Raw genomic sequence first — 115,343 nt, 5'->3', positions numbered from 1 at the left:
CCAACAACGAAGGCATGCGTCTGATCGCCGTGGTGTTCGGTGCCAACAGCGAGGCTTCCCGCGCCGCCGAGAGCAAGAAGCTGCTCACCTACGGCTTCCGCTTCTTCCAGAGCGCCACCCCCTACAAGGCGGGCACCGAACTGGTGAGCCAGAAGATCTGGATGGGTGACAAGCCCGAGGTGAAACTCGGGGTGGATCAGGATGTCTCCGTGCTGGTGACCCGTGGCCAGGCCAGCAACCTCAAGGCGGACTTCCAGCTCGACAGCGAGCTGAAGGCACCGCTGGCCAAGGGGCAGCGTGTCGGCACCGTCTTCCTCAAGCAGGGGGACAAGGAGATCAAACAGGTTCCCCTGGTTGCCCTGGAAGAGGTGCAAGAGGGTGGCCTGATGAGCCGTCTGTGGGACTATGTGGTGCTGCTGGTCACCAGCTGGTTCAAGTGATCTCAGGGTAAAATCTTGTCAAGCAACGGCGCCATCGGGCGCCGTTGCCGTCTTGATGGAGCCTGGCAGCGAATAACCCTGCAATCTGCAGGTTCCGCCGACCCGGGATTTGTGGTAAAAAGCAGCACTTCCACGTCTTGTCGCACGATACCGGGTCTTGATCCCGGTGTGGGCCATGCCCATATAGACTTGTACTGGCGGCCCTTTGGGCCAATGGCAACGAGCCACATGAGAGAGTCATCCCCGATGACGAAAAGGTGAGTCAATGAATACCAAGTTTGATGAACTGCTGGAGTTCCCCTGCAAGTTCCCCTTCAAGGTACTGGGTGTGGCCGATCCCGCCCTGCCGGATCTGGTGGTCGAGGTGTTGCAGCAGCACGCCCCCGGCACCTACAGCCCCACGGTACAACCCAGCTCAAAGGGCAACTACCACTCGGTACGAGTGACGGTCACCGCCCAGAGCAAGGAACATATCGAAACCATGTATACCGCCCTCGGCAATATATCCCTGGTTCGCTACGTTCTGTGATCACACCCGCGTCGCCCCGTCCAAGGGGCGACGGCCTGTTTGTCCGCCCAGCCCATGAGGAAACCATGTCCACCCCAGCACAACGCCATCTGCTGACAAGAGACCTGGGTCGCCGCCCCTATCAGGCGGTGTGGGACGCCATGAAGGCGTTTACCGACGCCCGCGACGAGGAGACCCCGGACGAGTTCTGGCTGGTGGAGCACGATCCCGTCTACACCCAGGGCCAGGCGGGCAAGGCCGAGCACCTGCTCGCCCCCGGCGACATCCCTGTGGTGCAAAGCGATCGCGGCGGTCAGGTGACCTATCACGGCCCCGGCCAGCTGGTGCTCTATGTGCTGGTGGACGTGCGCCGCAGCAAGCTGTCGGTGCGCGAGCTGGTCACCTGCCTGGAAACCGCCATCATCCAGGTGCTCGCCAGGAGCGACATCCAGGCCTATGCCAAGGCGGACGCCCCCGGCGTCTACGTGCGAAACGCGCTCGGCATCGAAGCCAAGATCGCCTCCCTGGGCCTGCGCATTCGCCGTGGCTGCTCCTTCCATGGGCTGGCCCTCAACGTCAACATGGACATGAGCCCCTTCCTGCGCATCAATCCCTGCGGCTATGCGGGCATGGCCATGACCCAGACCAGTGCCCTGGGGGGCCCCTTGAGCGTCCCCGAGGCGGCCCGGCCCCTGATGGCCGAGCTGGCCAGCCTCATCGGTTACCAGACCATCACCCATATCGAGCAAGCCGCCATGCCATGGCGCGATGCGAATCTCAAGATGCCCTCTGCGGACATCAATCAGACAGTAACAAACACCGAGAGTGAATCATGAGCAAACCCGTTCGTATGGAGCCGGGCGTCAAGCTGCGCGATGGCGACAAGATGGCCCTGATCCCGGTGAAATTCATGCCGGATCCCACCGAAGAAGTGCTGCGTAAACCGGACTGGATGCGGATCAAACTGCCCCCCTCGAGCCAGAAGATCGAGCACATCAAGAGCACGCTGCGCAAGAACAAGCTGCACTCTGTGTGTGAGGAGGCCTCCTGCCCCAACCTGGCGGAGTGCTTCAACCACGGCACCGCCACCTTCATGATCATGGGCGCCATCTGCACCCGCCGCTGCCCCTTCTGCGACGTGGCCCACGGCCGCCCGCTGGCGCTGGATCCGGAAGAGTCGAAGAAGCTGGCCCTCACCATCAAGGAGATGGGGCTGAAATACGTGGTCATCACCTCGGTGGACCGCGACGATCTGCGGGACGGCGGTGCCCAGCACTTCGCCGACTGCATCAAGCAGATCCGCGAGCACAGCCCCCAGACCCGCATCGAGATCCTGACCCCGGACTTCCGCGGCCGCATGGAGCAGGCGCTGGAGGTGTTCCGCGAGACGCCGCCGGACGTGTTCAACCACAACCTGGAAACCGCCCCGCGCATGTACCGGGTCGCCCGCCCGGGTGCCGACTACAAGTGGTCCCTGGAACTGCTGCGCCGCATCAAGGAGATGCACCCCCATGTGCCGACCAAGTCCGGCGTCATGATGGGTCTGGGCGAGACCAACGAAGAGATAGTGCAGGTGCTCAAGGACTTGCGCGAGCACGGCGTCAACATGCTGACCCTGGGCCAGTACCTGCAGCCGAGCCGCCACCACCTGCCGGTGAAGCGCTATGTGCCGCCCGCAGAGTTCGACGAGCTGAAAGATGTCGCCATGGAGCTGGGCTTCTCCCATGCCGCCTGCGGCCCCTTCGTGCGCTCCTCCTATCACGCGGATCTGCAGGCCAAGGGCGAAGAGGTCAAATAACCCCTTCCCCCCTGCACTGAAAAAAAGAGCGCCAAAAGGCGCTCTTTTTTATGACCGTCCATCACGATCTCAATGGGGGCCCCGCCACTGCTGATGCAGCGCAAGCAAGGCCCGCACCTCCGCCAGGCGGCGCCGGGTCAGGGCAATGAATCGCCAGCGCCTGACGCGGCACAGGGCGCCTCATCAACGCCCGAAGACAACGGCAAGGCCCCGTTCGAGCATTCCTGTTCCTGCGGGCAGAGGCTATCATGCGCACTCCCCGCCCGATTCAGGAGTGTCACATGTCCCCAATCAAGGCCTTTATCATCCATGGCTACACCGCCTCGCCCCAGGCCAACTGGTTTCCCTGGCTCGCCGCCCGGCTCGAGGAGCAGGGTATCCAGACCCGGGTGCTCGCCATGCCGGATCCCCATACTCCAGATCCTGCCGCCTGGGATGCCCACCTGGCGGCCAGCATAGGCGAGGCGGATGGCCACACCCTGCTGGTTGGCCATAGCCTGGGCTGCATCTCGGCCCTGCGCTACCTGCATCAGCATCCCCCCCTGAACAATCTGGGTGGTCTGCTGCTGGTCTCCGGCTTCGACGAGCCCCTCGATACCCTGCCCGAGCTCACTCCCTTCGTCGCCCAGCCCCTGCCCCTCGCCCATATCAGGGCCAGGCTGCCGCGCTGCGCCCTGATCGCCTCCACCGATGACGCCATCGTCCCCCCGCCCAGCTCCCATGCCCTGGCCCAGCGGTTGCAGGCCCCCCTGCACCCGATCGCACAGGGGGGCCATTTTCTCGATCGGGAGGGATTCACCGAGCTGCCCCTCGCCTATGAACTGCTGATGCAGATGGCCGGCGCCATCAGGGCGGCGGCGACGATCCCGCAGGCAAGCTGACCCGCGAGGCCGCCGGCGAGGGGCCAGGTCAGATGTCCATGGGGATGACGCTATCGCCATGCCTGCAAACAAACACGGCCACCCTGGGGTGGCCGTCATCGGCAGCAAGAGAGACTCACGAGCGTCAGAGGCCGGCCGCCTCCAGATGCTCCACCAGCAGCTGCACGCTGCGGTTGCCGCGCCATTCGTTGACATCGAGCCGGTAGACCAGCCGCACCCGTTTGACCGAGGCATCGGGCCAGCGCTTGAGATCGACGCCGAAGGCGATGGCATCCACCGCGTGGCCGGAATCAGTGGTCAGCATCATCTTGAGGTTCTTCTCCCCCACCAGCCGCTGCTGTACCAACACGAATTCGCCGTCAAACAGCGGCTCGGGGAAGGCCTGGCCCCAGGGGCCGGAGGCGCGGATAAGCTCCGCCAGCTCCAGGCTGAGCTCGTCCGGCAGCAGTTCGCCATCGGTGAGCAGCACCCCGGTCAGCAGCTCCGGGGTCACCAGCTCGGCGATGACCGCTTCGAACGCCCGGCCGAAGGCCTCGATATTGGCCTTGGGCAGGGTCAGCCCCGCCGCCATGGCGTGGCCGCCAAACTTGCCCATCAGCCCCGGATGGCGGGTGTCGAGCAGCTCCAGCGCATCGCGCAGGTGCACCCCGGGGATGGAGCGGCCCGAGCCCTTGAGCTCGGTCTCGCTGCTCTCGGCAAACGCGATGACGGGGCGGTAGTACTTCTCCTTCACCTTGGAGGCCACCAGCCCCACCACCCCCTGATGCCACTCGTCTCTGTGCAGTACTATGCCGGAGGGCACCTCGCCATCGCGAAACCGGATCTGCTCCAGGGTGGCGAGGGCCTCCTGCTGCATCCCCTGCTCTATCTCCTTGCGCTCCTGGTTGAGGCTGTCCATCTCGGACGCGAGCTGGCGCGCCAGGTTGATGTCGTCGCACAGCAGACAGGCAACCCCGAGAGACATGTCATCGAGCCGGCCCACCGCGTTGAGGCGCGGCCCCAGGGCGAAGCCGAGATCGGCGGCGCACAGGCGGCGACCATCCCGGCCGGAGACATCCACCAGTGCCTGGATACCGGGGCGACAGCGTCCGGCCCGGATCCGCTGCAAACCCTGATGAACCAGGATGCGGTTGTTGCCATCCAGCGCCACCACGTCGGCCACGGTGCCGAGGGCCACCAGATCCAGGTAATCCGCCACGTTGGGGGCGCGCAGCCCCTGGCGCTCATACCAGCCGCTCTGGCGCAGATGGGTGTTGAGGGCCGCCATCAGATAGAAGGCCACCCCCACCCCGGCCAGGGACTTGGAGGGGAAATCGCAGCCATGCTGGTTGGGGTTCACGATGGCATCGGCGTCAGGCAGCTCCTGGCCTGGCAGGTGGTGATCGGTAACCAGTACCTGCATGCCGGCCGCCTTGGCCGCCGCCACCCCGGCGATGCTGGAGATGCCGTTGTCCACGGTGATGAGGAACTCGGCGCCGCGCGCCACCGCCAGCTCGACGATTTCGGGGGTGAGGCCGTAGCCAAACTCGAAGCGGTTGGGCACCAGAAAATCGATGTGATGGCCCCCCATGGCGCGCAGGGCCAGCACGCACAGGGCCGAGCTGGTGGCGCCGTCGCAGTCGAAGTCGCCGACGATGAGGATGCGCTGCTGCGCCGTCAGGGCATCCGCCAGCAGGGGCACCGCCTGCTCCATGCCAAACAGACGCTGGGGCGGCAGCAGCGAGCTGGCGCTGCGCTCGAGCAGAGCGGGATCCTCCACGCCACGACTGGCGAAGATCTGGCGAAGCAGGGGGTGCAGGGTATCGGGCAGATGGGAATCATCCACCCGGGGGCGACGACGGATTTGCAAAGACATGGCGATATCCAGTGGGTTCAAACGGGGGCAGAGGCCGAAACAGGCTGCAAGGATCGCACTCCTCTTCCCCTTAGGCAAATGCCGGCGCTGAGAAAACGTCCGCCCCTGCGCGAGCTGGCCAGGGCCTCTTATTGCCAATCCCGTTAATAACCGGGAGATAACAGAAATTTAGCCCACTCAGGTTGCCAATTGGACTCTGCCACCGCAAGCTATCAGGGGTGGCCAGGGGGCTGGGATTATCCCGCCCCAGGGCCTAGCGTCATGACCCCCTTATTTTGCTCAACTTTACCCATTTTGGAGGGAATTCAATGAGCCTTATCCAGGAATTCAAGGCCTTTGCTGCCCGTGGCAACGTGATCGACATGGCCGTCGGTATCATCATAGGTGCCGCCTTTGGCAAGATAGTCTCCTCGTTCGTCGGCGACATCATCATGCCCCCCATCGGCATCATCCTCGGCGGGGTAGACTTCAGCGATCTGGCCGTGGTGCTCCAGGCGGCGGAGGGGGACACCCCGGCCGTGGTCATCGCCTATGGTAAGTTCATCCAGACCATCATCGACTTCCTGATCATCGCCTTCGCCATCTTCATGGGGCTCAAAGCCATCAATACCCTGAAGAAGAAGCAGGAAGAGGAAGCGGCCGCCCCGGCCGGGCCGACCAAGGATCAGGAGCTGCTGAGCGAGATCCGCGACTTGCTGAAATCCCAGCAGGGCAAGTAACCCCCTCTGCGGGTGCATTCTTGAAAAAACCGCGTGAACGCGGTTTTTTTTTGCCCGAAGCAGGGTGACTCAGGCACGGGGGTGGTGCTCGCCATGGAGCGCCTTGAGCCGCTCGTTGGCCACATGGGTGTAGATCTGGGTGGTGGAGAGATCCGCATGACCCAGCAGCATCTGCACAACCCGCAGGTCGGCACCATGGTTAAGCAGGTGGGTGGCAAAGGCGTGGCGCAGGGTATGGGGGGAGAGCTCCCCCTGGATGCCGGCCCGCAGGGCATAGAGCTTGATGCGATGCCAGAAGGTCTGGCGCGTCATCATCTGGGCCCGCTTGGAGGGGAAGACCACGTCCGAGCTCACTCCCCCCAACAAGAGGGGACGCCCCTGCCGGTAGTAACGCTCCAGCCAGTAAACCGCCTCCTCCCCCATGGGGACCAGCCGCTCCTTGTTGCCCTTGCCCAGCACCCGCACCAACCCCTGGCGCAGGCTGACATGCTCGGCGGTGAGCCCCACCAGCTCGGAGACCCGCAGCCCGGTGGCGTAGAGCAATTCGAGCATGGCCTTGTCCCTCAGCTCCAGGGGATCCTCCACGTTCGGCTCGTCGAGCAGGGTGCCCACCTGCCCCTCGCTCAAGTCGGAGGGGAGCTTCTTGGGCAGCTTGGGCCCCTCCAGCAGCACTGTGGGATCGTCCCCCCGCAACTTCTCCCGGTTGAGGTACTGGTAGAAGCGGCGCAGGGCGGAGAGGAAGCGGGCCGTGCTGCTGGCGGCAAAGCCCTGATCCACCCGCCAGGCGAGGTAGTGCTGGATGTCATCCATTCCCGCCAGCAACAGGGCGCCGCCCTGGCCGTCGAGCCAGAGGGCGAACTTGCCCAGATCGACCCGGTAGGAGGCGATGGTGTTGTCTGACAGACCCCGCTCCAGCCAGAGGGCATCGAGGAACTGCTCGATCAAGGGATGAGGCGGCGTGGCGGACGAGACGGCTTTGCGGGTCATGGCGCGAGTCGGGTTGGCGAACGGGCCTCCATTCTAACGCCAAGGCGGGGCGAGGCGGCAAGTACCACGCCGGCCTGAAGCAGAATGAGCAGGCTGGGAAGGGGGCGCCACTCTCTGGTAAACTCGCCCCTTTACTTGAGCTGGCGGGAAGAGCGATGAAGATTGGTCTGTTTTACGGTTCCACCACCTGTTACACCGAGATGGCCGCCGAGAAGATCCGCACCCTGCTGGGCCCGGAGCTGGTCGACATTCACAACATCAAGGATGTCCCCCTGGCGCGTATGACGGAGTACGAGATCCTGATCCTCGGCATCTCCACCTGGGATTTTGGCGAGCTGCAGGAGGATTGGGAATCCCGCTGGGAAGACATCGCCGATATCGACCTGGAGGGGCGCATCATCGCCCTGTTCGGCATGGGGGATCAGCTGGGCTATGGCGAGTGGTATCAGGATGCCCTCGGCCTGTTGCACGATCAGCTGGTACCCAAGGGGGTCAAGCTGGTGGGCTACTGGCCCAATGAGGGCTACGAATTCGAAGCCTCCAAGGCACTGATCGACGATGGCCGCCACTTCGTCGGCCTGGCCCTCGATGACGCCAACCAGTACGAGCAGACCGACGAGCGGCTCGAACAATGGGTCGAACAGATCCTCGGCGAGATCCAGGCACTGCTCTGACAAGTCGACCAACGCAGTGGGCCCGGCAGCCCCTCGGCGAGATCACACCAGGCACGGCTCTGACAGAGCGGCCCGCGCAGTGGGCCCGGCAGCCCCTCGACGAGAGCCCGGCGCGGCGCCAAGCCTCCCCTCCCTGCGTATTTTCTATTGTCGTCATCGGGTTAGGCCTAGCGACTTTTGCACCCTGGTCTGTAACAATGTTAACCAGCGCCCAACATAACCCTAAAAATCAGGGCGCCGGAAGCAAACAGGAATAGACCAGAAAAGGACATTCTATGAACCAGATCTCCCTCCTGGCCCCCAGCATTGCCCGCGACGTGCTCGATCATGCGCTGCGACTCGGGGCCGACTTTGCCGAGCTGTTTGTGGAGCGCAAGCGCCGCAGCCAGCTCGGCCTGCTCTCCAGCCAGATAGAAAACATCAGCGGAGGCCTCGATTTCGGCATAGGCGTGCGCCTGTGCTACGGCCACAAGGTGCTCTACGGCTACACCAACCTGGCCGACCGCGACGAGCTCTTGCGCATCGTCACCCTGCTGGCGGCCAAGGACAGGCGTGATCCCGTGGTCACCGCCACCGCCTTCGATTTCACCCGCTTCACCGATCGCAACCCGGTCACCCTGCCCCTCTCGGCCGACAAGCTGCTGGAGCAGAAGATCGCCTACCTGCACGCCATGGACGCCGCGGCCCGCGCCGAGAGCGATCGGGTGAGCCAGTTCTCCGGCAATGTGCTGGGCTGGGAGCAGGAGGTGGAGATCTTCAACAGCGAAGGGCTCCAGGTGAGCGATCGCCGCCACTACAACCGCATCATGGCCCAGACCATCACCGCCCTTGGCAGCGAGCAGACCATGGGCTACGAGGCCCCAGGCGCCCTGATGGGCTGGGAACACGCCGAGCGCATAGACCCGCGGGAGCTGGCCCTCACCGCCACCCGCCAGGCCCTGGTCAAACTGGGGGCCGCCCCCTGCCCGAGCGGCACCCTGCCGGTCATCATGGAGAGCGGCTTTGGCGGCGTCATCTTCCACGAGGCGTGCGGCCACCTGCTGGAGACCACCTCGGTAGCCAAGAAGGCCTCGGTATTCCACGACAAGATGGGCCAGCTTATCGCCAATCCGGCGGTCAGCGCCGTGGATGAAGGCTTGCAGAGCAACGCCTGGGGCTCCATCAACGTCGATGACGAAGGAATGGCGACCCAGCACACCCAGCTCATCAAGGACGGCGTGCTCACCGGCTTCCTGGTGGACAGAATGGGGGCCCTCAAGACCGGCCATGCCCGCACCGGCTCCGGGCGGCGGGAATCCTACAAGTTCGCCCCCACCTCCCGCATGCGCAACACCTATATCGAAGCGGGCCACCACAGCCTGGACGAGATGCTGGCCACCGTCGAGCACGGCATCTACGCCAAGAAGATGGGGGGCGGCTCGGTGCAGCCGGGCACCGGCGAGTTCAACTTCAACGTGCAGGAGGCCTACCTCATCGAGCACGGCAAGATAACCCGGCCCCTCAAGTCGGCGACCCTGATAGGCACTGGCCCCCAGGTGCTCAAGGAGATCTCCATGGTGGGGAGCAATCTGGCCCTGGCCGCCGGCATGTGCGGTTCGGTTTCCGGCTCAGTGCCCACCTCGGTCGGTCAGCCTGCCTTGAAGGTGGACAAGATCCTGGTAGGAGGGAACGCCTGATGAGCACACTCGACATGAATCAACTGCTCACCCGCCTGCTGGAGAAGGTCGCCGATATCAATGCCGAGGCGGACATCATCGCCAACCAGGACAAGGCCTTCTCCCTCAAGGCCGACAAGGGCGAGCTCAGCGAGTACAAGGTCACCAGCAGCCAGCAGATCGGCATTCGCCTGATCAAGGCGGGCCGGGTCGGCATCGCCTATTCCGAGTCCCTCGACGAGGCCGCACTGGACGCCATGGTGCAGGACGCCCTCGATGCCAGCCGCTTCGCCAAGGTGGATGCGGATCAGCGCATCTCGGTGACGGGCAGCCATATCACCACGGCGTGCGCCGAGATACACCAGGCCGACACCACGGCGGTGGAGGAGAAGATCGCCCTGGCCCTGCGCCTCGAGTCGGACATGCTGGCCCTGCCGGGTGTCACCGGCGCCCCCTACAACGGCTTCTTCGAAGGGGAGAGCAGTCTCTGGCTCGCCAACAGCCGGGGCAGCCTCTGCCAGCATGAGGAGTTCAGCGTCGGTTGCCACAGCTCGGCGCTGATCGAGCGGGACGGTCGCCAGTCCATGCACTACCAGGGGCAGTATGGCCGCCGCTTCGACGAGTTGGAGAGCCAGGCCCTCATCCGCCAGATCCATGCCATCACGGATGGGCTGCTGGCAGGGGAAGCGGTACCGAGCGGCCGCTACAGCGTCCTCTTCAGCACAAATTGCCTGGCCAGCCTGTTTGGCTGCTTCCAGGGGGCGCTGTCGGGCAAGTGGGCCCAGCAGGGGATCAACCCCTGGCGCAGCAAGGTGGGGCAGAGCGTGGCGTCCCCCTGGCTCACCCTGGAGAGCCGGGTCCATATGCCGGGGGGGATGAAGATCAAGGCCTTCGACGGCGAAGGGGCCGCCACCTCGGATCTGCTGCTCATCGGCGAGGGGGAGCTGAAAACCCTGCTCCACAACAGCGCCACCGCCCGCCACTTCGGCGTGATGAGCAACGGCGCGGCGGCCCGCAGTGCCCGCAGCGCCCTGGACGTGAGTCCGCGCCATCTGGTGTTCGGGCTCGGCCCCCACAGCGAGAGCGAGGTGCAGGGCGGCGAGTACCTGGAGCTGGTCAAGCTCGACGGCCTGCATTCCGGGGCCGATGCGGTGAGCGGCGACTTCTCGTTTGGCGCCTCCGGCTTCCTGTGCCGGGATGGCGAGCGCGTGGCGCCGGTGCGCGGCATCACGGTGGCGGGCAACTTCTATCGCCTGCTCGGCGAACTGGAGGCGGTCGGCGATGTGCTGCACCACGACGATGGCAAGGGCTTCTACGCCCCCCTCATCCGCTTCGGTGGGCTGAGCATCGCCGGCAAGTAACTGTATACAGAGCGGAAATGGCTGCTCTTCCTCACCCCAAAAGCGGCGCCATCAGGCGCCGCTTTTTCATTGATGGCGCCCCTGTTCGGCCACTCCTAACCTCAAGGTGCCGCCGGTCGCATCGGCCGGATATTGCTGGAGAATACGAAGATGGACAATACCCTGGTCTGGGCCGACATTCCGACACGGGATCTGGATCGCGCCATGGCCTTCTATGCGGCCCTGCTCGACGTAGAGGTCACGCCGGTACAGGAGGAGATACGCTTCGCCATGCTACGTTACGATGGCAGCAACGCGGCGGCCTGCCTCGGCCCCATGGATGAATACCACCAGCCCGGCGGCGCCGGTCCCCTCATCTACCTTTCCCTGGGGGACAGGCTGGAAGAGGCGCAGCGGCTGGTGCCCGGCCTCGGCGGGCGCGTGCTGGCACCGCTGCACAGCATTGGCAGCGGCCATGGCTCCCGGGTCATCATAGAGGATACCGAAGGCAACCGGCTGGCCCTCTATGCCCCTCCCCACCCCTGAGCGACCACCAGAAACCACAACGGCGACCCTGGGGTCGCCGTTGTGGTTATGCGTATCGCGAGGAGACGATCACGCCTCGGGATTGAGACGGGTCGGCATGCCGGAACGCTCTTCCAGCACCTGCTTGACCAGGTTGGAGTCGCTCTCGGCGTTGGCGATGAAGCGGCTGATGGGAGCGGTCAGCTTGAGGGGCACGGGGGTATTGGAGTTGAACTCAGCCTCGCTGCGCGACAGCGGCTCATGGACCTCCAGGTAGCGGCTGCCGTCCGGCTCCACCGTGGCCTTGACCGGCTGGTTGACGAACTGGACGCGAGTACCGACCGGCACGTTGTCAAACAGGTACTTGATGTCGTCGGCGCGCAGGCGCACGCAGCCGCTGCTCACCCGCAGGCCGATGCCGAAGGTGGCATTGGTACCATGAATGGCGTAGAGGTTGCCGATATAGAGGGCGTGCAGCCCCATGGGGTTGTCCGGGCCGGCCGGCCAGACCGCAGGCAGTGTCTTGCCCTGGGCGGCGTAGCGGCGACGGATGTTCTCGGTCGGAGTCCAGGTCGGGTTGGCGCGCTTGCGTTCCACCTTGGTGACCCAGTTTTCCGGGGTATTCACCCCCAGCTGGCCGATGCCGATGGGCAGCACATGCACCACCTTCTTGCCCTTGGGGTAGTAGTAGAGGCGCATCTCGGCCACGTTGACCACTATGCCTTGACGCGGTGCGTCCGGCAGGATCAGCTGGCGAGGGATCACCAGGGTGCTGCCCGGCGTCGGCAGGAAGGGATCCACCCCAGGGTTCGCTTCCATGATGTTGGTCAGCCCCAGCTGGAAATCGGCGGCGATCTGCTCGAGGGCACGATTGTCGGCGGGCACCACGTACTCCTGGTTCTCGCCGATCAGGCGGCTGTTGGCCGCGGGCAGAGCATATTCAACGGCGGCGGCCTGCTGGCTGACCAGCATCAGACTGCACAGCAGGGCCGAGGTGGCGGTGCTAACCGCGGTACTAAAGGCGTTCATACAATTCCTATGAGTGTTCCTGGCAACCAGGTCAGGGTGGTGCCCGTTCATCCCTTGATGAACACGGCGGCACGGCTGGTGCGCATTCTTCCCTGCCGAGGCGCAAATTTCAACGTCCAGACGGGGGATTTCTCACCCATGACGCCGCTTTTACCACCCTTGGTGTGATTTACCTTATCGCGCTCCGCCTGATTATTCCATGAACAGCATGGCAAGCCCCCGCCTGCGCGCCGCCAGATGGTTCACAGTCGAAGTCACTTGAAACCAAATGGTAGGCTCGCGTCGCAAAAGGGCAAGACTCATCGTCACGACGGAAAACAGCATGAAACAGACCCCACCGCTGCCATTTCCCTCGGATTGATGGCAGGCTGTCACGACAACCACGACTCCGAGACCACAGATCCCATGGTTCGCTTCGCCACCTTCAACCTCGCCTTCGATCGCACCGCCCCCAGCATGCTCTCCGGCGAACTCGCCCTGACCCGCGCCGCCCAGGACGCCCTGCTGGCCCGTCTCGCCGATGGGCGCCTGAGCGGTGCAGAGCAGACCAAAGCCAGCAACGTGCGACAGATCCGCAACGTCGCCGAGATCATTCAGCGCACCCGGCCGGATGTGCTGCTGCTGAATGAATTCGACAACGACGGCAAGGGCGAGCACACAACCGATCTCCAGGCCTTCAACGACCACTACCTGGCCCACCCCCAGCACGACGAGGTGGAGCCCATCCGCTACCCGGTGCTGCAGAACTTCGCCACCAACACCGGCCTGATGAGCGGCCATGACCTCAATCTGGATGGCAGGGTGAGCGGGCCGGACGACGCCTGGGGCTTTGGCAGCTACCACGGACAATATGCCTTAGCCGTCATGTCAAAGTTCCCCATCGACACTCAGGGGATCCGCACCTTCCAGACATTCAAGTGGAAGGACATGCCGGGCGAATCGAACCCCGTCATCGACGACTGCCACCACCCCAGGGCGCCGATCCCGGCCGGCCGCCAGTGCGGCGAGCCCTGGTATGACGAGGCCGCCTGGCAAACCTTCCCGCTCTCGTCCAAGAACCACGCCGACGTGCCGGTGCGCATCAGGCAGGGCGACAGGGAGGAGGTGGTCCACTTTCTCGTCTCCCACCCCACTCCCCCCATCTTCGCCAACGCGGCGCGCCACAACGTCAAGCGCAATCGGGCGGAGATAGCCTTCTGGCAGGACTATGTGGCAGGGGCTGGCTACATGGTGGATGACGCAGGCAAGGCCGGTGGGCTGCCCGCAGGCGCCAGGTTCGTCATCGCCGGGGATCTCAACGCAGACCCCCTGGCAGGGGACGGGGACAGGGGCGCCATCCAGGCCCTGCTGCGGCATGACAAGGTCAACCAGGCCGTCACCCACGGCGCCCTGATCCCGGTCAGCCAGGGCGGCCCCGAGAGTCTGGCCAAGGGAAGCGACTGCAAGCGCCACCACACTCGCCCACATCCGGCGCGCATCACCAGCAGCAGCGGCCTGCAGCTCGATCACCTGATCCCCTCCGCCAACCTGAACGCGGTCGCCTCGGGCGTGTTCTGGCCGGCCAGCTTCGAGCCTGGCTACCACCTGGTGTATGACGCCAAGCTGGGCATCGCCAAGGGAGTCAGCTCGGATCACCGCCTGGTGTGGGTGGATCTCGAGCTGGGTCCGGGTCGCGCTATCTGACGACCTCGATGGAGCAGACGCCGTCATGCCGCACCATGGTCGGGGCATCGGCATCCGGCATGACCAGACCCGGAGCATGCAATGCTGGCCCCCGAGCCCGCTTCTTCCCATGCTTAAGAGCACCGAACCAGCAAACGTCAGGAGAGAACCATGAAGACCCGGATGGAAAGAGACAGCCTGGGAGAGATAGCCGTCCCGACAGACAGACTCTGGGGGGCCCAGACCCAGCGCTCCCTGCATCACTTCAACATCTCGGGGGAGCGCCAGCCCATGGAGATCATCCATGCCCTGGCCCGTATCAAGTCCGCCTGCGCTAGGGTGAACCACGCCCTGGGGCTGCTGCCCGCCCGCAAGGCCCAGGCCATCATGGCCGCCGCCGACGAGGTGCTGTGCGGCCTGCACGACGCCGAATTTCCCCTGATGGTGTGGCAGACCGGCTCAGGCACCCAGACCAACATGAACCTCAACGAGGTGCTGGCGAACCGGGCCAGCGAACTGCTCGGCGGCCCGCGGGGAGAGGCGCGGCAGGTGCACCCCAACGACGAGGTAAACAAGAGCCAGTCCAGCAACGATGTCTTCCCCAGCGCCATGAACCTGGCGGCGGTCACCGCCATCACACAGCGGTTGCTGCCGGCCCTCTCCACCCTGAAACAGACCCTGGCAGACAAGGCCGCCGCCTTCGACCACATCGTCAAGATAGGCCGCACCCACTTGCAGGATGCCACCCCCCTCACCCTGGGCCAGGAGATCTCCGGCTGGGTCGCCCAGCTCGAACAGGGGGAGCGCCATCTCCGGGCCGCCCTGCCCCATCTGTGCGAGCTGGCCCTCGGCGGCACCGCGGTGGGCACCGGTCTGAACTGCCCCCCCGGCTTTGCCGAGGCGGTGGCCAGGGCTCTGGCCGAGCAGACCTGCCTGCCCCTGGTGAGCGCCCCCAACAAGTTCGAGGCCCTGGCGGCGAGCGATGCCCAGGTGCACGGCCACGGCGCCCTCAAGACGCTGGCGGCTTCCCTCATGAAGATCGCCAACGACGTGCGCTGGCTGGCGAGCGGCCCCCGCAGCGGGCTGGGGGAGCTTTGCATCCCCGAGAACGAGCCCGGCTCCTCCATCATGCCCGGCAAGGTCAACCCGACCCAGAGCGAGGCGCTCACCATGCTGTGCGCCCAAGTGATGGGCAACGATGTGGCCATCAACATCGGCGGCGCCAGCGGCAACTTCGAGCTCAACGTGTTCAGGCCCATGATCGCCCATAACTTCCTGCAGAGCGTGCGCCTCTTGGCGGACGGCATGCAGAACTTCCACGACCACTGCGCCGTGGGCATCACCCCGAACCAGCCCAGGATCGACGAGCTGCTGGCCCGCTCCCTGATGCTGGTGACGGCCCTCAACCCCCATATCGGCTATGACAAGGCCGCCGAGATCGCCAAACGGGCCCACCACCAGGGGCTGACTTTGCGGGAGGCGGCCATCGCCTCCGGCCACCTCACGGCCCAGCAGTTCGATGCCTGGGTGGTGCCCGCCGACATGGTGGGACGGCAGCCATAGGCCAACTCAGCCACCGGGAGTCAGATGCCGGTGCCTGCCCAGATGGTGGGACCAGGTACATGGAGGCGGTTAAAAACAGAAAGGGCGCCATGGCGCCCTTTTCATTAGCAAAGCCGTCTCAGCTTTTGCTCTGACAGTTGAACATCCAGCGGGTGCCGAACTTGTCCACCAGGGATCCGAAATAGTCGCCCCAGAACATCTCCTGCAGCGGCATCTCCACCTGGCCTCCCTCGGCCAGGGCCGCAAACAGGCGGTCGGTCTCGGCCCGGCTGTCCGGCTCCAGGTTGAGGTAGCTGTTGTTGCCCTGCACCAGGGTGAACCCCATGCTGGCGGGGGCGTCCGTGCCCATCAGCACGTGGCCGCCCAGGATCGCCAACTCCACATGCATCACCAGATCGCCATCTTCCTGTGACAGGGGCGGCTGACCCGGGCAGCCGGGGGACTCCTTGAATCTGTGGATGGGGCCGTTGAACTCGCCGCCGAACACCTCGCGGTAGAAGAGGAAGGCCGCCTCCGTCTCCCGGGCAAAATTGAGATAGGTACTGACACGCGCCATGGGTTTCTCCTTGTCACCTATGCTGACCACTGTGGCCAGCTAACAGCTTAGAAGAGCACGGGGCGCTGTCGGGTGGCGATCCGGCCCCCCTCCCCGCATGGGGAGCCGGGCTCGCTGGCTCCGCCCGGGCCACACCTGCAAAAAGTGCAACCCTACCCACAGATGGGTTGCACCTCTTATAGGCATTCATAAGGTGCATTGCCAACCCATTAATAATGCTGTGAAAAGGGCACGAACGGCGCGTTTGAAGAGAGTCCGATGAAGACTGACCTCATGGAGAAATTCAACAATGTAACCAATACATTAAAATTTCTTTCTTGAAGGTTGCACCTGGTTGCACCATCATCGGCAAAATTTAACCGTCCGGTAATATTATTACCTTATAGACACAGGAAGTCCCATGGCCACTACCACCCTCGGCGTCAAACTCGATGAAGCGACCCGCGACCGCCTCAAACAGGCGGCGCAGACCCTGGATCGCACCCCCCACTGGCTGATCAAGCAGGCGATCTTCACCTATCTGGAGCAGCTGGATCGCGGCCTGACTCCGCCCGAGCACTCCGGGCTGGCCGTTGCCGCCGGGGAAGAGGCCATCGAGACCCTCACCGAGCAGGGCATCCAGGTCTTCCTCGAGTTTGCCGAGAGCATCTTGCCGCAGTCCGTGCTGCGTGCCGCCATCACCTCCGCCTATCGCCGCCCCGAGACCGAGGCCGTGCCCATGCTGCTGGAGCAGGCCCGCCTGCCCAAGGAGAAGGCCGAGGCCACCCAGAAGCTGGCCATGGGCATCGCCGAGAAGCTGCGCAACCAGAAGAGCGCCAGCGGCCGTCAGGGCCTGGTGCAGGGGCTGCTGCAGGAGTTCTCCCTCTCCTCCCAGGAAGGGGTGGCATTGATGTGCCTGGCGGAGGCGCTGCTGCGGATCCCCGACAAGGCGACCCGGGATGCCCTGATCCGCGACAAGATAAGCGGTGGCAACTGGAGCCAGCATCTGGGCCAGAGTGCCTCATTGTTCGTCAACGCCGCCTCCTGGGGCCTGCTCATCACCGGCAAGCTGGTGGCCACCCACAACGAAACTGGCCTCAACAGCTCCCTCAAGGGGCTGATCGGCAAGGGCGGTGAGCCGCTGATCCGCAAGGGTGTGGACATGGCGATGCGCCTGATGGGGGAGCAGTTCGTCACCGGCGAGACCATAGCCGAGGCGCTGGCGAACGCGGGCAACATGGAAAACAGGGGCTTCCGCTACTCCTACGACATGCTGGGGGAAGCGGCCCTCACCGAGGAGGATGCCAAGCGCTATCTCGCCTCCTACGAGCAGGCCATCCACGCCATCGGCAAGGCCTCCCACGGCCGCGGCATCTACGAGGGGCCGGGCATCTCCATCAAGCTCTCCGCCCTGCACCCACGCTACAGCCGCGCCCAGTACGATCGCGTCATGGAAGAGCTCTACCCCACCCTGCTGGGCCTGACCCAGCTCGCCAGGCAGTATGACATCGGCATCAACATAGACGCCGAGGAGGCCGATCGGCTGGAGATCTCCCTCGACCTGCTGGAGAAGCTCTGCTTCGACTCGTCCCTCGCGGACTGGAACGGCATCGGTTTCGTCATCCAGGCCTATCAGAAGCGCTGCCCCTATGTGATCGACTATGTGATCGATCTCGCCAAGCGCAGCCGTCACCGCCTGATGATCCGGCTGGTGAAGGGCGCCTACTGGGACAGCGAGATCAAGCGCGCCCAGCAGGACGGCCTGGAGGGTTACCCCGTCTATACCCGCAAGCCCTACACCGATGTCTCCTATCTCGCCTGCGCCCGCAAGCTGCTGGCGGTGCCGGAAGCCATCTATCCCCAGTTCGCCACCCACAACGCCCATTCGCTGTCGGCCATCTACCAGCTGGCGGGGCAGAACTACTACCCGGGCCAGTACGAGTTCCAGTGCCTGCACGGCATGGGTGAACCGCTTTACGAACAGGTGGTCGGCAAGGTCGCCGACGGCAAGCTGGGTCGCCCCTGCCGCATCTATGCGCCGGTCGGCAGCCACGAGACCCTGCTCGCCTACCTGGTGCGCCGCCTGCTGGAGAACGGGGCCAACACCTCCTTCGTCAACCGCATCGCGGACAACAGCATCTCCCTGCAGGATCTGGTGCAGGATCCGGTGCAGCAGATCGAGCAGATGGCCGCCCGTGAAGGCAGCCTGGGTCTGCCCCATCCGCGCATTCCCCTGCCCCGCGAGCTGTACGGCGAGGCTCGCCCGAACTCCGCGGGTCTGGATCTCGCGAACGAGCACCGCCTGGGGTCCCTGTCCGCCGCCCTGCTCGCCAGCACCAACACCGCCTATCAGGCCCTGCCCATGCTGGGTAATGAACAGCCGGGCTGCGACACCGAGACACCGGCCCAGTTCCAGCACGTCGTCAACCCGGCTGATCACCGCGACGTCGTCGGTCAGGTGAGCGAGGCCAGCCCCGAGCTGGTGGACGGTGCACTGGCCTGCGCCCTCTCCAGCGGCCAGATCTGGCAATCGACTCCGCCGGCCGAACGAGCCGCCGTGCTGGACAGGGCCGCCGATCTGATGGAGTCCGAGCTGCAACCCCTGATGGGCCTGCTGGTGCGCGAATCCGGCAAGACCTTCGCCAACGCCATCGCCGAGGTGCGCGAGGCGGTGGACTTCCTGCGCTACTACGCCGCCCAGGCGCGCAACCACTTCGCCAACGAGAGCCACAGGCCGCTCGGCCCCGTGGTCTGCATCAGCCCCTGGAACTTCCCGCTGGCCATCTTCAGCGGCCAGGTCTGCGCGGCCCTGGCCGCCGGCAATACGGTGCTGGCGAAACCGGCGGAGCAGACCCCCCTCATCGCCGCCCAGGCGGTGCGCATCCTGCGTGAGGCTGGCGTCCCCGCCGGAGCGGTGCAACTGCTGCCTGGCCGCGGTGAAACCGTGGGTGCGGCGCTTATCGCGGACGAGCGGGTCCGTGGCGTCATGTTCACCGGCTCCACCGAAGTGGCGGGCATCATCTCCCGCAACCTGGCCGGTCGCCTCGACGCCCAGGGCCGCACCATACCGCTCATCGCCGAGACCGGCGGCCAGAACGCCATGATCGTCGACTCCTCCGCCCTGACCGAACAGGTGGTGATGGACGTCATCTCCTCGGCGTTCGACAGCGCCGGTCAGCGCTGCTCCGCCCTGCGGGTGCTGTGCGTGCAGGACGATGTGGCCGAGCGGGTGATCCGCATGCTAAAGGGCGCCATGGCCGAGTACAAGGTCGGCAGCCCGGAGCACCTCTCCACCGACATAGGCCCTGTCATCGACGCCGAGGCCAAGGCCAACATAGAGCGCCACATCAAGGCCATGGGGGACAAGGGTCGCCGGGTGCACCAGATTGCCCGCACCCAAGAGGGCGCCTGCAACCGCGGCACCTTCGTGCTGCCGACCCTGATCGAACTCGACAGCCTGGATGAGCTGGGCCCGGAGGTGTTCGGCCCCGTGCTGCACCTGGTGCGCTACCCGCGCGCCAAGCTCGGCGAGCTGCTCGCGCAGATCAACGACAGCGGCTACGGCCTGACCCTGGGAGTCCATACCCGGATCGACGAGACCATAGCCCAGGTGGTCAACACCGCCAAAGTCGGCAACCTCTACGTCAACCGCAACATAGTGGGCGCCGTGGTCGGGGTGCAGCCGTTCGGCGGCGAGGGGCTCTCAGGCACAGGTCCCAAGGCGGGCGGCCCGCTCTACATGTACCGTCTGCTTGGGGCGCGTCCTCAGGAGGCGGTCGCCAACCAGCTGCACCAGGAGCAGGGGGCAACCCCGCAAGCCGAGGCCGCCAAACCGGCACTGCTGGCCTTGCGTGGCTGGGCAGCCAAGCAGGCACCGGCACTGGTGGCCCTGTGCGATCGCTACGGCGAGCTGGCGCTGAGCGGCCTGACCCAGCTGCTGGTCGGCCCCACCGGCGAGCGCAACAGCTACAGCCTGCTGCCCAGGGAGCGGGTGCTCTGTCTGGCCGCCGACGATCAAGAAGCCAGGGCGGATCTGCTGGCCCAACTGGCGGCCTGTCTGGCCGTCGGGACGCAAGTGCTGTGGCAGGACAATGCCCAGAACCGCACCCTGCTGGCCAGCCTGCCCAGCGAGGTACAAGGGCGTATCCAGCTGGTGGCGGACTGGGCCAACAGCGACATCGGCTTCGATGCCCTGCTGCACCACGGTGACTCGGATCAGCTGCGGGAAGTGGCCAAGCTGGCCGCCGCCCGTGCTGGCGCCATCGTCGGCGTATACGGCCTGCACCGTGGCGAAACCGACATCCCCCTGGAACGCCTGCTGATCGAGCACGCCCTCTCGGTCAACACCGCCGCCGCCGGTGGCAACGCCAGCCTGATGACCATAGGCTAAGCGTCGCGCTTAACGGCACAGAATCGAGCCCCGCCAACGCGGGGCTTTTTATGATCCTTCACCGATCAAAAAGGCCGCTCGCGATATCACGCGAGCGGCCTTTTCATTGATTAATCCCTCTCCCAGCAGAGAGAAAACTGTGGTCGTCACTCCCTTCTCCCCTTGCGGGAGAAGGGTCGGGGATGAGGGGGGTTAAACGTACTCCATAAATACCCGAGAAGTGAGCTTGGTGATCAGCTCATAGGGAATGGTGCCTATCTCCTCGGCGACCCTCTCCACCGGCAGGTCCTCGCCCCAGAGCACGGCCTCGTCGCCGGCCTTGTCGGTGGCGCCTGGGCCCAAGTCCACCGTGGTCATGTCCATGGAGACCCGACCCACCAGGGGCACTATGCGGCCATTTACCAGCACCGGCGTGCCGTTGGGTGCCATGCGGGGATAGCCGTCGCCATAGCCGATGGCGATGACGCCGACTCGGGTATCCCGGGTCGACACCCAGTTGGCGCCATAGCCCACAGGCTCCCCCGCCTTGTGATCCCGCACCGCGATGAGCTGGGTCTTGAGGGTCATCACCGGCTTGAGGTCATAATCCGCCGCCACAGTGTTCGGGAAGGGGGAGACGCCGTAGAGGATGACGCCGGGGCGGATCCAGTCGCAGTGGGAGTCCGGCCAGGCCAGGATGCCCGCCGAGTTCGCCATGGCGCGCTCGCCTTTGAGCGGTGCGGTCAGGCGGCTGAAGAGATCGATCTGCTCGCGGGTGGTGGGCTGCTCGATCTCATCGGAGCGGCTGAAGTGGGTCATGATGTTGAACGGCTGTACCACGTTCTTGCACTTGCCGAGGCGCTCGATAAAGGCGGGCATCTCCTCGGCCCGCACCCCGAGCCGGTGCATGCCGGTGTCGAGCTTGAGCCAGGCCACCACGGGAACCGGCAGCTCGGCCTGCTCCAGGGCCTCGAGCTGCTCCCAGGTGTGCACCGCGGTCTGCAGGTTGTTGGCCGCCAGCACCGGCAGATCCGCGCTCGAGAAGAAGCCCTCCAGCAGCACTATGGGTTTGACCACGGCGCAGGAGCGCAGCATCAGCGCCTCCTCGATGCGGGCCACCGCATAGGCGTCCGCATCCACCAGGGTGCGGGCGACTGGCAACAGGCCGTGGCCATAGGCGTTGGCCTTGACCACGGCGATGATCTTGCAGGAAGGGGCGTGGCGTTTGACCACGGCGAGGTTGTGGCGCAGGGCCGCTGTATTGATCTGGGCGATAGCCGCTTTCATCTGTTTTCCCTTACGAGGGCATGATAATCAGGCACCGGGTGGTGTCAGCCCTCAAATCTCATCGTCTAAGGCCGGACCGGCAGAATTGTCGAACCGGGAAAACAAGCCCTGACGGTCGGCCACTATCTGAGTTGGCTATCAGTCAGGGCAGTTGTAGTGATGGCTACGCAGCCCTCACCTTGGGTTTACATCAATAGTCATCGTCAAATGCCGGGCCGGCATAGTTGTCGAACCGGGAGAACTGACCCTGGAAGGTGAGCCGCACCCGGCCTATGGGGCCGTTACGCTGCTTGCCGATGATGATCTCGGCAATCCCCTTGTCGGGACTGTCGTCGTGATACACCTCGTCGCGGTAGATGAACATGATCAAGTCCGCGTCCTGCTCGATGGAGCCCGATTCCCGCAGATCCGAGTTGACCGGGCGTTTGTCGGCCCGCTGCTCCAGGCTTCGGTTGAGCTGGGAGAGCGCCACCACAGGGCATTGCAGCTCTTTCGCCAGCGCCTTGAGGGAGCGGGAGATTTCACCGATCTCCAGGGTACGGTTGTCAGACAGCGCCGGTACCCGCATCAGCTGCAGGTAGTCGATCATGATCATGGACAGACCGCCATGCTCGCGGGCGATACGCCGCGCGCGGGAGCGTACGTCGGTCGGGGTCAGGCCGGAGGCGTCATCTATGTACATCTTGCCCTTCTCCAGCAGCAGCCCCATGGTGGAGGAGAGGCGGGCCCAGTCCTCGTCGTCGAGCTGACCGGTCCGCACCTTGGTCTGGTCGATGCGTCCCACCGAGGCGAGCATACGCATGATGATCTGCTCCGAGGGCATCTCGAGAGAGAAGATGAGCACCGGCTTGTCGGCGGTGAGGGCCGCGTGCTCGCACAGGTTCATGGCGAAGGTGGTCTTGCCCATGGAGGGACGGGCGGCGACGATGACCAGATCCGAGCGCTGCAGGCCGGCGGTCATCTTGTCGAGATCGCCATAACCGCTTGAAACCCCGGTCACCCCGTTGTGGGGGGTCTTGAACAGCTCCTCAATCTTGTCGACCGTCTGCTCGAGGATGAGCTTCAAGGGCTGGGGGCCCTCGTTGGCGCTGGTGCGCTGCTCGGCGATCTTGAACACCTTGCTCTCGGCGAGATCCAGCAGATCGCCGGAGGTACGCCCCTGAGGCTCGTAGCCCGCCTCGACTATCTCGTTGGCGACCGAGATCATCTCCCGCACCACGGCGCGCTCGCGCACGATTTCGGCGTAGGCACTGATGTTGGCGGCACTTGGGGTGTTCTTGGCGATCTCCACCAGATAGGCGAAGCCACCGGCCTCCTCCAGCTGCTCGGAGCGCTCCAGCTCCTCCTGCAGGGTAATGAGGTCGATGGGGTTGCCGGCGTTGGAGAGCCTGTCCATGGCCTGGAAGATGAGCCTGTGGGGCCGGCTGTAGAAGTCCTTGTCGATCACCCGCTCGGCCACCCGATCCCAAGCCTCGTTGTCCAGCATCAGGCCGCCCAGTACGGACTGCTCTGCCTCGAAGGAGTGGGGGGGAACTTTCAGCTGTTGTGTCTTGGCGTCTTTTTTCGCCGTCACTTGCTCTGCCATACACCTAAAAACCGCAGCGGGAAGGGGACGGGAATTTTACAAAAGAAAGCCCGCCACCGCGAGCGCTAATCTGGCCAGAGGCCGGATCGCCCCGCGCGCCCGCGCCGCCCTTGCCAGGGGGGCGCCACTCGGGCAGGCTGTCGCCTCCTTACTTCGTTCATGAATAATTCATGCCTGGGGTGTTACTCCTAGCGCCAAGCTGCGCCACATAGCGGGACTGGCAGCCTGCCATGCGCCTTGCCACTAGCGGGACATGCCCCACCCATAGCTGAGAGTGAAACGCGTCAAAATGAAAAAAATGCTGACCCTGTTTGCCCTGATCCTGGCCATTGGCCTGGGGGCCCCCATCGCCGAAGCCAAGAAATTTGGCGGCGGCAAATCCTTTGGCAAGAGCTACAAGACGGCGCCGGCCCAACCGGCGGCCAAGCCTGTCGACACCAAGAACCCGACTGTGGGTGCCCAAGGGGCGCCCAAGAAGAGCGGCATGATGGGCGGTCTGCTGGGTGGCCTGCTGGCCGGTGGTCTGTTCGCCTACCTGCTGGGCAGCGGCGCCTTCGAAGGCCTGCAGGGCATGGACATGCTGCTGATCGCCGCCCTGGCCCTCGGTGTCTTCTTCCTGATCCGCACCCTGCGCCGCAGCAAGGCGGCCCAGATGTCACCCCAGCAGCGAACGGCCTATGCCGGCTACCAGCCTCAGGCACCCCAGCAGTTCGAGCAGAGCACCAGCGCGCCGCAGGCGACCGGTTTCGCCGACAGCGACGTGCCCTTCCGCCTGCCGCCGGGCTTTGACATGAATGGTTTCCTGTCCGGTGCCCGGGATCACTACCGCACCCTGCAAGAAGCCTGGAACCAGAACGACCTGGAGAAGGTGCGCGAGTACGTGAGCCCCGAGCTGTTCGAGCAGCTCAAGGCCGAGCGCGCCGAACTCTCCGGCGAGCAGCATACCGAAGTCATGTACGTGGACACCCAGCTGGTTCGCGCCGACCACGGCAGCGACTGGGCCCAGGTGAGCGTACGCTTCAGCGGCCGCTACATGGACCGTCAGGAGCAGGTCGAGGAAGATATCAAAGAGGTGTGGCACCTGGAGCGCAACCTGGCCAAGGCCGGCGCCCCCTGGCATATCGTGGGTATCGAGCAGCTCTGATCCCGCGCTCTGCAGGATGAAGAAAGGCGACCTTGCGGTCGCCTTTGTCATTGGCGGGCCCGGGGCTCAGCCCTCGCTTTCGACCCGGCATGCGCCCTGCCCACCTGCATCCCCCTGGGCCTTGCGAATCAAGCCTGTGTCCGCCGCCGTGCTCACCTTAGCTGGCGCGCCTCACCTCCTCCGCCCATGCCATGCAACCCGGTACTCCATCGGCGGCGCTCACGCTCGGCCGCCCCGATGCCAAGGCAGATGCCGGCAAGGCTGGCTCACTCCCTGACCCATTCCCTGACTCATTCCCTGAGCCACCCCAGCGGCTCTCCCATGGCGATACCACCGGCGCGGCTACCTGGGGCCACGCGCCAAGCCCCTGAACGGACACTGGGTTCTCCCCATGGTTCCTTGGAAATAACCAGATGTCGGCGCCTGGGCAAGGCGCCACTGTGCCGCGCCCCGGTTCCCAGGGCGGCATCGAGGCCAGCCGGCGTCGTCGGGCCTCCCCTCTCCCTCGGTCCCGGCCATAAAAAAAGAGCCCTCCCGGGCTCTTTCTCATGACGCGGATCCGGTGCCTTAGAGGATAAAGGTCGACACCTGCTTGCTCAGATCCGTGGCCCGGCCCTTGAGGCTGTGGGCCTGATCCAGATCGCGCATGGCGGAGGCGGTGATCTCGTCGGTCACGTCCTTGATCGCCGTGGTGTTCTGGGTGATCTCGCCGGTCACCTGGGTCTGCTCCTCGGCGGCGGTCGCTATCTGACCCGCCATGTCGGAGATAAGGGAGACCGCCTGGGTGATCTCTTCGAGGGCGGCGGCGGCGGCATCGGCATCCTGCACGCTGTTGTCCGCCAACCCCTGGCTGGTCTGCATCAGGCTGACCGCACGGGCCGTGGTCTGTTGCAGCGTCTCTATGGTGGACTGGATCTCCTGGGTGGAGTCCTGGGTGCGGCGGGACAGCACCCGCACCTCGTCGGCCACCACGGCGAAGCCGCGGCCCTGTTCGCCGGCCCGGGCCGCCTCGATGGCGGCGTTGAGCGCCAGCAGGTTGGTCTGCTCGGCGATCCCCTGGATGGTGGAGAGGATGCCGGAGATGGCCTGGGCGTGGCGGCTCAGCTCGCCGATCACCTCGGTCGCCTGCCCCACTTCGTTGGCCAGGCTGTTGATGGATTGCCGGGTCTGGTTCACCAGCTGCTTGCCCTGCTCGCTGCTCTGGGTCGACTGCTGGGCCGCCGCCGCCGTGTTCTCGGCGTTGCCGGCGATCTCCATGGTGGCGCTGGCCATCTCGGTGACGGCGGTGGCGACCATGGTCACTTCCTGCTGCTGGCGCTGCAGCTCTTCCACCGCGGCCTGGTTGGTCACCAGGCTGCGCTCCGCGTCCGCATCCAGCTCATTGGCCAGGTTGCGTATGTGACCGATCAGCTGATGCTGGCTGCCGACGAAGCGGTTGAAGCTGTCCGCCAGCTGACCCACCTCGTCGTTGGCATCTATCTTGATGCGCTGGGTCAGATCGCCGTTGCCGTCGGCGATGCGGGCCAGGGCCTGGGAGACCTTGACCAGGGGGCCGAGCAGCAGGCTGACCAGCCAGGAGATGGCGAGTATGCTGCCCACCAGCACCACCAGGGCCATGGCGAGCTGGGTCATCAGCAGGGAGGAAAGCGGCGCCTCCAGGGTCGCCTTGTCCAGTACCAGCACCAGCTCCCAGTCGGTGCCCGGCACATCGACCGCCAGCAGCAGCTTGTCGCGGCCCTCGCCGTCAAAATAGGCTGGCACCAGGCTCTGGCTCGCCTTGCTCTGCTCGATCAGGGCATTGGTGAGATCGCTGTCGATCTCGGTGGCCGGCTTCATCGCCTTGGCGGCATCCTTGTAGGCGATGACGGTGCCGTCCTTGTGCATCATGATGGCGAAGCCGTCGGCGGGCAGCTTCATCTTGGTGATGTCTTCCACCAGAGAGGCGATGGAGAGATCGCCGCCGACCACACCGCCCTGGGCCGGCTGGGCCAGGGTGACCACCATGACGTTGTAGGCCACGTCCAGATAGGGCTTGGTCACTATCATGCCCCCCTTGGCCATGGCCTCCTGATACCAGCCACGGGTGCGGGGATCATAGCCATCGCGGTTGATGGAGGGGTCCGAGTCATGCATCTTGCCACTGCCCTCACCGAAGTAGGTGAGCTGGAAGCGACCGGAGACCTGGGCCTGTTGCAGGGCATCGAGGGGCTGGGCACTGGCCTTGTTGCCCAGGGCCTGGATCACGTCCCGGCGGGCACTCAACCAGTCACTGACACTCTGTGCCTGTTGGCCGCCCAGACGCAGCACCTGTTCCTGACTGCCTTGCAGCAGCTGGTTTTTCTGGCTGGAGTAGCTCTGCCAGGAGAGCAGCAGGATCACCAGAGAGAGCGCGATCACCACAGACATCAGTATCTTCTGCTTGAGTGAGAGGTTTTTCATCATGTGTGCTTCTTATGTCAGGAAGAGGGTGTGCCCACCGATGCCATCGGCATCTTAGTCTTGCAGCAATGAATAGCGGCCGGTGGCAGAAAACCTGAACCCCAATCTGGCCGAACCGGCAAAATTTTCGACGCCATGGCCAAGAATGCGCCACTAATTGCCCCATTGAGGGCGACAAGGGCGGGGCAACCCTGTTTATTCCTTCCGCAATTGGCTAGAATATCCCGTTTTTAAATCACATCGACCCCGAGAGTTTTCACGATGTTTGAAGTCAATCCTGTATTAAACAAGCTTAAGGAGCTGTCTGAGAGGACCGAGCTGCTTAGGGGGTACCTTTGACTATGACGCCAAGAAAGAGCGTCTAGAAGAGGTCAACGCCGAGCTGGAACAGCCGGACGTCTGGAATGAACCCGAGCGCGCCCAGGCCCTGGGCAAGGAGCGCGTCGCGCTGGAAAACGTGGTCGGCACCATAGACGTCTTGACCCAGGGCGCCGACGACGTGGCCATGCTGGTCGAGCTGGCCGTGGAAGGCGAGGACGAGGACACCTTCAACGAAGCCGTGGCCGAAGCCGACGGGCTGGAGGCCAAGCTGGTGGATCTCGAGTTCCGCCGCATGTTCTCCGGTCAGCACGACGCCTCCGACTGCTACATCGACATCCAGTCAGGCTCGGGCGGCACCGAGGCCCAGGACTGGGCCAACATGGTGCTGCGCATGTACCTGCGCTGGGGCGATGCCCACGGCTACAAGCCCGAGCTCATCGAATGCTCCGAAGGGGACGTGGCCGGCATCAAGTCCGCCACCATCAAGTTCACCGGCGAGTATGCGTTCGGCTGGCTGCGCACCGAGACCGGCGTACACCGTCTGGTGCGAAAGTCTCCGTTCGATTCCGGTGGCCGTCGTCACACCTCGTTCTGCTCCGTGTTCGTCTATCCCGAGATCGATGACGACATCGACATCGAGATCAACCCGGCTGATCTGCGCATCGACGTCTACCGCGCCTCCGGTGCCGGTGGTCAGCACGTCAACCGGACCGAGTCCGCGGTGCGTATCACCCACATCCCGACCGGGGTGGTGGTGCAGTGCCAGAACGACCGTTCCCAGCACAAGAACAAAGATCAGTGTATGAAGCAGCTGAAGGCCAAGCTCTACGAGCTGGAAATTCAGAAGCAGAATGCCGAGAAACAAGCCCTGGAAGAGACCAAGTCCGACATCGGCTGGGGCAGCCAGATCCGCTCCTACGTGCTCGATGACGCCCGTATCAAGGATCTGCGCACCGGCGTCGAGACCCGCAACACCCAAGGGGTGCTCGACGGCGACCTGGACAAGTTTATCGAAGCCAGCCTGAAGTCAGGCCTGTAACACGCAGCAGCAGGAATCACCATGTCTGAACAAACCACAACTCCGGAAGTCGACCACAGTCTCGAACTGAACAACGAGATGACAGAGCGTCGCGCCAAGCTGGCCGCCTTGCGTGCACAGGGCAATCCCTTCCCCAACGATTTCCGTCGTGACAGCCTGTCGGGCGATCTCCATGCCGAGTTCGACGCCAAGAGCAGCGACGAGCTGGTCGCCCTGGGCAAGCGGGTTTCGATCGCCGGTCGCATCATGACCCGTCGCATCATGGGCAAGGCCTCCTTCGCCACCCTGCAGGACATGGCTGGCAAGATCCAGATCTACGTGACCCGTGACGACCTGCCGGAAGGCTTCTACAACGAGCAGTTCAAGAAGTGGGATCTGGGGGACATCGTCGGTGTCGAAGGGACCCTGTTCAAGACCCAGACCGGCGAGCTCTCCGTCCACGTCGAAGGCATCCGCCTGCTGACCAAGGCCCTGCGCCCGCTGCCCGAGAAGCACAAGGGTCTGACCGACCAGGAAGCCCGCTGCCGTCAGCGTTACCTGGATCTCATCGCCAACGAAGAGTCCCGCAAGACCTTCGTGACCCGTACCAAGGTGGTGGCCGGTATCCGCAAGTTCCTGAACGACAAGCGCTTCATGGAAGTGGAAACCCCCATGATGCAGGTGATCCCGGGTGGCGCCTCCGCCCGTCCCTTCATCACTCACCACAATGCGCTGGACATCGACATGTACCTGCGTATCGCGCCTGAGCTCTATCTGAAGCGTCTGGTGGTCGGTGGTTTCGAGCGTGTCTACGAGATCAACCGCAACTTCCGTAACGAAGGCATCTCCGTTCGCCATAACCCCGAGTTCACCATGCTCGAGTTCTACATGGCCTACGCCGATTACATCGATCTGATGGATCTCACCGAAGAGATGCTGCGTACCCTGGCCCAGGACATTCTGGGGGACACCAGGATCCGTTACGCCAAAGAGGGCGAAGAGGGCCTGACCATCGATTTCGGTCAGCCGTTCCAGCGCCTCTCCATGGTGGACTCCATCCTCAAGTACAACCCGGATGTGACCCGCGACGATCTGGCCACCCTGGAGAAGGCCAGCGCCGTCGCCAAGGGCCTGAAGATCGAGCTGATGAAGAGCTGGGAGCTGGGCCACGTGATCACCGCCATCTTCGAAGAGACGGTGGAACACATGCTGCTGCAACCCACCTTCATCACCGAGTACCCGGCCGCCGTCTCCCCGCTGGCCCGTCGCAACGACCAGAACCCGGACGTCACCGACCGCTTCGAGTTCTTCATCGGCGGCCGCGAGCTGGCCAACGGCTTCTCCGAGCTCAACGATGCCGAAGATCAGGCCGAGCGCTTCCAGGCCCAGGTTGACCAGAAGGCCGCCGGCGACGACGAAGCCATGTTCTACGACGCCGACTTTGTCACCGCGCTGGAACACGGCCTGCCGCCCACTGCCGGTCAGGGCATTGGCATCGACCGTCTGGTGATGCTGTTTACCAACAGCCACACCATCCGCGACGTCATCCTGTTCCCGGCCCTGCGTCCGCAGAAATAAGACGTGCAGACAGCCAGCTCGTCAGGCCAACCCTGACAGCCAGTACCACGAGAGGCCCCGCCATGGCGGGGCCTCTTTTTTATGGTCACGGCGCGGCAATCACGGCGCAGCAAAGGCGGCCCATGGCCCTCAGCCGAGCGGGGCAACCACTCCCCTCACCTCTGGATCAGGGCCTGCTGCGATCCCCCTCCCTGCACCACCAGGGCGGGATTGCCGGTGAAAGGGTCCTGGGCGAAGGCATTGACGTGAAACAGCTGGATCATGGTCTCTCCTGACGAGGGGGAAGTGGGGATTGGCACGCGCAAATCCGGGGGAAACGCCGCACCGCCATGGGCGCCATCCCGCGTCCGGCGCCCGTCCGGTACTTTTTAATGCCTCAATCGAATAAAAAAGACATTTTTATTCTTTGTTGTTATCCATGCCAACCCTTACCCTGACCAAAAATCAGACCATGGAAGACGTGTGTGATGCAAGTGACGGACTCTTTGACCCAGATAACCCCCCTCTCCGATGAACAGCAGCGCCAGCTGAGCCAGGCCCTCGCCACCCTCAACAGCCAGCAACTGACCTGGGTCAGCGGCTACCTCTATGGTCTGGCCCAGGCCGGTGGCGGCGTGGCGGCGGCGCCGATCCCGGCCGCGGCGGCCGGCGGCAGCCTGACCATTCTGTACGGCTCCCAGACCGGCAACGCCAAGGGGGTGGCCAGCGCCATCCACCAGCAAGCCCAGGCACAGGGACTGCCGGTGACCCTGGTCTCCATGGCGGACTACAAGCCCAAGCAGCTCAAGAAGGAGACCCACCTGCTGGTGGTGGTGAGCACCTATGGCGAGGGCGAGCCGCCCGAGCCCGCGGTGGACCTGCACGAGCAGCTCAAGAAGGGCAAGCTCGGCAAGCTCGACGGCGTCAAGTTCGCCGTTCTGGGGCTGGGGGACAGCTCCTATGAATTCTTCTGCAAGACAGGCCAGGACTTCGATGGCTGGCTGGCCCAGGCCGGTGGCGAGCGCATCGCCCCCCTCGCCAGCCTGGACGTGGATTATGAGGCCGGCGCCAAGGCCTGGAGCGAACAGGCCCTGGCCGCGGTCGCCGCGACCCTGAATGCGGGCCCGACCGGCTCTGTGGCCGGTGCCGTCAAGGCGGCAGTGGGCCACAGCCAGTTCGACAAGGCCAACCCCTTCCCGGCGCGCCTGTCGGTCAACCAGAAGATCACCGGTCGCGACTCCACCAAGGACATACGCCACATCGAGATCAGCCTGGAAGAGTCCGGCCTCAGCTATCAACCCGGTGACGCCCTCGGGGTCTGGTTCGACAACGACGCCGATCTGGTGGGAGAAGTGCTGGCCCTGACCGGCCTCACCGGTGACGAGCCCGGCGAGCACGGCTCCCTGCGCGATGCCCTCACTCGCCACTTCGAGCTGACCCGGCTGCACGGCGGCTTCATCACCGGGCTGGCCGAGATCTCCACCGATGCGGCGCTCCATGACATCGCCGGTGACAAGGCCCAGCTCAATGCCCTGGTGGCGTCCGCCCAGGTGGTGGATGTGCTCAAGCGCTTCCCTACTCCCCTTGGCGCCGAGCAGCTGACCGGCCTGCTGCGCCCGCTCACCCCTCGCCTCTACTCCATCGCCTCCGCCCAGAGCGAGGTGGAAGAAGAGGTCCACCTGACCGTGGGCGTGGTGCGCTACCCCCAGGAAGATGGCACTGTGCGCAGTGGCGCCGCCTCCTCCTATCTGGCCGACAGGCTGGATGACGGGGCCGAGGTGCGGGTGTTCGTGGAGCACAACGACAACTTCCGCCTGCCGGCCAATCCCGATACCCCCGTCATCATGGTGGGCCCGGGCACCGGCATCGCCCCCTTCCGCGCCTTCTTGCAGGAGCGAGACGCCATCGGAGCCTCTGGCAAGAACTGGCTCTTCTTCGGCAACCCCCACTTTACCCAGGACTTCCTCTATCAGGTGGAGTGGCAGCGTTATGTGAAATCTGGCCTCTTGTCGAAGATCTCCCTGGCCTTCAGCCGGGATCAGGCCGAGAAGATCTATGTGCAGGATCGCCTGCGCGAGGCGGGGGCCGAGCTCTACCAGTGGCTGGCAGCCGGCGCCCACTTCTATGTGTGCGGCGACGCCAACCACATGGCCAGGGATGTGCAGGAAGCCCTGCTGGATGTGATTAGCGAGCACGGCCACAAGAGCCGTGAGGAAGCAGAAGAGTATTTGAGCGAATTGCGTCGTGCCAAACGTTATCAAAGGGATGTCTATTGATGAGCAAGCAACCTATCTCGAAACAAGTAGCGGGACCGGTCGAAGGGCCGCTGGCTGACAACGAACGCCTCAAGCGCGAGAGCAACTTCCTGCGCGGCACCATAGAGCAGGATCTCAAGGATCCCCTCACCGGCGGCTTCAACGGCGACAACTTCCAGCTGATCCGCTTCCACGGCATGTATCAGCAGGATGACCGCGACATCCGCCCCGAGCGCGCCGCCCAGAAGCTGGAACCCCTGCACAACGTCATGCTGCGGGCCCGCCTGCCCGGCGGCATCATCACCCCGACCCAGTGGCAGGTGATCGACAAGTTTGCCGAGGAGCACAGCCTGTATGGCAGCATCCGCCTGACCACCCGCCAGACCTTCCAGTTCCACGGCGTGCTCAAGCGTGACATCAAGCTGATGCACCAGACCCTCAACAGCACCGGCATCGATTCCATCGCCACCGCGGGGGACGTGAACCGCAACGTGCTCTGCACCAGCAACCCGGTGGAGTCCGAGCTGCACCAGGAGGCCTACGAGTGGGCCAAGCAGATCTCCGAGCACCTGCTGCCCAAGACCCGCGCCTATGTCGAGATCTGGCTGGACGGCGAGAAGCTGGGGGGCGACGAGGAGCCCATCCTGGGTTCCAACTATCTGCCGCGCAAATTCAAGACGACCGTGGTGATCCCGCCCCACAACGACATCGATGTCCACGCCAACGATCTCAACTTCGTGGCGATTGCAGAAAACGGCAAGCTGGTGGGCTTCAACGTGTTGGTGGGCGGGGGTCTGGCCATGACCCACGGCGACACCAGCACCTACCCGCGCAAGGCGAGCGACTTCGGCTTTATCCCGCTGTCACACGTATTGGACGTTGCGGCCGCCGTGGTCAGCACCCAGCGCGACTGGGGCAACCGGGTCAACCGCAAGAACGCCAAGACCAAGTACACCCTCGAACGGGTCGGGGTGGAGGCCTTCAAGGCCGAGGTGGAGCGCCGCGCCGGCATCGCGTTTGCCGAGAGCCGCCCCTATGTCTTCACCAGCCGTGGCGATCGTTTCGGCTGGGTGGAGGGGATCGACGGCAAGCATCACCTCACCCTGTTTATCGAGAACGGCCGCCTGCTGGACTTCCCGGGCAAGCCCCTCAAGACCGGCATGCTGGAGATCGCCAAGATCCACCAGGGGGATTTTCGCCTCACCGCCAACCAAAACCTGATCATCGCCGGGGTGCCCGCCGGCGAGAAGGCCCGCATCGAAGCCCTGGCCCGCCAGTATGGCCTCATCGATGATGGCGTGAGCGAGCAGCGCAAGCAGTCCATGGCCTGCGTCGCCCTGCCCACCTGCCCGCTGGCGATGGCCGAGGCCGAGCGCATGCTGCCGGCCTTTGTCACCGACATCGAAGGGCTGCTGGCCAAGCACGGCCTGGCGCAAGACGCCATCATCTTCCGGGTCACCGGCTGCCCCAACGGCTGTGGCCGCGCCATGCTGGCGGAGGTGGGGCTGGTGGGCAAGGCCCCCGGTCGCTACAACCTGCACCTGGGCGGCAACCTGGAGGGAACCCGCATCCCCCGCATGTATCAGGAGAACATCACAGAGCCGCAGATCCTGGCCGAGCTGGATGCCCTCATCGGCCGCTGGGCCAAGGAGCGCAACCAAGGCGAGTGCTTCGGCGACTTCGTGATCCGCGCCGGCATCATAGCCCCCGTGGTCAACTCCGCCGTGGACTTCTACGCCGCCTGATCCCAAGGGCGCCGCGAGGCGCCCGTTTTCTTCACAGAGCGAGACACAGAGATGACACTGGATCTGACACAACTGCTCACCCTCTCCAAAGAGGAACAGGTCGCCGCCCTGGCCCCCCACAACCGCGAGCTGGAGGCCATGAGCGCCCCCGAGCGGGTGCGCTGGGCCCTGGCCAACCTGCCGGGACAACACATCCTCTCTTCGAGTTTTGGCATTCAGGCCGCGCTGATGCTGCACCTGGTGAGCCGTGAGCGGGCCGATATCCCCGTGGTGCTGACCGATACCGGTTATCTGTTTCCGGAGACCTATCGCTTTATCGACGAACTGAAGGAGCGTCTCTCCCTCAACCTCAAGATCTACCGCGCCGAGCTATCCCCCGCCTGGCAGGAGGCCCGCTTCGGCCTCTTGTGGGAGCAGGGTGTGGAGGGGATCACCCGCTACAACCAGCTCAACAAGGTGGAGCCCATGGACCGGGCCCTGAACGAGCTCGGCGCCCAGACCTGGTTCTCCGGCCTGCGCCGGGAGCAGTCCGGCAGCCGTGGCAAGCTGCCGGTGCTGGCCATCCAGCGCGGCCGCTTCAAGTTCCTGCCGGTGATCGACTGGAGCAACAAGGATGTCTTCTACTACTTCAAGGAGCACGACCTCCCCTACCACCCCCTGTGGGAGCAGGGCTACCTCTCGGTGGGCGACGTCCACACCACCGCCAAGTGGGAGCCGGGCATGAGCGAGGAGCAGACCCGCTTCTTCGGCCTCAAGCGCGAATGCGGCCTGCATGAAGAGAGCGGCGAGAGCGACGGCTCCGGGATCTGATCCCGCCGCCCCCCCCAATACAAACGCCCGGGTCATCCCGGGCGTTTTCATGGGTTGGCAACGGTGGCTGGGACTAGAGCTTGCGCCCGAGCCGCTTCTCGACCTGGCGCCGCTCCCAGTCGGGGCCGAGCCACTTGGGCAGCTTGAACAGGTTGAAGGCGTGGGCCCCCAGCCCTATGCCCCAGCCCAGCATGGGCCACCAGGCCCAGATATGTCCCGGACTGGTCACCAGGTTGATGACCCAGAGCAGGCTTATCACCAGCCCGTAGCTGATGAGGTGGCCGTAGAACCCCTTCAATCCCTGCACAAACTCCATCGCCTCGCGCTCGTCCGGCGCAACCCCTTGCGCCCCCTTGGTTTCACTCATCTCGCTCTCCTGCAGTTGACTGAGGTCGAGTTCGAAGACGGCGGCCAGGGCCTTGAGGGATTCGAGACCGGGGGCCTGGCCCCCCTCTATCCGTTGCACCGTGCGGACACTCAACCCGGACAGGGTGGCCAGTTGATCCTGTGACCAGCCGCGCTGCAATCTCAACTTCCTGACGATCATCGATGAACTCCTTGTGGTAGTGACGAGAGCAAGCGTACCCGGCTTGGGCGAAATCCTTGACGACAGCGACCCGACATTCGGGTGACAGCCATTGCAGATCAATCTCTTATAGCCGATTGGCCCGAATGAAAAAAGCCCGGCACAAAGGCCGGGCGGGGAGAGTGACGGGGGATGGCGCCTAGTTGGCGGCCCGCGCCGCCGTGAGCCACTGCTCGACCAGGGCTTGGTGCCCCTTGAGCCAGGCGTCGGCATGACGGGCTATGTCCGCCGGTTTGTTCTGCCCCTGCTTCATCAGGCTGTTCTGGACGTTGATGTCATTGATGGGCAGCTTCATCTGCGCAAACAGCGTGGCCGCGGAGGGGTTCGCCTCGGCGAATGCCTTGTTGGCCACGATGTGCATGCTGTTCATCTCGAAGCCATAGTTCTTGCCATTGGCCAGCCTGGTGTCGCCCTCGCGGCCGTCCGGCAGGGCGGTGAAGGGCACCTCCAGCCAGACCACATCCTTGCCCGGTACCAGTTCGCCGCTCACCCAGTAAGGGGTCCAGGTGTAGTAGAACACCGGCTTGTGCTCCTTGTAGCGGGTGATGGTGTCGGCAATGATGGCCGCATAGTTGCCCTGCTGATGGGTCACCGTCTTGTCCAGCTCATAGGCCTTGAGCTGGTGGTTGATCACCCCCTCGCAGCCCCAGCCGGGGTTGCAACCGGCCAAGTCGGCCTTGCCGTCACCGTCGCTGTCAAACAGGGCCGCCAGCTTGGGATCCTTGAGCTGGGCGATATTGGTGATGCCGTACTTATCGGCAGTCGCCTTGTCGATGAGATAGCCCTGGGCCGCACCGGTCACATAGTCCCCATGGCGGTAGAACTTGGCGTCCCCTCCCGACTTCTCGTACTTGTCCTTGTGCAGCGGGTTCCAGTTGAAGGCAAGGAAGGTCGCATCGCCACTGGCGACCGAGGCATAGCCCACGTTGTAGTCCGCCTCCTTGGCGGGCTTGACGTCATAGCCAAGCTCCCCCAGCAGCTTGCTCACCAGCAGGGTCTGGAACGCCTCTTCCGGCACGCTGCTCTGGATGGGTTGCACCAGGGTGGCGGCCATGGTGGTCGAGCTCAGCAGCAGGGTGCTCAGGGTCAATCCCTTGGTGATGGATCTCATGATACTTCTCCTTTGGTGTGAGTCTGATGATGACGCCCGAACGGGGCGAGCAGCAGGCCGACGGGGCCTCGTTGATACCAGCGACCAAGGCGCCCGACCCTCGACTGACCCATGGCCTGGGTGAGGCGGTCGAGCACTATGGCCAGCAGCACTATGCCCAGGCCGCCGACCGAGGCCATGCCCATGTCGAGGCGACCTATGCCCCGCAGCACCATCTGCCCCAGGCCCCCCACCGCGATCATGGAGGCGATCACCACCATGGAGAGGGAGAGCATGAGCGACTGGTTGACCCCGGCCATGATGGTGGGCATGGCCAGCGGCAGTTGCACCTTGAACAGCAGCTGACGCGGGCTGGCACCGAATGAGTGGCCCGCTTCGATGAGATCCGCCGGAACCTGGCGAATGCCCAGTATGGTCAGCCGGATCATGGGGGGCAGGGCGAAGATGATGGTCACCACCACCCCGGGCACGTTGCCGATGCCAAACAGCATGACGATGGGGATGAGGTAGACGAAGGCTGGCGTGGTCTGCATGGCATCGAGCAGGGGCCGGGTCCAGGCGGTGGCCCGCTCGCTGCGCGCCAGCAGTATGCCGGTCGGCAGGCCGATGACCATGCAAAACAGCAGGGAGGTCATCACCAGGGCCAGGGTCACCATGGCATCAGACCAGACACCGATGAGCCCTATCGCGATCAGGGAGCCGAGCGCCCCCAGGGCCATGGCGCCGCTGACCAGCTGCCAGGCGATCAGGGTCAGCAGGAGCACCATGATGGCGGAAGGCACGGTTTGCAGCGCCTGGGTCAAGGCGTTGAGGGTCACCTCCACCGGAGCCCTGATGATCTGGAACAGGGGACGAAAGTGGGTGACCAGCACGTCGATGCCCTGCTCCACCCAGGCATCGAGCGGCAGCCAGGCCTGCTGGAAGGGATCCAGGGGGTCGAAGGCGGGCCCGTCATCGGCCTCGGCTATCTGGCTTTGCCAGTCATTGCTGGCCACGGCATCTTGGGTCGCGCTGCCCCAGGGATCCGCCTCGCTCTGGCTGGCGGGGGCGCTGGCCCAGGGATCTTCGGCCGCCTCGGCGGCATCGGCCCAGGCCGGTTGGCTGGCCAGCAACAACGTCGCCAGCCAGAGGGATATCAGCTGTTTCATACCGGGGTACTCCTGTCCAGGGTGTTGAGCAGACTGGCCTTGGAGATGAGACCGAGATAGGTGCCATCCTCCTCGACCACGGGCACCTGGCAGGGGGCCGCCGCCACCTGGCTGATCAGTTCGTGCAAGGGGGTATCCGCCAGCAAGGGGGGGATCTCCCCCAGCAGGGCCTGATCCAGGCTGCCCTTGCTCGCCACGGCGCGGTCCAGGGAGTCGAGGGAGACGACACCGACGAAGCGCCGGCTGCGATCCACGACATAGCCGAACTCCCTGTCCTGCTCCTTGAGCTGGCGCAGGGCATTGGCCGGGCCATCGGTGACATGCTTCTTGATGAGCGGCATCTGCTTGCGGCTGACGATATCCCGGGCGCTGAAGACGTTGGCGAGATCCACCCCGCGAAAGAAGGCGCGCACGTAGTCGTTGGCCGGCTGGCTCAGGATCTCGTCCGGGGTGCCCACCTGGATCACCCGGCCATCCTGCATGATGGCTATGCGATCGCCGATGCGCATCGCCTCGTCCAGATCGTGGGAGATGAAGATGATGGTGCGTTGATGGTTCGCCTGCAGCTTGAGCAGCTCATCCTGCATCTCGGTGCGGATCAGGGGATCGAGCGCCGAGAACGCCTCGTCCATCAACAGGATATCCGGGTCATTTGCCAGGGCGCGCGCCAGGCCGACCCGCTGCTTCATGCCGCCGGAGAGGGCATCGGGATAGGCGTGCTCCCAGGTGTCCAGGCCGACCTGGGCCAGGGCCTGATGGGCACTGCGATGGCGGGTCGCCAGGGGGACGCCGGCCAGCTCCAGGCCGAAGGCGGCATTGTCCAGCACCGTCAGATGGGGCATCAGTGCGAAGGATTGGAACACCATGCTGATCTTGTTGCGACGCACCTGGCGCAGGGCCTCGTCCGAGATGGTGGCAATGTCTTCGCCATCGATCAGCACCTGGCCGCGGGTCGGCTCGATCAGGCGATTGAGCAGCCGCACCAGGGTGGACTTGCCAGAACCGGACAGCCCCATCACCACGAAGATCTCGCCCTCATGGATCTGCAAGTTCACGTCATGAACGCCGAGAGTCTGCCCGGTCTTTTGCAAGATACCGGCGCGATCCTCTCCTTCTTCCAATAGTTTGAATGCCTTGTCAGGCTGATCACCAAAGATCTTGTACAGGGTCTTTACTTCCAGTTTGACTGTCATGTTGCCCTTTTCTAATTGATTACTACCGCATCGCCATGGGGTGGCCATGGCGAAATTCCATTACTACACTAAACAATTTATAGTGAGATATAAAGGGTTAATGACCACGGAGACCATGCAGCACATACATAAACATATGATTTTATGTGAAATAACAGTTAAATAGAGATACCAAATCCCTGCCCCTATCATTAGCCCAGTAATGACATTTCAATTTTTTGTTTAATGATCTAAACATTATTTCGCCCCATGGGGCGCTGCGGCGCAGAGATGCGACGAACAGGACACTCCCCGCGGCAACCGACGCCTGGCAGGCGCTCCTGATCGCTCGGCAGGAAAGCGAGAAATGTCGCGTAAAATACGCAAACGTCGGCGAAATATCGACAAGATTGCTGGAAATCTGTCGCTGACAGAGAAGGGGTCAGGGCTGACCCGGAAAGATGAATAGATGGGATGACGGGGGCAGTAAAGGGCTGAAAGCGAGGGAAGGGGCCGGCGATCACCCAGCCCATGGCGCCGGATGGTCGCCGTACCAGAGACTTAAAGGGACTGCATTATCCGGGCACCCAGCTCGAAGGAGCGCAGCCTGGCGTCCTGATCGAAGATGGGGCCATTGAACATCAGCTCGTCGGCCCGGGTCTCGGCCAGCAGCGCCTGGATACCATGACGCACCGCCGCCTCATCCCCCACCAGGGAGCGGGACAATGTCTTTTCCATCGCCACCAGCTCATGGGGGGCCCAGCCGGTCAGCTCCTCCACCGGCGCCGGCAGCTCGCCCGCATCCCCCCGATAGAGGCGCAGGAACTGCTGCTGCACCGTGCTGAACAGGAGGCGCGCCTCGGCCGTGCTCTGGGCGGCGATCAGGTTGACGCAGACCAGGGCATAGGGCTTGGGCCAGCGGGCCGAGGGGCGATACTGGCTGCGGTAGATCTCCAGCGCCTGGGACAGCAGGGCCGGGGAAAAATGGGAGGCAAACCCGAACGGCAAGCCCATGGCCGCCGCCAGCTGGGCGCTGTAGAGGCTGGATCCGAGCAGCCAGACGGGGAGATGGAGCCCGAGCCCGGGCACGGCGCGCACCGGGCCCGCCTCGTCCCCGAAATAGGCCATCAGTTCGGCCACATCGGCGGGAAAATCGTCCACCTCACCGCTGCGCTGGCGGCGCAGGGCCTGCATGGTGCGTTGATCCGAGCCGGGCGCCCGGCCAAGACCGAGATCGATCCGCCCTGGATAGAGGGATTCCAAGGTGCCGAACTGCTCGGCGATCACCAGGGGAGAGTGGTTGGACAGCATGATGCCGCCCGCCCCGAGGCGCAGGGTACGGGTGCCACCGGCCAGGTGACCGATGAGCACAGACGTGGCCGCACTGGCGATGCCGGGCATGTTGTGATGCTCCGCCAGCCAGTATCTGTGATAACCCCAGGCCTCGGCCTGCTGGGCCAGTGCCAGGGAGCGGCGGAAGGAATCGGCGGGGTGAGAGCCGACGGGAACGGGTACCAGATCCAGTACCGAATAGGGAACGCGCATGACTCACTCCTGGGAGGGGAAAGGGCTCACTCTACCATTAGCTCTAAATGAGACACAATCGTTCCCTCGCTGGCGATCCTGATGCCATGAGCCACACTCATTGCTGGTCAACCATGGATGAATGGCCATCACAAGGATCCGGATCATGAGGCTAACTGGCGCACGACGCCGCCCCTTCTACGTGCATATCGCCACCCTGTTTATCGGCCTGTTCGGCCTGCTCGGTACCCTGTTGATCCTGCAGCAGTTCGAACAGCATAGAGCCCTGGGCATGGCTTATGAATATCGCAGTTTCCTGCAGTATCGCGACCAGCTGGCCCTGGCACTGCGACTCAACGAGCGCCCCGCCCGCACCAGCCTCTCCCTGCTGGCCGCTGGCCCCCTGATGCAGGCCCAGACCCAGGCCGCCCGGCTCACCTTCCTGCCCCAGCTAACCGAGGCGCTGGCCAGCAACCATGGCTATGGCGCCATCTATGTCGGCTATGACAATGGGGATTTCTTTCTGATTCGCCCCTTGACCGACAGGGTCAAGGGGCGGCTGGGGCCCCTGCCCGAGGGGAGCAGCCTGCTGGTGCAAAGCCTGGTCGGCGGCAGGGGGGAATACCTCTACTATGATGCCCGCCAGCAGCTGATCTCCCGCACGGCCATGCCTGACTACCAGTTCGATCCCCGCGCCCGGCGCTGGTATCAGCAAGCGCTGCGCAGCAGCGGCATCGCCAGTACCCCGCCCTATCTCTTCTTCACCACCCAGGAGCCGGGGATCACTCTGGCGATGGCGAGCCGGGACAAAAAGGCGGTGATCGGCATCGATGCCAGCGTCGAGCGCATCTCCACCCTCATCGGCAAGATGCAGCAGGAGGGAGCCCTGCTGGTGCTGTTCGATCGGCACGGCACCTTGCTGGCGACGGATCCGGCTCAGCTGCCCGGCTACGAGCGACTGAGGGTCTTGCCCAAGATCTCGAGCCTCAACGATCCCGTCTTCACCCTGCTGCAGCGTCGCCTCAGCGCCGAGCCCGATCTGCTTGATGGGCGTAGCGGCCTGACCCTGGACGATCCCCAGCGGGGGGAGTGGCAGGTCAATCTCTCCCCCATCGGTGAGGGGGCCCCCTTCTACCTGGGGCTGCTGGTCAGCAGCGAACGCCTGTTTGCCGGGGCCAGACGGCAGGCCCTGCACAATCTTGGCAGCGCCCTGCTGGCCCTGCTGTTGCTGCTCCCCATCATCTGGCTGGTGGCCAGACGCACCGCCATGCCCCTGCGGGCCCTGACCCGGGAGGCCGAGCGCATCCAGCATTTCGACTTCAGCCAGGGGGAAGAGCCCCACTCCGCCATCTTGGAGATAGACGATCTCTCCCGCACCATGTCGGGCATGCGCCTGACCCTGGGCAACTTCATGAACATAGGGCGGGCACTCGGGGCCGAGCACGACGTCGACGCCCTGTTTCAGCGGGTGCTCGGCGAGACCATAGCCGCGGCGGGCGCCACCGGTGGGGCCCTCTATCTGGTCGCCTCGGGGGAGCTGCGACCGGAGCGCGCCTTCTGGCGGGGCCAACCGCTGCAACGGATCGATGGTGCCCCCCTGCTACGCCCCGTGTTGCGCGGTGAGCGGGTGAAGCTGACCCTCGAGGCCGGACTCTGGCAGCGCCATCTCGCGGGTTGGGGTGACTATCCGGGTGAGGGACATCTGGTGGCCGAACCCCTGCACGATCACCACCAGGAGGTGAGCGGCTGCCTGCTGATCCTGCTGCCTCCCTGCTCGCCTGCCGAACTGGGTGCCCGCATCAGCCTGATCGAGGCACTGGCCGGCACCTCGGCCTCCGCCATCGAGAATCAGCGCCTGCTGGCGGAGCAGAAACGGCTGCTGGCCGCCTTCATCGAGCTCATCGCCGGCGCCATCGATGCCAAGAGCCCTTACACCGGCGGCCACTGCCAACGGGTCCCGGAGCTGACCCGGCTGCTGGCCGAGGCGGCCAGCGCCGAGCGGCAAGGCCCCTTCGCCAGCTTCAATCCGGGCGAGCAGGAGTGGGAGGCCATCCATATCGCCAGCTGGCTCCATGACTGCGGCAAGGTGACCACCCCGGAGTTCGTGGTCGACAAGGCAACCAAGCTGGAGACCCTCTACGATCGCATCCACGAGGTGCGCACCCGCTTCGAGGTGCTCAAGCGCGATGCCCACATCGCGGCCCTGAGCGAGCAGCTGACCGAGGCGCAGCAGAGCGCGGCCCAGGCCGCCGTGTTGCCGCGCTGGGCCGAGCTGGATGCCGAGTTTGCCTTCGTGGCCGAGTGCAACCAGGGGGGAGAGTGGATGGCTCCCGAACGGCTCGAGCGGTTGCAACGCATCGCCAGCCGCAGCTGGTGGCGCACCCTGGACAACCGGCTCGGCCTCGGCGCCGAGGAGCTGGGGCGCTGCCAGGGCGCCCCCGCCCCCCTGCCCTGCCGCGAATCCCTGCTCGCCGACAGGCCGGAGCACAGGATCCCCCGCAGCCAGGATGAGCGGCTGGATCCGGACAATCCCTGGGGCTTCAAGGTGACCGTGCCCCTGTATCGCTACGATCGCGGCGAGCTCCACAATCTCGGGATCCGACGGGGCACCCTGAGCGAGGAGGAGCGCTACAAGATCAACGAGCACATCATACAGACCATCAAGATGCTGGAGCGGCTGCCCTTCCCCCGCCACCTCAAGCAGGTGCCCGAGATAGCCGGCGGCCACCACGAGAAGATGGACGGCGGCGGCTACCCCAGGGGACTGACCCGGGAGCAGATGAGCATACCGGCCCGCATCATGGCCATCGCGGACATCTTCGAGGCCCTGACCGCCAGGGATCGCCCCTACAAGTCGGGCAAGTCCCTCAGCCAATCCCTCGCCATCATGAGCCAGATGGCCGACGAGGGGCACATAGACCCGGATCTCTTCGCCCTCTTCCTGCGCAGCCGCATCTGGCAGCACTATGGCGAACGCTTCCTGGAGGCGAGTCAGTGTGACCGGGTCGATCTCGCCGCCTTCCTGCCATCGTCCCAACGCGGTCAGGTCTGCGCCCACGCCAGGCCAGCCCGCCGGGCACGCAGGGAGCCGCCCCCCCGCTGAGGGCGCGGCTAGTGTCCGCCCAGCTCGGCGCTCATCAGCTCCTTCATGCGAAACTTCTGCAGCTTGCCGGTCACCGTCATGGGGTACTCCTCCACGAAGCGGATGTAGCGGGGCACCTTGAAATAGGCGATCCGCGCCGACAGGAAGTGCTTGATGTCCTCCTCATCGGCATCGCAGCCGGGTCTGAGCTTGATCCAGGCACACACCTCCTCCCCGTAGCGATCGCTGTCGATGCCGAACACGGCGGCATCCTGCACCGCCGGATGATCGTAGAGCCGCTCCTCCACCTCCCGCGGGTAGATGTTCTCGCCGCCACGGATGATCAGCTCCTTGCTGCGACCGACGATCTGCACGTACCCCTCCTCGTCCATGACGCCTATGTCACCCGAGTGGAGCCACCCCTCGGCGTCTATGGTGTCGGCCGTCTTGGCCGCGTCCTGCCAGTAGCCGCTCATGACGCCGTAACCGCGACAGCAGATCTCCCCCTTCTCGCCGATGGCGACCGTCTCGCCCCCTGGGCCGACCAGCTTGATCTCGGTGTGACCTATGGCTCGGCCAACCGTGGTGACCCGCTTGTCGAGGGGGCAGTCCACCGCCGTCATATGGTTGATGGGGCTGCACTCGGTCTGGCCATAGGCGATGGTCACCTCCCCCATGTTCATCAGGGTCTGCACCCGCAGCATCAGCGGCTCCGGGCAGATGGCTCCCGCCATGATGCCGGTGCGCAGCGACCCCAGATCGAACTCGGCAAAATGCGGCAATTCCAGCTCGGCGATGAACATGGTGGGCACCCCGTGCAAGGCGGTGCAGCGCTCCTCCTCCACCATCTGCAAGGTCGTCGCGGGGTCGAAGGATTCGGCCGGGAACAGGGCGCAGGCCCCCGCGCTCAGGCAGACCAGATTGCCGAGCACCATGCCGAAGCAGTGGTAGAGGGGGACAGGAATGCAGAGCCTGTCCTGCTCCGTCAGCCCCATGCCGGCGGCAACCAGCATGCCGTTGTTGAGAATGTTGTGGTGGCTCAATGTGGCCCCCTTGGGACTGCCCGTGGTGCCCGAGGTGAACTGGATATTGATGGGATCCGAGGCCCTGAGTCCGGCGGCCACCCGCATCAGCGGCTCAGGGCCCGCTTCATCCCCCAGGGTCTGCAGATCGCCGAAATTGAGCATGCCCGGGCTTTTCGCCTCCCCCAGCCGCACCACCCAGGACAGGGTCGGCAAGGCGGCCGCCTTGAGCGCTCCCGGCTTCGCACTGGCCAGCTCGGGGGCCAGCGCCGTCAGCATGGCGAGGTAGTCGCTGCCCTTGAACCGGCTCGCGCAGATGAGGGCCCGACAGCCGACGTTGTTGATGGCAAACGCCAGCTCTTCCTGGCGATAGGCGGGATTGATGCAGACCATGATGGCGCCGATGCGGGCGGTGGCAAATTGCACCAGGCACCACTCTATGTTGTTGGGCGACCAGATGCCGACCCGATCGCCGGGGCGAATGCCGATGGCCAGCAGGCCTCTGGCCAGCCTGTCTATCTGGCGGACGTACTCCTGCCAGTTCCAGCGGATCTGCTGGTGACGTACCACCACGGCGGGCCGATCCGGAAAGCGGCGCGCCATGGCGTGCAGGTATTCACCTATGGTCTGTTCGAGCAGGGGGACGTCGGTCGGGCCGGCGCGATAGCTGAGCGGTGCGGACATGGGGGCTCCTTGCCATGAGGGGAGCGAGTGGCCTAAGGCTCGGCTGGCGACGTCTCGCGGTCGAATGTTACGTTAGTGTGAAACCATGGAAATTCAACGCCCACCTTGGTCTAGGCAGGCCGTCGGCAGCCCCGACATTCACAAAAAGAGGATCCGATCACAAAGCGGAAAAAAGCCATAAAAAACGGCCAACCATCGGGTTGACCGTTTTTCTATCAATATTCCTGCGACGAGTGCTTAGAACAGCAGGTGCGCAACGCCGGCGATCACGGGCAGGGTCACCAGGGTTCGCAGCAGGAACACCACGAACAGCTCCCACAGCTTGACCGGGATCTTGCTGCCCAGCAGCAGGGCACCGACTTCAGACATGTAGATGAGCTGGGTCACCGACATGGCGGCGATGACGAAGCGGGTCATCTCGCTCTCTATGCTGGAGGCCAGGATCGCCGGGATGAACATGTCGGCAAAACCCACCACTATGGTCTTGGACGCGGCTTCCGCCTCCGGCAGTTGCAGCAGTTCAAGCAGGGGGATGAAGGGAGCCCCCAGCCAGTTGAAGATGGGAGTGTGTTCGGCCAGCAGCAGGGCGCAGGTCCCGATCGCCATCACCACGGGCAAGACGCCAAACACCATATCCAGGGCATTCTTCACCCCTTCCCTGGCCACGGCCCCGAGATCGCTGACGCTGTCGGCCTTCTTGAGCGCACGCTCGAAGCCATAGCTCACCAGACTGTGCTCGTGGGGCACCGCCTCCTGCTTGCGGCACAGCGGGGTGCCGTCGCTATAGACATCCTTCTTCCAGGAGAGCGGCGGCAGGCGCGGCACCACGATGGCCGCCACCACGCCAGCCAGGCAGACCGTCAGATAGAAGGGCACGAACATGTGCTCCAGCTTGACCTGGGAGATCACCACCAGACAGAAGGTGATGGAGACGGCGGAGAAGGTGGTGCCGATGACGGCGGCTTCCCGCTGGGTGTAGAACTTGCCTTCGTACTGCTTGCTGGTCAGCAGGATGCCGACGCTGCCATCCCCGAGCCAGGAGGCGAAGCAGTCCACTGCCGAACGACCGGGCAGACGGAACACGGGGCGCATGATGCGGGTCATCAGGGTGCCGATAAACTCCAGCAGCCCGAAATCCAGCAGCAGGGGCAGCAGAAGACCGGCGAAGATGAACACGGAGAACAGCACGGGGAGCAGATCGTGCAGCACCAGACCCCCGGTGGCATCGGAGCGCAGCGCCTCGGGCCCGACGCCGAAGAAGACCAGCAGGGCGAAGATACCGCCAAGTACCCGCACGCAGGCCCAGAAGGGGGAGACATTGAACAGGGCATTGAGGAAGGGGCGACGCACCAGGATGGCTGGCTTGAACAACCAGGCGACCAGGGTCAGCAGCATGGTGGTGGTGATGAGGGCACTCACTACGGCCACCAGGGAGTCGGCGAACACGGCCTGCACCGTCTTGGCCAGCACGGCCACCGGTATGGTGATATTGCCGTCGTAGAGCACCGGGGTCATGAACAGCAGGATCCCGATGAGTGACGGGACCAAGAACATCAGCAAGTTACGGCGGGTATTCACCGTGGGGGCATCGAGGGTCTTTTCCAGCATGGTATTACAGCCTTAATGTTACTTTTCCTTAGCCAGGTCGCCTGCATACTCATGCCCCGCCCGGCAAAACGGGCGAAAGAATACTCCAAAAAAACGCACAAACAAGCTTTTAATGCATTATTTTAAGCATAAGTATTTTCGCAGACGAAGCGTCCATCAGAACATACCCAAACAGATATGCATATTGATTCACACGAGAGTGTTAGCATATTGTTTCGATCAGGTTACGTTCAGGTGCGCAGTATAACCAGCTGAAGATGTCAGGCAAGAACTGGCATCACAAATCCCACAATTGGCGCGCTTCGAGTCCATCACCATCCCTGGCAGCATCGATAAAAAACCGGAGTCCGTTGCCGGACTCCGGTTTTCATGCAATGACGCGGGAAACGCTATCAGTCGCGGACGTAGATGACCTCTACTCCGTCATCATCGTCTTCATCCCAGTCATCATCGCCAAGGGATTCATCGAAGGCGCGGGAGGCCGCCGCTGCGTCCGCTTCGGCCTGGGCCAGCTGGTTCTTGTGGTAGTCATCCCACTTGAACTCCACCTTCTCGATGGCGTCTTTGGCATCCTGCTCCAGCTGACGGGGCATGGTGTCCAGCAGATCCAGGATGTCATAGCACAGCTTCTTGGTGCCTTCCTTGCTGATGGCCGTGATGGCGTAGACCGGACCTTCATGCTTCAGGGCCGCCTTGACACGATCCATCACCTCGGCCGCTTCCTCTTCCAGGATCAGGTCCATCTTGTTGAACACCAGCCAGCGCGGCTTGTTCGCCAGCTCGGGGCTGTACTTCTCCAGCTCCCGGACTATGGTCACGGCGTTTTCAGCAGGATCGGAGCCATCAATGGGGCAGATATCCACCAGGTGGATCAGCACGCGGCAACGCTCGAGGTGCTTGAGGAAACGGATCCCGAGGCCTGCCCCCTCGGCGGCACCCTCGATCAGGCCAGGAATGTCGGCGATCACGAAGGAGCGGGAGTTCTCCCCGCGCACTACCCCCAGGTTCGGCACCAGGGTAGTGAAGGGGTAGTCGGCCACTTTCGGACGGGCGGCGGAAACGGCGCGAATGAAGGTGGACTTGCCCGCGTTGGGCAGCCCCAGCATGCCGACGTCAGCCAGCAGCAGCAGTTCCATTTTGAGGCTGCGCACCTCGCCCGGAGTACCGTTGCTCTTCTGGCGTGGCGCCCGGTTGACCGAGCTCTTGAAACGGGTGTTGCCAAGGCCGTGGAAACCGCCCTTGGCGACCAGCAACTTCTGGCCATGATGGGTCAGATCGCCGAGCAGCTCACCCGTATCCTCATCGCTGGCACGGGTACCGACCGGCACCTTCAGGGTGAGATCCTTGCCGCGGCGACCGGTACAGTTCGCACTCTGGCCGTTCTCGCCACGCTCGGCGGCATGAAAACGCTCGAAACGGTAGTCGATCAGGGTGTTCAGGTTCTCGTCGGCGATCAGGTAAACGTCACCACCGTCGCCACCATCGCCGCCATCCGGGCCACCGTTGGGGATGTACTTCTCACGGCGAAAACTCACACAACCGTTACCACCGTCACCGGCATCGACTCGAATCTGGACTTCATCAACAAACTTCATAGGTAACCGTCACCTTAATTCGAAAAACCGATACGCAATTATAGTGGTACAGGCCCCTGTGGGCGATACGCATCTGGATGATGGCGCCTGCGGCAGACCATCGGCGTCCCGTTTTTTCGTACAAATGCTGTATAAAAACAAAAGCCCCGCCATACTGGCGGGGCCTCGGATCCTTGCGGTCCGTAATTACTCAGCAACGATGCTGATGTACTTACGATTCTGCGGACCTTTAACTTCGAACTTCACCTTGCCATTCGCGGTTGCGAAGATGGTGTGGTCCTTGCCCACGCCAGCGTTCTCACCGGCGTGGAACTTGGTACCACGCTGACGAACGATGATGCTGCCAGCCAGTACAGTTTCGCCGCCGAAGCGCTTCACGCCGAGACGTTTGGCTTCTGAGTCGCGACCGTTACGGGATGAACCGCCAGCTTTTTTATGTGCCATTTTTCAGATTCCTCTCGAATTAAGCGCTGATGCCAGTGATTTTGACTTCAGTGAACCACTGACGGTGGCCCGCTTGCTTGCGATGGTGCTTACGACGACGGAACTTGACGATAGTCACTTTCTCGCCACGGCCGTGAGCCACAACTTCAGCTACAACCTTGCCACCTTCAACGAAAGGAGCACCTACTTTAAAAGTGTCGCCTGCAGCAACCATCAGAACTTCGTTGAAGTCGATGGTAGCGCCAGTCTCAACGTTCAGCTTTTCCAGACGAACGATTTGACCTTCGGCCACACGGTGTTGTTTTCCGCCGCTTTGGAATACCGCGTACATTTGATTAACTCCGTAAAGGCGAGTCTTTTGCTCAAGGCCAGACCCGCACAAAAACTATAACAATGGGCCGGCATTCTACGCATATCGGTCTACTCAGGCAAGACCAATTTAGCAAAAAGTTTATTTTGTGCGCATATGCCCGACCGTGAATAAACGCTTAACTGTAACCCATTGTGAAATCGTGTAGAATCCCCGCCATTACTAAAACTGCAGACATTGCTGCCCGTCACGTTACGAGATCTATGGACCAACAGACTATTCGAGCGCTCTGTGCCGCCGACATGACGGCGGTCAATGAGCTGATCCTGGCCCGGCTCCAGTCCGATGTCAGCCTGATCAATCAGCTGGGTTTCTACATTGTCAGTGCCGGCGGCAAGCGGATGCGCCCCATGCTGACCGTCATGGCCGCCAGGGCGCTGGGTTACGAGGGACAAGATCACCTCAAACTCGCCGCCATCATCGAATTCATCCATACCTCGACCCTGCTGCACGACGACGTGGTCGACGAATCCGACCTGCGCCGCGGCCGGGAAACCGCCAACGCCATGTTTGGCAATGCCGCCAGCGTCCTGGTGGGGGATTACCTCTACAGCCGCTCCTTCCAGATGATGGCGGAGCTCGCCGACCTGCGGGTGATGGAGATACTGTCCGACGCCACCAACACCATCGCCGAAGGCGAGGTGATGCAGCTGATGAATTGCAACGATCCGGACACCACGGAACAGAGCTACATGACGGTCATCTACTGCAAGACCGCCAAGCTGTTCGAAGCCGCCACCCGGCTCGCCGCCGTACTGACCCAGCAGCCCGAGCCCATCGAGCAGGCGATGACAGATTACGGCAAGTACCTGGGCACGGCGTTCCAGATCATCGATGATGTGATGGATTACTGCTCCCAGCGCGACGAGATGGGCAAGAACGTCGGCGATGACCTGGCCGAGGGCAAGCCTACCCTGCCCCTGCTGCGTGCCATGGAGATGGGCAACCCGGCTCAGCGTCAGCGCATTCGCGATGCCATCGAACATCGCAACGGCATGGAGCACCTCGACGAGATCCTCGCCATCCTCGACGACACGGGCGCCCTCGAATACTCCCGTCAGCGGGCCCGGGAAGAGGCCGACAAGGCCATCGCCGCCCTCATGGTCCTGCCGGATACCCAGCACCGCCAGGCCCTGATCCAGCTGGCCCAGATGGCGGTTCAGCGCAGCACCTGAGCCCTGCTTCCTGGCACCATGAACAAGAGGCCCTCTGCGGCCTCTTTTTCATGGTCCGTCATCTCCCCTCTATCACTGCTTGGGGAAAGGCGATCCCTCACGCTGCGCAAGGAACCCCCTGACCACGCGCTGTCGGCGAGGCCTTGAGCCAGCAGAAACAAAGAGAGACCCGTTTCTCCCCAACAACTTGAGAAGGCAATCCCTTCACTCCCCCACGCCGCCCCCTGACCACACGACGTCTGGGCGAGGTCTGAGCCCGCAGAAATAGAAAGAGGGCCCCTGAGGGCCCTCTTGCATCATGCACTGTCTGCGCTTACGGCTGGCTGCCTTGCGGTGACTTGAGGTAGCGGAAGAACTCGCTGTCCGGCTTCAAGACCATGAGGTCACTGCCCCCGGCGAAGCTCTTGCGATAGGCCTCCATGCTGCGCACGAAGCTGAAAAACTCGGGGTCTTTCCTGTAGCTGTCGGCATAGATCTTGGCCGCTTCGGCATCCCCTTCACCACGCAACTGACGCGCATTACTCTCGGCGTCGGCGATCATGACGGTCACCTTGCGATCGATGTCGGCCCGCAGGATCTCGGCCTGCTCGCGACCCTGGGAGCGGTGCTCACGGGCAACCGCGGTCCGCTCGGCACGCATCCGCTGATAGATGGAGTTGGACACTTCCACCGGCAGGTTGATCTGCTTGATCCGCACATCCACCACCTTGATGCCGAGCTCGGAGGAGCGCGCCATCTTCATCAGGGCATCTTCCATCACGGTACTGCGCTCACCGGAGACGATGTCCTTGATGGTGCGGTTACCTATCTCGGAGCGCAGGCCGTTGTTGATCTTGCGCTTGAGCAGGTCTTCGGCCTGGATCTTGTTGCCACCACCTGTGGCCAGGTAGTACTTGGAGAAGTCCTCGATCTTCCACTTCACGTAGGAGTCGATGATGAGGTCTTTCTTCTCGGAGGTGACGAAGCGATCCGCCTGACCTTCCAGGGTCTGGATGCGGGCATCCATCTTGCGCACCTGATCGATGAGCGGCACCTTGAAGTGCAGACCCGGCTCATAGAGGCGCGGCTCACCGGAATCAACCCGCTTCACCTTGCCAAATTGCACCACTATGCCCTTCTGCCCTTCATCGACGATGAAGACGGAGGAGAAGCAGACCATGGCGGCCACAGCGATGACACCAATAGCTAGTTTTTTCATCTATTAGTTTCTCCCTGAGCTGAAACGGTCGCCGCTACGCAGCGGGGTCGGAGTGGAGTTGGCTCCCTCGTTGGACGCCGGGGTCGATTCAACCGCCGCACTGCCTGCCGGACGCGCGGCTTGCACCGCATTCGCCTTGCCGGACAGCTTGTCCAGCGGCAGATAGATCATGCTGTTGTTGCCAGCCGGCATGTCCACCACCACCTTGTTGGTCTGCTGATAGAGCTCTTCCATGGTTTCCAGGTAGATACGCTCACGAGTCAGCTCGGGGGCGGCCTGATACTGGGGCAACAGCTCGTTAAAGCGAGCCACTTCACCCTTGGCCTTGAGCACGATCTGGGACTTGTAACCCTCGGCTTCCTGCTCCAGGCGCTTGACCTGGCCACGGGCCTTGGGCTCCACCTCACGGGCATAGGCCTCCGCTTCACGGATGAAGCGCTGTTCATCTTCCTGGGCGGAGATGGCGTCATCGAAGGCGTCTTTCACCTCTTCCGGCGGACGGGCCGGCAGGAAGTTGACGTCGACGATCTGAAGACCCATCTGATATTGATCAATGATGCCGTCGATCACCTGCCAGGTCTCCTGACGGACCTTCTCCCGACCCGTGGTCAGGACGTCATCCATCCGGGTGTGACCCACCACGTAGCGCAGGGCACTGTCGGTGGCCTGGCTCAGACTCTCGTCCGCGTTGGTCACGCTAAACAGGTAGGCCTGGGGATCCACGATGCGGTACTGCACGTCCATCTCGACCCGGACCACGTTCTCGTCCTGGGTCAGCATGAAACCGGAGGCCGGCAAGGAGCGCACGGACTCGACGTCCACCGGGATCACCCGGTCGATGAAGGTCGGCTTCCAGCGCAGGCCGGGATCCACGTTGTGGGAGTACTGGCCAAAGCGCAGCACGACGCCACGCTCCGCTTCGCGAATGGTATAGAAGCCGCTGACGACCCACACCACCACGGCGATCAGCACGGCGATGGAGATGCCGAACTTGCCCATCTCACCACCGGATTTGCCACTGCCGCCAAACAGACCACCGAAACGGCGGCTCAACTTGCGCAGCATCTCGTCCAGATCAGGGGGTCCCTGAGTCTTGCCGTTATTCCCCCAAGGGTCACGGTCTTTGCCGTTGTTTCCAGGCTCATTCCAAGCCATCAGCGTCTCCATTTAAATACGTGCGAATGGATGTCATCTCTATCGGCATCATGCCGCCGGGCCTTGTCGCCCAGATAGCGGATCAATGCATGATAAAGCGTTGTAAAACTTCACCTTCTTGCTTCACGAGGCGGTTCCAGTCGGCCACTTGCAAGCGGACTTCCAGCACAAAATCCCCCTCCTCGCTAAAACCTTCCTGCTCTATCCCTTTGAGGCGATAGAGGGTGCTGCGCAACCGGGCGGCCGAAGGCGGCAACTGCAGCCTGTGGTGAACCATGGTCCCCGCCAGCAGCTCGGTCAGCGCCTGGAACAGCAGCTCGCGCCCCTCCCCGGTCTGAGCCGAGAGCCAGACCCGGACAGGCCGCCCCTCATCGTCGCGCTCCAGCAGGGCCGGGCGATCACTCAGCTTGTCGATCTTGTTGCAGATCATCAGCTGCGGGCGATCATCGGATTCAATCTCGGCCAGTACCCGTTGCACGGCGTCGATATTGTCCTGCATCTGCTCGTCGGCGCAGTCGACCACGTGCAGCAGCAGATCCGCTTCCCGGGTCTCCTGCAGCGTCGCCTTGAAGGCCGCAACCAGATCATGGGGCAGGTGTCGGATAAATCCAACCGTGTCCGCCAAAATCACATCCCCCACGTCCCGGATCTCCACTTTACGCAGGGTCGGGTCCAGGGTCGCGAACAATTGATCGGCAGCATACACGCTGGCAGCTGTAAGTTCGTTGAACAAAGTGGATTTTCCGGCGTTGGTATAACCCACCAGGGAAACGGTCGGCACTTCGTTGCGATTGCGGGCACGGCGCCCCTGTTCCCGCTGCTTCGCTACCTTGTCGAGCCGGCGCAGGATGGCCTTGATGCGCTCACGCAGCAGGCGGCGGTCGGTTTCGAGCTGGGTTTCACCTGGTCCACGCAGACCGATACCGCCTTTCTGACGCTCGAGGTGGGTCCAGCCGCGCACCAGCCGGGTGGAGAGATGGCGTAACTGGGCAAGTTCGACCTGAAGTTTACCTTCATGGGTGCGGGCGCGCTGGGCGAAGATATCGAGGATGAGGCCGGTTCTGTCGACCACCCGGCACTGGAACAGCCGCTCCAGGTTGCGCTCCTGGGCCGGGGTCAGGGCATGATTGAAGATGACCACGTCCGCATCCAGGGCCTGCACCTCGGCTGCGATCTCTTCCGCCTTGCCGCTGCCGACAAAAAACTTGGCACTTGGCGCACTGCGGCTGGTGGTCACCACCCCCAGCGTGTTGACCCCGGCGGAGCTCACCAACATCTTGAGCTCTTCGAGATCCTCACGTTCACCCTCATCGCTGAAGTTGACATGCACCAATACGGCCTGTTCGCCTGCTTCATAACGGTCAAACAAGCGCTGACTCCTTAACGGAACTCATGGGATCTGCATGGCGAGCGGACTCGCCGCGTCGGCTCACGCCTCGCCGTCACCGGACGGCTCATCACCCTGGCCAGTGGCGGCATGCTGGTGATGATTGACGGCACGGGCCGGCACCACGGTAGAGATGGCGTGCTTGTAAACCATCTGGCTCACCGTGTTCTTCAGCAAGATGACAAACTGGTCAAACGATTCGATCTGACCCTGCAGCTTGATGCCGTTCACCAAATAGATAGAAACAGGAATCCGCTCACGGCGCAGCGCATTCAAAAACGGGTCTTGGAGTGATTGCCCCTTAGCCATCTTCTTTTTTCCTTATAGTTTGTAGTTTTTAAACACCGGATATCACTATAACAACCTGATTATACAGGGAGTGTCAAGCCGCACCAGCGCTGGCGATGACCCTGGCGAGGTTGCCGGACTCACCAGATCCCAACCAGGTGACATCAGGCCAGCCCCGCAACCAGGTCATCTGCCGTTTAGCAAGCTGACGAGTGGCAACGATGCCACGATAACGCATCTCATCATACTCCAGTTCCCCGGCCAGGTAGTCCCACATTTGGCGGTAGCCAACGCAGCGGATAGAGGGTAGGTCTGGGGTGAGATCGCCCCGGGCGCGCAGGGCCCTGACCTCCTCTTCGAACCCCTGCGCCAGCATGAGATCGAAGCGCCGCTCGATGCGTTCATGGAGCAGGCTCCGATCGGCGGGGGCGATGGCAAACTGATGCACTCGATAGGGTAACCCCTCCCCCTGCACCCGGGTCAGCTCGGTGAGGGTCTTGCCGCTGATGCGATAGACCTCGAGAGCCCGGCTCAGCCGCTGGGGATCATTGGGATGAATACGGGCACCGGCCACCGGGTCGATGCGCACCAGCTCGTCGTGCAGCGCCAGCCAGCCGAGGCGGGCGGCCTCTTCCTCAATCTCGGCACGAATGGCCGGATCGGCAGAGGGCAGAGGGGAGAGCCCCTCCAGCAGCGCCTTGAAATAGAGCATGGTCCCGCCCACCAGCAGCGGGATGCGGCCACGACCGGCTATCTCGGCCATTTCACGCAAGGCGTCGCGGCAAAAGTCCGCCGCCGAATAGCTCAGGGCGGGATCCAGGATGTCGATCAGGCGATGGGGGGCGAGTCTGAGCTCATCGGCACTGGGCTTGGCGGTGCCAATGTCCATGCCGCGATAGATGAGGGCAGAGTCCACGCTGATGATGTCGCAGGGCAGGGCCTGGCACAGTTCGATGGCGAGATCCGTCTTGCCGGAGGCGGTAGGCCCCATCAAAAAAATCGCGCTCGGCAACTCGCTCACGTTCAGCTTCCTCTCACTGGGCAAAATACAGGGTCGTCTTGGCAGGCGGGCCCCGGCATCACTCCCCGCCCTCGGACGGAGATACCGGGCGCGTCCTCACTCGCCATCAAATTCGGCCAGGGCGGCGGCCAGGGACAGGGGGCGCAGCAGCCGCCTGTCGGCGAGGGGCTCACCGGGCAGATGGGCCAGCTCCCCCAGCAGGCGGTTGGCACTGGCAAAATCATATTGCTTGTCTGCGGCCAGCCCTTGCTCCACCAGCCACTGGCAGAGCACCTGGGCCTGTTCATGGTCGTCGGCCGCCCCGAGCCCGTCCACCAGCTGCAACAACTCGGGCAGCAGCCGGGCCAGGTCGGTCTGGCGCAGCAAGGCGGGCACCCGAGTCAGGATCATGGTGTCGCGTCCTCCGCTTTTCAACTCCAGCCCCAGGCGTTTGAGCAAGATTTCCTGCTCCTTGGCCACCTGCTGCTGGGATTTGGCCAGCTTGAAGGAGACGGGCAACAGCAGGGGTTGGGCCGCTAGCCCCTGTCCCCAGCCATCTTGCAGCCAGTGCCGCAGCAGGCGACGCTCCGCCGCCACCAGCCGCAGCAGGGCGAGTTGCCCCCCCTGCTCCAGCAGCAGATAGCGCCCCTCGACCAGAGAGAGTGCCCGGGCCACTTGCCCGCCCTGCGCCTCGTCCCTGGCCGGGCCAGCCTCCCCGGATTCGGGCAGCGTGGTGAGCAGAGCCTGCATGCCCCGCAACGCCTCCCGGCTCGGGGCCTCGGCCAAGCCGACGCCATGGCCCGTCATGGCCGCCGCTGGCCCCACCCTGCCCGCGCCGCCCCCACCGGCAGGGGCTCCTCCCCGCTCGCTCGCCCCCTCCTCGCGCACGGCGGCGGGGGCGCGATAGCCATGCTCGGCGCCGTACCAGTCGGTACGCGGAGCCTGGCCCGGATACTCGGGCGGCTCGGCCACCGGCAGGGTCACCTCGCTCATGGCCAGGGGGGCCTCTTCTCTGGCGCGATGCAGGGCGGTGAAGAGCGCCTGGTAGATGAAGTCGTGGATGAGCCGCGCCTGGTGGAAGCGCACCTCATGCTTGGCCGGATGGACGTTGACATCTACCTGGCGCGGATCCAGCTCTATATAGAGCACATAGGCGGCGAAGCTGCCGGCGGGCAGCAGCTCGTCATAGGCCTGGCGGATGGCGTGATTGATCAACTTGTCGCGCATCATGCGGCCGTTGACATAGGTGTATTGCAGGTCGTTCTGGGGCCTGGCCCCGGCGGGTGTGGCCAGCCAGCCCCGCAGCCGCACGTCGCTGTGCTCGCTCTCGATGGCCAGCGCGTGGTGCATGAAGGGGCTGCCACACACGGCGGCGAGACGGCGCTCCTGCTCCGCTATCGTGCTGGCGGCGCGATACTGGCGCACCAGCTTGTCGTTGTGGCGCAGCAGCAGGGTGACATCGAAGCGCGACAGGGCGATGCGGCGCACCAGCTCGTCGATATGGGCAAATTCGGTCTTTTCGCTGCGCATGAACTTGCGCCGCGCCGGGGTGTTGAAGAAGAGATCCACCACCTCGACCGTGGTCCCCACCGGATGGGCCGCCGGCTTGATGGTGACATCCATCTCCCTCCCCTCGGCCTGGGCCTGCCAGGCCTCTGACTGCGCCTGGGTGCGGGAGGTGAAGGTGAGCCGGGACACGGAGCTGATGGAGGCGAGCGCCTCGCCACGAAAGCCCAGGCTGTTGATCCCCTCCAGATCATCCAGGGTCGCCACCTTGGACGTGGCGTGGCGCGACAGCGCCAGCACCAGTTCGTCTTGCGCCACGCCGCAGCCGTTGTCACGGATGCGGATCAGCTTGGCGCCCCCCTTGTCGATGTCGATCTCGATCCGGCTCGCCCCCGCATCCAGGCTGTTCTCCACCAGCTCCTTCACCACGGAGGAGGGGCGTTCCACCACCTCGCCCGCGGCAATCTGGTTGGCAAGGATCGGGGGCAAAATACGGATCGGCATCGCTTACTCCTGATGGTTGACCTTGAACAAAGCCGGCGCCTTCACCATGGAGGCGGGCCGCACCACCCCATCACCGCCTGCGACAAGATACGGCTCGTCATCCCTTATCCTCTGGGGATGTAAAGCACCTGACCAATCTGGATCTCGTTGGATTTCAGATTGTTGTATTTCGCCAGTCGGGACATGGGGATGCCGTGGCGCTCGGCCAGGCGCGACAGGCTCTCACCGCGCCTCACCACGTGCCGTATGCTGCGCTGCTTGTCGATGGCGCTCTGCGCGCCATTGCCGGGCAGACTGGCCACCGGCTTGATGATCCCGGCCCCGGACGCGCTGGCCACGCCCACCACGGGGGCGGCAGCGCGGGCCGACTGGCTGGCGGGCGCCACCTGACTGACGGGGCGCTGCACCGTGCGGGTCGGGGAGCTGCTCACCTTGCCCGCCATGATGGGGCCCTTGGTGGGGTGCGCCCGGTAGTAGTTGCGAATGCCCTGGAAGATGGCCTGGGCCAGCTTGTTCTGATAGGCGGTGCTGGCCAGCTGTTTCTCCTCCTCGTGGTTGGAGATGAAACCCGTCTCCACCAGCACCGAGGGGATGTCCGGCGCCTTGAGCACCGCCAGACTGGCGTGTTCGGGGGCAGCCTTGTGCAGGCGGGCAACCCGCCCCATCTCCTTGAGGATCTGGCGGCTGACGTCGTACCCCTCGGCACGGGACTTGTCCATGGAGAGATCCAGGAAGGTGCGCGCCAGATAGGGGTTGGGATCCGATTCGGCGATCACCTTGCCGACGCCGCCGAGCAGCTCCCCCTGCTTCTCCTGTTTCTCCAGCCAGCTGCCCATCTCGCGATTGGCGCGGTTGGTGGAGAGCACCCAGACCGAGGCGCCCCGGGGGCGCGGGTTGTGGAAGCTGTCCGCGTGCACCGACACCAGCAGATCCGCCTTGGATTTGCGGGCTATCTCCGAGCGCTTGTTGAGGTCGACGAAGTAGTCGCCCCGGCGGGTCATCACCGCCTGCATCCCGGGCTCGCGGTTGATGAGTGCGGCCAGCTTCTGGGAGACCGCCAGGGTTACCCGTTTCTCGTAGGTGCGGCGCGGGCCTATGGAGCCGGGATCCTCGCCACCATGGCCGGCATCGATGGCGATGATCACCTTGCTGCCCGGGCTCGCGGGCGGCGGCGCCGCGTGCTTGGCGGTGCTCTCCTCGTAGGGGAGGTCGATCACCAGCCGGTGGCCATAGGGACCGGCCGGCGCCAAAGGAAACACCACCGGCTTGATGGCGGACTTGAGATCCAGCACCAGGCGCAGCCCCCCCTTGTCCACCGGGGTGCTCTCGCGGATTTTGCGCACCAGCTCGCTCTTGTTTTCCACCCGCGCCAGATTGGTGCCATTGCTGGCCCCCTTGAGGTCGATGACCAGCCGATCCGGCCCGGTCAGGGTGAAGTAGTTGAACTGGGGCGAACTGGCGAGATCCAGCACCACCCGGGTGTTGTCGGGCGAGGGCCAGATCCGCACGCTCTTGAGCTGGTTGGCCCAGACGGGCAAGGCCAACAGAGTAAACAACAGGGAGATTATCAGACGCACTTGGGTTGCAACCGTTCCAGAATGGCTTCGCCGATCGCAGTGCGGGCCACCAGCAGGGCCTCGCGCTGCATGTCTACATAGGTCAGGGTTATCTCGAGATCCGGGGCGGGCAGCCAGCCCTCTCCCTTCTGTGACCACTCCACCAGACAGAGGGTATGGGGGCCGAAGTAGTCACGGATCCCCATGAACTCCAGCTCCTCTGGATCAGCCAGTCGATACAAATCAAAGTGATAGACCTGCCAGGCGTCCAGCTCATAGGGCTCGACCAGGGTATAGGTCGGACTCTTTACCTTGCCTGAATGGCCGAGTCCCTGCACCCAGCCACGGGTGAGGGTGGTCTTGCCCGCCCCCAGGGTGCCGTGCAGAAATACTGTGGTCGCCTGCTCGCTGGCCTGGGCCAACTGACCACCCAGGGCGACGGTCGCTGCCTCATCCGGCAGCCTTATCATCAACTGTTTTGCCATCGTCTTCTTAATTTGTCAGGAATATCGGGGTTGGCCAGAAGGCGGATCCATGGCAACAGGTCCGATGCCAGCATGCCTCTCTCCCCTTCTGCCGCCGCCAGATCGGCGGCTTCCCCATGAATGACTGCCCCCAGGCAGGCCGCATCGCGTGCCCCCAGCCCCTGGGCCAAAAGGGCGGCGATTATACCAGATAACAGGTCGCCCATGCCGCCCCCCGCCATGCCCGGGTTGCCCTCGTGGCAGAGCCAGATCTGCTGGCCGTCCGCGATCAGGGTGCCCGCGCCCTTGAGCAGCACGACGCCGCCATAGCGCCCTTGCAGAGCCGCCACCGCGGCGAAGCGATCGGCCTCCACCTCGGCCACGCTGCACCCCAGCAGGCGTGCCGCCTCGGCGGGGTGAGGCGTGAGCACCCAATTATCCTGATGGCGAGGCCCTTGCGCCAGCCAATTCAGCCCATCTGCATCCAATATCAGGGGCAAATCCCGGCACAGGGCCGCCTCGAACAAGGCGCGAGCCCACTCGTCCCGCCCCAGTCCCGGCCCCAGCACCCGCACCGACTCCCAGGCGGGCGCCCGGGCAGAGTTGGTCTCTATCGAGGCCTCACGCAAGAGTGCGGACGCCGCCAGGCCCATCAGCTCGGGCTGAGTCAGGCTGGCGGCGGGATTGGCCGGATGCTGGCACAACCGCACCAGGCCGGCGCCCGTGCGCAGGCAGGCCATGGCCGCGAGCAGTATGGCGCCCCCCATCTCCTGATTGCCGCCGACCAGCAGCACCCGGCCATGGTGACCCTTGTGGGCGCTGCGGGGGCGCGGGGTGAGCAGGGGGGCTAGGCCGGGGTAATCGATGCGCCGGGCGGCGGGTGCCTGCCAATCCGCCAGCGCCAGGCCGAGGGGATCCAGATCCAGCTCGCCGCACCAGCTTGGCCCCTGCCCCGTCAGCAGCCCCTGTTTGAGGCCGACCAGGCAGAGGGTACGAGTCGCCTGCACCACGGTCCCCAGCACCTGACCCGTATCGGCATCCAGGCCGGAGGGGAGATCCACCGCGAGCACTGGGGCGGGCAAGGCATTGATGGTTGCGACAATCTCTGTCATGGCGGGGGAGAGCGACCTGTGGGTGCCGCTGCCGAGCAGGGCATCTATCACCAGATCAGGCCCGGGCGTCGCCCCGGTCGGGATCCTGTGGTCGTCGGCGAACCGCTCCACTCGTCCTCCCGCCGCCAGAAAAGCGGCGGCGGCGCTGTGGGCCTCCCCCTTGAGGGCCGAGGGGGCGCGGGCGGCGATGACCCGTACCGAGAGGCCGGCGGCCAGGGCCAGACGGGCCAGCACGAAGCCATCGCCGCCATTGTTGCCGGGGCCGGTGAAGACCCACCAGTGGCGCGCCTCGGGCCAACATCGTCTGGCATAGTCAAACAGGGCGCTACCGGCTCGCTCCATCAGGTCATGGAGGCTGATGCCCGCGGCGCCCGCCAGCTCGACCTCGGCCCGGCGGATCTCCTCGGTTCGCCACAGCGCCTCGGGCAGCGCCGCGCCAGGATGGCTCGGTTCGGTGCGAAGCTGTGGTAAACTGCCCGCACCTTTCCTGTTGATCTGCATCATGACGGCTCCCGATTTCGACAAACTGGCCCACGATATCAAGCTCTGGGCACGCGAGCTAGGATTTGACCAGGCCGGCATCACGGACACGGATCTGAGCCTGGAAGAGCCCAGATTGCAGGCCTGGCTGGATGCGGGCTATCACGGCTCCATGGATTACATGGCCCGCCACGGCATGATGCGCGCCCGCCCTCACGAGCTGCTGCCCGGCACCCTGCGGGTGCTGTCGGTGCGGATGAACTATCTCCCGTTCGAGGCAGGCTTCGCCGCCACCCTGCGTGACCCCAGCCTGGGCTACATCAGCCGCTACGCCCTTGGCCGCGACTATCACAAGCTGCTGCGCGCCCGCCTCAAGGCGCTCGGCGAGCGCATCGAGGCCCGCTGCGAGTCCCTGGGCTGGCGCCCCTTCGTCGACTCGGCCCCCGTGCTGGAGCGCCCTCTCGCCGCCAAGGCCGGGCTCGGCTGGGTTGGCAAACACTCACTCCTGCTCAATGAGTCCGCCGGATCCTTCTTCTTCCTCGGCGAGCTGCTGCTCAGCCTGCCGCTCCCCCTGGATCAGCCAGTGGAGAAGGAGCAATGCGGCAAGTGCGTGGCCTGCATCAACATCTGCCCTACGGGAGCTATCGTCGCCCCCTATGTGGTGGATGGCCGGCGCTGCATCTCCTACCTCACCATAGAGAGTGACGAGCCCATCCCCGTCGAGCTCAGACCCCTGCTCGGCAATCGCATCTACGGCTGCGACGACTGTCAGCTCATCTGCCCCTGGAACCGCTACGCCGATGCCAGCCCCGAGCCCGATTTTCGCCCGCGCCCCAATCTGCACAGCCCCAAGCTGCTGGATCTCTGGGCCTGGTCGGAGCCCGAGTTTCTCAAACATACAGAGGGAAGCCCCATCCGCCGCATCGGCTATCAGCGTTGGCGCCGCAACCTGGCGGTGGCCCTGGGCAACGGTCCGGCCGACGAGGCGGTCTTCGGCGCCCTGCGTTCGGCCCTGCCAGAGGCCCAACCCATGGTGGCCGAGCACATAGAGTGGGCACTGGCGAGCCTGACTGCCCGCCAGCAGGGGGAGAACCGCAAGACCCGGCTGCTTATCCGCTGCATCGAAAAGGGTCTGCCGGATCACGCTTGAGGGTCCGACCCCTTGCTGTTTTCGCGCACATTTTCCATGCTTTAGCGCGCCTGGGTGGCGCCATCATCACAAGGATCACAAAGATGCAGATATTGGGTGTGGACATAGGAGGCTCGGGCATCAAGGGGGCCCTGGTCGATACGCAGAGCGGCGAGCTCATCGGCGAGCGTCATCGCATCCCGACCCCGCAACCCGCCACCCCGGCGGCCATCGCTCACGCCCTCAAGCAGCTGGTCGAGCACTTCCAGTGGCAAGGCCCCATCGGCTGCGGCTTTCCCGCCACCATACATCACGGCGTGGCCAAGAATGCCTCCAATATCGACAAGAGCTGGATAGAGACGGATGCGGCAAGGCTGTTTGGCGAGGTGACGGGCCTGCCCTGCTTCGTGCTCAATGACGCCGATGCCGCCGGTCTGGCCGAGATGCGTTTCGGCGCCGGGCAGACCCATGGCGGCGTCGTCATCCTGGTCACGGTCGGTACCGGCATCGGCACGGCCCTGTTCGTGGAGGGGCACCTGCTGCCCAACACCGAGCTGGGTCACCTGATGCTGGAAGGCATGGTTGCCGAGCGCTACTGCTCCGATGCGGCGCGCAAGCGCGAGGATCTCTCCTGGGGGAAATGGGGCAAGCGCTTCAATCAATATCTGGCCCGGCTCGAGTTTCTGTTCTCCCCCGACCTCTTCATCCTGGGTGGGGGCTGCGCCGCCAAGCTCGACAAGTTCGTGGACAAGATAGCGACCCGGGCGCCCCTCATCGCCGCTGCCAGCCTCAATCAGGCCGGGATCATCGGGGCCGCGCTCTACGGCGCCGAACAGATCAGGTTGCAGCAGGGGACCAGGAAAAAACGGGGCGGCGCCCCCAAGCAGACCCACTGAGACGGAGCGGGCTCAAGCCGTCCAGCGCCATGCACTCCCCTGCCATGGCGGCGCCTGGCGGGACCCTCCTGCCCTAGAGGTCATCGAGCCGATGGGCGCCATGGACCAGACGGGTCAAACGGGCCTGCTCCAGCCCGCTCAGGCTGCGCAGCAGGGCGGCGGTGGCCTCGGTGGGGCATTCCCCTGCCAGCCTGTCCAGCTCGGCCACCAACCGCCCCTCCAGATCGCAGGCCAGGGCCACTATCTCATCCCCTTGCGCCCCGGCCGGCAGCGTCAACTCGGCGATGAGGGGCAGCAGCTCCTCATCGAATCCCTGCTCGAACCAGGTCAGGGCCTGGGCCTCCCCCAGCTGCTGGGCATACTCCTCGAGGTGAGCGGCGGCGGCATCTTCCCTCCCCCGCAGATACACCAGCAACATACGGCTGCGTTCGGCATCCACTTCCCGGCCCAACCGGCCATAGGCCAGCGCCAGCCTGTGGTGCACCTCCCCGAGATAGCGCAACAGATCCTTGATTTGCTTGCTGCTCATGACTTCTGTCCCCTTGTCATCACTCTGCCCCAGTATAGGGCGTCCCAGGCGCCGCCCCTGCGGGGATCCCGCCCTCCCTTGCGTTGCATCAAGGGGAGCGTCAACAAAGGGGCGCCTGAGCCAAAGCGGTACATTTTATGCCTGCCGCCGAGGCGACGGGCCGGGTCGGAACAGAGGCGGCGCAATGACGCGGGAAGGGATGCGGGGAGCAAGGGGCAAACAAGGAGATGCTGGGATATGGGCAGAAATGACCAGCCAGAGAGGCAGACAGCAAGAGCGAGGGATGCGGGGGAAGAGACTCGAACTCGCGACTCCGACCCTGGCAAGCGCGGACCATGCGCTACCAACAGAGCATGACGATGACGGTATTGAAATTCTGGGGCTGGATAGACGAACTTTGAAGAGAGATTGGAGCGGGAAACGAGACTCGAACTCGCGACCCCGACCTTGGCAAGCGCGGACAATGCGCTACCAACAGAGCATGACGATGACGGTATTGAAATTCTGGGGCTGGATAGACGAACTTTGAAGAGAGATTGGAGCGGGAAACGAGACTCGAACTCGCGACCCCGACCTTGGCAAGGTCGTGCTCTACCAACTGAGCTATTCCCGCAACGAAGGGTGTGCATGACGGCTATCACTGACGGCTTGCGGATGCTTGGAGCGGGAAACGAGACTCGAACTCGCGACCCCGACCTTGGCAAGGTCGTGCTCTACCAACTGAGCTATTCCCGCATCGATTCGATATGAGGTCGATGCATCTGCAAACAGGGTACTCTTTTGCAAGAGTGGAGCGGGAAACGAGACTCGAACTCGCGACCCCGACCTTGGCAAGGTCGTGCTCTACCAACTGAGCTATTCCCGCAACGGATAGTGCCAATAACAGGTACTGCTGACGTCTCTGCGGATGCGTGGAGCGGGAAACGAGACTCGAACTCGCGACCCCGACCTTGGCAAGGTCGTGCTCTACCAACTGAGCTATTCCCGCATCGATTCGACATGAGGTCGATGCATCTGCAAACACGGTATTTTGCAAGAGCGGCGCGGGAAACGAGACTCAAGCTCGCTACCCAGCCTTGGCAAGCACTATCATGCTCCACCAGCCTGGCTACTCCGGCAAAACGTATTGGAGCGGGAAACGAGACTCGAACTCGCGACCCCGACCTTGGCAAGGTCGTGCTCTACCAACTGAGCTATTCCCGCAACATGGATACTGCAAGAAGGGCGAATGCTTGGAGCGGGAAACGAGACTCGAACTCGCGACCCCGACCTTGGCAAGGTCGTGCTCTACCAACTGAGCTATTCCCGCATCATCTCGGCGTTACACCGAAGCATCTGCCTATCTCTTTGTTTCTTCATCGATATTGGAGCGGGAAACGAGACTCGAACTCGCGACCCCGACCTTGGCAAGGTCGTGCTCTACCAACTGAGCTATTCCCGCAACATCATCGATAAAAAAATCGTGCGGCATTTGGTTGCTTGCGCTACCACACGGGAGCCGAATTATAAGAGCCGGGGGATCAATTGCAAGGGCTTTTTTGTCCAGCAACGCCTGTTCGCTTAAAAGCTGGTCGAACTGCCGATTTTCCCAACCGATGGTGCCGGTTGCCCCCTGCTTTGTCCCTCCCCCTCCTGTTCAGAGCGAGCGGCCTGGCTCGTCCCCGCTCAACACGGGCCTGAGGAACCGGCTTAGATCTTGAAGACGTGGGCGCGATAGAACTGCAGCTCGGCGATGGACTCGCGGATGTCGTCCAGCGCCTGGTGGGAGCCGCTCTTCTTGAATTGATCCAGCAGTTCCGGCTGCCAGCGACGGACCAGCTCCTTGATGGTGCTGACGTCGACGTTGCGGTAATGGAAGAAGGCTTCCAGCTGTGCCATGTGCTTGACCATGAAGCGGCGATCCTGACCTATGCTGTTGCCACACAGCGGGCTGGTGCGCTCCGGCACCCACTGGCGAATGAAGGCGAGGGTCTCGGCCACGGCCCTGGCCTCGTCATGCTGGCTCGCCTTGACCCGGGCCACCAGGCCGCTCTTGGTGTGGGTGTTGACGTTCCACTCGTCCATCTTGGCAAGCTCTTCGTCGCTCTGGTGAATGGCGAGCACGGGCCCCTCGGCCAGCACGTTCAGATCCTTGTCGGTGATGATGGTGGCGATCTCGATAACCACGTTCTGTTCGGGGTCCAGCCCCGTCATCTCCATGTCGATCCATACCAGGTTCTGGGCGCTGACTGTCATGATTGCTCTCTCTATCTCGGGAGGAATGGCGGAATTTTGCCAAATTGCATGTATCATACTGGCTTTGGATCTGTTCATAAACTGGCAAACCCCGTGGCAAAGAAAGCGAAACTCAATCTGGGTCAACAAAGGCGTGTCCAGGTCAACCGCGAGAAGCGGTTGCAAAAAGAGCACAACAATCAGGTGGACGACACCCTGTTTGGCCCGGCCATCGAAGGCATGGTGATCAGCCGTTTCGGTCAGCATGCGGACGTGGAGGCGAGCGACGGCACCATACACCGCAGCAACCTGCGCCGCAGCAGCATCAGCAGCCTGGTGTGCGGCGATCGCGTGGTGTGGCGTCCCGGCCTGAATGAGGCAACCCCAGGGGTCATAGAGGCGGTGCATCCGCGCCACTCTGTGCTGACCCGGCCGGACTTCTACGACGGGGTCAAGCCCATCGCCGCCAACATAGACCAGATCGTCATCGTCTCGGCGGTGATGCCCGAGTTCTCCACCAACATCGTCGACCGCTACCTGGTGGCCGCCGAAGATGTGGAAATCGCCCCCCTCATCGTGCTGAACAAGGTCGACATGCTCGATGACGCGGCCCGAACCCGCATCGAGGATCAGCTCAAAGCCTACCGCAAGCTCGGCTACCCGGTGCTGCTGGTGAGCTGCGAGAGCGGCGAGGGGCTCGACGAGCTCAAGGCGGCACTGACCGACAAGATCAGCATCTTCGTCGGCCAGTCCGGGGTGGGCAAGTCATCGCTCACCAACGCCCTGATGCCGGGGCTGGGCGTGCTCACCGGCGAGATCTCCGAAAACTCGGGGCTGGGTACCCACACCACCACCACGGCGCGGCTCTATCACTTCCCGAGTGGCGGCGATCTCATCGACTCCCCGGGGATCCGCGAGTTCGCGCTCTGGCACCTGGAAGCCGATCGCATCACCTGGTGCTTCGTCGAGTTTCGCGACTACCTGGGAGGCTGCAAGTTTCGCGACTGCACCCACAAGGACGATCCCGGCTGCGCCCTGCGCGGCGCGGTCGAGCGGGGCGACATCAGCGCCGACCGCTTCCACAACTATCACCGCATCCTGGAAACCATGCAGGAAGCCCGCCACGGTCGGCAACAAGCCCGGCTGTGACCCTATGCAACCTAATCGATGATGAACATGAGCATTACTGACAACCTGAAAATTGCCGGCCAATACTGTCTGCCCAAGCACGCCCTCTCCCGCCTGGTGGGCAAGCTGGCGGCCGCTGAGGCTGGCAAGCTCACCACCCGGGTGATCGAGGCCTTTATCAAGCAGTACGGCGTCGACATGAGCGAGGCGCTGCACGAAGACCCCGCACACTATGCGAGCTTCAATGCCTTCTTCACCCGCGAGCTCAAGCCCGGTATCCGCCCGCTGGTGGAAGACCCCATGACCCTGGCCCTGCCGGTGGATGGCACCGTCAGCCAGCTCGGCCCCATCAGCCAGGGCCGCATCATCCAGGCCAAGGGCCACGACTACAGCGCCCGCGAGCTGCTCGGTGGCTTCGAGGATCTGGTGGCGCCGTTCAAGGATGGGGAGTTTGCCACCATCTATCTGGCGCCCAAGGATTACCACCGCATCCACATGCCCCTGGACGGCGTGCTGGAGAGCATGGTGTTCGTGCCCGGCGATCTCTTCTCCGTCAACCCGCTCACCGCCGAGAAGGTGCCCAACCTGTTTGCCCGCAACGAACGGGTGGTCGCCACCTTCCGCACCCCCCAAGGCCCCATGGCCCTGGTGCTGGTCGGTGCCACTATCGTCGCCAGCATAGAGACCATCTGGGCCGGCAACATAGCGCCGACCAGAGAGAAGAAGGTGGTGCGCTGGGACTACACGGGGGATGAGGCCATCACCTTGCAAAAAGGCGCCGAGATGGGGCTGTTCAAGCTCGGCAGCACAGTCGTCTGCCTGTTTGGCCCCGGCATGCTGGCCGGTTTCGAGCCGCACCTGGCCAACGGGGTCACCACCCGCATGGGTCAGCCCTTTGCCACCCTGGCGGAGCCGGCATGAGCGACCAGCCCAAGTCAGCGCCGCCGGGCGCCTCCCAGAAAAACAACCCTTTGCACGGGTTGACCCTGGAGGCGATCGTCACCGCCCTGGTCGAACACTACGGCTGGGAGACGCTGGGCCAGGAGATCAACATCCGCTGTTTCACCGATAATCCCAGCATCAAGTCGAGCCTGAAGTTCTTGCGCAAGACCCCCTGGGCCAGGGAGAAGGTAGAGAGCCTCTATCTGTATGTGCAGCGCAAACAGGCGAAGAAGAAGGAAGGGCCAGATGGCATTTAAGATTACCTACACCTATCAGAAGCAGGCCAGAGAGATAGGCTACTCCAACGACAAGTTTCGCAGCATCTATGATGCCATCGCGGCCGCCGAGGGATTGGATCTCAAGGCATTTCACGCCATGGAGGCCCAGCTGGCCCAGGTGTGTCGCCGCGACAAGAAGAGCGTGAAGGATTTCCAGGAGAACTACTTCAAGGAGCTGGGCTTCTCCAACATCGTCATCTTCCGCGATCAGGAGTGAGCCGGCCCGCGCCGTGTCATGCCATGAAAAACCGGGCCCATGAGGCCCGGTTTTTCATGCAGTGCCAGGCTCAGACCCGATATCAGTTGCCCAGGGTGGCGAACAGGCTCTGCTCCAGGGTACCCCGTGACACGCAGACCGGCGTGATGGAGGGCGCCGCCACCCGCTCGCCGGAGGCTTCGACGAAGAACAGCTCCGTGTTGCCCTTGACGTTGACGGTGGCCACGCTGTTGGTGCCGCTCTGGGTGATGATCAGGTTGATCTGCAGATTGGGGTTGCCCAGCGCCACTTTGGAGCCCATGGTGCCGCAATCGAGCCACTCCAGGCCATCGGCGGCCTGCTCTATGTTGGCTGTCATCAGCCCCGAGCCACGCTGGCTGTTTTCGATGTTCAGGCCGTGATCGGCAAACCACTTCTCGGCACGGGCCCACACCAGATCCACCGGGATCTGCATCTCCTGGGTGTTGTTGGTCGCCTTGGCGATAGGCGGGTTGTAGCGGTACTGCTCGCCACCGTTGTTGTCCGCCGCACAGCCTGCCAGCAGCAGCGCCAGGGCGCTCCCCATTATTTTTTTCATCTGTCTCTTCTCGTCTCATCATGAGGCCATAGGCCAACCGGCGGCTATTATGGCGCCGGGACAAGCGGCTGTCAGCAGGGCAACAAAGAAATGATCGGTGCCCAAGCGGCCTTTACAAAAAGGCTTACCTGTCATAGATTTGCTCGAAACTTGCCCTTTGAGCCCATCTTTCCATCTTGTTTACCCCAGACCAGCTTCAAGCCCTCATCGATCAGCTCCCCATGACGATTTTCTGTCGGGATCCGGCTGGCCGTTATCTGCTGGTCAATCGCCAGTTTGCCCGGCACGCGGGCGCCACCCACCCGAGCGAGCTCGTCGGCAAGACGGATGGGGAACTGCCCTGGGGCAACCTGTATCGGGAAGAGGACGCCCAGATCCTCGCCAGTGGCCAGCCGCTGCTGCACCAGCAGCAACTCTGCCATGGGGAAGAGCGTGACTACTGGATAGAGACCCACAAGATCCCGCTCTACGATGAGGCCGGTGAGCCCTTCGCCCTGTTTGGCGTGGTGAGCGAAATAGGCCAGCACAAGGCGCTGGAGCAGACCTTCAAGCAGCAACAGCTGCTGCAACGCCGCCTGCTGGACGCCATCCCCGACCCCATCCGTCTCGAGGATCACGATGGCCGCATGCTCGATTGCAACCAGGCCTTCCTCGATTTCATGGGGCTGCAGGCGAGCGAGGTGCTGGGTCACAACATCAGCCAGTATCTGCCCCCCCAGATGCCCATGGGGCGCGGCGAATACTGTCTTTTCGACGCCAGGGGCCAAGGTCGCCATCTGGAGATCACTCGGGTCGAGGTGCCGGACGACAACGGCCTCTCCCTCGGGGTACTGACCCTGAGCCGCGATATCACAGGGCTGCGCACCACCCAGGCGCAACTGCAACAGGAGCAGCACTACGACAGCCTCACCGGCCTGCTCAAACTCTCCCACTTCCTGCAGACCAGCCGTCACCTGGGCGGACGCCCGGCAGGCCTGCTGCTCATCGATCTGCAACACTTTCGCGAGATCAATGATAGATTCGGCATTCGCATCGCCGATCGGCTGCTCAGCCAGGTCGCCCAGCGCCTGCAACGGCTCACCCCGGCCAACGCCCTGCTGTGCCGGGTCGCCGCCGATGATTTCGCCCTGCTGCTGCCCGAGCCGGGCAAGCCCCTGCTCGAGTGGAGCCAGCGGCTGCAAGGGGAGTTGATGGCCCCCTACCAGGTCGAGGAGCACCGCATCCAGGTCACCGCCTTCCTCGGCATCGCCCAGGGGCGCGCCAACGATGCCGAGCGTCTGCTGGGCCATGCGGAGGCCGCCCTGGCCGAGGGCAAGCGGCTGCAACAGCACTGCACCCTGTTCGATCCCCTGCTCTATCAGCAGTTGCAGCGACGCAAGCGCCTCAGCGCCGACTTGCCCCAGGCGATCCGCTCGGCCGAGCTGGTGGCCGTCTACCAGCCCATCATCTGTGCCCGGCAGGACAAGTTACACGGCGCCGAGCTGCTCTGCCGCTGGCCCCACCCCCAGCTCGGCATGATAGCGCCGGACGAATTCATTCCCCTGGCCGAGGAGCTGGGGCTCATCGGCCGACTCGGGGATCTGATGCTGGAGCAGGGCTGTGCCCAGCTCGCCCGCTGGCAGGCGGTGTGGCCGAGTCTGATGCTGTCGGTCAACCTCTCGCCCCTGCAGTTTCGTGACCCCGGCCTGTGCGACCACATCCAGGCCTGCGCCCACCGCCACGGCATCGCCCCCGCCACCCTGGAGCTGGAGATCACCGAAGGCGTGCTGATGGAGAATGCCGACGAGATAGAGCAGAACCTCTCCAGCCTGATCAGGGCCGGCTTCCAGCTCGCCATCGATGACTTCGGCACCGGCTATTGCTCGCTGGCCTATCTGCCCCGGCTCGAGGTCGCCACCCTCAAGCTCGACCGAAGCTTCACCCGGGATCTGGTCAGCAATGGCGCCACCACGGCCATCGTCCGCTCCGTCATCGGCCTGGGCCATGAGCTCGGCATCCAGATCACCGCCGAGGGGGTCGAGACCCAGGAGCAGCGCCGCTGGTTGAGCGAGGCGGGCTGCGATCGGCTGCAGGGTTATCTGTTCAGTCGCCCTCTCCCACCAGACGAGTTCGGCCGCAGCTACGGTCTCGGCGACTGACCGCCCGCCACCATTCCCGCCAGACGAGTTCGGCTGCAGTTACGGTCTCGGCGACTGACCGCCGCCATCACTCCGCCAGACGAGTTCGGCCGCAGCTACGGTCTCGGCGACTGACCGCCCGCCACCATTCCCGCCAGACGAGTTCGGCCGCAGTTACGGTCTCGGCGACTGACCGCCCGCCACCATTCCCGCCAGACGAGTTCGGCCGCAGCTACGGTCTCGGCGACTGACCGCCTGCCACCATTCCGCCAGACGAGTTCGGCCGCAGCTACGGTCTGGGGGACTGACCACCTGCGGTCAGATCCAGATAGCAGAAGGCCACCCGCAGGTGGCCTTCTCGTTTATGGCAGCGCTGTCCGCTTTCGCTCTGCTAGCCTGGCTGTGGCCCGGCATCACTCCTGGAAGTAGGTGCCCCAGCCGTCGTAATCGACGCCGTATTTCTCCAGGATGGGACGCATCTTCTCGATGTCGGCGAGGATCCGCTCCACATCCAGGGCGCATTCGACCGTGGCATCGAAACAGAAGATGGTGGCGCCGTCGTCCAGCTCCATCTCTTCGGCATCGGTCACTTCGAAGCCGGCCTTGAACAGGTCCACCGCGGCCTTTTCCAGCAGATCGAAATCCTGGCAGGCGAAGTGGTGTTCAATCTCGTAATCAAGATCGGGGTTGCTACCATCGGCCAGCAGTTCGTTGACGATGGCGCTGGTCTCTTCGCGCCACTCTTGCATATCCAGACTCATGTTGCCTCCCAGGCGGTATGGTTGCGCAAAGCATACCTGTCCGGTGCGCCGCGCTCAACGAGTGTCGACGCCATCTCGCCTCTCCTCAGCACCCCGGCCCTATCCCCCAAATGGGGACATGCCCGTTTTGGGGGAACATCCGCACCATATTCCAGGAAATCGCGACAAGAGCGCATAGATCACAGGAAAAAACCAGACATGACAGAAGGATCGGACCATGGCGCCGCTCTCCAACAGCACGGGGCAAGCGCCCGGGCACCATGACAAAGTGGGACGACCCGGGTTATCAAGGGTCGGCAAGCCAGCCTTGCAATCGAGAGAGGAGCCCGACCGGGCTCCTTTTTTTCACGTGATGGAGCACGTTGATAATGACTACAAAAACCATACTGAGCCTGCTGGTCGGCTCGACCCTTGTGATTGGAAACCCAACCCAGGCCGCCCCGGCCCATGGCCCGTTCGATGCCCCCCTGGCCGATGAAACCAAGGTGCTGGAGATGCTCAAGCAAAGCGGTCGCATCCCCACCCTGGCCTCCCCCGAGCAGGAGCAGGCCGCCCTGGCCCGCTTCTACCGTGACAAGTCCCGGGCCTATCAGGGCCAGGGGGGCACCTTGGCGCTCAAAGAGGGGCGGGTGCGCGAACGCATCCTCAAGAAGATCCGCCAGCAGGGCACGGCACGGCCGGGGGACAGGGTGCCCACCCTGCTGCTCAAGGCCATCGAGAAGGAGCACTACCGGGGCAGCATGCGGCAGGACAAGATCCTCGCCATCCTGGTGGACTTTCCCGACTATCCGAAAAACAGCGTCACCCCGGATCTCACCAGGATGTATTACCCGGACTACAGCCCGGCCCACTACAACGACCTGCTGTTCTCCGCCAAGGGCTATGCCGGGCCCAATGGCGAGCGCTTCATCTCCATGCGCCAGTTCTACGAGCAGCAGTCGGGCCAGAGTTACAGCGTGCGCGGCCAGGTGGCGGGCTGGTACACCGCCAGCCAGCCTGCCGCCTACTACGGCAGCAACCTGAACGAGACGGCGGTGCGCGAGCTGGTGAAGGAGGCCCTGGCCCAGGTGGCGGCGGATCCCGCCATCGATCTCGCCGAGTTCGATCAGGAGGATCGCTACGATCTCAACGGCAACGGCAAGCTGAACGAGCCGGACGGCCTCATCGACCACCTGATGATCTTCCACTCCAGCGTGGGGGAAGAGGCCGGTGGCGGCGATCTGGGCGAGAATGCCATCTGGGCCCACCGCTGGAACCTGGGCGCCCCCTACCCCATCCCGGGCACCAACAGCCCGGCGGGAGACTTCAACGGCCAGTATGCCGCCTACGACTACACCATACAGCCCATCGATGCGGCGGCCGGGGTCTGCGCCCACGAATATGGCCACGATCTCGGCCTGCCGGACGAATACGACACCAAGTACAGCGGCAAGGGGGAGCCGGTGGCGACCTGGTCCATCATGTCATCCGGCTCCTGGGCGGGGGTCATCGGCGGCACCGAGCCGACCGGCTTCTCCCCCTGGGCCAAGGCGTTCCTGCAGGCCTCCCTCGGCGGCAACTGGCTGCACGGCAGCAACGTGCATGTCGACGACCTCGGCCGGCGCGACAATGTCTACATGCTGGATCAGGCCAACGACAAGGGGCGCAACGACGACGTGGTGCGCATCAACCTGCCGGCCAAGCAGGTGCCCCTCAATCCCCCCTACGCCGGTCAGTTCCAGTACCACGGCGGCAAGGGCAACAACCTGGACAACCGCATGAGCCTCGCACTTGACCTGAGTGACCGCCAGAGCGCTACCCTGACCTTCAAGACCTGGTATCAGATTGAGGAGGGCTACGACTACGGCCGGGTGCTGGTCAACGGCGAGCCCATCCCGGGCAACCTGACCACCAGCGACGATCCGAACGGGGTCGGTTTCGGGGTCGGCATCACGGGCAACTCCGACGGCTGGGTGGAGGCCGAGTTCGACCTCACCCCCTGGGCCTGCCAGCAGATCCAGCTCAGCTTGCACTACCAGAGCGATGGCGGCGTGGCCGAACACGGTCTGTTCGTGGATGACATCCAGCTCGCCGCCGACGGCGAGGTGCTGCTCAGGGACGGGGCCGAGGCCAGCTCCGCCTTTACCCTGGCCGGTTTCGTGCAAAGCAAGGGCGACGAGGCCAGGGAGCACTACTATCTGGCGGAGTGGCGCAACCACGCTGGTGTCGACAAGGGGCTGGCCCACATCAATGTCAGCGACCAGCTGATGCGCTACGAGCCGGGCATGTTGCTCTGGTACGTGGACAGCAGCCAGGAAAACAACTGGGTGGGCCTGCATCCGGGCGAGGGCTTCCTCGGCGTGGTGGACGCGGATCAGCGTACCCTGACCTGGAGTGACGGCGCCGTGGCCGGCACCCGCTACCAGATCCACGATGCCACCTTCAGCCTGGGCTTCCAGCGCCCCCTGCAACTGGATCACCCGAGTGGCTCCTTCCTGCGGGATCTCTGGCTGGCCCCCAGGCGCATCTTCAAGGATGGCAATAGCTACCAGAGCGACGCCATCCCGGATGCGGGCCGCACCCTGCCCCGTTACGGCCTCAAGATTGCGGTCACGGGCCAGGCGCGGGACATGAGCACGGGGCGCATCATCATCAGCAGACAGTGACCCCTGATACCAGGCCCCGGCAGGGGCCTTTTTACCGCTATCCCCCAAGCCCCCACCGCCATTGGCGAGGAAAACGGCGGATTGTGCAGATGTCGAGCGAACGGTGAATTAATCGAGCCACGCGGTTGACACTGCCGCGGCAAAAGGGTTTAATGCGCGCCGTTGCCCAGATAGCTCAGTCGGTAGAGCAGGGGATTGAAAATCCCCGTGTCGGCGGTTCGATTCCGTCTCTGGGCACCAACTATTCCTCCTTAGTTCAGTCGGTAGAACGGCGGACTGTTAATCCGTATGTCACTGGTTCAAGTCCAGTAGGAGGAGCCAAATTTGAAAGGCCCGCTCAATCGAGCGGGCCTTTGTCTTTTCACGGCCGGGGCGGCGCTGACAGCCCGCCGCCCCTCTGCTCACCCCGCCAGCTCTATCTTGCCGTAATCGAGGCGATTCTCTTTCGGTGCCCCCTCAATGCTGCACACCTCGTTGAACCTGTACCTGAGGATATAGCCGAAGCAGGCGAAGAAGAGCCCTATCACCAGGGCGCCGACCCACTGGATCTGGAGGAAATCGAGCTGGAACAGCAGGGTCAGGCCGGCCAGCATCAGCAGGTTGAGCCCGAAGTAGCGCCATGGGCCGAGCCGCTGGGTCGTCAACCCCAGGTTGTCGGTGTAGAGGCGGATCAGGGAGTCGAGGGAGTTGATCACCATGGTGATCCCCACGGCGACCATGGCCCAGTTGAAGAAGCCGGCGGTCGACAGTCCCTGCTCGTGGTAGTAGTAGAGCACGGCGAACCAGACGGCGATGGCCAGAGAGGGGAACACCAGCATGGCCCCCAGCAGCTGCCAGGTGCGCAGGCCGCCGACGAAGCGGGCGGTGAACTGGCCGATCATGATGCTCCAGGAGAACCACCAATAGAGATAAAAGGCGTGGTAATCATTGAGGGGCAGCACGAAGCGCTCTATGTGACCAAAGTAGCCCCCCACCAGCGCCAGGGTGGCGACGAAGTCTCCAGGGCTGCCCGCCGGGGTGAGGAAGGCGGCGCCCCACATCAGGGCGATCAGGGCGATGAAGCAGCTCGTGGTGCCCAGGCTCAGGATCCGCACAAACTTCAGACTGGTGCTCGAATAGATGGAGAGCCCTATCACCACCAGCACGAGCAGGTAAAAACTCGCCACCAGGCTCTCGCCATCCCCTATCTGGGGCAGGTACCAGGGCAGGTTGCTCAGCAGCAGATAGGCTGTGAAGGCGCAGGTGCCGATGATCACCAGGTTGTTGAGGAACTTCACCGGTGCCAGCTCAAAGAACTTCACTCTGGGTTCTATCACGCAAAAATAGAAACACGTCAGGAAGTAGAAACCCCAGATGAGAAAACCCCAGTAGCCGAACTCGATGGCGAGCGGATTGGTGAAGCCGTATTCCGGGCTCCCCTGAAGATCGGCATAACCGGCAAACTCGGTGAGCGGAAACATGATGAGTCCCACGTCCAGGCCGGAGGTGAACAGGATGGCGATAAAGGTGAAGGTGCGTACCGGCGTGGTGCCGATGCAGCGGATATTGCCCCAGCGATAGAGGACAAACGCGATGGCGGCAAAGGTAAAGAGGATCCCCGCACTGAGCCAGGCCGTCATGACTGACCTCCCGCGCTATCCATTTCGTGACCAAACATAGCTGCTCCTTGTCATTGCATTGTGATGTTCAAGGTGGGCAGTTCGGCTTCCTGCGGCCATGGCTTCCCCTACCCCACGGCGGCGGGGGAAGGGATGGACGCAGGATCAGGACTTAACTATCGCCAGCGCACAGAGGGCCCGGCGATAGGTAAAGACTGACGAACTGCCGCGATAGGGTGCTCTCTGCACCCAGTGTCGTTGTGGTGAACCCTCAGGCCAGGGCGCGCACCGGCGCCCGGGGGCGCTGCTTCTCCTGCCAGCATTCGGCCAGCCCCACCCCGACCGGAAGTGCCGCGAGCGGCGCCTTGCCGAGGATCAGATCCGCGGCGCGCTCGGCCACCATCAGGGTGGGGGCATTGAGGTTGCCGTTGGGGATGGTCGGGAAGATGGAGGAGTCCACCACCCGCAGCCCTTGCAGGCCATGAACCCGGGTCTGGGGATCCACCACCGCCATGGGATCCGTCCCCATCTTGCAGGAGCAGGAGGGGTGATAGGCGCTCTCCACGGCACTGCGCACGAAGGCATCGATCTGCTCGTCGCTTTGCACCGAGGCCCCCGGCTGTATCTCCTCCCCCCGATAGGCATCCAGCGCAGGCTGGCCGATGATCTCCCGGGTCAGGCGCACGCAGGCGCGAAAGCCTTCGACATCATCGGGATGGGAGAGGTAGTTGAAGCGGATGGCAGGAGCCTCGCGGGGATCGGCCGAGCGCACTTTCACCTGGCCGCGACTGCGGGGCTTGTTGTGGCCGATGTGCACCTGGAAGCCGTGGCCCGCGAACGCCTCCCTGCCGTCGTAGCGCATGGCGGCGGGCAGGAAGTGGTATTGCAGATCCGGCCAGGGCACCCCGGCTTTGGAGCGAATGAAGCCGCAGGACTCGAAGTGATTGGTCGCCCCCAGGCCATCCTTGCGCAGCAGCCAGCGGCTGCCGATGAGGAATTTGTCCCACAGACCCAGTTTGCCATTGAGGGTGATGGGTTGCTGACAGCGAAACTGGAAGTAGAACTCCAGATGATCCTGCAGGTTTTCGCCCACCCCGGGCAGAGGATGCAGCACCCCTATACCCGCCTGGCTCAGGGTATCGGGGTTGCCGATGCCGGAGAGTTGCAGCAGATGGGGAGAGCCGATAGGCCCGGCGCTCAGGATCACCTCCTTGTCGGCTCTCACCTCCTCTATCTTTCCTGCCCGCGCGAAGCGCACCCCGACCGCCCGCTTGCCTTCCAGCAACACCTTGTGGACCAGGGCGCCGGTTTGCACACTGAGGTTGGCCCGCTCCATGGCAGGCCTCAGATAGGCGTTGGCACTGGAGCTGCGCACCCCCTGCTTCACCGTCATGTGCATGGGGCCGAACCCCTCCTGCTGGCGGCCGTTGTAATCGGCCGTGGCGTCATAACCCGCCTCCACGCCGGCGTCGACGAAGGCCTGGTAGAGGGGGTTTTGCATCTGGTTGCCGTTGTTGACTCCAAGGGGCCCTTCGTCGCCGCGGTAATCATCCCCACCGAAGGCCCACTGCTCGGCCCGCTTGAAGTAGGGCAGGCAGTGGCCATAGTCCCAGCCCTCGGCCCCCGCCTGCTGCCACTCGTCAAAGTCACCGGCGTGGCCGCGCACATAGACCATGCCATTGATGGAGGAAGATCCCCCCAGCACCTTGCCCCGGGGGCAGTGCATGCGCCGCCCATCCAGATGGGGCTCGGGCTCGGTCTCGAACTGCCAGGCATACTTTTTGGTGTTCATGGGGATGGAGAGGGCAGTCGGCATCTGGATGAAGATGCTCTTGTCGCTGCCCCCCGTCTCCAGCAGCAGCACCTGATGCCGGCCATCCTCGCTCAGGCGGTTGGCCAGTACGCAACCGGCGCTGCCGGCCCCCACTATGATGTAATCGAATCGCTTCATGGTGCCTCCTTAAAACGGGCTCTGGATGGCTTGCATGCCGACGTAGACGGACTTGATCTGGGTGTAGTGCTGCAGGGTCGCCAGGCCGTTCTCCCGCCCGATGCCGGACTGCTTGAAGCCGCCCACCGGCATCTCGGCCGGGGAGGCCCCATAGCTGTTGATCCAGCAGATCCCGGCCTGCAACTGATGCACCACCCGGTGGGCACGGCGAATGTCTCGGGTAAACACCCCGGCCGCCAACCCCAGGGCCGTGTCATTGGCCCGTCGCACCACTTCTTCCTCCTGCTCGAAGCTGAGCACCGACATCACGGGGCCGAAGATCTCTTCCCGGCAGATCCGCATCTCGTCCCGGCACTCGCTGAAGATGGTGGGGGCGACGAAGAAGCCATTGGGCGCCATGGCGGGGCGCAGCGCCTCGCCGCCGCAGCGCAATGTGGCCCCCTCCTCCTGACCGATGCGGATGTAGTCGAGCACCTTGCGCTGATGCTCGCGGGAGATGAGGGCACCGAAGTTGGTGGCCGGATCCATGGGATCCCCGACGCGGATATTGTCCCGGGTACGGGCCAGCAGGCGCGCCATGAAGGCGGGGTAGATCCCCTGCTGCACGTAGACCCGGGTGCCGTGGGTGCACACCTCCCCCTGGGTGTAGAAGTTCGCCACCATGGCGGCGCTGACCGCCTCTTCCAGATCCGCATCGTCGAAGATGATGAGGGGGGACTTGCCTCCCAGCTCCATGGTCACCCCTTTGAGGGTGTCGGCGGCGGCGCGCATCACCTTCTTGCCGGTGCCCACCTCGCCGGTGAAGGAGATCTTGGCCACCTCGGGCGCCTGACTCAGCCAGGCCCCGATCCGGCCATCCCCCTGCACCACGTTGAAGACCCCGGCGGGCATGCCGGCCTCGATGAAGATCTCCGCCAGCTTGAGGGCACCGAGGGGCGTCTCCTCCGAGGGTTTGAAGATCATGCTGTTGCCGCAGGCCAGCGCCGGGGCCGCCTTCCAGCAGGCAATTTGCAGCGGATAGTTCCAGGCGCCGATCCCGGCGCAGATGCCGAGGGGCTCGCGGCGGCTGTAGTAAAAATCGGCCCCCAGCTGCTGCTGGTTGCCCTCGATGGCGGCGGCCAGGCCGGCGAAGAATTCGATGCTGTCGGCGCCGGTCACCACGTCCACCACGGAGGCCTCCTGCCAGGGCTTGCCGGTGTCGGCCACCTCGATGGCGGCCAGGGCATCGTTGCGCTCGCGCAGCAGGGCCACGGCCCGCAGCAAGATGCGGCCACGCTCGACCCCGCTCATGGCCGACCAGAGGGCAAAACCCTGCTGGGCGCTCGCGATGGCGGCGGCCTGCACGGCCTCATCGGCCACCTCGACCTCGTAGATGACGGCCCCGGTGGCCGGATTGATCACCTCGAAGCACTCGCCAGAGGCATTGGCCAGATAACGGCCGTCGACAAAATTCTGATAACGGGTCAAAGACATGAATTCACTCCGCTGGGGTCAGTCGTTGCAGGATAAAGAGTTTGCACAGCCGCTCGGCACGGCTGAAGTCGGGTTCGGGGCTGGGGCTCAGGGCACTGCGCAGCCAGAAGCCATCTATCATGGCGGCGCTCTGCTGGGCCGCGGCCAGAGCCTGCTGGCGCGGCAGGCTGGCGCCGAAGGAGCAGGCCAGATTGCTCAGCAGTCGCCGCTGGTTGATCCGTTGCAGGCGGGCCAGATCTGGTTCATGGCTGGCCTGGGCCCAGAAGGCGAGCCAGGTGCGCGCCACGGCACGGGAGCACTGCAAGGGGGTGAAATTGGCCTCCACGATCGCCATCAGCCTCGCCTGAGGCGACATGCCGGGGCGAAGCCGCTCCCGCAGCGCCGCCCCTAGGGCCGAGAGCAGCTCCCGCACCACCGCCTCGATCAGCGCCTGCTTGCCACCGAAGTAGTGGCTGATGATGCCGGAGGACATGCCGGCCTGGGCGCTGATGCGATTGAGGGTGGTGTGCTGCAGCCCGAACTCGGCCACCGAAGAGATGGTGGCCTGGATCAGCTGCTGACGACGTTTTTCCGAGACTCCGACTATGGGCATGTTTTTGTTAATTGATTGTTCAATGAAACCACACCCTAAACGTTAGAAGCGAAAGGATCAACCCATCAAAACTACACAAGAAAAGCAGATAAAAACAGAATAAAACCAATAAACAACATAAAAACATAGAGTTAAAATACATCTCACACGGTGGAATTTAATTTAGATATCTAATGATTTAATTGTAAAATGTTAGCAAATTGCGTCAGTCGGCAGACACGGGTCGGCGAGTGAAGCTGGCCTTTTCCTCCCGAAAACGGGCTCCGAAAAGGTCTTTTTTGGCGGTAACGATGGCAAGAAAGGGAGTCGATAGCAGCTTGAACGTGCGCGCCGTGGGCAAGGGCAAGATCCTCAATCAAGGCTCATTCGAAGATGATATGGCGACAAAAAAACAAGGCGCGGCGGGATCTTTTCATCAATGCGGTGGACAGGGCGAAGGCGCCAGACTCACGACTTCCCCCTCCCCCATCCAGGGGGGCGCGACACAAACCACCAAAGTTGCCAGCCGGGCCCACAACCGGCGTGACCGCATTCGGGGCCATGGTTATGATGTGGCTCCCCCATTGCCTCGTTTCGGGAGAAGGCCAGATGAATCGCCCCTTGAGTTATGTGCTGGATGGCGTCCTGTGTGAGCCCCGGCTGTTCACCGTTCCCCTCGATCATCGCCAACCGGAGGGCCCGGCGCTCACCCTGTTTGGCCGCACCCTCTGTCGCAAGGACAAGCTGGACGCCGACCTGCCCTGGCTGCTCTATCTGCAAGGGGGCCCGGGCTTTGGCGCCCCCCGCCCCACCAACCAGAACGGCTGGCTCAAGCGAGCCTTGCAGGAGTTTCGGGTGCTGCTGCTCGATCAGCGGGGCACGGGCCACTCCACCCCGGTCAGCGCCGATGCGCTAGCCCATATGAGCCCACCTGAACAGGCCGACTACCTGAGCCACTTTCGGGCAGACGACATAGTGCGCGATGCCGAGCTGATCCGGGCCGAGCTCTCGCCCCACAGGCCCTGGAGCCTGCTCGGCCAGAGCTTCGGCGGCTTCTGCTGCCTGACCTATCTCTCCCTGTTTCCCGCCGCCCTGGACGAGGTCTATATCACGGGAGGGATCCCCCCTCTTGGCCGCAGTGCCGATGAGGTCTATCGCGCCACCTATCGCCGGGTCGCCGACAAGAACCGCGCCTTCTTCACCCGCTTCCCCCATGCCCAGGCCATCGCCAACCGGCTGGCCAGGCACCTGCACAGCCACGAGGTGCACCTGCCCAACGGCCAGCGTCTGACGGTGGAGCAGTTGCAGCAGCAGGGGCTGGATCTGGGGGCCAGCGGTGCCTTCGAGGGACTCTATTTCCTGCTGGAGGATGCCTTCATCGGCGAGCGGATCAATCCCGCCTTCCTCTATCAGGTGCAGGCCATGCAGCCGTTCAACGCCCACCCCATCTTCGCCATCCTGCACGAGGCCATCTATTGCGAGGGGCACGCCAGCGACTGGGCGGCCGAGCGGGTGCGCGCCGAGCATCCCGCGCTGGCCTGGGCGCCGGGCCAGGACTTCGCCTTCACCGGCGAGATGATCTTCCCCTGGATGTTCGAGCAGTTCCGCGAGCTTGTCCCCCTGAGAGAGGCCGCCCATCTGCTTGCCAGGAAGGCGGACTGGGGTCCCCTCTACGATCCGGCCCAGCTGGCCCGCAACCGGGTGCCGGTGGCCTGCGCCGTCTATGCCGACGACATGTATGTGGAGTTCGATTTTTGCCGCGACACCCTCAAGGGTCTGGGCAACAGCCGCGCCTGGATCACCAACGAATATGAGCACAACGGCCTGCGCGCCGATGGGGAGCAGATCCTGGACAGGCTCATCCGGCTGAATCGGGACCGCTGATCCCACCAGGCTCGCGCCTGCAGCATGACAACAAATTCGAGGGCGGCCCATGAGCCGCCCTGCCCATGGAAGCAACACAATAATAAGGACACCCATTGGATCACCCGGAACTCTCGGCGAGCTGGCTGAGCCGCCTCTTCTATCACTGGACCTCCCCCTTGCAGCGCAAGGGGCTGCGGGAGAGCGCCGTCAGCCTGGACGATCTCTACCCCCTGCTGCCCCAGGACAGCCGGGATGCCAGGGCCGATGAGTTTCTGGCCCTGACCGCCCGCCAGCCGGTGCGCCCCTGGCTCATCACCCGCCACATCTGGCGTCACTACGGCAGCCGCATCGGTCTGCTTACCCTGTTGCAACTGCTGGCCATGCTGGCGACCCTGGCCAGCCCCTGGCTGCTCAATCACGTCATGACCCAGCTGGGCGCCGGCGCCACCACGGCGCACAAGCTGCTGCTGGCCCTGGCCCTGTTCGCCTCCGTGCTCGCCGCCGGCATGTTGTCTGAACACGCCCTGCAGCTCTCCCTCAAGATGCATGTTCCCATCCGCCGCCTGCTGGCGGAGGCCCTGCTCGCCAAGGTGATGAAGCTCGGCGGCAAGAGCTTCGACGACAGGGCCGGTGGTAAGGTGCAGAACCTCATCAATCGGGACGTCTGGGACATCACCTGGATCCTGGCCGATCCCGCCATGCCGGTGACCCTGCTGCTGCAACTGGCGGGCACAGTCGCCCTGCTGGTGTGGCAGGTGGGCCATGCGGGCCTGGTGGGCTGCGCCGTGCTCATGCTGCTGTTGCTGCTCTCGACCCGGCTGATCCGGCGCATGAACCAGCAGGAGCAGCGCCTCAAGCACAGTCAGGACGAGCGTAACGGCATCCTGGCCGAATACATCAAGAAGCTGCGGCTGGTGCGCCAGAACGGGCTCGGCCCCTTCTTCACCCGGGCGGCCCGGCGCAAACGCCAGCAGGAGCTCAGAGTGCTCGGCCGGGTGCTCAGGCTCGACGCCATCAATGATGCCCTCATGCTGGGCACGCCCCTGCTGGTCACCCTGGCCACCTTCATCACCTATCTGGCATCGGGTCAGCACCTGACCCTGCCCCAGGTGTTCACCACCATCGCCCTGTTCGCCGTGCTGCGCATCCCCATGCAGCGCCTGCCTTATCTCATCCGCACCCTGATCAACTTCAATACCGGCTTCAGCCGCTTGTGCGAACTGCTCAACAGCCCGGAGCAGCACCGCAGCCTCGACGATGAGCGCCTGGCCAGGGGGGCAATCGTGCTGGAGGGGGTGAGCACCCACCATCGGCAGCACGCCGTGCTGACCGGGGTCAACCTGGCCATAGCGCCGGGGGAGCTGGTCGGCATCACGGGGGCCACCGGGGCCGGCAAGAGCTGCCTGCTGCACCTCATTGCCGGCTTCGATGACGAGTTCGAAGGGGAGATCCGCCGCCACGGCCGGGTTGCCCACCTGGGCCACAAGCCCTGGCTGATGAACGACAGCATCCGCAACAACATACTGTTCGGCCAGCCCTGGGACGAGGCCCGCTACCTCTGGGTGCTGGAGGCCTGTACCCTCAACGGGGATCTGGCCCTGCTCGCCCATGGGGATCAGACCCTGGTGGGCGAGCTGGGCACCCGCCTCTCCGGCGGCCAGCAGCAGCGGGTGGCCCTGGCCAGGGCCCTCTATACCCGGGCCGACATCCTGCTGCTGGACAACCCCCTCTCGGCCCTGGATCCCCTGGTCGCGGCCCAGGTGCTGCGCCTGGGGCTGAGCTTCCGCCCCGGCCCGACCCGCTTGCTGGTGAGCCATGACCCCGAGGTGCTGGCCCGCTGCGATCGGGTCTTTGCCATCGAGGGGGGAAGCCTGACCGAACTGGCCCCGCGCCAGCTGGTGGATCTGCCGGGGAGCCGGTCCGACGTCCCCCTCCTCCCCCCCCGGGAGCAGGAGCGGTTCAGCGAGGAGAAGATGGTGGAAGGCAAGGTGGACTGGGGGCTGTTCGGCTTTCTCTGGCGGCGGCTCCAGGCCCCCGGCCTCATCCTCCTGATCCTGGTGCTGACCCTGGGGCAGGAGGGGCTGCGCATCGCCTCGGATCTCTGGCTCGGCGGACGGGCAGAAGACACGGCGCTCTCCCCCCTGATCGGCATCTACGCGGCCCTGGGCCTGGGATCCCTGCTCTGCATCACCCTGGTGCGGGTGCTGAACTACAAGCTGGGACTCAGGCTCGCCTGGAGTCTGTTCGACGGCATGCTGGGCCGCATCAGCCGCGCCCCCATGGCCTTCTTCGACAAGGTGCCCCAGGGGCGCATCCTCAACCGCTTCGATCGGGATCTGGCAGAGACCCAGGAGACGCTGCTCCCCATGCTGGTGGGCCTGGTCGGCATGCTGATCTCGGTGCTGCTGCAGGTGCTGGTGATCGGCATCAACCTGCCGCTGCTGTTGCTGGTCGCCCCCCTGGTGGGCTGGGCCCTCTATGTGTTGCAGCGCCGCTACCGGGCGGTACAGCTCAAGCTCAGACGCCAGGCCTCTGTGCTGCGCTCGCCGCTCTACATCAGCATCGGCGAGACCATACGCGGCGCCCCCGCCCTGCGTCTGGCCGGCGCCGAGCGGTACGCCCTGGATCAGGTGCTGGTGCACTATGACAACAACCTGCGCAGCTGGTACACCACCACCTCCATCAATCGCTGGCTCGGCATGCACCAGACCCTGCTCTCCGCCGCCCTGGTGGGGGCCGTGGCCATCATGGTCGCCCTGAGCGACAGCACCCTGTTCGGCGCCGTGGCCATCACCTATGCCTTCACCACCTCGGCCATGCTCAATGCCCTGATCCGCAACTTCGCCGAGGTGGAGCAGATGATGAATGCGGTCGAACGGGTGCGGGAATACAGCGAGATAGAGAGCGAGCGCCAGCAAGGCGCGCCCCTGCAGATGGCCCATCCGGCCGTGCGCTTCGTCAACCTTGGCCTGCGTTATCCAGAGGCGAGCCAATGGGCCCTGCACAAGGTGAACTTCGAACTGGCCCCGGGGGAGAAAGTCGGCGTGTGCGGGCGCACCGGGGCGGGCAAGAGCTCGCTGCTCGGCGCCTTGCAGGCCATGTATCCCGCCACCCAGGGGGAGATCTATTACGGCGATCAGCCCCTCTCGACCCTGGCTCCGGAGGCGGTACGGGATCTCTACGACACCGTCTCCCAGACCCCCCTCACCTTCTTCGGCACCCTGAGGGCCAACCTGGCCCCCCTGGCGGATCCCGAGGGGCCTGCCACACCGCCACTGGCCCCCAAGATGGCAGCGAATATCGCCCCCATGCCACTGCCGGGGCCGGGGTCAGACCAGCATCCCGTCCGCGACAGGGCTCGCCAGGATGAACGGCTGATGGAGGCACTGAGACGGGTGGGCCTGGGCGATCGCTGCGCCGGCCGGCTGGATGAGGATCTCGACCAGCTGCAGCTCTCCGCCGGCGAGACCCAGCTGCTGGTGATCGCCCGCATCCTGCTCTCCCACCGCCCCTTGATCGTGCTGGACGAGGCGACCTCGGATCTGAGCCACGGCGGCATGCGCGAGATGGCCGAGCTGCTCTACCGCTACCGGCCAGAGGCCAGCTACCTGGTGATAGCCCATCATCTGGAACCCCTGCTGTCGGTGGACAAGGTGGTGGTGATGGAGGCGGGCACAGTGGTGGAGCAAGGATCGCCGGTCAGCCTGCTGGCCAACCCCGCCTCCCGTTTCCATCAGCTGTTCGCCGGTCAGGTCAACCGGCAGATAGATCAGATAGCCTGATGCCATACGCAACAGGGCTGCCCCTGGCAGCCCTGTTCATGCGACAAGATGCGTTCAACGCTCCATTATCTGGGTCACATCCTCCTTGCTGATCATCACCTCCCGCCCCTCCGAGTCATGGTAGCGGTACATGCCGGTACTCTCATCCAGCCTGGGCTTGCTGTCTGTGGCGATCATCCTGCCATCCCGGGTGCTCATGATGTATTGGGAGCTGCATGCGGTCACGCCCAGCACGCAGCAGAGTAATACCATGGTGACTCTCATCGTCCATCTTCCTTGCCTGCCCCTCCCCGTGAGGGATCACCCAGAAAGCCTAGCTCACGGGGCCAAGGTGCAGCGTCGGGAGCGCCCACAAAAAGGCCGGATAGGATCCGGCCTTGTTACTCACTCTGCGCTGGGCTTGCGTTCCCCGCTCACCCTGGGGTTCGCGGGATCCGAGCTCCATTCATACCAGCCGCCGTCGTAGACGCTGATCCGTTTCCAGTCCATCAGCCAGGCGTAGAAGAAGGCCTCCGAAGCGCGCCAGCCGGTGCCGCAGTAGAAGGCGGTCTGCGCCTCTGGCGCTATCTGCCACTGCTGCCACATGGCCAGGATCTCCCCCTGGGGCTTCATGGTGCCATCCGGGTTGTGGAAGTCGCTCATGCTGTTGGCATCCACGCCACCGTGTCCCCACTTGGCGCCCGGTATGTCCCCCTTGGCGTCGATATAGCTGTAACCTGAGGTCTCGCCGGTGAACTCGTCCCAGGTGCGGATGCTGACCAGGGCGCCGTCGGCCTGCTTGAGCAGGGCCTTGGCCTGGTCGGTGGAGGTCAGGTACTCGGGATGCTGCGGGATCTTGACCCCAAATGATGCGACAGCCTCATACTTTTTCGGTAGACCCGCTTCGGTACTCAGGTGTGCGGCGAACCAGGCGTCGATGCCGCCATCGAGCAGGCGCACGTCTGCCACCCCGGCATACATCAGCAGGTGGGCGGCCCGGGCGGCGGCCATGGAGTTGCGACCATAGAGGATGACGCTGGTGTCGTGGCGGATGCCATTCTTGAGCAGCAGCGCCTCCAGATCGGCATCGGAGACCTTGTTCCACAGCGGCTCCTGCTCCAGGCTGTTGGTGTCGATGTAACCCGCTCCCGGGATATGGCTCAGCAGGAAGGCCTTGGGGGCCCCCCAATCCACTTCAAACAGCTTCCAGTCCCCCTTGGGAGCGGCCGCCACCGGCTTGCCCGCCTGCAGATCCGCCAGCCACTGGGGATAGACGAGTTGCTGCCAGCGGGCCAGGTGGACACGCTCGGCCTGCTGCCAGCCCTTGAGCTCATAGAGCTGGTGGAAGCCGCGCATGCGCAGCAGACGGGCCACCTCGGCCAGCCCCTTCTCCTCGCCATAGAGCGCGACCGGCTTTCTGGCATCCAGCCCCTTGGCACTCAGGGCCTGGGGCCACTGCTCGTCGTCATATTTCCAGTCGGCGGAGAGGCTCACGGCCCCCGCCACGTGCCCGCCCTCTTGCTCCCCTGCCATGGGCCAGCCCTGGTAGAAGTGGCTGGGACGGGTGTCGATCAGGATGGCGCCCTGGGTCTTCGCCTCCTCGAGGGAGAGCGGGGCCAGTTCGTCGGCCCCGGCAGGGGTGCTGAACCAGAGCAGCAGGCTGGTGGTGGCGGTTAGCAGCAGCCGAATCGCGTGTTTCATTGACGTGCTCACTTTTGATGGATGGCAATTAGAAGATGGAGCGGCCGAGGCGCCCGGACAGCAGCTCGAGGGCCGCCGTGCCTGCCAGCGAATTACCGGCCTTGTTCAGTTCGGGTGACCAGACGCAGACGCAGAGCTCACCCGGGATGAGCGCCATGATACCACCGCCGACCCCGGACTTGCCCGGCATGCCGACCCGATAGGCGAAATCCCCGGCCTCGTCGTACAGGCCGCAGGTGGCGAGCAGGGCATTGACCTGCTTGGTGGTGCGCGCCGGCAGCAGGGGCTCGCTCGCCCCGAGCGGCAGGCCGCGATTTGCCAGATAGACGAAGGTACGGGCGAGATCGACGCAGCTCATGCGGATGGCGCAGGCATTGAAGTAGCTCTGCAACACCTTGTCCACCTCGTTGTGGAAGTTGCCGTGGGACTTCATCAGGTAGGCGATGGCGGCGTTGCGCGCAGAATGCTGATACTCGGAGCGGGCCACCACGGCATCCGCGACGATAGCGGGGTTGCCGGCCAGGCGGCGTACCAGTTCCAGGGTGCGCTGGCGCGGCGCCGTCAGCCGGGTCTCCAGCAGATCGCTCACCACCAGGGCGCCGGCGTTGATGAAGGGGTTGCGGGGAATGCCATGTTCGAACTCGAGCTGCACCAGGGAGTTGAAAGGCTGACCCGAGGGCTCCTTGCCGACCCGGGCCCAGATCTCCTCTTCCCGGTAGAGGGTAAGCGCCAGGGTGAGGCTCAGGGCCTTGGAGATGCTCTGGATGGAGAAGGGTTCGTCCGCATCCCCGGCGGTGAACAGTTCCCCCTCCACGGTGCAGACCGCCATGCCGAGCCTGTCCCCCGACACCCGCGCCAGGGCCGGGATATAGTCGGCGACCTTGCCTTGTCCCAGCAGGGGACGCACTTCATCGAGAATGCTTTCCAGTAATTGCGATGACAACTGCATTGAGAGGTTCCACAACTCAAAACGGGGTCAGCCACCCCACCGACAAAAATCCCGCCAGCGGCGGGATTTTTCATGCTGGCCCAATCAGGCCGGTTCACCATACCAGAGGTCGAACAGCTCGGTGACCTCGACGGCCTCCATGCCCTTGGCATCCAGCCAGCCCTTGATGGCGGCGCGGTCTTCCTCGGTGCACTTGCCCAGGGCCTGGGTGCAGATCATCCCCTCCCAGGCCAGGTGGCCCGAACCGGCGAAGGCCAGTTTGCGCGGCTCGATCACCTCATCGATCATGGCATCGATGACGGCATCTATGGTCTCTTCGGCTGTGTTCACCGGGAAGTTAAAGCTCAGATCGAATCCCAGTTCCTGGAACTCCTCGACGCGCAGTTTCTTGCGCAGACGGCGACTACGGTTTGCCATGACAGCTCCTCAGGTTCAGTTAACGCGTTTGAAAATCAGATCCCAGACCCCGTGACCAAGACGATGGCCCCGTTGTTCGAATTTGGTCAGCGGACGCCACTCGGGGCGCTCCACCCAGTTGCCATGGGCCGAGGTGTTCTCGTAGCCTTCGGCTACGCTCATCACTTCCAGCATGTGCTCGGCATAGTTTTCCCAGTCGGTCGCCATGTGGAAGACGCCACCTATGGCCAGCTTCTGGCGAATATCCTGGGCAAAGGCGGGCTGCACGATGCGGCGCTTGTGGTGACGGCTCTTGTGCCAGGGATCCGGGAAGAACAGCTGCAGGCAGGAGAGCGAGCCGTTCGGGATCATGTGCTCCAGCACCTCGACCGCATCGTGGCAGATGACCTTCAGATTGGTCACCCCGGCTTCCTGGGCGCTGCCCAGACAGGCACCCACCCCTGGGGTGTGCACCTCGATGCCGATGAAGTTCTTCTCGGGGGCATGCTTGGCCATCTCGACCAGGGAGGCGCCCATGCCAAAGCCAATCTCCAGCACCACGGGGGCATCGCGACCAAACAGGGCGACGAAATCCAGCGGAGCCGTGTCGAAATCGATCCCCATGACAGGCCACTGTTCGGCCAGGGCCTTCTCCTGACCCTTGGTCAGGCGGCCTTCACGACGGACAAAGCTGCGGATCTTGCGCATGAACTTGCCGTCTTCGTTAAATTCGTCTTGGGTCACTGGCATATTGGATTACTCGTTATGTCATCTATCGGCACAAACAGGGGAGCGAATTATCCCAAGATGGGCCCAAGGCGCAAGTCTTTCCGACAACAAATGACCCAGGCGGGTTGGGTTCATGCCGCGCCTGCGGCCATTGCCAGCGGGTTCACAGCATCAGGCTTCCCGCGGGTGCATCCTGCATCGCGCCAATAACATCATATACAACAAAGGATTGCAGTATGAAAAAGCCCCTTGTCGCCCTCTGCCTCAGCGCCCTGCTGGCCGGTTGCAACACCTCAAGCAACGAGTCACAGGCCCCCGCCGCCACTCCGGCCGAACGGGCCTTCGAGTACCTGACCCAGCTCGGCTCGAGCGCCGAGGGCATTGGCGCCCGCCCCACCGGCAGCCCCGCCGAGACCCGCGCCGCCGCCTGGATCCAGGACAAGCTGGGCGGCTGGGGCTATGAGGTCATCCGCCAGCCGTTCAACTACACCCGGGGCGGTACCGAGAAACACTCCCAAAACATCGTCGCCGAGCTCAGGGGCCAGAGCGACAAAGTGATCCTGCTGGGGGCCCACTACGACAGCACGGGGGAGGATGAGGGCTCGGAAGGGGCCACCGACAACGGCGCCGGGGTCGCGGCCCTGCTGGCGGTCGCCGAGGCGCTCCAGGGCCAGTCCCTGCCCCATACGGTACGCTTCGTCTTTTTCGGCGCCGAGGAGAACGGCCTCAACGGATCCAAGGCCTATGCCGCCAGCCTGGATGAGGCCGCCATCGACGCCCTGCTGGCCATGGTCAACTACGACACCATCGCCGGGGGCGACATCGTCTATGTCCACTCCGCCCACTCGGATGAAGCCGAATATGGCTGCGCCGAGCCGGCGCGCTACAGCCATGATCCCAGGGTCCGTGACCGTCTGCTGGCCATCGCCAAACAGACTGACACCCCATTCGCCATCCACCCCAGCTATGACGGCTACCCGCAAGGGGAGACCGGCAGCTGGTCGGATCATGCACCGTTCGCCTGCCTGGGGGTACCCATCGCCTACGTGGAGGCGACCAACTTCACCATCAATGGCCAGGACGGTTACGACGGCTACTCCCAGAGCACCCATCCGGCGCTGTGGGACTGCTACGACGACGCCAGCAAGAGCGCCTGCGATCGAGATAGCGAGACCCAGTGGGGCAAGATCTGGCACACCGGCCATGATCGCCTCGACAAGATGGCCGAACTCTTCCCGGGCCGGATCGAACAGCAGCTCGGCGCCAATACCGAGATCCTGATCCGCTTCCTGCGCGAGCCCGGTCTCTAGCTGTGTCGACCCACCGGGGCGCAGCGGTTTTGGCGAAGGGATGACGGGTCGGGACGATAAAATATGGGCAGGTGCCAAACCTGCCCTTTTTTATGGATTTTTGTGACAGCCATTGCCTCATTTTTTAAATCTGATACAAACGGATAACTTGGCGGTTGAATGGAGCGACCGCCTACCCGTCAGAGAGAGTCCTATGCAGCCGTTTTTTGCCCAGCGCTTCGAGAAGGTCGAGCCTTCCTTTATCCGTGAAATCCTCAAAGTCGCCGCCAATCCGGAGATCATCTCCTTCGCCGGCGGCCTGCCCAATCCCCACCTGTTCCCGGTCAAGGCCATCGAGCAAGCCTGCCAGGACGTGCTGCGCGAGCAGGGAGCCGCGGCGCTGCAATACGCCACCACCGAGGGCTTCGCGCCGCTGCGCCAGTACATCGCCGACCGCTACCTGAGCCGCCACGGCATGAGCGTCAACCCGGACAACATCCTGATCACCAGCGGCTCCCAGCAGGCGCTGGACTTGCTGGGCAAGGTGCTGGTGGACGAGGGGCAGGATCTCATCATCGAGGAGCCGGGTTACCTCGGCGCCATCCAGGCCTTCTCCGTCTATCAACCGAATTTCAAGCCCATCGCGCTCGGGGAAGCCGGGCTGGATCTGGCGGCGCTGGACGCGCTGCTGGAGCAGGGTTCCAGCGCCAGGCTGCTGTACGGCGTGCCCAACTTCCAGAACCCGAGCGGCGTCTCTTACAGTCGTGCCAACCGCGAGGCACTGGCCGAGCAGCTGGTACGCCACGAGCTGCTGATGGTGGAAGACGACCCTTACGGCGAGCTGCGCTTCGAGGGGGAGCTCCTGCCCCCCATCGCCAAGCTGGCGCCGAACAATACGGTACTGCTCGGCTCCTTCTCCAAGACGGTGGTGCCCGCCTTCCGTCTGGGCTGGATGCTGGTGCCGGACTGGCTGCGCAAGAAGGTCACCATCGCCAAGCAGGCCACCGATCTGCACAGCAACGCCTTCAGCCAGCAGGTGCTGCACCGCTTCCTGACCGACCACTCGCTGGATGCCCATCTGGAGAAGATCAAGGAGGTCTATGGCCGCCAGCGCGCCGCCATGGAGGCCGCGCTGACCCGTCACTGCCCGCCCGGCGTCAGCTACACCCGCCCCGAGGGAGGCATGTTCCTCTGGCTGACCCTGCCTTCGAGCGTCAGCGCCATGGCCCTGTTCGACGAGGCGATCAAGGAGAAAGTCGCCTTCGTGCCCGGCGCCCCCTTCTATGTGCGCCCCGAGATCCAGAACACCCTGCGCCTGAGCTTCTCCTGCGTCGACGAGGCGACTACGGAAGAGGGGATAAAGCGGCTGTGCAACGCCATGAGGCGCATGCTCTGAGCCTGGTCCCAGGGACAATGAGCACAAGAAAGCGGCCAGATGGCCGCTTTTTTACACCCGAGATTCAGGCGATGCGGGCCGGCGCCTCTGCCGGGAGCAGGCTGAACAAGCTCTGCTCGAACTCCCCCATGGGCAGGGGACGGCTGAAGAGATAGCCCTGCAGATAATCGACGCTGCGCGCCTTGAGATAGTCCGCCTGTACCCGGTTTTCCACCCCTTCGGCCACCATCATGAGGCCGAGCCGGGTCGCCAAGTCGATCACGTTGTCCACTATGTGGCAGGAGAGGGCGTCGGAGCCGATCATGGCGACGAAGCTCTGGTCAATCTTGAGGAAATCGACCTGGAACTTCTGCAGGTAGGTGAGGCTGGAGTGGCCCGTGCCGAAATCATCGATGGCGATGAAGACCCCAAGATCGTGCAGCTCGGCAAACAGGCGATCCGTCACCTCGGTGACCTCGATCAGCTCGCGCTCGGTCAACTCCAGCACCAGCTTGATGGGGTTATCCTTGAAGGCGCTCAGAAAGGCGCGGCAATCGTCCACCAGGCTCAGATCCTGGCAGTGGCGGGCGCAAATGTTGAAGCCAAAATGAAAGCCGGCGGGCAGCAAGTGCGCCTTTGGCGCGAAACGTTCCCGCACCTGGCGCATCAGGGAGCTGGTCATGGGGATGATGAGACCACAGGCCTCCGCCATGGGGATGAAGCGATCCGGCGGTATCATGCCCTGCTGGGGGTGTTGCCAACGCATCAAGACCTCGCAGCCGGTGCAGCGCTCCCCCTCCCCGTCCACCACGGGTTGCAGATAGGGGATGAACTCCCCCTTGGAGAGGGCGCGCGCCAGCTCCTGCTCAGGGGAGACGGGTCGCCCCGTGATCCAGAAGGTCACCCCGCCGGCCAGCAGCGCCAGCAGGGTGTAGAGCGCCATGCTGCCATTGCTGTAGTTCCAGGCGCGCAGCCAGTATTGGCGCGGCGTGATGTGCGAACTCAGGTGATAGGCATAGCGCTGGGAGATGATGCCGAACCTGTCCCCCTCCAGCCTGGGGGCGCCATCTTGCACCTCGCCCCGGCTGCCCATCCAGCGTTGGCCGACCTGAAACGCCATGGGGGTCTCGCGGCTCATCAGGCGCAGCGTGTTGTGGATGTAGTAGCCATCGACGCTCACCAGCACACTGCCCTCCTCCCCCAGGTTGCGATAGACGATGAGGGCGCGGTCCGGCGTGACCGGGTTGCCCGGCAGCAGATCCAGCTGCCCCTGCACATAGCCGCTGGGATCGTAATCCTGGTCGTACTCGCCATAGAGGGAGGTGCAATAGATGCGCTTGCCCAGGGTCAGGTTGACCGAGCGCACGTCCGGTACCGTCGCCACCTGGCGGCGCAGCATCTGCTTGGCATCGGCGCAGGGTTGACCCAGCAAGGGCTTGACCGCCATGGCCGCCTGATGGGCGTTATCCAGGGTGCGATCGAACATGTCACGGGCATGGCCCAGCCTGGCATGGATGTCACTGCGCATTTCCCTCACCGTCTGCCAGCCGATGATGGCGGCGCCGAGCAACAGGATCAGCACAAAGACCAGGCTTGCCAGGGCTCCTCGTCTGAGCTGCTGGCGCGGTTTGAAGCGGCGAAATGGCATGGTCACCCCACATTGATGGAGAAAAAGGATGGCGAAAAAGGCAGCGATCATACAGGTTCAAATGTGACGCTTGATAACAGTTTCTGCTGCCGGCTCGTTATAAACAATGAAGTTAATAGTATCCCTCCACCCGGTCGGCCATCCCATGGCGAGGCACCAGGGGCTCGCCACCATAAAAAAAGAGCCCCGCAGGGCTCTTCGTCGACAACCGGAGACTCAGGCGCGCAGGGACTTCTCCGCGCGCGAGATGCCGCACACCCCGGAGCGCACCACCTCGATGATCTCGTTGGTCTGGGCGGCGGTCTTGATGAAGGCGTCCAGCTTCTCGCTGGTGCCCACCAGCTGCACCGTGTATTGATCCGGGGTGACATCGACGATCTGGCCACGGAAGATATCCGCCAGCCGTTTCAGCTCGTCCCGGGCACCACCGGCGGCGCGGGCCTTGACCAGGGCGATCTCCCGCTCGATGTGCTCCCCTTCGCTGAGGTCACACACCTTGAGCACGTCCACCAGCTTGTGCAACTGCTTCTGGATCTGCTCGAGCACCCGTTCGTCACCCATGGTGACTATGGTCATGCGCGACAGGGTGGGATCCTCGGTGGGGGCCACCGTCAGGGTCTCGATGTTGTAGCCGCGCTGGGAGAAGAGGCCCACCACACGGCTCAGGGCGCCGGATTCGTTCTCCAGCAGAACGGAAATTATATGTCTCATCAGATTTCCCCCGCCTTGCTCAGCCACATCTCATCGACGGCGTGATCCATCAGTACGACTGAAATGATATGTCCCATCGTCAGGTCCTCTCCGTCTTGCTCAGCCACATCTCGTCCATGGCGCCGAACTTGATCTGCATCGGATAGACGTGCTCATCGGGGTCGACCGAGATGTCCATGAACACCAGCCTGTCCTTCATGGCGAAGGCCTTCTCCATGGCGCTCTCCAGTTCCGCCGGATCGCTCACCGCGATGCCGACGTGGCCATAGGCTTCCGCCAGCTTGACGAAGTCGGGCAGGGACTCCATGTAGGAGTGGCTGTGGCGGCCGCCGTAGAACATCTTCTGCCACTGCTTGACCATGCCGAGCGCCCGGTTGTTGATGGAGATGATCTTGATGGGCACCCCATACTGCATGCAGGTGGAGAGCTCCTGGATGTTCATCTGCACCGAACCGTCGCCGGTGACGCAGCAGACCACCGCATCCGGGTTGGCAAACTGGGCCCCCATGGCGGCGGGAATGCCGAAGCCCATGGTGCCGAGGCCCCCCGAGTTGATCCACTGGCGCGGCTTGGCGAACGGATAGTAGAGGGCGGCAAACATCTGGTGCTGGCCCACATCGGAGGCGACGAAGGCCTCCCCCTTGGTCACCTTGTAGAGGGTCTCGATCACCTGCTGGGGCTTGATCAGGGTGGGGTGGGTCTCGTAGGCCAGGCAGTTGCGCGAACGCCACTGGTTGATCTGCTCCCACCAGTCCGTCAGCGCCTGCTTGTCGTTGTCGAAACCGCACTCGCCGATCACATCCAGCATCTGTTGCAGCACGGTTTCCACCGAGCCGACGATGGGCACATGGGCCTGCACCGTCTTGGAGATGGAGGTGGGGTCGATGTCGATATGGACCACGGTGGCATTGGGACAGAACTTGGCGACGTTGTTGGTCACGCGGTCATCGAAGCGGGCACCCACGGCGAAGATGAGATCCGCGTTGTGCATGCTCTTGTTCGCTTCGAAGGTGCCGTGCATGCCGAGCATGCCGATGAACTGCGGATGGGTACCGCTGAAGGCGCCCAGCCCCATGAGCGTGGTGGTCACCGGCAGGTTCAGCAGCTCCGCCAGCTTGGTCACCAGCTGATCCGCGTTGGCGTTGATGGCGCCGCCGCCCACGTACATGACCGGGCGGCTCGCCTCGGTCAGCAGCTTGGCAGCCCGCTTGATCTGGCCCTTGTGCCCGGCCTTGGTCGGATTGTAGGAGCGCAGGGAAACGGACTCGGGGTACTGATAGGGGAACTTCTCTTTCGGGTTCTGCACGTCTTTCGGCAAGTCCACCACCACGGGCCCCGGGCGGCCGGTCGCGGCAATGTAGTAGGCCTTCTTGATGGCATCGGGGATGTCGCTCGCCGTCTTGCACAGGAAGCTGTGCTTCACCACCGGGCGGGAGATACCGATCATGTCGGTCTCCTGGAACGCATCTTCCCCGATCATGCTGGTCGGCACCTGGCCGGACAGGATCACCAGGGGGATGGAGTCCATGTAGGCGGTGGCGATCCCCGTGATGCAGTTGGTCGCCCCCGGCCCCGAGGTCACCAGCACAGTGCCCACCTTGCCGGTGGATCGGGCGTAACCATCTGCCATATGCACCGCGGCCTGCTCGTGGCGTACCAGCACGTGCTCCATCTTGCCGTTTTCGAAGAGAGCGTCATAGATGTCGAGCACCGAGCCACCCGGGTAGCCGAACACATGCTCAACCCCCTGATCCTCCAGCGCACGTACCACCATCTGAGCGCCTGATAACATCTCCATGATAAAGCCCTCCAGGCTTTGCTCCGTTTAGCAATTCTATCGACGGCTCCGCTGCTTCCCGGCACCACCCTGTCTGTCTGTTGTTGATTCGCTATCAGACGGGGCGAGTACGGAGCGCGATAGTTGAAAAATAGGGTTTGTCCATCATTCCCCCATAAAATGGGGTGAAAAACCAAGTTAACCCGCTTCCACCGGCTTGTCCACGGCTTTGTCTGACAACAACAGTCATAAATTTCAAACAGCCATTAACATTTAGTAAGCAGTCTGAGAAAAACGGCACGATTACCTGCTCGTTTCGCGAGGGAACAGCGGATCATGCTAGGGAGGGAAATATCGGCAGGGGAATGCCCATCCCGACGGGATGGGCATGACAGGGGGAGATCAGGGGTTATCGTCTGGCTCGGCCAACCAGATCTGTTGATCCGGATCCGTCTCCTCGCAGACGGAGATGCTGACCCCCATATCGATCAACTCATGGAGAGTCAGGCTGTCCGCCAGGTTCATCACTTCGCCGTTTTCGTTGGTAAAACGCATCTTGCTTGTCCTCAGCTATGGGGCTCCATCAGTTTAGTCCATGCCGGCCCAGGGCTGGGATCTCGGTTCATCACTCCAGGGCGCCGAGCTGGGACAACCAGGCGCCGCCAACGGCTTCCCCTTCCGCCAGCTCGCTCAGCCTGTCCCCCACCTCCTCGGGAAACAGGGTCTTGGCCCAGAGCCGACGCGACAGGCTCGGCAAGGGCTCCTCGGCCCCCTCCGCCAGCCAGAGCGCCAGGGCCGCCGCCACATCCGGGTAGACTATCGGGCCCGGCGCCGAGGTATCGAGCCAGCGGCGCACCGCATTGGCATCCAGGCTGTCCATCAGCTGGGCCAGCCCCATCAGCTCCAGGGTCTTGCCGTTGGTCAACTGCTCGAACTGGCCGCCCAGAGGCTTGACCAGCAGCTTCTTGCCGAGCGACAGCGCCTCCGAGGCCAGCTCGAAGCCCGCATTGGAAATGACGCCACGGCAGCCACAGAGCTGCGCCTTGAAGCCGTCCCTGGCCTGGGGCTCGAAGCGGATGTTGCGCCACTCGCTCGCCGCTGTGATGGCGGGGTGAAAACAGACGAAATGGTGCTGGCTGAAGCGCGACAGCAGGGCGGCGATGGCATCTGGCTGCTCGAACGGCAGATAGACCAGGATGCTCTGGTTGTCTGGGGTCGGGCGCATGGCATCGACGATGGGGGGCAGCAGGGGGTGACCGAAGTGAAACCAGTGCAGTCCGAGCCGCTGCCGCACCGGGGCATAATGGCGCATCAACTGCTGGCTGAGTCGGTTCTCCCCCCAGCGAGGCACGGGCCAATGGAAACTGGCCTGATGGCTGATGCTGATGCTGGGCACGCCCTGGCGCCTCGCCGCATGGGCGCTGAGCGGCTCGAAATCGCTGATCACCAGATCGTAGCCACCGCAGTCGAGCCCCTTCAGATCCTGCCAGAAGCGCAGCGGCGCCAGTTGGCGCAAGGTGTCCCAGGGATGCACCCGCCCCGCCCGACTGACGAAACTGATGCCATCGAAACTGCGATAGTCGCCGAAGGTCTCCATCTCGAAATAGCCGGCCCGCGCCCGGCCGCTGAACAGGTAATCGACCTCGATCCCCTGCTCGGCCAGGGCTCTGCCCAGGGTGCGACTGCGACTGATATGACCATTGCCCGTGCCCTGAACCCCGAACAGTATCTTCATGCCAGCCCCCCATTCAGGAGAGGAGGCTGGCCGTACCTCGGCACGCCTCGCACCATGGGCCGCCTCATCCCTGACCCCAGCCGAGGGCCAGCTTGGCGCAGCCCATGCCGAGCAGGGCACCGGCGATGAGATCGCTGCCATAGTGAACGCCGAGCAGCAGGCGCGAGGCGGCCACCAGGCTGGCCCAGGCAAACAGCACGCTCGTCCACTCGGGATAACTGGCCGCCAGTACGGTGGCCATCAGGAAGGCGGCGGCGGTGTGGCCGGAGGGCAGGCTGTAGCGATCCGAGGGGGTGATGAAGACGGGCAGGCCGCTGGGACGAGCCCGGCGCAGGCTGTTCTTGAGCAGCAGATAGAGGGGCAGCTCCAGGGCGAAGGCGAACAGCGCCGCCTCCACCGCATCCTGGCCCCGGCTGCCCTGCTGCCAGAGCAGCACGGCGGCTAGCAGATAGAGGGGACCGTCACCACTGTGGGAGACGAGACGGCTGGCGCTGGCCAATGGCCGGTTATAGGGATGCAGCAGACAGAGCCGGCACACCCGCAGATCCCATTGCTGAATTTTGTTCATCGCCCTCGCCTCTCGCCATCCGGGATCCACAGGCTAAGGCAGCATGATGACAGTCAGGTGAAGAGGGGATAACAGATTGATGAATGGCAGGGCCCGTCGGCCCTGGCGCCGATCAGTTAAGGCCCAGACGCAGCCCGGATTCCATCAGGCGACAATTGTGATCCGCCAGACGGCTCATGAAGTGCTCGTCGACGGTCAGGCCAAACACCTGCTCATAGAGCTCCTTCATCACGAAAGGCTGCCACATCATGCTGAGGAAGGAGACCTTGAGCATCTCGGGATCCACGTCACCACCGAGCTCGCCGCTCTCTCGCATGGCGCTCAGCAAGGCATCGAACTGAGGCATCTGACGCTCGAGGAGGCGATTTAGCACAAAATCCCGCCCAGGGCTTTTCTCGGTCGATAATGCGCTGGAGATGGCGGAGGTGAGCTCGCTGTTGGGGGCCATCACCTGGTAGTAGGTGCTGAGCAGATCATTGAGGCTGCGATGGCCGCTCTCATCCTGCCAGGCCTGCTCCAACGGCTCGGCCACATCCCCCAGCACGGCCTGATAGAGCCCCTCCTTGCTGCCGAAGTAATAGTGGATCATCGCCAGATTGGAGCCGGCCCGTTCGGCGATCTCCCGGGTGGTGACCTTGCTGTAGGGGGTGGTCAGAAAGCGCTCACGGGCGGCGGCGAGCAGCTTGTCACGAATGTCTGATCGTCCGACCGGGCGACCGGGTCTGCGTTTTTCCATGAAATACCTCGAATGAATGCGCGAAAGGCTGATAAGTCGATCCGGTTGCTCAGACGATTGAGTGCAGCAGGAATGACCGGATAATCGAGCAATGGCGGAACATGGAACAAGGAAATTTGCACTCCTTTACAATTCGATTAAATAAGGCAGGGGATCCCATGGGTAAAGTCCGATTGACACAGCATAAAAAACTCGATATTGGTAAAGCATGACTGACTGGAAGGATTGTTCACCTCATGGGTATTGCCGCTCGCCTACTACTAGTTTCCCTAATCGCGACTCCTCGCGCGGGATCCTTGTAGCCGGGCTCAGGCAAAGCCGGTCATTACAAAAACCCGTGCAACCTGCACGGGTTTTTTTATGCCATTGGCAGGATGCACACCAAAGCACTTAGGAAGAGGGAAAACAGATGTCAAATCGGGTCATCATATTCGATACCACCTTGCGTGATGGTGAGCAGGCATTGGCGGCCAGTCTGACGGTCAAGGAGAAGCTGCAGATAGCCTTTGCCCTGGAGCGGCTCGGCGTCGACGTCATGGAAGTGGGCTTCCCGGTCTCCTCCCCCGGCGACTTCCAATCGGTGCAGACCATCGCCCGCAGCATCAAGAACAGCCGGGTCTGCGCCCTGGCCCGCGCCCTGCCCAAGGACATCGATGCCGCCGGCGAAGCCCTGCGGGTCGCCGACGCCTTTCGCATCCATACCTTCATCTCCACCTCCTCCATCCATGTGGAGAGCAAGCTGAAGAAAAGCTTCGAAGACGTGCTGGAGATGGGGGTTAGCGCCATCAAACATGCCCGCCGCTACACAGACGACGTGGAGTTCTCCTGCGAGGATGCGGGCCGCACCCCCATCGACAACCTCTGCCGCATGGTGGAGGCTGCCATCAAGGCCGGCGCCCGCACCATCAATATTCCGGATACCGTGGGCTACACGGTACCGACCGAGTTTTCCGGCATCATCCAGACCCTGTTCAACCGGGTACCCAACATCGATCAGGCCATCATCTCGGTGCACTGCCACGACGATCTCGGCCTCTCGGTGGCCAACTCCATCGGCGCCGTGCAGATGGGGGCGCGCCAGATAGAGTGCACCATCAACGGCATCGGCGAGCGGGCAGGCAACTGCTCCCTGGAAGAGGTGGCGATGATCCTCAAAACCCGCGCCGATCTGCTCGGGGTCCACACCAACATCCGTCACAACGAGATCCACCGCACCAGTACCCTGGTCAGCCAGCTGTGCAACATGCCGGTGCAGCCCAACAAGGCCATCGTCGGCGCCAATGCCTTCTCCCACAGCTCCGGCATCCATCAGGATGGCGTGCTCAAGGCGAAGAACACCTACGAAATCATCACCCCCGAGAGCATAGGCCTGACCCAGAACAGCCTGAACATGACCTCCCGCTCCGGCCGCCACGTCATCAAGCACCGCATGGAGCAGATGGGTTACGCCGAGAGCAGCTATGACCTCGACCATCTCTACGGCAAGTTCCTGACCCTGGCCGACAAGAAGGGCCAGGTGTTCGACTACGACCTCGAGGCCCTCGCCTTCTTCAGCCAGATCCACGAGGAGCCCGAGCACTTCAAGCTGGAGTACCTCGGGGTGCAGAGCGGCAGCTCTGTGCTGGCCACCGCCTCGGTGAAATTGAAGGTGGGTCAGGATCTGGTCTGCGAAGCGGCCACCGGCAACGGCCCTGTGGATGCAGTCTACCAGTGCATCAATCGCATCAGCGGCATCGATATCCGCATCGACAAGTACGAGCTCAAGGGCAAGGGGGAAGGCAAGAATGCCCTCGGCCAGGTCGACATCGTCGCCGAGTACAAGGGGCGCAAGTTCCATGGCATGGGGCTGGCCACCGACATCATCGAATCCTCGGCCCAGGCCCTGGTCCACGTGATCAACAGCATCTGGCGCGCCGATCAGGTCGCCGAACAGATGGGACGCAATAACAATACCAAGACGGAGACAGTATGAGCAGTTATCGGATCGCAGTATTGCCGGGTGACGGCATTGGCCCGGAAGTGATGGCCGAGGCCATCAAGGTGCTGGACAAGGTGCAGGCCAAATTCGGCTTCTCCCTCGACTATGATCGCTTTGATGTCGGCGGCATCGCCATCGACAACCACGGCACCCCCCTGCCGCAGAGCACCATCCAGGGCTGCGAAGCGGCGGATGCGGTGCTGTTCGGCTCGGTCGGTGGTCCCAAGTGGGAGCATCTGCCGCCCAACGATCAGCCGGAGCGCGGCGCCTTGCTGCCCCTGCGTGCCCACTTCAAACTGTTCTGCAACCTGCGTCCGGCCCGCATCTACACCGGCCTGGAACAGTTCTCTCCCCTGCGGGCCGACATCTCGGATCGCGGCTTCGACATCGTCTGCGTGCGCGAGCTGACCGGCGGCATCTACTTCGGCCAACCCAAGGGACGCGAGGGGAGCGGGGCCAGCGAGAAGGCATTCGACACCGAGGTGTACCATCGCTTCGAGATAGAACGCATCGCCCACCTCGCCTTCCAGGCTGCCCGGGTACGCCACTCCAAGGTGACGTCCATCGACAAGGCCAACGTGCTCGCCTCCTCCATCCTGTGGCGCGAGGTGGTGACCCAAGTCGCCAAGGCCTATCCGGATGTGGCCCTCAGTCACATGTATATTGACAACGCCACCATGCAGCTCATCAAGGATCCGTCCCAGTTCGACGTGCTGCTCTGCTCCAACCTGTTCGGCGACATCCTCTCCGACGAGTGCGCCATGATCACCGGCTCCATGGGGCTGCTCCCCTCCGCCAGCCTCAACGAATCCGGCTTCGGCCTGTTCGAGCCCGCCGGTGGCTCGGCCCCGGACATCGCCGGCAAGGGGATTGCCAACCCCATCGCCCAGATCCTCTCCGCCGCCCTGATGCTGCGCTACAGCCTCGACCAAGAAGCGGCCGCCCAGGCCATCGAGCAGGCCGTGGCCCAGACCCTGGCAGAAGGCTACTTCACCGCCGATCTGCACCAGGCGAGCGCCAAGCACCCGGTGCAGAGCACCGCCGACATGGGCAGCCAGATCGCCGCGCGCATCTGATGGCAATGGTTTGAATAATAAGGAAAGAGCAATGTCCAAGACCCTCTATCAGAAAGTGTTCGATGCCCACCTGGTGCGAGAAGTGGAAGGGGAGACGCCCCTCATCTACATCGACCGCCACCTGGTGCATGAAGTGACCAGCCCCCAGGCATTCGACGGCCTGCGCGCCATGAAGCGCCCGCTGCGTCGCCCGGATCTGACCTGGGCCACCATGGATCACAACGTCTCCACCACCACCAAGGACATCGCCGCCTCCGGCGAGATGGCTCGCATCCAGATGGAGACGTTGGCCGCCAACTGCAAGGAGTTCGGGGTTCGTCTCTACGACCTCAACCACAAATACCAGGGCATAGTCCACGTGATGGGGCCTGAGCTCGGCATCACCTTGCCCGGCACCACCATCGTCTGCGGCGACTCCCACACCGCCACCCACGGTGCCTTCGGGTCGCTGGCCTTCGGCATCGGCACCTCGGAGGTGGAGCACGTGATGGCCACCCAGACCCTGAAACAGGGGCGCGCCAAGACCATGCGCATTTCGGTCAACGGCAAGCTGGCCGAGGGCATCAGCGCCAAGGACGTGGTGCTGGCCATCATAGGCAAGGTCGGCGCTGCCGGCGGCACCGGTTACGTGGTGGAGTTCGCGGGCGATGCCATCAGGGATCTCTCCATGGAAGGGCGCATGACGGTGTGCAACATGGCCATCGAACTCGGCGCCAAGGCGGGCATGATAGCCCCCGACCAGACCACCATCGACTACATCCAGGGCAAGGTATTCGCCCCCACCGGCGAGGCGCTGGCGCAGGCCATCGCCTACTGGCAGACCCTCAAGAGCGATGCCGATGCCACCTTCGATGCCGAGGTGGTGCTCAACGCCGCCGACATCGCCCCTCAGGTCACCTGGGGCACCAACCCGGGCCAGGTGATCGCCGTCAATGAACCCATTCCGGCACCGGAATCCTTCAGCGATCTGATGGAGCAGCAATCCGCCCGCAAGGCGCTGGCCTACATGGACTTGCAGCCGGGCCAGAAGCTCTGTGATGTCACCATCGACAAGGTGTTCATCGGCTCCTGCACCAACAGCCGCATCGAAGACTTGCGCGCCGCCGCCGCCATCGCCCGTGGCCGCAAGGTGGCCGCCGGGGTACAGGCCCTGGTGGTGCCGGGCTCCGAGCAGGTGAAGGCCCAGGCCGAGGCCGAGGGGCTGGACAAGATCTTCCTCGAGGCTGGCTTTGAGTGGCGCCTGCCCGGCTGCTCCATGTGTCTGGCCATGAACAACGACCGGCTGCAACCCGGGGAGCGCTGCGCCTCCACCAGCAACCGCAACTTCGAAGGGCGTCAGGGCCGCGCCGGCCGCACCCACCTGGTGAGCCCGGCCATGGCCGCCGCCGCCGCCGTCACCGGCCGCTTCGCCGACATTCGTGCGCTGTAACGACAGGGAAAACATGATGACAGGTTTCAAACAACGCGGACGGCCCTTCGCCGTCACCGACATCATCTTCGCCGATATTCGCGCACTGTAAGAGGAGATAACGATGACAGGATTCAAACAGCATAAAGGGATCGTCGTCCCCCTCGACAGCGCCAACGTCGACACCGACGCCATCATTCCCAAGCAGTTTCTGCAGAAGGTCAACCGCATCGGCTTTGGCAAGCACCTGTTCCACGACTGGCGCTTCCTTGACGATGCAGGCCAGCAGCCCAACCCCGAGTTCGTGCTCAACCAGCCGCAATTCGCCGGTGCCAGCATCTTGCTGGCACGGGAGAACTTCGGCTGTGGCTCGAGCCGCGAACACGCCCCCTGGGCGCTGGCGGACTACGGCTTCAGGACCATCATTGCCCCGAGCTTTGCCGACATCTTCTACGGCAACGCCATCAACAACGGCATGGTGCCGGTACGCCTGAAAGAAGAGGAGGTCGAGGCCCTGTTCCAGCTGGTCGCGGCCAACCCGGGCATCGAGATCGAGGTGGATCTGGAGGCCAATCAGGTGCGCGCAGGTAGCCTCACGTTCGGCTTCGAAATCGACGAATTCCGCCGTTACTGCCTGCTCAACGGGCTGGATGCCATCGGCCTGACCCTGCAACACGAGGCCGCCATCAGTGCCTTCGAGGCGAAGCAGCCGAGCTGGATCTGACGCGCCAGCGGCAAGAAAATAGGTAGAATCAACAGGGAGCCGAGGCTCCCTGTTTTATTCTCAGTCTCGCCTAGGCTCCATGGGCTCACCGACAGGAAAGGATGATGAAGACGACCCGCGCCCTCCCCCTGCTGCTTGGCATGCTATTCACCCTGCCGGCCAGCGCCGGGCAGATCTATTTCAACGGCAGCGGCGGTCAGCTCAATGTCGGCTGGCAGGACAGGGAGGGCCCCCCCCCAGCAACTCAGCTACCGGCTGGAGGCGGGCAAGCTGCCACCCCTCATCGCCTATCGCCCGGCCAGGATGCAGGAGGAGGTACTGCAGAGCCTGCTGCAGCAGGCTGCGCTTGAGTTCCCCGAGGTGCAATTCTCCCTCGCCCGGCCCGGATTCGAGCTCGGCCTAAAGAGCCGCAACCAGGACAAGGCCAGGGCCGCCATGGCCTGGGTGAAGGAGCGTCGCGCCGAGCTGGAGCGCGAATGGCTGCACGATCGTTATTTCCAGTATTTCACCCCGCCCGACGGCCAGCCCGCCATCAAGCAGGACCATGTGCGCATCGCCCTGGAGAGTCGCGCCGAACTGGCGCCTCTGGCCGAGCAGCTCAGGCAGGAGGGGGCCACGGAGACAGAAATACGCCAGCAGACGCTGGCACACATGCTCTACTTCGTGCAGGCCATTCCCTATCTGCTGCTCGACAACCCCAGCGGGCGCAGCGGCCGCGGCCTCTTGACTCCGCGCCAGGTGCTGGAGCAGAACCGGGGAGATTGCGACAGCAAGGTCACCCTGATGGCTGCCCTGCTGGCCCAGCTCTTTCCCGACCTCAAGCAGGCCATGGTGTTCGTGCCGGGTCATGCCCTGCTGGGGGTGGCCCTGCCGGCTCAAGCGGGCGAGGCGACCCTGAACTGGGAGGGGGAGACCTATCTGCTGCTGGAGCCGACCGGCCCAGCCACCCTGCCCCCGGGCCAGCTGGCGCCGAGCAGCAGAGTCTTGGTGGAGAGCGGCCAGCTGAACGTGCAGCCGGTGCGTCCCGAGGAGACGGGATGAGCCGAAGAGCAGGCTCGGGGACTGTATGCCGATGCGCCCGCCTGCCGGGCGCATCCCTTAACCTATCTGTTGAAACTCCACCGCCAGCAGCTTGCCTTCTGCCTCGTCCAGCTCCCGAATGATGCGGGCCCTGGCCTCAAACGGCGGCAACAGATTGCTGTGGGTGGCGAGACTGACCCGGATCGGCTGGCCAAGATCGAGGCCGTGTTCGCTGACCAGTATCCCCATGCCATTGGCGCTCAGATCCCGGCAGATCCCCACCAGGATGAGATCCTGCTGATAGAGGGTGACGGGGGCATTGATTATCATGCGCTGAAAGGCGCGTCTTTCCTTGGTGCTGGTGATCACTCGAACCTCCTGGTGTGGTTACTCTCGCCCCGCCCACTGCGCAAGTTGTGCTGGCCTGGCCCCCAGAAGGTTAATACAATGCGACTCCTTGCTCAAACGGGGTGCGCCCAGGCGCTGAGATGATACCCGTGAACCTGATCCAGATAATGCTGGCGGAGGAATTTGAGACAAGAGGCGCGGGGCGCCTCCTCATCCGTCGGCACCTCACAGGAGTGCCATAGATGAACACCATGCTGACCGCCGCCACCGCCCTGCTGCTCACTGGCGCCGCCCAGGCCGCGACCTCCCCGACCCTCACCGTCTATACCTATGACTCTTTCGCCTCCGAATGGGGCCCGGGCCCCAAGGTCAAGCAGGCGTTCGAGCAAGAGTGTGGCTGCACCCTCAATCTGGTTCCGCTTGAAGACGGGGTCGCCATCCTCAACCGGCTGCGCCTCGAGGGGAGCCACAGCAAGGCCGACCTGGTGCTGGGTCTGGACGATGCCCTGATGGCCGAGGCCAAGCAGAGCGGTCTGTTCGCCCCCCATGCCACCCGACTCGACGCCCTCAAGGTGCCGGGGGGCTGGCAGGATGACAGCTTCGTCCCCTATGACTACGGCTACTTCGCCTTCGTCTACGACAGCGGCAAGCTCAAGCATCCCCCCAAGAGCCTGAAAGAGCTGGTGGCGCGGCCCGATCTCAAGGTGATCTATCAGGATCCCCGCACCTCCACCCCGGGTCAGGGGCTGATGCTGTGGATGAAGTCGGTCTACGGCGACCAGGCCCCGGCCGCCTGGGAGCAGCTGGCCAAGAAGACGGTCACCGTCACCAAGGGCTGGTCCGAGGCCTACGGCATGTTCATGGATGGCGAGGCGGACATGGTGCTCTCCTACACCAGCTCCCCCGCCTATCACCTGATCGCCGAGCAGAAGAGCCAGTATCGGGCCGCCGCGTTCGAGGAGGGACACTACCGCCAGGTAGAGGTGGCCGCCAAGCTCAAGGGCGCCAAACAGGACGAGCTGGCCGACCAGTTCCTGCAATTCATGGTAAGCCCCGCCTTCCAGCAACTGATCCCGACCGGCAACTGGATGTATCCGGTCATCGGCACCGAACTGCCCCAGGGATTCGAGCAGATGATCACCGTCACCAAGCCGCTCGCCTTCAGCGCGGACGAGGTGGCCGCCAACCGCAAGGGCTGGATCCGCGAGTGGCTGCAAGCCGTCACCCAGTGAGGGCAGGTCGTCGTCTGCTCTGGTGGCTGCCGGGCAGTGCCGCCACCCTGATCATCCTGCTGCTCTCCCTGGGGCCGCTGGCAGCCCTGCTGTGGCAGGCGGGCACCCTGTCCCCCCGCGCCCTGCTGAGCGATCCCTATCTGCGCCACGTGCTGGGCTTCAGCCTGGGGCAGGCCCTGCTCTCCACCCTGCTGAGCCTCGGGCTGGCCATTCCCGTGGCCCGCGCCCTGGCCCGGCGCCGTTTCCCGGGCCGCCGCCTGCTGCTCAAGCTGTTCGGCCTCTCCCTGGTGCTGCCCGTCATCATCGCCATCTTCGGCATCGTCGCCGTTCATGGCAGGCAGGGCTGGCTGCCGCAGCTGCTGCGCGGCCTGGGGCTGGATCCCGGCAACTACCTGTACGGCCTGTTCGGCATACTACTGGCCCATGTCTTCTTCAACATGCCCCTGGCGGCCCGCTTGCTGCTGCAAAGCCTGGAGACCATCCCCGAATCCTCCTGGCGCCTGGCCAGCCAGCTCGGCATGCGCTCCTCCCATATCTTCCGGCTGCTGGAGTGGCCGCTCATTCGCGCCGCCCTGCCGGGGCTGGCCAGTCTCATCTTCATGCTCTGCTTCACCAGCTTCACCACAGTGCTGGCGCTGGGAGGCGGCCCCAAGTCCACCACATTGGAGGTGGCCGTCTACCAGGCGCTGCGCTTTGACTTTGATCTCGCCACCGCAGGCGGCCTGGCCCTGGTGCAGCTGCTGCTCACCGCCGCCCTGCTCCTGGTGCAGCACAAGTTGCAGAGCAGCCCGGCCGGCCGCATGAACCGGGCAGGCACCACGCGGCGCCCGGACAGCCAGCAGCCGGGCACCCTGCTGACAGACAGCCTGGTGCTGCTGCTGGCCATCGCCATCTTCCTGCCGCCCCTGCTGGCCATCCTGATCGCCGGCGCCAATGGGGAACTGCTCACGGCGCTGGCCTCCCGCGCCCTGTGGCAGGCGGCGGGCCAGTCCCTGCTCATCGCCGTCGGGGCCGGGACCCTCGCCACCCTGCTCGGCAGCGGCCTGCTGCTCACCAGCCGCCATCTCAAGGTGCGCAGGCGTCGCCGCCGCGCCGCCGCCCTGTGGGAGGCCAGCGGCGCCATGATCTTGATGATCCCGGCGGTGGTGCTGAGTACAGGGCTCTTCATCCTGTTCATGCCCTTCGCCGATGTGTTTGCACTCGCCCCCTGGCTGGTGGTGCTGGTCAACGCCCTGATGGCGCTGCCCTATGTGCTGCGCACCCTCTCCGCCCCCATGCAGCTGGTGGTGCGCCAGTATGACAGGCTGGCGGACAGCCTTGGGATGAGCGGGCTCCATCGCTTTCGCCTGGTGGAATTGCCTATGCTGCGCCGCCCGCTGGCGCTGGCCATGGCGCTCTCCATGATATTGTCCCTCGGGGATCTCGGCGCCATCGCCATGTTCGGCAGCCAGAGCCTCACCACCCTGCCCTGGCTGCTCTATCAGCAGCTCGGCAGTTACCGGCTGACCGAGGCGGCCGCCACCGCCCTGCTGCTGCTGCTCTTGTGTCTTTCCCTGTTCTGGCTGGTCGAGCGAGGGCTTGGAGGAAAACATGCCGAACATTGAGGCGCAGAGCGCATGGCTCAACGCTCACCACTTATTCGGCCACGGTGGCGGGTCGAACAGCCTCTTGGAGAAAACAACATGCTGAACATTGATGGGCTGGTCACCAGCTACCCCGATTGGCGCGTCAGCTTCAGCGCGGCGCTGCCCAAGGGGGAGATCACCGCCCTCATCGGCCCGAGCGGCGCCGGCAAGTCCACCCTGCTCGGCATGATAGCGGGCTTCGTGCCGGTGGAGTCCGGCACCCTCGCCTTCGACGGCCAGGATCTGCTGCCGCTGGGCCCAGCCGAGCGGCCGGTCACCACCCTGTTTCAGGATCACAACCTCTTCCTGCACCTGTCGGTGTTCGACAACATCGCCATCGGCCTGCACCCGGGACTGCGCCTGAGCAGCGCCCAGCGAAGTCAGGTGATCGATGCCGCCGGACGGGTAGGCCTCAGGGAGATGCTGACGCGCCTGCCGGAGCAGCTCTCCGGCGGCCAGCAACAGCGGGTGGGGCTGGCCCGCGCCCTGGTGCGGGGCAAGCCGCTGCTGCTGCTGGACGAGCCCTTCTCGGCGCTCGATCCCGCCCTGCGCCGGGAGATGCTGGCCGAAGTGGCCCGCCTCGCCTGCGAGCAGGGCATTACCGTGCTGATGGTCTCCCATAACCCTGAGGATGCCCTGTTGATTGCCGATCGGCTGCTGTTTATCGACGAGGGACGCATCGCCTTGCAGGGCAAACCAGATATCCTGCAAAGCAGTGATCACCCCGGATTGCTGCGCTACCTGGGTCGCGCTGTGGCGCCAAAATGAAAGGCTTACAAGCTGATGGTCTCCCCCTGTCATACCCCTGAAGATGCCCTGTTGATTGCCGATCGGCTGCTGTTTATCGACGAGGGGCGCATCGCCTTGCAGGGCAAGCCGGATATCCTGCAAAGCAGCGATCACCCCGGGTTGCTGCGCTACCTGGGTCGCGCCTCCTTGCCATAGCGCCGGCAGCCGGCGTCAGAGATCAAAAAAGGGAAGCCGGCCGGCTTCCCTTTTCCATATGCAGAGATGTCGTTACATCAGAGGTTTTCCTCGGCAAACGAGGCCAGTCGGCTGCGCACAACCCCGTTGAGGTAGATGTTGGCGCTCCCTTCGAAGTTCTTGAATCGCTCGACGATGTAGGTCAGCCCCGAGGTCACCGGACTCAGATAATTGGAGTCAATCTGAGCCAAGTTGCCGGAGCAGACGATCTTGGTTCCCTCGCCGCAGCGGGTGATGATGGTCTTGAGCTGGGAAGCGGTCAGGTTCTGGCACTCATCCAGCAAGACGAAGGTGTTCTGGATGCTGCGCCCGCGCATGAAGTTGACCGATTTGAACTGGATGTTGGCCTTCTCCATGATGTAGCTCAGCGACCCGCTCATGTTCTCATCCTGCTTGTGCAGCACCTCCAGGGTATCGGTTACCGCCGCCAGCCAGGGCATCATCTTCTCCTCCTCGGTACCGGGCAGGAAGCCGATGCTCTCGGCAATTTCCGGGGTGTTGCGGGTGACGATCACCTTGTCGTAGATCCCTTTTTCAATCACCAGTTCCAGGGCCGCCGCCATGGCGAGCAGGGTCTTGCCGCAGCCCGCCGGGCCGGTCAGGATCACCAGGTCGATGTGGGGATCGAGCAGGGCATCCAGGGCCATGCCCTGATAGATGTTCTTGGGATGCACGCCCCAGGCCTTGCGCGACATCAACCGCTCGCGGCCCAGATCCCGCAGCCGTATGTGTTGATCGTCATGCTCGAGCACCCGAGCGGCGAAGAAGTTCTCCTCGTCGATGAGGTACTGGTTCACATGCACCCCCTCGAGCAGCTTGGTATCGACCACATGGACGGTTTCCCGGCCATGGGTCTCGCTCTCGCACTCCCCCACCCGCTCCCAGAAGCTGCCAGGCACCTGCTGGAATCCCTTGGCCAGCAGCCGGATGTCGTCGATCAGCTGGTCGCTGCGATAATCCTCCACATGGGCCAGCCCGGCGCCCTTCGCCTTGAGCCGCATGTTGATGTCCTTGGTGACCAGCACCACCTGACGCTTGGACTCATGCTTTTGCAGGTAGAGGGCGGCGTTGATGATGCGGTTGTCCGCCTCCTTGTCGGTGAAGATCTCGGCATCCTGGGGCAGATGGTGGTCACTGAAGATGGAGATATGGCCCGAGGCCTCGCCGGCCAGGGTCACCCCTGTGGTGATCTGCTCCGGCGTCGCGTCGCGGAACACATCCTCCAGCGCACGAATGGCCACCCTGGCATCCCGGCTCACATCCTTCTGGCGATCCTTGATGTTGTCGAGTTCTTCCAGCACCGTCATGGGGATGAGCACGTCGTGCTCTTTGAAGGAGTAGATGGCGAGGGGTTCGTGTAACAGAACGTTGGTATCCAGGATAAACAGCTTCCGGTCCGCATTGTCCATAAGCATCCTCCTTGGCACTGAAGGTGCCACGTGTGTGAATCTCAGATGTCATTGAAACCACACGGCCGTGACAGTTTTATTACCCCCAACGCTACGCCCGATTTTACCGCTGCGCAACAAATCGCTCGCACACCCGTCTCAGCTGAACATAAAAACAGCAATGAAGAGACCGGCGCACTGGCCGGTCCCTTGTCACGGTTCACTCCCTCAACCGCACTTGGAATCGCCGCAGTTGAGGCAGGTCATGCAGCCATCCTTCTGCACCAGCGCCTTGCTGTGGCACTTGTAGCAGAGCGCCGCACCGGGCGGGAAGCCGCTGCCGATCTGCTGCTCGTCGGTCTGTTGCTCGGTCAGCTTCTTGGCCAGGAACGCCCGCTGATGCTCATCCAGCCCGGTGGCCTTGAGCATGCCTATCTCGGTGAGATGGGTCTCGATCACGTTGCCAATTTCGGCGATGAGCGACGGCACATACTTGCCCTTGTTCCAGTAACCCCCCTTGGGATCGAACACGGATCTCAGCTCCTCCACCAGGAAGGTGACATCCCCGCCCTTGCGGAACACCGCGGAGATGATACGGGTCAGCGCCACTATCCACTGATAGTGCTCCAGGCTCTTGGAGTTAATGAAGATCTCGAACGGGCGGCGGGTCTCGTGCACCGTACCCTCGTTGAGCACTATGTCGTTGATGGTGATGAACAACGAGTGCTCGGAGACATGTTCCGGCGTCTTCAGCTTGTAGGTGGTGCCCATCAGCCGCTCCGGGCGCAGCACGGTTTCATGCATGTGCACCACGTCATCCTGGGGGACCAGATCGTCTTGCGGCTCATCCCGGGTTTTCACCTTGTAGGCGACGATTTTCCTGTCGATCTTCTTGACCATGTCTCGTCCTCAGAATTTGCCGTAATAGCCTTCTTTCAAGGCATCGTAGAGGTTGGCGGCGGTGTGCAGCTCGCCATCGTATTCGATCTCCTCGTTCCCCTTGGCCGTGATGACGGAACCATCCTCCAGGGTGAACTCGTAGCTGGTGTGCTCCAGATCCTGCTCCTTCACCAGCACGCCCTGGAAGGCCTCCGGGTTGAAGCGGAAGGTGGTACAACCCTTGAGGCCGGAGTCCGAGGCATACATGTAGATGTCCTTGAACTGCTCGAACGGGAAGTCGGTCGGCACATTGGCCGTCTTGGAGATGGACGAATCTATCCAGCGCTGGGCCACCGCCTGGATGTCCACGTGCTGGGCCGGGTTGATGTCGTCGGCTGTGATGAAGTAATCCGGCAGACGGCAGGCATCATCTTCGGTGTAAGGCATGGCGGCCGGATTCACCAGCTCGCGGTAGGCCAGCAGCTCGAAGGAGTAGACATCCACGCTCTCCTTGCTCTTCTTGCCCGGCTTGATGACGTTGCGGCTGTAGTGGTGGGCGAAGCTCGGCTCTATGCCGTTGCTGGCGTTGTTGGCCAGCGACAAGGAGATGGTACCGGTCGGCGCTATGCTGCTGTGGTGGGTGAAGCGCCCCCCCACCTCGGCCAGCTCGGCCACCAGAGCGGGATCCACCTCCGCCACCTGTTGCATGTAGCGGCTGTAGCGCGCGTGCAACACCTTGCCCTTCACCTTGTCACCGAGCCTGATGCCATCGGCCGCCATCTCGGGGCGCAGCCGCAGCATCTTGCCGGTGATTTCAAACGCCTGCTCCATGATGGGCGCCGGGCCCTTCTCCTTGGCCAGACGCAAGGACTCCTGCCAACCGGTCATGGCCAGCTCCTGGGAGACCTGCTCGGTGAAGGCGACGGAAGCGGCAGAGCCATATTTTATCTGCAGCATGGTGAGGGTCGAGCCCAGCCCCAGGAAGCCCATGCCATGACGGCGCTTGGCTGTGATCTCCTCGCGCTGCCTGGCCAGCGGCAGCTGGTTGATCTCCACCACGTTGTCGAGCATGCGAGTGAAGATGGCCACCACCTTGCGAAACGCGGGCCAATCGAAGGTCGCCTGTTCGGTGAAGGGGTCCCGCACGAAGGTGGTCAGATTGACCGAGCCCAGCAGACAGGCGCCATAGGGGGGCAAGGGCTGCTCACCACAGGGGTTGGTGGCACGGATCTCCTCGCAGAACCAGTTGTTGTTCATCTGATTGACCTTGTCGATCAGGATGAAACCGGGCTCCGCATAGTCATAGGTGGAGGTCATGATAACGTTCCACAGCTTGCGCGCGGGCAGGGTCTTGTAGACCTTGCAGGCCACCTGGCCCGAGTCGCTTATCACCACCCCTTCCTTGTTCGGCCAATCGGCCCAGATCACCTGAGCGGGGTCATCCAGCGCTATGCCGTCCTGCGCCACCTCTTTGGCGGTGTAAGGGAAGATCAGTTGCCAGGGGGCATCCTCCTTCACCGCCTTGACGAACGCTTCGGTGATGAGCAGGGAGAGGTTGAACTGGCGCAGGCGGCCATCCTCCCGCTTGGCCTGGATAAACTCGACGACGTCGGGATGCCGGATATCCATGGTGCCCATCTGGGCGCCACGGCGGCCACCGGCTGATGAGACGGTGAAACACATCTTGTCGTAGATATCCATGAAGGAGAGCGGCCCGGAGGTATAGGCGCCGGCCCCCGAGACGAAGGCGCCGCGCGGTCGCAGGGTCGAGAAGTCATAGCCGATACCGCAGCCCGCCTTCAGGGTCAGCCCCGCCTCGTGCACCTTGCCGAGAATGTCATCCATCGAATCTTCGATGGTGCCGGAGACAGTGCAGTTGATGGTCGAGGTGGCAGGCTTGTGCTCGAAGGCGCCGGCATTGGAGGTGATGCGACCCGCCGGGATGGCGCCATTGCGCAGGGCCCACAGGAAAGGCTCATACCAGGCGTCGGGTTCGCGCTCCTGCGCCGCCAGCGCGCGGGCAACCCGTTGGTAGGTCTCGTCGATAGAGCCGTCGACGGGCATCCCATCCTTGCTCTTGAGGCGATACTTGCTGTCCCAGATCTCGAGGGAGGTTTCCTGCAGGGGGGTGAGAGCCGATCCGGATCCGCTCTCCAGCACAGGGTTGGATTTAGCCATTTTCAAGCCACCTTATGTGAATGCGACAACCTCATGACAGAGTCAAAAAACACAATAAATAGGTTTAATAACAACTCAATCACACTATATGTAGTATCTCCCTCACTGTACGCCGCCGCCATCCCAAAAAAACGCCCCGACCAGCAGGTTTCTGGTCCGGGGCATTTAACTGATTCATTTCCCGAAAGATTTAATGCGAGGGACTATCTCAGGGTTTCTTGACGTATACGCTCGGCGTTTCGCCCGCCATATTCAGATAGAACTCATAGACGCCATCGGCATCGGGCGAGAACTTCATGTCCTCATACTTGGAACAAGGGTTGCTTGGCACAGCTTCCCCGCCCAGTACGACGACGCCATCGCTCGGACTCTGGTAACCGAAGTTGGTGCCGCAGCTCCAGCCGGAGTCGGCAAACTTGAACTTGTAGGGAGCCCACTCTTTCTTGAGGGTCCCCTTGGCCATGTAAAGCTTGTCGGCCACCTTGACCACCTTGCTCTCATCGGTGGCCATCCAGTCGTTCATCTCCCCGCGCAGGTAGATGGACTTGCCATCGAAGTCGCTGTTGTCTGCCGCCTGTTCTGCACCGCCATTGGCTGCACAACCGCCTAATACCAGGGTTCCCGCCGCCAGCATCATCGTTACTGTTCTCTTGAACATGGGTCTATTCCTTAAATTATTGTGATTCCTTGGTCCATCCATGTGGACCCATGAATTAAACCAGAGCAAACATCACAATAAAGGTAAGGCCATCACAATCTGTACTTTTTGCGCCCACTCAATGAGGTTGATAGACAATTAACGAGCAAAATAAAACCAACCCAGGGAGTAACAAGAGAAGAATAATGGTGCAGTAAGGGACTATGAAACGTCAGAAGGGATCATCATGGCACAGGCCAGACAATTCTCAGATAACAAAAAACCCCGCTCGATGAGCGGGGTTCTTCGTGTTGGCTGCCTGCCAAGAGCGTTCTGCTCTCGCGTGGCCGACGATGCGGTCGCATCATCGATAATTGGGTGCCTGGCAGTGTCCTACTCTCGCATGGCGAATGCCACACTACCATCGGCGCTACCGCGTTTCACTTCTGAGTTCGGCATGGGATCAGGTGGTTCCACGGCGCTATGGCCGCCAGGCAAAAAACTTCATCTGGAAAGCTGACGTGAATAACGACTTCGCTTGTTTGCTTTGTCGCTATCACTGAATTTGTAAGTAGTTCTTCGATTTGCTACAAGCCTCAGAACACTTCTTGGGTGTTGTATGGTTAAGCCTCACGGGTAATTAGTATGGGTTAGCTCAACACGTCGCCGCGCTTACACACCCCACCTATCAACGTTGTGGTCTCCAACGGCCCTTTAGGACCCTCAA

91 protein-coding genes, 9 tRNA genes, 2 rRNA genes, 2 pseudogenes and 1 riboswitch (1 of these 105 running past the window's edge) are annotated in these 115,343 nt (G+C 63.5%); of the genes and pseudogenes, 44 read left to right on the top strand and 60 right to left on the bottom strand.

Annotated elements, in window-relative coordinates; translation table 11 throughout:
- The 5 genes and pseudogenes from ACLHZ1_RS06645 to ACLHZ1_RS06625 form a co-directional block, all read left to right on the top strand.
- Positions 1–440 carry the 3' end of a serine hydrolase gene (locus ACLHZ1_RS06645; RefSeq protein ID WP_427261449.1) on the top strand. Its footprint begins 763 nt before the window's first position, so 440 of the gene's 1,203 nt are visible here — the last part of the coding sequence; the start codon falls outside the window, past its left edge; its stop codon occupies positions 438–440.
- A gap of 265 nt (positions 441–705) precedes the next feature.
- The gene (ybeD, locus tag ACLHZ1_RS06640; RefSeq protein WP_427261448.1) at positions 706–969 is read left to right on the top strand and encodes a DUF493 family protein YbeD; all 264 of its coding nucleotides are present in this window, start codon (positions 706–708) and stop codon (positions 967–969) included.
- A gap of 65 nt (positions 970–1,034) precedes the next feature.
- Positions 1,035–1,694, top strand: a pseudogene (gene lipB / locus ACLHZ1_RS06635) (lipoyl(octanoyl) transferase LipB); the annotation flags it as partial.
- An 86-nt stretch (positions 1,695–1,780) separates the two neighbouring features.
- Entirely contained in the window at positions 1,781–2,746 is a 966-nt protein-coding gene (gene lipA, locus ACLHZ1_RS06630; protein ID WP_427261447.1) for a lipoyl synthase, read from the top strand.
- A gap of 281 nt (positions 2,747–3,027) precedes the next feature.
- Complete coding sequence (locus ACLHZ1_RS06625) at positions 3,028–3,627, top strand: RBBP9/YdeN family alpha/beta hydrolase (RefSeq protein ID WP_427261446.1); 600 nt, start codon at positions 3,028–3,030, stop codon at positions 3,625–3,627.
- Between the two features lie 124 nt (positions 3,628–3,751).
- Here the strand turns inward: ACLHZ1_RS06625 and recJ are convergent, their stop codons facing one another.
- Entirely contained in the window at positions 3,752–5,482 is a 1,731-nt protein-coding gene (gene recJ / locus ACLHZ1_RS06620; RefSeq protein ID WP_427261445.1) for a single-stranded-DNA-specific exonuclease RecJ, read from the bottom strand.
- A gap of 308 nt (positions 5,483–5,790) precedes the next feature.
- On the opposite strand from recJ, the gene mscL reads away from it, so the two are divergent.
- A complete protein-coding gene (gene mscL, locus ACLHZ1_RS06615) occupies positions 5,791–6,201 on the top strand; it encodes a large-conductance mechanosensitive channel protein MscL (protein WP_427261444.1) in 411 nt (136 codons plus the stop codon).
- Positions 6,202–6,270: 69 nt separating this feature from the next.
- Here mscL and xerD read toward each other — a convergent pair whose 3' ends face one another.
- On the bottom strand, positions 6,271–7,188 hold the full coding sequence (gene xerD, locus ACLHZ1_RS06610; protein WP_427261443.1) for a site-specific tyrosine recombinase XerD: 918 nt from the start codon (positions 7,186–7,188) through the stop codon (positions 6,271–6,273).
- 155 nt (positions 7,189–7,343) lie between these two features.
- On the opposite strand from xerD, the gene fldB reads away from it, so the two are divergent.
- The 4 genes from fldB (at position 7,344) to ACLHZ1_RS06590 (ending at position 11,403) form a co-directional block, all read left to right on the top strand.
- The gene (fldB, locus tag ACLHZ1_RS06605) at positions 7,344–7,862 is read left to right on the top strand and encodes a flavodoxin FldB (RefSeq protein WP_427261442.1); all 519 of its coding nucleotides are present in this window, start codon (positions 7,344–7,346) and stop codon (positions 7,860–7,862) included.
- Positions 7,863–8,137: 275 nt separating this feature from the next.
- A complete protein-coding gene (locus ACLHZ1_RS06600) occupies positions 8,138–9,538 on the top strand; it encodes a TldD/PmbA family protein (protein WP_427261441.1) in 1,401 nt (466 codons plus the stop codon).
- Positions 9,538–10,878 (top strand): TldD/PmbA family protein, encoded by a 1,341-nt coding sequence (locus ACLHZ1_RS06595; RefSeq protein WP_427261440.1) that lies wholly within the window; start codon positions 9,538–9,540, stop codon positions 10,876–10,878. Before ACLHZ1_RS06600 ends, ACLHZ1_RS06595 begins: the two co-directional genes overlap by 1 nt.
- A 150-nt stretch (positions 10,879–11,028) precedes the next feature.
- Positions 11,029–11,403: a VOC family protein gene (locus ACLHZ1_RS06590; protein WP_427261439.1), complete on the top strand. Its 375-nt coding sequence runs from the start codon at positions 11,029–11,031 to the stop codon at positions 11,401–11,403.
- Positions 11,404–11,472: 69 nt separating this feature from the next.
- Here the strand turns inward: ACLHZ1_RS06590 and ACLHZ1_RS06585 are convergent, their stop codons facing one another.
- On the bottom strand, positions 11,473–12,411 hold the full coding sequence (locus ACLHZ1_RS06585; RefSeq protein ID WP_427261438.1) for a L,D-transpeptidase family protein: 939 nt from the start codon (positions 12,409–12,411) through the stop codon (positions 11,473–11,475).
- 360 nt (positions 12,412–12,771) lie between these two features.
- On the opposite strand from ACLHZ1_RS06585, the gene ACLHZ1_RS06580 reads away from it, so the two are divergent.
- Both ACLHZ1_RS06580 and fumC read left to right on the top strand, forming a co-directional pair.
- Complete coding sequence (locus ACLHZ1_RS06580) at positions 12,772–14,094, top strand: endonuclease/exonuclease/phosphatase family protein (protein ID WP_427261437.1); 1,323 nt, start codon at positions 12,772–12,774, stop codon at positions 14,092–14,094.
- A 150-nt stretch (positions 14,095–14,244) separates the two neighbouring features.
- Positions 14,245–15,636 (top strand): class II fumarate hydratase, encoded by a 1,392-nt coding sequence (gene fumC / locus ACLHZ1_RS06575; RefSeq protein WP_427261436.1) that lies wholly within the window; start codon positions 14,245–14,247, stop codon positions 15,634–15,636.
- Positions 15,637–15,754: 118 nt separating this feature from the next.
- On the opposite strand, the gene ACLHZ1_RS06570 is transcribed toward fumC, so the two are convergent.
- A complete protein-coding gene (locus ACLHZ1_RS06570; RefSeq protein ID WP_427261435.1) occupies positions 15,755–16,192 on the bottom strand; it encodes a VOC family protein in 438 nt (145 codons plus the stop codon).
- 400 nt (positions 16,193–16,592) lie between these two features.
- Between ACLHZ1_RS06570 and putA the strand changes: the two genes are divergently transcribed.
- Positions 16,593–20,561, top strand: a complete 3,969-nt coding sequence (gene putA / locus ACLHZ1_RS06565) for a trifunctional transcriptional regulator/proline dehydrogenase/L-glutamate gamma-semialdehyde dehydrogenase (protein ID WP_427261434.1) — start codon at positions 16,593–16,595, stop codon at positions 20,559–20,561.
- A 192-nt stretch (positions 20,562–20,753) separates the two neighbouring features.
- Here putA and alr read toward each other — a convergent pair whose 3' ends face one another.
- Together alr and dnaB are read right to left on the bottom strand one after the other, a co-directional pair.
- On the bottom strand, positions 20,754–21,827 hold the full coding sequence (gene alr, locus ACLHZ1_RS06560; RefSeq protein WP_427261433.1) for an alanine racemase: 1,074 nt from the start codon (positions 21,825–21,827) through the stop codon (positions 20,754–20,756).
- Between the two features lie 190 nt (positions 21,828–22,017).
- The gene (dnaB, locus tag ACLHZ1_RS06555; protein ID WP_427261432.1) at positions 22,018–23,412 is read right to left on the bottom strand and encodes a replicative DNA helicase; all 1,395 of its coding nucleotides are present in this window, start codon (positions 23,410–23,412) and stop codon (positions 22,018–22,020) included.
- Between the two features lie 289 nt (positions 23,413–23,701).
- On the opposite strand from dnaB, the gene ACLHZ1_RS06550 reads away from it, so the two are divergent.
- Complete coding sequence (locus ACLHZ1_RS06550) at positions 23,702–24,556, top strand: Tim44 domain-containing protein (protein ID WP_427261431.1); 855 nt, start codon at positions 23,702–23,704, stop codon at positions 24,554–24,556.
- A gap of 567 nt (positions 24,557–25,123) precedes the next feature.
- Here the strand turns inward: ACLHZ1_RS06550 and ACLHZ1_RS06545 are convergent.
- Positions 25,124–26,995: a methyl-accepting chemotaxis protein gene (locus ACLHZ1_RS06545; RefSeq protein WP_427261430.1), complete on the bottom strand. Its 1,872-nt coding sequence runs from the start codon at positions 26,993–26,995 to the stop codon at positions 25,124–25,126.
- A gap of 261 nt (positions 26,996–27,256) precedes the next feature.
- Here ACLHZ1_RS06545 and prfB point away from each other — a divergent pair.
- From prfB to ACLHZ1_RS06520, 5 genes are all read left to right on the top strand, one after another.
- Positions 27,257–28,355 (top strand): peptide chain release factor 2 gene (gene prfB, locus ACLHZ1_RS06540; RefSeq protein WP_427261429.1). Its coding sequence is split into 2 segments (ribosomal slippage): positions 27,257–27,331 and positions 27,333–28,355, totalling 1,098 coding nucleotides; the frame shifts between segments, so codons are not numbered across the junction.
- Between the two features lie 21 nt (positions 28,356–28,376).
- Positions 28,377–29,912, top strand: coding sequence for a lysine--tRNA ligase (lysS, locus tag ACLHZ1_RS06535; RefSeq protein ID WP_427261428.1), 1,536 nt, complete (start codon positions 28,377–28,379; stop codon positions 29,910–29,912).
- Positions 29,913–30,379: 467 nt separating this feature from the next.
- Positions 30,380–32,167, top strand: coding sequence for an assimilatory sulfite reductase (NADPH) flavoprotein subunit (locus ACLHZ1_RS06530; RefSeq protein WP_427261470.1), 1,788 nt, complete (start codon positions 30,380–30,382; stop codon positions 32,165–32,167).
- A 14-nt stretch (positions 32,168–32,181) separates the two neighbouring features.
- Positions 32,182–33,891 (top strand): assimilatory sulfite reductase (NADPH) hemoprotein subunit, encoded by a 1,710-nt coding sequence (gene cysI, locus ACLHZ1_RS06525; RefSeq protein WP_427261469.1) that lies wholly within the window; start codon positions 32,182–32,184, stop codon positions 33,889–33,891.
- Between the two features lie 51 nt (positions 33,892–33,942).
- Positions 33,943–34,701: a phosphoadenylyl-sulfate reductase gene (locus ACLHZ1_RS06520; protein WP_427261427.1), complete on the top strand. Its 759-nt coding sequence runs from the start codon at positions 33,943–33,945 to the stop codon at positions 34,699–34,701.
- Positions 34,702–34,774: 73 nt separating this feature from the next.
- On the opposite strand, the gene ACLHZ1_RS06515 is transcribed toward ACLHZ1_RS06520, so the two are convergent.
- From ACLHZ1_RS06515 to ACLHZ1_RS06495, 5 genes are all read right to left on the bottom strand, one after another.
- Complete coding sequence (locus ACLHZ1_RS06515; protein ID WP_427261426.1) at positions 34,775–35,248, bottom strand: 2TM domain-containing protein; 474 nt, start codon at positions 35,246–35,248, stop codon at positions 34,775–34,777.
- Positions 35,249–35,426: 178 nt separating this feature from the next.
- On the bottom strand, positions 35,427–36,398 hold the full coding sequence (gene proX, locus ACLHZ1_RS06510; RefSeq protein ID WP_427261425.1) for a glycine betaine/L-proline ABC transporter substrate-binding protein ProX: 972 nt from the start codon (positions 36,396–36,398) through the stop codon (positions 35,427–35,429).
- Positions 36,395–37,546, bottom strand: a complete 1,152-nt coding sequence (gene proW / locus ACLHZ1_RS06505; protein ID WP_427261424.1) for a glycine betaine/L-proline ABC transporter permease ProW — start codon at positions 37,544–37,546, stop codon at positions 36,395–36,397. Before proW ends, proX begins: the two co-directional genes overlap by 4 nt.
- Positions 37,543–38,739 carry a glycine betaine/L-proline ABC transporter ATP-binding protein ProV gene (gene proV / locus ACLHZ1_RS06500; protein WP_427261423.1) on the bottom strand — a complete coding sequence of 399 codons (1,197 nt, stop codon included), beginning with the start codon at positions 38,737–38,739 and terminating at the stop codon, positions 37,543–37,545. Before proV ends, proW begins: the two co-directional genes overlap by 4 nt.
- Before the next feature lie 540 nt (positions 38,740–39,279).
- Positions 39,280–40,263: an MsnO8 family LLM class oxidoreductase gene (locus tag ACLHZ1_RS06495; protein ID WP_427261422.1), complete on the bottom strand. Its 984-nt coding sequence runs from the start codon at positions 40,261–40,263 to the stop codon at positions 39,280–39,282.
- Positions 40,264–40,408: 145 nt separating this feature from the next.
- Here ACLHZ1_RS06495 and ACLHZ1_RS06490 point away from each other — a divergent pair, with 145 nt between their 5' ends.
- A complete protein-coding gene (locus tag ACLHZ1_RS06490; RefSeq protein ID WP_427261421.1) occupies positions 40,409–43,345 on the top strand; it encodes an HD domain-containing phosphohydrolase in 2,937 nt (978 codons plus the stop codon).
- An 8-nt stretch (positions 43,346–43,353) separates the two neighbouring features.
- Here the strand turns inward: ACLHZ1_RS06490 and ACLHZ1_RS06485 are convergent, their stop codons facing one another.
- The 5 genes from ACLHZ1_RS06485 to rplU all read right to left on the bottom strand — a co-directional run bounded on the left by ACLHZ1_RS06485 (position 43,354) and on the right by rplU (position 49,008).
- Positions 43,354–45,030, bottom strand: coding sequence for an AMP-binding protein (locus ACLHZ1_RS06485; protein ID WP_427261420.1), 1,677 nt, complete (start codon positions 45,028–45,030; stop codon positions 43,354–43,356).
- A 237-nt stretch (positions 45,031–45,267) separates the two neighbouring features.
- Complete coding sequence (locus tag ACLHZ1_RS06480) at positions 45,268–46,638, bottom strand: YjiH family protein (RefSeq protein WP_427261419.1); 1,371 nt, start codon at positions 46,636–46,638, stop codon at positions 45,268–45,270.
- A gap of 392 nt (positions 46,639–47,030) precedes the next feature.
- Positions 47,031–48,233, bottom strand: coding sequence for an Obg family GTPase CgtA (gene cgtA, locus ACLHZ1_RS06475; RefSeq protein WP_427261418.1), 1,203 nt, complete (start codon positions 48,231–48,233; stop codon positions 47,031–47,033).
- 186 nt (positions 48,234–48,419) lie between these two features.
- Positions 48,420–48,677 (bottom strand): 50S ribosomal protein L27, encoded by a 258-nt coding sequence (gene rpmA, locus ACLHZ1_RS06470; protein ID WP_041992803.1) that lies wholly within the window; start codon positions 48,675–48,677, stop codon positions 48,420–48,422.
- Positions 48,678–48,696: 19 nt separating this feature from the next.
- Positions 48,697–49,008 carry a 50S ribosomal protein L21 gene (rplU, locus tag ACLHZ1_RS06465; protein ID WP_005304210.1) on the bottom strand — a complete coding sequence of 104 codons (312 nt, stop codon included), beginning with the start codon at positions 49,006–49,008 and terminating at the stop codon, positions 48,697–48,699.
- 242 nt (positions 49,009–49,250) lie between these two features.
- Between rplU and ispB the strand changes: the two genes are divergently transcribed.
- The gene (gene ispB, locus ACLHZ1_RS06460; protein ID WP_427261417.1) at positions 49,251–50,222 is read left to right on the top strand and encodes an octaprenyl diphosphate synthase; all 972 of its coding nucleotides are present in this window, start codon (positions 49,251–49,253) and stop codon (positions 50,220–50,222) included.
- 313 nt (positions 50,223–50,535) lie between these two features.
- Here the strand turns inward: ispB and hflC are convergent, their stop codons facing one another.
- From hflC to ACLHZ1_RS06415, 9 genes are all read right to left on the bottom strand, one after another.
- A complete protein-coding gene (gene hflC / locus ACLHZ1_RS06455) occupies positions 50,536–51,420 on the bottom strand; it encodes a protease modulator HflC (RefSeq protein ID WP_408792840.1) in 885 nt (294 codons plus the stop codon).
- Positions 51,421–51,423: 3 nt separating this feature from the next.
- Positions 51,424–52,575, bottom strand: a complete 1,152-nt coding sequence (hflK, locus tag ACLHZ1_RS06450) for an FtsH protease activity modulator HflK (RefSeq protein WP_408792841.1) — start codon at positions 52,573–52,575, stop codon at positions 51,424–51,426.
- 82 nt (positions 52,576–52,657) lie between these two features.
- On the bottom strand, positions 52,658–53,944 hold the full coding sequence (hflX, locus tag ACLHZ1_RS06445; protein WP_408792842.1) for a ribosome rescue GTPase HflX: 1,287 nt from the start codon (positions 53,942–53,944) through the stop codon (positions 52,658–52,660).
- A gap of 60 nt (positions 53,945–54,004) precedes the next feature.
- Positions 54,005–54,271, bottom strand: coding sequence for an RNA chaperone Hfq (gene hfq / locus ACLHZ1_RS06440; RefSeq protein ID WP_408792843.1), 267 nt, complete (start codon positions 54,269–54,271; stop codon positions 54,005–54,007).
- 73 nt (positions 54,272–54,344) lie between these two features.
- Positions 54,345–55,262, bottom strand: a complete 918-nt coding sequence (gene miaA / locus ACLHZ1_RS06435) for a tRNA (adenosine(37)-N6)-dimethylallyltransferase MiaA (protein ID WP_427261468.1) — start codon at positions 55,260–55,262, stop codon at positions 54,345–54,347.
- 105 nt (positions 55,263–55,367) lie between these two features.
- Positions 55,368–57,260 (bottom strand): DNA mismatch repair endonuclease MutL, encoded by a 1,893-nt coding sequence (mutL, locus tag ACLHZ1_RS06430; protein WP_427261416.1) that lies wholly within the window; start codon positions 57,258–57,260, stop codon positions 55,368–55,370.
- Between the two features lie 104 nt (positions 57,261–57,364).
- Entirely contained in the window at positions 57,365–58,837 is a 1,473-nt protein-coding gene (locus tag ACLHZ1_RS06425; protein ID WP_427261415.1) for an N-acetylmuramoyl-L-alanine amidase, read from the bottom strand.
- The gene (tsaE, locus tag ACLHZ1_RS06420; RefSeq protein WP_427261414.1) at positions 58,828–59,301 is read right to left on the bottom strand and encodes a tRNA (adenosine(37)-N6)-threonylcarbamoyltransferase complex ATPase subunit type 1 TsaE; all 474 of its coding nucleotides are present in this window, start codon (positions 59,299–59,301) and stop codon (positions 58,828–58,830) included. Before tsaE ends, ACLHZ1_RS06425 begins: the two co-directional genes overlap by 10 nt.
- Complete coding sequence (locus tag ACLHZ1_RS06415; protein WP_427261413.1) at positions 59,286–60,896, bottom strand: NAD(P)H-hydrate dehydratase; 1,611 nt, start codon at positions 60,894–60,896, stop codon at positions 59,286–59,288. The genes tsaE and ACLHZ1_RS06415 overlap by 16 nt, the downstream gene beginning before the upstream one ends.
- On the opposite strand from ACLHZ1_RS06415, the gene queG reads away from it, so the two are divergent.
- The gene (queG, locus tag ACLHZ1_RS06410; RefSeq protein WP_427261412.1) at positions 60,895–62,022 is read left to right on the top strand and encodes a tRNA epoxyqueuosine(34) reductase QueG; all 1,128 of its coding nucleotides are present in this window, start codon (positions 60,895–60,897) and stop codon (positions 62,020–62,022) included. The two genes, ACLHZ1_RS06415 and queG, sit on opposite strands and share 2 nt — an antisense overlap.
- 83 nt (positions 62,023–62,105) lie before the next feature.
- The gene (gene ppgK, locus ACLHZ1_RS06405) at positions 62,106–62,897 is read left to right on the top strand and encodes a polyphosphate--glucose phosphotransferase (RefSeq protein WP_427261411.1); all 792 of its coding nucleotides are present in this window, start codon (positions 62,106–62,108) and stop codon (positions 62,895–62,897) included.
- A 73-nt stretch (positions 62,898–62,970) separates the two neighbouring features.
- Here ppgK and ACLHZ1_RS06400 read toward each other — a convergent pair whose 3' ends face one another.
- The 9 genes from ACLHZ1_RS06400 to orn all read right to left on the bottom strand — a co-directional run bounded on the left by ACLHZ1_RS06400 (position 62,971) and on the right by orn (position 65,661).
- Positions 62,971–63,426 carry a hypothetical protein gene (locus ACLHZ1_RS06400; protein ID WP_427261410.1) on the bottom strand — a complete coding sequence of 152 codons (456 nt, stop codon included), beginning with the start codon at positions 63,424–63,426 and terminating at the stop codon, positions 62,971–62,973.
- Positions 63,427–63,963: 537 nt separating this feature from the next.
- A tRNA-Gly gene (locus ACLHZ1_RS06395) sits at positions 63,964–64,039 on the bottom strand.
- Positions 64,040–64,085: 46 nt separating this feature from the next.
- Positions 64,086–64,161, bottom strand: a tRNA-Gly gene (locus tag ACLHZ1_RS06390).
- A gap of 54 nt (positions 64,162–64,215) precedes the next feature.
- A tRNA-Gly gene (locus ACLHZ1_RS06385) sits at positions 64,216–64,291 on the bottom strand.
- Positions 64,292–64,338: 47 nt separating this feature from the next.
- Positions 64,339–64,414, bottom strand: a tRNA-Gly gene (locus tag ACLHZ1_RS06380).
- A gap of 139 nt (positions 64,415–64,553) precedes the next feature.
- Positions 64,554–64,629 (bottom strand) — tRNA-Gly (locus tag ACLHZ1_RS06375).
- 30 nt (positions 64,630–64,659) lie between these two features.
- Positions 64,660–64,735: transfer RNA gene (locus tag ACLHZ1_RS06370), tRNA-Gly, on the bottom strand.
- 56 nt (positions 64,736–64,791) lie between these two features.
- Positions 64,792–64,867: transfer RNA gene (locus ACLHZ1_RS06365), tRNA-Gly, on the bottom strand.
- Between the two features lie 248 nt (positions 64,868–65,115).
- Positions 65,116–65,661: an oligoribonuclease gene (gene orn / locus ACLHZ1_RS06360; RefSeq protein WP_408792855.1), complete on the bottom strand. Its 546-nt coding sequence runs from the start codon at positions 65,659–65,661 to the stop codon at positions 65,116–65,118.
- Positions 65,662–65,754: 93 nt separating this feature from the next.
- Here orn and rsgA point away from each other — a divergent pair, with 93 nt between their 5' ends.
- Genes rsgA through ACLHZ1_RS06340 form a run of 4 tightly spaced genes read left to right on the top strand, consistent with a single transcriptional unit; the run spans position 65,755 to position 68,205 of the window.
- Positions 65,755–66,789 (top strand): small ribosomal subunit biogenesis GTPase RsgA, encoded by a 1,035-nt coding sequence (gene rsgA, locus ACLHZ1_RS06355; RefSeq protein WP_427261409.1) that lies wholly within the window; start codon positions 65,755–65,757, stop codon positions 66,787–66,789.
- A 27-nt stretch (positions 66,790–66,816) separates the two neighbouring features.
- Positions 66,817–67,689, top strand: a complete 873-nt coding sequence (asd, locus tag ACLHZ1_RS06350) for an archaetidylserine decarboxylase (protein ID WP_427261408.1) — start codon at positions 66,817–66,819, stop codon at positions 67,687–67,689.
- A complete protein-coding gene (locus tag ACLHZ1_RS06345) occupies positions 67,686–67,967 on the top strand; it encodes a VF530 family DNA-binding protein (RefSeq protein ID WP_427261407.1) in 282 nt (93 codons plus the stop codon). Before asd ends, ACLHZ1_RS06345 begins: the two co-directional genes overlap by 4 nt.
- Entirely contained in the window at positions 67,957–68,205 is a 249-nt protein-coding gene (locus ACLHZ1_RS06340) for a DUF2960 domain-containing protein (RefSeq protein ID WP_408792862.1), read from the top strand. Before ACLHZ1_RS06345 ends, ACLHZ1_RS06340 begins: the two co-directional genes overlap by 11 nt.
- A gap of 82 nt (positions 68,206–68,287) precedes the next feature.
- Here ACLHZ1_RS06340 and ACLHZ1_RS06335 read toward each other — a convergent pair whose 3' ends face one another.
- Positions 68,288–68,782 carry a hypothetical protein gene (locus ACLHZ1_RS06335; protein WP_427261406.1) on the bottom strand — a complete coding sequence of 165 codons (495 nt, stop codon included), beginning with the start codon at positions 68,780–68,782 and terminating at the stop codon, positions 68,288–68,290.
- Between the two features lie 221 nt (positions 68,783–69,003).
- On the opposite strand from ACLHZ1_RS06335, the gene ACLHZ1_RS06330 reads away from it, so the two are divergent.
- The gene (locus tag ACLHZ1_RS06330; protein WP_427261405.1) at positions 69,004–70,920 is read left to right on the top strand and encodes a sensor domain-containing protein; all 1,917 of its coding nucleotides are present in this window, start codon (positions 69,004–69,006) and stop codon (positions 70,918–70,920) included.
- A 392-nt stretch (positions 70,921–71,312) separates the two neighbouring features.
- Here ACLHZ1_RS06330 and rraB read toward each other — a convergent pair whose 3' ends face one another.
- On the bottom strand, positions 71,313–71,648 hold the full coding sequence (rraB, locus tag ACLHZ1_RS06325) for a ribonuclease E inhibitor RraB (protein ID WP_427261467.1): 336 nt from the start codon (positions 71,646–71,648) through the stop codon (positions 71,313–71,315).
- 380 nt (positions 71,649–72,028) lie between these two features.
- Here rraB and ACLHZ1_RS06320 point away from each other — a divergent pair, with 380 nt between their 5' ends.
- The 3 genes from ACLHZ1_RS06320 to ACLHZ1_RS06310 all read left to right on the top strand — a co-directional run bounded on the left by ACLHZ1_RS06320 (position 72,029) and on the right by ACLHZ1_RS06310 (position 74,626).
- A complete protein-coding gene (locus ACLHZ1_RS06320) occupies positions 72,029–74,305 on the top strand; it encodes an immune inhibitor A domain-containing protein (RefSeq protein WP_427261404.1) in 2,277 nt (758 codons plus the stop codon).
- A 164-nt stretch (positions 74,306–74,469) separates the two neighbouring features.
- Positions 74,470–74,545 (top strand) — tRNA-Phe (locus ACLHZ1_RS06315).
- Between the two features lie 5 nt (positions 74,546–74,550).
- Positions 74,551–74,626, top strand: a tRNA-Asn gene (locus ACLHZ1_RS06310).
- 80 nt (positions 74,627–74,706) lie between these two features.
- Here the strand turns inward: ACLHZ1_RS06310 and ACLHZ1_RS06305 are convergent.
- The 4 genes from ACLHZ1_RS06305 to betI form a co-directional block, all read right to left on the bottom strand.
- A complete protein-coding gene (locus tag ACLHZ1_RS06305; protein WP_427261403.1) occupies positions 74,707–75,924 on the bottom strand; it encodes a BCCT family transporter in 1,218 nt (405 codons plus the stop codon).
- 250 nt (positions 75,925–76,174) lie between these two features.
- Positions 76,175–77,854, bottom strand: coding sequence for a choline dehydrogenase (betA, locus tag ACLHZ1_RS06300; RefSeq protein ID WP_427261402.1), 1,680 nt, complete (start codon positions 77,852–77,854; stop codon positions 76,175–76,177).
- Positions 77,855–77,863: 9 nt separating this feature from the next.
- The gene (gene betB / locus ACLHZ1_RS06295) at positions 77,864–79,327 is read right to left on the bottom strand and encodes a betaine-aldehyde dehydrogenase (RefSeq protein WP_427261401.1); all 1,464 of its coding nucleotides are present in this window, start codon (positions 79,325–79,327) and stop codon (positions 77,864–77,866) included.
- A gap of 4 nt (positions 79,328–79,331) precedes the next feature.
- The gene (gene betI / locus ACLHZ1_RS06290; protein ID WP_408797821.1) at positions 79,332–79,919 is read right to left on the bottom strand and encodes a transcriptional regulator BetI; all 588 of its coding nucleotides are present in this window, start codon (positions 79,917–79,919) and stop codon (positions 79,332–79,334) included.
- Positions 79,920–80,507: 588 nt separating this feature from the next.
- Between betI and ACLHZ1_RS06285 the strand changes: the two genes are divergently transcribed.
- The gene (locus tag ACLHZ1_RS06285) at positions 80,508–81,782 is read left to right on the top strand and encodes an alpha/beta fold hydrolase (RefSeq protein ID WP_427261400.1); all 1,275 of its coding nucleotides are present in this window, start codon (positions 80,508–80,510) and stop codon (positions 81,780–81,782) included.
- Positions 81,783–81,877: 95 nt separating this feature from the next.
- Positions 81,878–85,546, top strand: coding sequence for an ATP-binding cassette domain-containing protein (locus ACLHZ1_RS06280; protein WP_427261399.1), 3,669 nt, complete (start codon positions 81,878–81,880; stop codon positions 85,544–85,546).
- 54 nt (positions 85,547–85,600) lie between these two features.
- On the opposite strand, the gene ACLHZ1_RS06275 is transcribed toward ACLHZ1_RS06280, so the two are convergent.
- The 5 genes from ACLHZ1_RS06275 to trmB form a co-directional block, all read right to left on the bottom strand.
- Positions 85,601–85,810, bottom strand: a complete 210-nt coding sequence (locus tag ACLHZ1_RS06275) for a YgdI/YgdR family lipoprotein (protein WP_427261398.1) — start codon at positions 85,808–85,810, stop codon at positions 85,601–85,603.
- A gap of 120 nt (positions 85,811–85,930) precedes the next feature.
- Positions 85,931–87,226: a rhodanese-like domain-containing protein gene (locus tag ACLHZ1_RS06270; protein ID WP_427261397.1), complete on the bottom strand. Its 1,296-nt coding sequence runs from the start codon at positions 87,224–87,226 to the stop codon at positions 85,931–85,933.
- Positions 87,227–87,254: 28 nt separating this feature from the next.
- A complete protein-coding gene (glsB, locus tag ACLHZ1_RS06265; protein WP_427261396.1) occupies positions 87,255–88,175 on the bottom strand; it encodes a glutaminase B in 921 nt (306 codons plus the stop codon).
- An 84-nt stretch (positions 88,176–88,259) separates the two neighbouring features.
- The gene (locus tag ACLHZ1_RS06260) at positions 88,260–88,592 is read right to left on the bottom strand and encodes a 50S ribosome-binding protein YggL (RefSeq protein WP_041992702.1); all 333 of its coding nucleotides are present in this window, start codon (positions 88,590–88,592) and stop codon (positions 88,260–88,262) included.
- Positions 88,593–88,607: 15 nt separating this feature from the next.
- Positions 88,608–89,321, bottom strand: coding sequence for a tRNA (guanosine(46)-N7)-methyltransferase TrmB (gene trmB, locus ACLHZ1_RS06255; protein ID WP_427261395.1), 714 nt, complete (start codon positions 89,319–89,321; stop codon positions 88,608–88,610).
- Positions 89,322–89,536: 215 nt separating this feature from the next.
- On the opposite strand from trmB, the gene ACLHZ1_RS06250 reads away from it, so the two are divergent.
- Both ACLHZ1_RS06250 and ACLHZ1_RS06245 read left to right on the top strand, forming a co-directional pair.
- Positions 89,537–90,610: a M28 family metallopeptidase gene (locus ACLHZ1_RS06250; RefSeq protein WP_427261394.1), complete on the top strand. Its 1,074-nt coding sequence runs from the start codon at positions 89,537–89,539 to the stop codon at positions 90,608–90,610.
- A gap of 193 nt (positions 90,611–90,803) precedes the next feature.
- Positions 90,804–91,985 (top strand): PLP-dependent aminotransferase family protein, encoded by a 1,182-nt coding sequence (locus ACLHZ1_RS06245; RefSeq protein ID WP_427261393.1) that lies wholly within the window; start codon positions 90,804–90,806, stop codon positions 91,983–91,985.
- A gap of 64 nt (positions 91,986–92,049) precedes the next feature.
- Here ACLHZ1_RS06245 and ACLHZ1_RS06240 read toward each other — a convergent pair whose 3' ends face one another.
- The 7 genes from ACLHZ1_RS06240 to ACLHZ1_RS06210 form a co-directional block, all read right to left on the bottom strand.
- Entirely contained in the window at positions 92,050–93,612 is a 1,563-nt protein-coding gene (locus ACLHZ1_RS06240) for an EAL domain-containing protein (RefSeq protein ID WP_427261392.1), read from the bottom strand.
- A gap of 216 nt (positions 93,613–93,828) precedes the next feature.
- Complete coding sequence (gene ilvN / locus ACLHZ1_RS06235; RefSeq protein ID WP_041992687.1) at positions 93,829–94,323, bottom strand: acetolactate synthase small subunit; 495 nt, start codon at positions 94,321–94,323, stop codon at positions 93,829–93,831.
- A gap of 79 nt (positions 94,324–94,402) precedes the next feature.
- The gene (locus ACLHZ1_RS06230; RefSeq protein ID WP_427261391.1) at positions 94,403–96,121 is read right to left on the bottom strand and encodes an acetolactate synthase 3 large subunit; all 1,719 of its coding nucleotides are present in this window, start codon (positions 96,119–96,121) and stop codon (positions 94,403–94,405) included.
- Positions 96,122–96,502: 381 nt separating this feature from the next.
- Positions 96,503–96,655: a hypothetical protein gene (locus ACLHZ1_RS06225; protein WP_408797846.1), complete on the bottom strand. Its 153-nt coding sequence runs from the start codon at positions 96,653–96,655 to the stop codon at positions 96,503–96,505.
- Between the two features lie 70 nt (positions 96,656–96,725).
- Complete coding sequence (locus ACLHZ1_RS06220) at positions 96,726–97,835, bottom strand: MJ1255/VC2487 family glycosyltransferase (protein WP_408797848.1); 1,110 nt, start codon at positions 97,833–97,835, stop codon at positions 96,726–96,728.
- Positions 97,836–97,899: 64 nt separating this feature from the next.
- Positions 97,900–98,403, bottom strand: a complete 504-nt coding sequence (locus tag ACLHZ1_RS06215; RefSeq protein WP_427261390.1) for a phosphatase PAP2 family protein — start codon at positions 98,401–98,403, stop codon at positions 97,900–97,902.
- A gap of 112 nt (positions 98,404–98,515) precedes the next feature.
- Entirely contained in the window at positions 98,516–99,139 is a 624-nt protein-coding gene (locus ACLHZ1_RS06210; RefSeq protein ID WP_427261389.1) for a TetR/AcrR family transcriptional regulator, read from the bottom strand.
- Between the two features lie 409 nt (positions 99,140–99,548).
- Between ACLHZ1_RS06210 and leuA the strand changes: the two genes are divergently transcribed.
- The 5 genes and pseudogenes from leuA to ACLHZ1_RS06185 all read left to right on the top strand — a co-directional run bounded on the left by leuA (position 99,549) and on the right by ACLHZ1_RS06185 (position 105,366).
- The gene (leuA, locus tag ACLHZ1_RS06205) at positions 99,549–101,111 is read left to right on the top strand and encodes a 2-isopropylmalate synthase (protein ID WP_427261388.1); all 1,563 of its coding nucleotides are present in this window, start codon (positions 99,549–99,551) and stop codon (positions 101,109–101,111) included.
- The gene (gene leuB, locus ACLHZ1_RS06200) at positions 101,108–102,193 is read left to right on the top strand and encodes a 3-isopropylmalate dehydrogenase (protein ID WP_427261387.1); all 1,086 of its coding nucleotides are present in this window, start codon (positions 101,108–101,110) and stop codon (positions 102,191–102,193) included. Before leuA ends, leuB begins: the two co-directional genes overlap by 4 nt.
- A 31-nt stretch (positions 102,194–102,224) precedes the next feature.
- Entirely contained in the window at positions 102,225–103,622 is a 1,398-nt protein-coding gene (leuC, locus tag ACLHZ1_RS06195) for a 3-isopropylmalate dehydratase large subunit (protein ID WP_427261386.1), read from the top strand.
- A 103-nt stretch (positions 103,623–103,725) separates the two neighbouring features.
- Positions 103,726–104,325, top strand: a complete 600-nt coding sequence (gene leuD, locus ACLHZ1_RS06190; RefSeq protein ID WP_427261385.1) for a 3-isopropylmalate dehydratase small subunit — start codon at positions 103,726–103,728, stop codon at positions 104,323–104,325.
- A gap of 104 nt (positions 104,326–104,429) precedes the next feature.
- Positions 104,430–105,366 (top strand): annotated as a pseudogene (locus ACLHZ1_RS06185) (transglutaminase domain-containing protein).
- Between the two features lie 57 nt (positions 105,367–105,423).
- On the opposite strand, the gene ACLHZ1_RS06180 reads toward ACLHZ1_RS06185, so the two are convergent.
- Positions 105,424–105,714: a PilZ domain-containing protein gene (locus tag ACLHZ1_RS06180; protein ID WP_041997774.1), complete on the bottom strand. Its 291-nt coding sequence runs from the start codon at positions 105,712–105,714 to the stop codon at positions 105,424–105,426.
- A gap of 87 nt (positions 105,715–105,801) precedes the next feature.
- Positions 105,802–105,892: riboswitch (TPP riboswitch) on the top strand.
- A gap of 43 nt (positions 105,893–105,935) precedes the next feature.
- Between ACLHZ1_RS06180 and thiB the strand changes: the two genes are divergently transcribed.
- From thiB to ACLHZ1_RS06160, 4 genes are all read left to right on the top strand, one after another.
- Positions 105,936–106,925 carry a thiamine ABC transporter substrate binding subunit gene (gene thiB, locus ACLHZ1_RS06175; protein WP_427261384.1) on the top strand — a complete coding sequence of 330 codons (990 nt, stop codon included), beginning with the start codon at positions 105,936–105,938 and terminating at the stop codon, positions 106,923–106,925.
- On the top strand, positions 106,901–108,529 hold the full coding sequence (gene thiP, locus ACLHZ1_RS06170; protein ID WP_427261383.1) for a thiamine/thiamine pyrophosphate ABC transporter permease: 1,629 nt from the start codon (positions 106,901–106,903) through the stop codon (positions 108,527–108,529). The genes thiB and thiP overlap by 25 nt, the downstream gene beginning before the upstream one ends.
- A 78-nt stretch (positions 108,530–108,607) precedes the next feature.
- Positions 108,608–109,318: a thiamine ABC transporter ATP-binding protein gene (gene thiQ, locus ACLHZ1_RS06165; RefSeq protein WP_427261382.1), complete on the top strand. Its 711-nt coding sequence runs from the start codon at positions 108,608–108,610 to the stop codon at positions 109,316–109,318.
- A gap of 15 nt (positions 109,319–109,333) precedes the next feature.
- The gene (locus ACLHZ1_RS06160; protein WP_427261381.1) at positions 109,334–109,495 is read left to right on the top strand and encodes a hypothetical protein; all 162 of its coding nucleotides are present in this window, start codon (positions 109,334–109,336) and stop codon (positions 109,493–109,495) included.
- A gap of 77 nt (positions 109,496–109,572) precedes the next feature.
- On the opposite strand, the gene ACLHZ1_RS06155 is transcribed toward ACLHZ1_RS06160, so the two are convergent.
- The 6 genes from ACLHZ1_RS06155 to ACLHZ1_RS06130 form a co-directional block, all read right to left on the bottom strand.
- Complete coding sequence (locus tag ACLHZ1_RS06155; protein ID WP_427261380.1) at positions 109,573–110,943, bottom strand: PhoH family protein; 1,371 nt, start codon at positions 110,941–110,943, stop codon at positions 109,573–109,575.
- 207 nt (positions 110,944–111,150) lie between these two features.
- On the bottom strand, positions 111,151–111,822 hold the full coding sequence (locus tag ACLHZ1_RS06150; RefSeq protein WP_427261379.1) for an NrdJb: 672 nt from the start codon (positions 111,820–111,822) through the stop codon (positions 111,151–111,153).
- A 9-nt stretch (positions 111,823–111,831) separates the two neighbouring features.
- Positions 111,832–113,979, bottom strand: coding sequence for an adenosylcobalamin-dependent ribonucleoside-diphosphate reductase (locus ACLHZ1_RS06145; RefSeq protein ID WP_427261378.1), 2,148 nt, complete (start codon positions 113,977–113,979; stop codon positions 111,832–111,834).
- A gap of 208 nt (positions 113,980–114,187) precedes the next feature.
- Complete coding sequence (locus ACLHZ1_RS06140) at positions 114,188–114,637, bottom strand: pullulanase (RefSeq protein ID WP_427261377.1); 450 nt, start codon at positions 114,635–114,637, stop codon at positions 114,188–114,190.
- Positions 114,638–114,996: 359 nt separating this feature from the next.
- A 5S ribosomal RNA gene (gene rrf / locus ACLHZ1_RS06135) occupies positions 114,997–115,111 on the bottom strand.
- A 124-nt stretch (positions 115,112–115,235) separates the two neighbouring features.
- Positions 115,236–115,343 (bottom strand): 23S ribosomal RNA (locus ACLHZ1_RS06130); the annotation flags it as partial.

The organism is Aeromonas sobria, assembly GCF_050266975.1.
Lineage (GTDB): Bacteria > Pseudomonadota > Gammaproteobacteria > Enterobacterales > Aeromonadaceae > Aeromonas > Aeromonas sobria_B.
Note: the sequence above shows the minus strand (reverse complement) of the source record. Positions and strands in the feature narration are given on the sequence as shown.

Coding starts and splice junctions, on each gene's coding strand:
- ybeD (WP_427261448.1), top strand. CDS start 706: ATGAATACCAAGTTTGATGAACTGCTGGAGTTCCCCTGCAAGTTCCCC.
- lipA (WP_427261447.1), top strand. CDS start 1,781: ATGAGCAAACCCGTTCGTATGGAGCCGGGCGTCAAGCTGCGCGATGGC.
- ACLHZ1_RS06625 (WP_427261446.1), top strand. CDS start 3,028: ATGTCCCCAATCAAGGCCTTTATCATCCATGGCTACACCGCCTCGCCC.
- recJ (WP_427261445.1), bottom strand. CDS start 5,482: ATGTCTTTGCAAATCCGTCGTCGCCCCCGGGTGGATGATTCCCATCTG.
- mscL (WP_427261444.1), top strand. CDS start 5,791: ATGAGCCTTATCCAGGAATTCAAGGCCTTTGCTGCCCGTGGCAACGTG.
- xerD (WP_427261443.1), bottom strand. CDS start 7,188: ATGACCCGCAAAGCCGTCTCGTCCGCCACGCCGCCTCATCCCTTGATC.
- fldB (WP_427261442.1), top strand. CDS start 7,344: ATGAAGATTGGTCTGTTTTACGGTTCCACCACCTGTTACACCGAGATG.
- ACLHZ1_RS06600 (WP_427261441.1), top strand. CDS start 8,138: ATGAACCAGATCTCCCTCCTGGCCCCCAGCATTGCCCGCGACGTGCTC.
- ACLHZ1_RS06595 (WP_427261440.1), top strand. CDS start 9,538: ATGAGCACACTCGACATGAATCAACTGCTCACCCGCCTGCTGGAGAAG.
- ACLHZ1_RS06590 (WP_427261439.1), top strand. CDS start 11,029: ATGGACAATACCCTGGTCTGGGCCGACATTCCGACACGGGATCTGGAT.
- ACLHZ1_RS06585 (WP_427261438.1), bottom strand. CDS start 12,411: ATGAACGCCTTTAGTACCGCGGTTAGCACCGCCACCTCGGCCCTGCTG.
- ACLHZ1_RS06580 (WP_427261437.1), top strand. CDS start 12,772: ATGGCAGGCTGTCACGACAACCACGACTCCGAGACCACAGATCCCATG.
- fumC (WP_427261436.1), top strand. CDS start 14,245: ATGAAGACCCGGATGGAAAGAGACAGCCTGGGAGAGATAGCCGTCCCG.
- ACLHZ1_RS06570 (WP_427261435.1), bottom strand. CDS start 16,192: ATGGCGCGTGTCAGTACCTATCTCAATTTTGCCCGGGAGACGGAGGCG.
- putA (WP_427261434.1), top strand. CDS start 16,593: ATGGCCACTACCACCCTCGGCGTCAAACTCGATGAAGCGACCCGCGAC.
- alr (WP_427261433.1), bottom strand. CDS start 21,827: ATGAAAGCGGCTATCGCCCAGATCAATACAGCGGCCCTGCGCCACAAC.
- dnaB (WP_427261432.1), bottom strand. CDS start 23,412: ATGGCAGAGCAAGTGACGGCGAAAAAAGACGCCAAGACACAACAGCTG.
- ACLHZ1_RS06550 (WP_427261431.1), top strand. CDS start 23,702: ATGAAAAAAATGCTGACCCTGTTTGCCCTGATCCTGGCCATTGGCCTG.
- ACLHZ1_RS06545 (WP_427261430.1), bottom strand. CDS start 26,995: ATGAAAAACCTCTCACTCAAGCAGAAGATACTGATGTCTGTGGTGATC.
- lysS (WP_427261428.1), top strand. CDS start 28,377: ATGTCTGAACAAACCACAACTCCGGAAGTCGACCACAGTCTCGAACTG.
- ACLHZ1_RS06530 (WP_427261470.1), top strand. CDS start 30,380: ATGCAAGTGACGGACTCTTTGACCCAGATAACCCCCCTCTCCGATGAA.
- ACLHZ1_RS06520 (WP_427261427.1), top strand. CDS start 33,943: ATGACACTGGATCTGACACAACTGCTCACCCTCTCCAAAGAGGAACAG.
- ACLHZ1_RS06515 (WP_427261426.1), bottom strand. CDS start 35,248: ATGATCGTCAGGAAGTTGAGATTGCAGCGCGGCTGGTCACAGGATCAA.
- proX (WP_427261425.1), bottom strand. CDS start 36,398: ATGAGATCCATCACCAAGGGATTGACCCTGAGCACCCTGCTGCTGAGC.
- proW (WP_427261424.1), bottom strand. CDS start 37,546: ATGAAACAGCTGATATCCCTCTGGCTGGCGACGTTGTTGCTGGCCAGC.
- proV (WP_427261423.1), bottom strand. CDS start 38,739: ATGACAGTCAAACTGGAAGTAAAGACCCTGTACAAGATCTTTGGTGAT.
- ACLHZ1_RS06495 (WP_427261422.1), bottom strand. CDS start 40,263: ATGCGCGTTCCCTATTCGGTACTGGATCTGGTACCCGTTCCCGTCGGC.
- ACLHZ1_RS06490 (WP_427261421.1), top strand. CDS start 40,409: ATGAGGCTAACTGGCGCACGACGCCGCCCCTTCTACGTGCATATCGCC.
- ACLHZ1_RS06485 (WP_427261420.1), bottom strand. CDS start 45,030: ATGTCCGCACCGCTCAGCTATCGCGCCGGCCCGACCGACGTCCCCCTG.
- ACLHZ1_RS06480 (WP_427261419.1), bottom strand. CDS start 46,638: ATGCTGGAAAAGACCCTCGATGCCCCCACGGTGAATACCCGCCGTAAC.
- cgtA (WP_427261418.1), bottom strand. CDS start 48,233: ATGAAGTTTGTTGATGAAGTCCAGATTCGAGTCGATGCCGGTGACGGT.
- rpmA (WP_041992803.1), bottom strand. CDS start 48,677: ATGGCACATAAAAAAGCTGGCGGTTCATCCCGTAACGGTCGCGACTCA.
- rplU (WP_005304210.1), bottom strand. CDS start 49,008: ATGTACGCGGTATTCCAAAGCGGCGGAAAACAACACCGTGTGGCCGAA.
- ispB (WP_427261417.1), top strand. CDS start 49,251: ATGGACCAACAGACTATTCGAGCGCTCTGTGCCGCCGACATGACGGCG.
- hflC (WP_408792840.1), bottom strand. CDS start 51,420: ATGAAAAAACTAGCTATTGGTGTCATCGCTGTGGCCGCCATGGTCTGC.
- hflK (WP_408792841.1), bottom strand. CDS start 52,575: ATGGCTTGGAATGAGCCTGGAAACAACGGCAAAGACCGTGACCCTTGG.
- hfq (WP_408792843.1), bottom strand. CDS start 54,271: ATGGCTAAGGGGCAATCACTCCAAGACCCGTTTTTGAATGCGCTGCGC.
- mutL (WP_427261416.1), bottom strand. CDS start 57,260: ATGCCGATCCGTATTTTGCCCCCGATCCTTGCCAACCAGATTGCCGCG.
- tsaE (WP_427261414.1), bottom strand. CDS start 59,301: ATGGCAAAACAGTTGATGATAAGGCTGCCGGATGAGGCAGCGACCGTC.
- queG (WP_427261412.1), top strand. CDS start 60,895: ATGACGGCTCCCGATTTCGACAAACTGGCCCACGATATCAAGCTCTGG.
- ACLHZ1_RS06415 (WP_427261413.1), bottom strand. CDS start 60,896: ATGATGCAGATCAACAGGAAAGGTGCGGGCAGTTTACCACAGCTTCGC.
- ppgK (WP_427261411.1), top strand. CDS start 62,106: ATGCAGATATTGGGTGTGGACATAGGAGGCTCGGGCATCAAGGGGGCC.
- ACLHZ1_RS06400 (WP_427261410.1), bottom strand. CDS start 63,426: ATGAGCAGCAAGCAAATCAAGGATCTGTTGCGCTATCTCGGGGAGGTG.
- orn (WP_408792855.1), bottom strand. CDS start 65,661: ATGACAGTCAGCGCCCAGAACCTGGTATGGATCGACATGGAGATGACG.
- asd (WP_427261408.1), top strand. CDS start 66,817: ATGAGCATTACTGACAACCTGAAAATTGCCGGCCAATACTGTCTGCCC.
- ACLHZ1_RS06345 (WP_427261407.1), top strand. CDS start 67,686: ATGAGCGACCAGCCCAAGTCAGCGCCGCCGGGCGCCTCCCAGAAAAAC.
- ACLHZ1_RS06340 (WP_408792862.1), top strand. CDS start 67,957: ATGGCATTTAAGATTACCTACACCTATCAGAAGCAGGCCAGAGAGATA.
- ACLHZ1_RS06335 (WP_427261406.1), bottom strand. CDS start 68,782: ATGAAAAAAATAATGGGGAGCGCCCTGGCGCTGCTGCTGGCAGGCTGT.
- ACLHZ1_RS06330 (WP_427261405.1), top strand. CDS start 69,004: ATGACGATTTTCTGTCGGGATCCGGCTGGCCGTTATCTGCTGGTCAAT.
- rraB (WP_427261467.1), bottom strand. CDS start 71,648: ATGCAAGAGTGGCGCGAAGAGACCAGCGCCATCGTCAACGAACTGCTG.
- ACLHZ1_RS06320 (WP_427261404.1), top strand. CDS start 72,029: ATGACTACAAAAACCATACTGAGCCTGCTGGTCGGCTCGACCCTTGTG.
- ACLHZ1_RS06305 (WP_427261403.1), bottom strand. CDS start 75,924: ATGACGGCCTGGCTCAGTGCGGGGATCCTCTTTACCTTTGCCGCCATC.
- betA (WP_427261402.1), bottom strand. CDS start 77,854: ATGAAGCGATTCGATTACATCATAGTGGGGGCCGGCAGCGCCGGTTGC.
- betB (WP_427261401.1), bottom strand. CDS start 79,327: ATGTCTTTGACCCGTTATCAGAATTTTGTCGACGGCCGTTATCTGGCC.
- betI (WP_408797821.1), bottom strand. CDS start 79,919: ATGCCCATAGTCGGAGTCTCGGAAAAACGTCGTCAGCAGCTGATCCAG.
- ACLHZ1_RS06285 (WP_427261400.1), top strand. CDS start 80,508: ATGAATCGCCCCTTGAGTTATGTGCTGGATGGCGTCCTGTGTGAGCCC.
- ACLHZ1_RS06275 (WP_427261398.1), bottom strand. CDS start 85,810: ATGAGAGTCACCATGGTATTACTCTGCTGCGTGCTGGGCGTGACCGCA.
- ACLHZ1_RS06270 (WP_427261397.1), bottom strand. CDS start 87,226: ATGAAACACGCGATTCGGCTGCTGCTAACCGCCACCACCAGCCTGCTG.
- glsB (WP_427261396.1), bottom strand. CDS start 88,175: ATGCAGTTGTCATCGCAATTACTGGAAAGCATTCTCGATGAAGTGCGT.
- ACLHZ1_RS06260 (WP_041992702.1), bottom strand. CDS start 88,592: ATGGCAAACCGTAGTCGCCGTCTGCGCAAGAAACTGCGCGTCGAGGAG.
- trmB (WP_427261395.1), bottom strand. CDS start 89,321: ATGCCAGTGACCCAAGACGAATTTAACGAAGACGGCAAGTTCATGCGC.
- ACLHZ1_RS06250 (WP_427261394.1), top strand. CDS start 89,537: ATGAAAAAGCCCCTTGTCGCCCTCTGCCTCAGCGCCCTGCTGGCCGGT.
- ACLHZ1_RS06245 (WP_427261393.1), top strand. CDS start 90,804: ATGCAGCCGTTTTTTGCCCAGCGCTTCGAGAAGGTCGAGCCTTCCTTT.
- ACLHZ1_RS06240 (WP_427261392.1), bottom strand. CDS start 93,612: ATGCCATTTCGCCGCTTCAAACCGCGCCAGCAGCTCAGACGAGGAGCC.
- ilvN (WP_041992687.1), bottom strand. CDS start 94,323: ATGAGACATATAATTTCCGTTCTGCTGGAGAACGAATCCGGCGCCCTG.
- ACLHZ1_RS06230 (WP_427261391.1), bottom strand. CDS start 96,121: ATGGAGATGTTATCAGGCGCTCAGATGGTGGTACGTGCGCTGGAGGAT.
- ACLHZ1_RS06225 (WP_408797846.1), bottom strand. CDS start 96,655: ATGCGTTTTACCAACGAAAACGGCGAAGTGATGAACCTGGCGGACAGC.
- ACLHZ1_RS06220 (WP_408797848.1), bottom strand. CDS start 97,835: ATGAAGATACTGTTCGGGGTTCAGGGCACGGGCAATGGTCATATCAGT.
- ACLHZ1_RS06215 (WP_427261390.1), bottom strand. CDS start 98,403: ATGAACAAAATTCAGCAATGGGATCTGCGGGTGTGCCGGCTCTGTCTG.
- ACLHZ1_RS06210 (WP_427261389.1), bottom strand. CDS start 99,139: ATGGAAAAACGCAGACCCGGTCGCCCGGTCGGACGATCAGACATTCGT.
- leuA (WP_427261388.1), top strand. CDS start 99,549: ATGTCAAATCGGGTCATCATATTCGATACCACCTTGCGTGATGGTGAG.
- leuB (WP_427261387.1), top strand. CDS start 101,108: ATGAGCAGTTATCGGATCGCAGTATTGCCGGGTGACGGCATTGGCCCG.
- leuC (WP_427261386.1), top strand. CDS start 102,225: ATGTCCAAGACCCTCTATCAGAAAGTGTTCGATGCCCACCTGGTGCGA.
- leuD (WP_427261385.1), top strand. CDS start 103,726: ATGACAGGATTCAAACAGCATAAAGGGATCGTCGTCCCCCTCGACAGC.
- thiB (WP_427261384.1), top strand. CDS start 105,936: ATGAACACCATGCTGACCGCCGCCACCGCCCTGCTGCTCACTGGCGCC.
- thiQ (WP_427261382.1), top strand. CDS start 108,608: ATGCTGAACATTGATGGGCTGGTCACCAGCTACCCCGATTGGCGCGTC.
- ACLHZ1_RS06160 (WP_427261381.1), top strand. CDS start 109,334: ATGGTCTCCCCCTGTCATACCCCTGAAGATGCCCTGTTGATTGCCGAT.
- ACLHZ1_RS06155 (WP_427261380.1), bottom strand. CDS start 110,943: ATGGACAATGCGGACCGGAAGCTGTTTATCCTGGATACCAACGTTCTG.
- ACLHZ1_RS06150 (WP_427261379.1), bottom strand. CDS start 111,822: ATGGTCAAGAAGATCGACAGGAAAATCGTCGCCTACAAGGTGAAAACC.
- ACLHZ1_RS06145 (WP_427261378.1), bottom strand. CDS start 113,979: ATGGCTAAATCCAACCCTGTGCTGGAGAGCGGATCCGGATCGGCTCTC.
- ACLHZ1_RS06140 (WP_427261377.1), bottom strand. CDS start 114,637: ATGTTCAAGAGAACAGTAACGATGATGCTGGCGGCGGGAACCCTGGTA.